The following is a 113491-nucleotide window of genomic DNA, read 5'->3' as shown; positions in this document are numbered from 1 at the left end:
CTCTCGCTCCAGGTTCTCGCGCACAACGAGTACTACATCGATTCGCTGTTCACGGCCCCAGCTCCCACGCTGACCGATGTCCGGGCACCGATTCCGTGGGAGCTGCGCAGCGAACGCCGGTCCTAGGCCAGCGTCGGAGTATCCAGCAGGTTGGTGACCAGCGCGGCGATCGCAGAGCGTTCGGATCGGGTCAGGGTCACATGCCCGAAGAGCGCGTGCCCCTTGAGCTGTTCCACGACCGCGGCGACGCCGTCATAGCGGCCCACATGCAGGTTGTCGCGCTGCGCCACGTCATGGGTGAGCACCACCTTGGAATTCTGCCCGATGCGCGAGAGCACCGTGAGCAGCACATTGCGTTCCAGGGACTGGGCTTCGTCGACGATGACGTAGGAATCATGCAGCGAACGCCCGCGGATGTGGGTCAGCGGCAGCACTTCCAGCATCCCGCGTTCCACCACTTCATCGATGGCGTTCTTCGACACGATCGACCCGAGGGTATCGAAGACCGCCTGGGCCCACGGTCCCATTTTCTCCCCTTCGGAACCGGGCAGGTAGCCCAATTCCTGGCCGCCGACAGCGTACAGGGGACGGAACACGGTGATCTTCCGGTGCTCCCTGCGTTCAAGCACCGCTTCCATGCCGGCGCACAGCGCCAACGCGGACTTGCCGGTGCCGGCGTTACCGCCCAGCGACACGATGCCCACGGAAGGGTCCATCAGCAGGTCCAGGGCGATGCGCTGCTCAGCGCTGCGGCCGTGCAGTCCGAAGGCCTGCTGGTCTCCGCGCACCAGCTTCACGGTATTCGCATCCACCTTGCGGCCCAGGGCGCTTCCGCGCGGTGAGGTGATCACGAAGCCGGTGTTGATCGGTTCATCGGCTGCCGCAGGGTGGTTCAGCACCTGTTCATGCTCGTAGAGCTTGGCCATGGTCTCTTCATCCAGGTCCAGCTGCTGGATGCCGGTCCACCCGGTCGAGGCGATCAGCTCATTGCGGTACACCTCGGCATGGATCCCCATGGCCGAGGCCTTGATGCGCATCGGCAAGTCCTTGGTCACCAGGGCAACGTCGAGGCCTTCATCAAGCAGGTGCTTGGCGACAGCCAGGATGCGTGAATCGTTATCGCCTGAGCGCATGCCTACCGGCAGGACCTCGGGGGCAATATTATTCAATTCGATGCGCAGCGTTCCACCGGTCTTGGACACTGGCACCGCCTGGGCCAGCCCGCCATGGCTGGCGATCAAGTCATCAAGCAGCCGCAAGGCCTGGCGTGCGAAGAAACCCAGATCCGGGTCCTTGCGCTTGTTTTCCAGCTCGGTGACTACGGTCAGCGGAATCACGACATGGTGCTCATCGAATTGGAACATGGCTTTCGGATCGGAAAGCAAGACCGACGTATCAATGACGTAGGTTCGTACACCCTGTTCGGCTGTTCGTGTCATGGCAGCGCACCCATTCTCGAATCCGGCGTGGGGACTCTCCCCACGCGTCAGTGGGGAATCCCGGCACCGGATGCCCAAGGCGATTCCGGAAAGCAATCCGGCTGGCGCTGCATTTGGTCATCTAGTGTGGAACCCTTCGCTCAGCTGGGACTTGATGCCCCGGCCTTATGATCACCTTAGACCCCGAAACGCCACCAAGAGACGACGCACACACTACGTTCAGGTAACGATTCGTTGAACAGCCGAGCCTGGCGCAACGCGCTCGGCTCAGGTTCCGAAGCGGCGCTGGCGGTCAGCGAAGTCGCGCAGGGCGCGCAGGAAGTCAACGCGGCGGAAATCCGGCCACAGCGCCTCGCAGAAGTAGAACTCCGAGTAGGCGCTTTGCCAGGTTAGGAAGCCGGACAGGCGCTGCTCGCCGCTGGTGCGGATCACCAGGTCCGGATCCGGCTGGCCCTTGGTGTAGAGGGCCGATTCGATGTCTTCGGTCGACAGGCCCTCGGCCAGCTCCTCGATCGTGCGCCCATCCTCGGCGGCCTTGCACAGCAGCGCCTTGAACGCATCGAGGATCTCGCGGCGCCCTCCGTAGCCGATGGCCACGTTCACATGGACGCCGGTGCGGTTGGCAGTCACGGTTTCCAGGGCGGCGAGCTTCTGCGCCAAGTCCTCGGGCAGCAGGTCCTTCGCTCCCACCTGCTGGACCTTGACCCGGTTGGTCTCGCCCAGCCGGTCCAGGGTCGAGCCGATGACCTCCAGCAGGTCGCGCAGCTCGCCGGCTTCCCGGTTGAGGTTGTCGGTGGAGAGCATGTACAAGGTGACCATCTTGATATCCAGGTCGTCGCACCAGTCGAGGAATTCCAGGATCTTGTCGGCACCGGCCTGGTGGCCCGCAACGGTCGGGGTGCCGGCCAGCTTGGCCCACCGGCGGTTGCCGTCGACCATCACGCCAATGTGGTGCGGAAGCTTGTCGGATGGAAGGGACTTCGCCAAGCGCCGTTCGTAGTAACGGTACGCAAGGTTCGGTAGCTGCACCTTGTCCCTTCCTTTCGGTAGATTCCAAAACTCTAGGTTCTAAATCTACCGCTAATTATCACCAAGCGCGGGCATCTGCCCGCCGCACCGCGTCCACGGCGGACGCTTCGCCCTGGGCTCAGGCGTCCTTTCCCGAAGCGAACAGCGAGAAGAATCCGTCCATCCCGGCCACTGGTATCTGGCACAATTCCTCGCGGCACGGCTGGATCTGCAGGCCGTTCTCCGCGCCGGGCAGCGACGGATCGTGACGCACAATCATCCCCAGGCTCAACGCCACGGAACGCACGCGCTTGGCTTCTGCCGAATCCCACTGCGACAGCGCAAGATACTGGACGGGGCTGGAAACGATGCATTGCACTTCCAAGGCGGTCGCCACCTGTGTCGGCGCATCGCTGGCCAACGCCAGCGCATGGGCCGAGAGCACGCGGGCGCTGTCCAAGGCCGCCGCATCAGCTTCGCTGTACTCCCCTGCAGCCATGGACTGCAGCGCATGCATTGCCAACGCCTTGGCGTAGAGCGCCCCCGAAGCCGGCAGCGCGTCATCAAGCACCGTGACCGCAGCGATGTTGCCGCGCTGGGCGGCGATCCGCGCATCGGCGCCCACCGCGTCGCGCGGCACCCCGGTTTCCGGATCCACGAAGTCCGCTGCACGTCCCAGCAACTGGCTGGCCCTCGCTGCCCACTGCTTCTGGCCGCTGGCCTGGCCCAACGCCAAGAAGCCCAGGGCCAAGGCGGCGTAGTCCTGCAAGGTGCCCTCGTTGCCGTGCTCGGCACGGTTGGAGAAGCTCACCCGAGCCAGCCGTCCGGCACGCTCATCCCACTGCATCTGCCACACAGAATTGGCCGCCTTCTCGGCGAGCTCCAGGGCCCTCGGCTGGTCCAGCAGCAGCGCGGCTTCAGCCAGGGCTTCGATGGCCAGGCCGTTCCAGCCGGCGATCACCTTTTCGTCGCGGACCGGCATGATCCGCGAGCGGCGCAGCGCCCGCATTGCCTCGCGCAGTTCCTGCAGGACGCCCAGTTCGCTCGGCTCGGGCACCCGCAGCAGCGAGAAGCAGAAGTTCTGCGGGTCCTCGGCCACCGGCGCGAAGCGCAGCAGCCCCTTGGGCAGGCGATGAATCAGCGGGTCGGAGACCAGCGCCATCTCCTCGCGGTTGAAGGTGTAGTACGCGCCTTCGATCTGCTTGCCATCACGGGATGAATCGGCATCCAGCGACGCGGCGAAGGCCGGAGCGGCGGACGACGCGGTGAGCAGTTCCTCGTTGAGGAAATCGATGATGCCTTCGGCGCTGCGCCGGGCCAGTCCGGCCAGCGTCTGCGCGCGCTGGGCCGCTTCCCCTTCGGAGGTGCGGGAGAATTCGGCGGCCAGCACGCTGGTGCGTGCCGCCAGCGACAGCAGCCCGGCATTGTCGTAGAGCATCTTCTCGAAATGCGGGACCGACCAGTTCTCGTCGACGCAGTAGCGGGCGAAACCGCCCTCAACGTGATCCTGCAAGCCGCCGAGGAACATCGCTTCGAGGTGGGTGGCCGCAGCGGTGAAGGCCTCTACGGCGCGATCCGGGGTGGTGATTACTGCACGCCACAGTGTTTTCAGGGCCCAGGTCGGAGGAAATTTGGGTGCAGGGGTGAAGCCGCCTTCCGCCTTGGTGCCGGCAATCCACCGGTCCAGCGCTGCCCCGAAGGCCTTGTCCGCTGGTTCCTGGGATTGCAGGGACAACAGCGAGCTTTGCCGGCTTCCGAGTTCGGCCAGATGCCCGGCGAGCATCTGGGCCTGCTCTTCCAGCGATTCGCGCTTGGTTTCCCAGGCTTCATGGACCGCATCGAGCACTTGGCGGAAGCTCGGGGTCTTGCCGCGGGGCTCTTTCGGATAGTACGTGCCGGCATGCACGGTTCTCCCGTCGGGCAGCGCGAAAATGGTCATCGGCCAGCCTCCGGCACCGGTGAGCGCCTGGGTGGCCAGCATGTAGGTGTCGTCGACGAGCGGATGCTCTTCGCGGTCGACCTTGATGGCGACGAAGTTCTCGTTCAGCAGGGCCGCGATCTGGGAGTCGTCGAAGGACTCGTGGCTCATCACGTGGCACCAGTGGCAGGCAGCGTAGCCGATGGAAAGCATCACCGGTACGTCGCGCAACCGGGCCTGTTCAAAGGCTTCGTCCCCATAGGGGAACCAGTCGACTAGTTGATGCGAATGCTGTCTGAGGTATTGGCTGGATGAGCCAGCGAGTCGTTGTGCCACGCAATCATGCTATCGCGCAGCTCACAAAGCTCCTACTGCTGCTCGTCGGTCTTCGGGTCGTGCGGCTCATCGGGTTCCTGGAGCTTGCGCTCTTCGCCCTTGGACACCATCTCCTGCTGCTTTGCTTCTGCTTCCGAGGTGTAGCGCACGCGGCGGACACGGCGGATCATGTCGCGGATCAGGAAGATCACGGCAACCACCAATGCTGCGGTGAAAATGAAACCGAGGAATCCTGGACCGTAATCGCTGGCAGTCTCCGTGCCGAAACGCGAGGTCGAGGAAGTCAGAGCCAAGGATTCAAAGATCGTATTCACGATGTAAAGACAACTCATTTCTAGTACTGGAAAAGCGCTTAGTACTATCTTAGTCCGGCGAACAGGTCGGTCTCGGGCAACTCGGTGGCTACCTTGGAGGAGATCAGCGTGTAGTCCTCCCACGGCCAATGCTCCGCGTAGACGTGTTCCGGCACGGCGAAGAAGAAACCTTCCGGATCAATCTGGGTTCTATGCGCCAGCAACGCCTGGTCGCGCTGCGAGAAGAAGTCCGCGCAGTGGATCTGGGTGGTCGTGGTGTGTGGGGAAACCCACTTGAACATCTGGTTGCCTTCGTCCGCTTCCCACTGCGCAACGCGCTCGGTGTACGGGGATTCGTACCCGGCTTCCAGCATCGCGTAGTGCAAGGTGCGGAAGCGATCCGAGGCGAAGGCACGGTCGTAGTACAGCTTGCTGACCGACCACGGGGCGCCCAGCTCCGGGTACATTTCAGGATTGGCCGCATGCTCGAAGGCAAAGGTGGAAACCTTGTGGCAGTGGATATGGTCCGGGTGGGGGTAGCCGCCATTTTCGTCATAGGTCGTGATGACATGTGGACGGAATTCCCGGATCAGCTTGATGATCCCGGCAGCGGCGATTTCAACTGGCTGCAAGGCGAAGGCACCAAAAGGCAGCTCGGGTAGCGGATCGCCTTCTGGCAGGCCGGAGTCGACGTAGCCCAGCCAGCGGTGCTTGACGCCCAAGACGGCAGCGGCCTCGGCCATTTCGGTGCGACGAACGCCCGCGAGGTCGCGGTGCGCATGGGCGAGCTCGCCAGCGGCGGCATTGAGGATATCTCCGCGCTCGCCGCCGGTGCAGGAAACGACCATGACCTCGGCGCCGGCATCGACATAGGCGGCCATCGTTGCGGCGCCCTTCGAAGATTCGTCATCCGGGTGCGCGTGAATAGCCATGAGCCGCAGCCCCTGCGAAGGAGCAATTTTCTTCACGTCGTGAATCTCCACTTATCTTCTTTCCTTATGCCACGTTTTTGGACAGCCCGAAGCCTCAAATCTGCCCGTCACCCATAACAACTCATAGCCGACCACCGGTTATTCCCCCATGCCGAAAGACGGTAAACTTGAGCAGGGAATCTCTATACGGCATTCCCTATTCAAATTCCGCCAGGCAAGAGAGTGGTGCAAGGCAAATAATGTCTGATCCAAGCTTAACGGCTCGCTACAACAACCCCAAGAAACGCAGTCTTCCTAAGAAAACGCGTAATTGGCTGATTGCTGCCGCGCTCTCCCTCGGCGTTGCCGGGGCCGCTTATTTCGGCTTCAGCAACTACACCACCATCAAGGCGCAGGACATCGAGTTCGAGGTCGTTTCCGCAACCCAGGCCAAGGCCATTGTCGCGGTTGAATACAACGCCAAGTACCGCGTGCAGTGCGACATTCGAGCGATGAATGAATCCAAGGCGATTGTCGGTTACGAAACCGTCTTGCTTGATCCAGGAGAAGCTACCGGGCACATCACCCAGCGCCTGGATGTCGACCTGCACACCGATAACCTTGCGACCACGGTAGGCGTGGAGTCCTGCTACGAGGTTCCGCAAGAATACAAGGGTTAACATTTCAGCTTGTTCATCCCCTAATAGCTGAATCTATTGGGCTTAAAGCGTTTTGGCGACTACTATCGTTGAAAAGATACGTTTCGCCCCGCATCGGCGCATGGTTCTAGCAAAGCAATAGGACATGAGCCTAGCGGGGTCTTTGCTTGCATCTCCAATAACGTGCGAGCCCGCAGATCCGTACCGAATCCGACTTCGTCGACGCCACCGTTCCGGTGGCGTTCGGCTTTAGGACCTGTTGCAGGTTCCCAAGGCAGAGCGAAGTCCCTACTGACCAAAGGAAGTACAACGTGAGCACCAACAGCAACGAACCTGTCGTTTGGCTGACTCAGGAAGCCTACGATCGGCTCCAGGACGAACTGACTTTCCTCTCAGGCCCGGGACGTGCCGAGATCGTTGCCCGTATCGAGCAGGCGCGTTCGGAAGGTGACCTGAAGGAGAACGGCGGTTACCACGCCGCTCGTGAAGAGCAGGGCAAGGCTGAAGCCCGCATCCTCTACCTGAAGGATCTGCTGCGCCGCGCCGACGTAGGCGAAGCTCCTGCCGATGACGGAATTGTCGAGCCAGGCATGCTGGTAGTCGCCAATATCGCAGGCGACGAAACCACCTTCCTGTTCGGCTCCCGCGAAGTTGCCGGTGACACCGACCTCGAGGTCTACTCCGAGCAGTCCCCTATCGGCGTTGCCGTGCACGGCGCCAAGGTGGGCGACAAGCTGTCGTATCTGGCTCCAAACGGCCGCGACATCAAGGTCGAGATCATCTCCGCCAAGCCTTACGGAGCAAAGTAAGCGCCTGAGCAAAAGAAATCCCCAGACCAGCTTCTCCAAGCTGTTCTGGGGATTTTCTGCGTTCAGGACGATTACCACCCGGTTCGCCGCGTTTACGAAATCACGTTCAGCCTTCTATCGCCGAACAGATCGAACCACCGAACCAAGAAGGCGGCTGTTTCAGCACGTGTCGCCTTGGCGAAAGGCTTGTACTCTACATACCATTCTTCGTATTCGCCGAAGTCGGTCAGCCAGCCCGTTGAGATTCCGGTAGCACGCATCCATTCGATTTCGCGATAGAACAAATTGGATTTAGCTACATCCCGAAAGCCGCTCTCCGCGAGGGGTGTAAATGAATAGACCGATTTTGGAGTCATCCGGTACAACATCGCCGCCATGGCATCGCGCAATATTGGAGCCAATGGCCGGAATGTGCCGTCTGGCCATCCATTCGCGATGCCTTGGGCATGTAGCCAGCAAATCTCCTTGTAGAAAATGTTGTCTCGCGCAACGTCCTTGAATGGAGAGGCATTAGGCGGAGTGTAAGCAGGCGACCCGTTGATGCGGTAGCAGAATGCGGCGAACGCATCACGCAGTACAGGTGCCTGCGGGCGGAAGGTTCCGTCGGGCCAGCCATTAGTAACTCCCAGCTTGGAGAGAATCTCCACGTACCGGTACAGGTCATGGCTTTCCGGCACATCTTTGAAAGTGTTCGTTTCCCATTCAGCTGATGGGTGGATCGTTTCCGATCCTATAAAATCTCCGCCCGACCAATAAGTTGTTACGCCGGTAAATTCCTGATAGTAGGAGCCGTTGCTTTGATAACTAATATCATCTGTGGGGAAACCGAATGATGGACGCCAAAGCTTAGCCATGGCGGCTTTCGATTTACGGGCCATCGTCAGTCCGCGTCTAGTGACAGCTATTCCGTTTTCATAGATTTTTGCGGAAAGTTCGCCGGTAAAGAATTGCCTTCTATCGACTTCAGGATTGATCTCCAATACCAAATCGCCGAACTCCGAGGTTTGGGCCAATGCGGATGGAGCGCTTGCTGTAGCGATTAGCGGAACAGCAATCGCCGCCGTTAGAAATGACCTGCGGGAAAGACAATCCATGAAATCTCCTCGATATGCGCGGTGGAACAAGGACCCTGGGCAGAGCCCCATTTTCAAATAAAAGTCTAATTGATTAATGGGAGTATAGACGAACAAATCCCCAGACCAGCTTCTCCAAGCTGTTCTGGGGATTTTCTGCATTCAGCGGCCTTTAGGCCACGGAGCCGCCGGCGTTGTTGGTGATCTGCGGGTCGAAGCCTTCGGCCCGCAGGTTGTTGAGCACCTGCTTGGAGTGCTCATGGCCCTTGGTTTCCAGATCGATGGTGATCGCCACGTCGCCCATGGACAGCGAACCGCCGATGCGGGTGTGGTCCAAGCGGGTCACGTTCGCATCCGATTCGGCAATGATGTTGGAGATCTGCGCGAGCGAGCCGGGGCGGTCTGGAAGCATCATGCGTATGGTCAAGAAGCGGCCGGCCGCTGACAGGCCACGCTGGATCACCTTGAGCATCAGCAGCGGGTCGATATTGCCTCCGGAAAGGATTACAGCGGTGGTTGCCGGGTTGATCCCGTGCGCCTCCAGCTTGTTCTCCAGCAGGGCCGCGACGCCCACCGCGCCAGCGGGTTCCACCACGAGCTTGTTGCGTTCCAGGAGCACCACTAAAGCACGCGCGAGCGTATCTTCCGATACCGTCACCACGTCGTCGACCAATTCCTTGATGATCGTGAACGGCAGCTGCCCCGGCTTGCCGACGGCGATGCCATCGGCAATGGTGTGCACGGTATCCAGCGGGACCAATGCGTCAGCGGCCAGTGATGGAGGGTAGGCCGCGGCGTTTTCCGCCTGGACGCCCACCACCTTGATCTCGCGACCCAGTTCGCGGGCCTTCTCCTTCAGCGCGATGGCAACGCCGGCCAGCAGCCCGCCGCCGCCCACGCCCATCAGCACGGTGTCGACCTCAGGCAGTTGCTCAAGCAGCTCCAGGCCGATGGTGCCCTGTCCAGCGATGATGTCCGGGTGGTCGAAGGGATGCACGAAGACTGCGCCGGATTCGTCGGCGAAACGCTGCGCCTCGGCCAGCGCCTCATCCACAGTGTTGCCGAACAGCACGACTTCCGCGCCGTGGTCACGCGTTGCGGTCAGCTTCGGCAGGGCTACGCCTAGAGGCATGTAGATCCGCGCCTTGATGCCGAGGTGGCTGGCGGCCTGGGCGACGCCCTGCGCGTGATTGCCTGCCGATGCTGCGACGACTCCGCGCGCCTTCTCCTCGTCGCTGAGCTTGGACATGCGCACATAGGCGCCGCGGACCTTGAAGGATCCGGCGCGCTGCATATTCTCGCATTTGAGGAAGACTTCGGCGCCAACGTGCTGGGAGAGCACGCGGGAGTGCTCCACCGGGGTGCGGGCAATGACCGGCTTGAGTACTTCGGCTGCGGCTTCGATCTCAGCCAGCGTTACCGGCAACGTAGTTTCAGTGCTCATGGTTTATTCCTCATCTGCTGTGGGCTCAGGGTGCCGGGGCTCCGGCGAAGCTTGTGGGGCGGGGGCGGCGCCTGCAGCCGTTGCGGCTGGGCTTGCCTTCCCCGGGTCGCTGGTTTTGGGACTGGCCGCCGCGATCTGGTTCCCGTAGAGCTCAATCACGAAGTCATCGGTTTCCCAGGCTCTGCCCGACAGGTATTTCACGACCGCGTTGATCACTGCCAGCAGCGGTACCGCGAAGAGAGCTCCGGGAATGCCTGCGAGCATCGTGCCGCCGGCGACGGCCAGGACGACTGCCAGCGGGTGCAGGCTGACTGCCTTGCCCATGATCAGCGGCTGCAGGATATTGGATTCGGCTTGCTGGACCAGCAGCACGACGGCCAGCATGATCAGCGCGTTGATCCAGCCATTGGCGACCAGGGCAAGCAAAACTGCCAGGGCGCCGGTAAACAGCGCACCGACGATCGGGATGAAGGAGCCGACGAAGACCAGCACGCCCAGCGGCATGGCCAGCGGCACGCCTAGGAAGAAGGCGCCGAACCCGATGCCGATGGCGTCGATCAGCGCCACCACCATCTGGACGCGCACGTAGCGGACCAGCGAGCCCCAGCCGCGGGTCAGGGCCCCGTCCATCGCCGGGCGGGCGCGGCGCGGCAAGAGGTTCACCAGGAACAAGCCGATCTTGCGTCCGTCGAGCAGCAGGAAAATCAGCGCGAAGACTGCCAGCAAAGTGCCGGTCAGTATCTGCCCGATCGCCGAAGTCCAGCTGATGGCCTCGCTCAGGATGTTGGTGGCATTGCCGCGAAGCTGGACCAGGGCGTCGTCCAGCACGTTTTGCAGGTCGTCATTGGTCAGCTTGAGCGGGCCGTTGAACAGCCAATCCTGGACCTGCTCGATGCCCGACAGGGCTTGGGTCCACAGGGCGGTGAATCCGGCTGAGAGCTTTTGCCCTGCAACCGAGAGTCCAGCTGTAACTAGCGCCAGGAAGCCGATGAGCGTAATGCCGACGGCCAACCCGCGGGGCACCGCCAGCTTGCGGTTCATCGTGTTCACGACCGGTGAGAGCAGCCCGGCCAGCAGCGCCGCGACGAGAACCGGGATGACAAGCAGGGAGACTTTTGACAGCGCCCACACCAGTACGCCCACGGCCGCGACGATGATCAAAAAACGCCAGGCCCACGCGGCTGCCATGCGCACTGCGTAGGGCATGTCCTCGGCGCTTTTGAAATCCGTCAGGTCTGGGCTCGGTGCGGCAGGGATTTCCGCCGGCTTGCTCGGAAGCGAGACACGAATACGGCGTAGACGTTCCAACCGGCTGCTTTTCATGGAACTACGCTATCGCGTTTGCCAGACAGCGTCTTGATCCATGTCTCAATTGTGACAAATTCCAAGGACCAGTGCCCGATATGGGCACTGGTCCTAGAAATCTAATTCAATATGTGTATTTCACTCCGCTGCAGGTAACCAGATTGCGCAGGCCGCCCAATCCTGGACATGGGGCGTGGAAGCCATGGTTCATCAGTCGTTTCGCGCACCCTTGCGCCGGCGGCGCATGACAGCTTCAAGGACCTTTTCCTCGGCGTCTTCGCCGGGCTTAATACCGGCTGGCACCTTGAAGAAGTAGATTGCGCCCAAGGCCCACCAGATGGCGAAGATGACCCATGGTTCCCAGCTCAGTGATGCAGGCATGCCCGGCATGTACAGGCTGAAGAGCGCAGCGGTAAGCAGGACCGAAATCCAGCCGATGACCGCTCCAGCATTTCCGCTGCCGCCGACGCGCAACGGCCGGTCCATCTTCGGTTCGCGCTTGCGCAACACCAGGAAGGTGACCGAGACCAGGAAATAGGCAACGATGATGCTTGGTGCTCCCGAATCAACGAGCCATCCCAGCATTTCGGCACCGAAAAATGGGGCCAGCATGGAGATTCCGCCGATGAAGACCAGTGCGTTGGCCGGGGTGCGGTACTTGGGATGCAGTTTGCCGAACCAGGATGGGAGCATGCCGCTGCGGGCCAGCGAGTAGACAAGCCTGGAGGCTCCGAGCAGCAGCGAGTTCCACGAGGTCAGGATGCCGGCAATGCCGCCAGCGATCAGCACCTTGGCCATCAGATCCGAACCGAACAAGGCTCCGAACGCATCCGCCGTTGCAATGTCGGCTCCGGCCAGTTGCGCTGCAGGCATCGCCGAGGACGTGGTCAGGACGACCATCACGTACCACACGGTGGCCAGGATGACGGAGAGGACCACGAGCTTGCCAATTTGCTTGGCCGGAATATTCACTTCCTCGGCAGACTGCGGAATCACGTCGAAGCCGATGAACAAGAAGGGCACGGCCACCAGTACGGCAAAGAACCCGCTGGTTCCCGGGGTGAAGAACGGTTCCATGTTCTTGGCTTCGCCGCCGGCAAAGGCGCCGACAATCATCAAGACGCCGATGGCTACGAGGAAGAGCACCACGAAAGTCTGCAGCACCCCGGCTTGCTTCACGCCGCGGATATTGATCCAGGTGATGACGATTGCCGACAGCACGCCGACCAATGCCCAAGTCAGGTTTACTTCAAAACCGGCAATGGTCCACAGGGGAATCTGGCTCATGCCGGGGAAGATGTATTCCACAGTCCGTGGCAAGGCGACTGCTTCGAAAGCCACGATGGTCACGTACCCGCCGGTGATCGCCCAGGAACCGATAAATGACGGCCGGGCTCCCAAAGCACGCAGGATGAAGTTGTGCTCGCCGCCGGCTTTCGGCATGGCCGCGGTCAGTTCGGCATAGGTCAAGCCGACGACAGCCATGATGCCACCGCCAACGACCATGGCCAGCACAGCGCCCATGGTGCCAGCGCTATCCAGCCATCCACCGGTGAGCACCACCCAGCCGAAGCCGATCATGGCTCCGAACCCCAGGGCCAGGGCATCCAGGTTGCCCAGGGACTTCACCAGACCCGGCGAATTTCCTTCTGCTTGCTCGATTGCCATTGCGCTCTCCCTGCCAAAATAACTGTGAGTTGGATAACTGAATAGCTACAGGGAAATCTAACCAAGGATTCGCGTAACTGCCCAATCAGCTGTCATTTCCCATCGCATTGGCGGTTTCGGCAGTTCATATTCGATTCATATTTGATCAGGAGATTAACTCAGAAGGACCAGCGCCCTGAATGGGCGCTGGTCCTTGCAAGCTGTGCTGCTGCGGCTAGTCGTCGCCGCGCAGGATCGCGAGGATGCGCAGGATCTCGGTGTACAGCCAGATCAGGGTCATGGTCAGGCCGAAGGCACCGCGCCAAGCCATGATGGCCGGAGCACCCTGGTTCGAGAGTTCCTCGATCATGGTGAAGTCGGCAACCAGTGCGTAGGTTGCCAGCAGTACGGCAACGACACCGATAACCAGGCCGAGCACGCCACCGCGCATGCCGAACATGCCGTCGATCACGCCGGTGAGCATCAGGACCATGTTGAGCAGCGAGAAGACGATCAGGCCGACCATGCCGATCATGAACATCTTGTTCAGCTTAGGAGTCATGCGGTACTTGCCCGAACGGTACAGCGCCAAAGTTACGCCGGCAACACACAGAGTCGCAAGCACAGCCTGGAGTGCTACTCCTGGGTACAGCCCGTCAAGGAAGCCGGACAGACCGCCGAGGAACAAGCCCTGGGCTGCAGAGTACAGGAGGATCAGCACTGGCGATGGGCGCTTCTTGAAAGCGTTAACCAGACCGAGGACGAAACCAACCAGGGCGCCTGGCAGCATGAGTGCCGGCATGACCCAGCCAATCGCGGCGCCAACGACAACCAAGGCCAGGCAGAACACGGTCTTGTTGATAGTGTCACCGATGGTCATGCGGCCGGTGTCGGCGCTGGTTGCGGCAGGCTGCTGGTACATCTGATTCAGCTGGTCTGCGCTCATGTTTTCGGTGTCGCGGAATCCAACAGGACTTCCAGGCTTGGTTCCCCAAGCATCGGAGCGGCTGCTAGAACCAAAAATTGGATTGCCCAATGTCATTCCCCTATAGATTGCGAATACGCCAGCCGCTTGGCTAGCTGAAGATCTTTTGCTTAATCCTATTGAGGATTGCTGTGAAATCACTCAGTCGGAAGGATGATATAGGGCAATTTCCCGAGGAAAAACTACTCTCTCAGCGATATTCTTGAAACTTCCAGCATCGTGGTTGCGTCAGACGAAAATATTGTCGAGGAACGATGCCGGAGGGTGGACGGCGAACTTGCGCTTGCTGGCGGCAAGAGAAAAGACCGATGCGGACCGGAAAATCCGGAACACGTCGGCCTTACTCTGTACCCCCAGTGGGACTCGAACCCACAAGCCTTTCGGCAGCTGATTTTAAGTCAGCCGTGTATGCCAATTCCACCATAGGGGCAGGACTCTCAAATTTTACGTGATCGGCAAAGCAAATAGAAAATTCAACTTTGCTGACGCATGCGAGGAGCCAATCGCTTGGCCCCTCGCATCATCGTCGATCATCTGCGTCCCAAGCCTACTTCTTTGGCTTGGCCGACTCCTCGAAAGCAGTGCGTGGCGCTTCGAGGTTGTTCAGCTGCAGCGCATCGCGCTTGAAGAACAGCGCAACCAGCCAGTCGCCGACAACGCGGAACTTGCGCTCGAAGGTTGGCATGGCCATGCCGTGGTAGCCACGGTGTGCCATCCATGCTGGCCAGCCCTTGAGCTTGATGCCGACAACCTTGGCAACGCCCTTGTTCTTGCCGAAGCCAGCCACTGCGCCGAGGTTCTTGTGCTTGTATTCCTTGATGGTGCCAACGCCGTAGCGGGCAGCATACAGGTTCTTAGCCAACAGCTTGGCCTGGCGCACAGCGTGCTGCGCGTTCGGAACGCAGGTGCCGTCTGGCAGGCCGCCGGTAACGTCCTTGACTGCCGAGATGTCGCCGGCTGCCCAGGCGCCTTCCAGCGGTTCGCCGTTGGCGTCCTTGATGCGCAGGTCGGTGCGGGTCTCGATGCGGCCGCGCTGCTCGATCGGGAAATCGGTGGAGCGAACCATCGGGTTGGCCATGACGCCAGCGGTCCAGATCAGGGTGTCTGCACCGAACTCGCCCGCTGGGGACTTGTCAGCCATGTTGATCAATTCCAGGTTGCCTTCTTCAGCGTTGTTCAGCGAAGTGTTCAGCAATACCTCGATGCCGCGGCTGCGCAGGTGCTCGACAACCCACTCGGCCTGCTCGGCGGTGACCTCTGGCATGATGCGGCCCATTGCCTCGACGAGAACGAAGCGTGCTTCCTTTTCGTCAATGCGGTCGTTGAGCTCGATCAGGTGACGAGCCATGTCTTCGAGCTCGGCGATGGTTTCGATGCCGGCAAAGCCGCCACCGACAACGACGAAGGTCAGTGCGCGCTTGCGGGCCACTGGATCAGTCATGTTCGAAGCGGACTCGATGCGCTCGGCAACCTTGTTGCGCAGGGCGACGGCCTCTTCGATGGTCTTCAGGCCGATGCCGGTTTCAGCCAGGCCGGAGATCGGGAAGGTACGGGTGACCGCGCCGGCGGACATCACGATGTCGGTGTATTCCAGCTCGAACTGCTCGCCGTTGACCGGAGCAATCACGGCCTTCTTGTTGGCGTGGTCGACGCTCAGCACGCGGCCGTTGACCAGCTCGGAGTGCTTCAAGTGCTGTCGGTGCGAGACCACAACGTGGCGTGGCTCGATTTGGCCACCGGCGACTTCTGGCAGGAATGGCTGGTAAGTCATGTATGGGTTCGGGTCGACAACGGTGACGATGCCGCCGTGTGCCTTGACCTTCTTCTGCAACTTCATCGCGACGTACAGGCCTACGTAGCCACCGCCGACGATCAGGATGCGCGGACGCTTCTGGGAGGTTTCGATGATCGACATACTGTTGATTCTACGCGGATTCTCTGAGTTAGTGAAAACATTCACTAACTAATTTCGTTCGGTGCGTCACGACTTCGCAAGGCTGCGGAGCTTCCTGCCGGCACAGCCTGCATCTAGCGGTCGAATTATCTGCCGGCAAGCGTGCAAAGGCGGGGTGGATCTTCAGGATCCACCCCGCCGAGAACGCTATTTACTTCTCTTCTTCGGGAATCTCGTCAAACAGGTCCCGTCCATCTGACTGGTCCGGGACTTGCAGCGAGCTCAACGACGCCGAACCGAGCTGCGCCGCGGCCTTTTCGCGTCGGCGGCGCACCAGGGTCTGGGTGGAGCCGGCAAGGAGCACCATCAGCAGGAGCACTCCCCCGCCCACGATGAGCACCGGCTGCAGCGCCGGTGCCGAGTCGTCAGGAAGGATCGGCTTGGGCGCCGCGACCTGCTTGAGGTCCGATTTCTCCATCGAAACACCCGGCGCCGGGGCATCGGTGGTCTTCTCGGTGTTGCGGCGATGCACTCGGATCCACTCGCTGATCGTGCCCAGCGGGTTTTCCGAAACTGCAGGGACGGACGCCGTCACCGCTGCCTGGGCATCGATGATTCCGTATCCGTAGAGGTTGTCCACGCCGGGTGCGCCGGTGTCCTTGGCGGTCTTCAGGATGCGGTTGATGACCTCGGGAGCCTTCATCTCCGGGTACTGCGAGCGGATCAGCGCTGCCACGCCGGCCACCAGCGGGGCCGCGCCGGAGGTGCCCGACCAGCGTGCGTAGTCGTCATCCGGCAAGCCGCCGACCAATTGCTCGGCAGGGGCCGCCACGCCGATGGAGATGCCTTCGGTCGAGGAATCCTGCGACGCCTTGCCGCTGGTATCGACGCCGGCCACGGTCAGCACCCCGGGAATGGTCGCCGGGGCGCCCACCTGGCTCATGCCGCCCGAACGGTTGCCCGCCGCTGCGACAATGACGACGTCATGGTCTTCTGCATACTTGAAGGCGTCATCCCAGCTTTCCGGCCACGCCGGGCTGGTGGAGCCCAGGGACATGTTTATGACCTTGGCTCCGGAATCCACGGCCCACTTCACCGCGCGGGGAATCTGGGTTTCCACTGGAATCTTCGACGGGTTGCCCTCGCCCATCCACAGCGACACTGAAAGCAGATCCGCTGCCGGGGCGACGCCGAGCACGCCGTCCTTGCCGCTCTTCAGCTTGGGAACCTTTTCGTATTCAGGCTCCTCGGGAATGTCCTCGTCTTCTTCCTCGGCGTGCTTCTTGGCCTTTTCCCACGCGGCCTTCAAGCGCTCGTTCTCGGATTTGATCCGCTTGATCTCGCCCTTGTTGTTCCCGCGTCCTGCGAGCAGGGTCGCCACCAGGGTGCCGTGCTCGCTCATTACGCCAATCGGCTTGTTGCCTTTCTCGCCGCCCGAGCCGGACATGTCCGCACCGCCGACCACAGCACCCTTCAGATCCGGATGAGTGGTATCGATGCCGGTGTCGATGACCGCGACTTTGACGCCTTCGCCCTTGGTAGTCTTGTGCGCTTCGGTCACGCCGAGGGATTCGAGCCAGTACTCGGACTCGCGCATGTTGTCGGCGCGGGCCGGTGCGCCCACGCCGAGCAGGGTAGCCGCCAGCAGTGCTGCGACGAGCAGAGAGCTGAGCTTGATCAAGCCCGTTCTATTCCTGGCGCTCAAAGCTGAGCTCAAGACAACTCCTTGGGTCGGTGACTGGATGACAGGTTCAGGCCACGGCAGCTGAAGCCGCGATTCCGTCGAGGATATCGTGTTCCGAGGCAATCAGAACCATTTCGCGGTTTCCGCTGGCCTTTTCGAGGTAATGAAGGATGCGTTGGACAATTGCGGCACCGGCCTGGATCACGTCGACACGGCCAGGATGCATGAAGCCCAGCGCGGCGCGCTCGTCCCTGGTGTAGGACAGCATGCTCGCGGTTGCCTGGCGCATCTGGGCGAAACTCAGTTGCGCCCCGTGGATCTTCTCGGACTCGTACTGCTTCAGGCCCAGGGCCTGGGCGGTGAGCGTGGTGAAGGTGCCGGCAACCATGATCACCGCGTCCACCTGCGTCACATCCACGGTTCCGGACAGGGTTTCCAAGGTGCTGTCCATGAATTCCAGCGCTTCATCCGAACGCAGTCCCGCCTGGTGGAAGCGCTCGGTGACGCGCACGCACCCCATGTCCAGGCTCTTGGCCGCGAGCGGGCCGGTGGCATCGCCGAGCACGAATTCAGTGGATCCGCCGCCGAGGTCGATCACCAGTGACTTGCCGCTTTGCCCCGCCCGGACCGATGCCGCTCCGGCAAAGGACAGGGAGGCTTCTTCCTCGCCGCTGATCACTTCAGGGGCCACGCCCAGGATCTTGGTGATCCGCTCGGAGAAGACCTCGCGGTTCGATGCATCGCGGGCTGCGGAGGTCGCGGCGAAGCGGATCGCTTCCACGTCGTGCTCATCGCACAGCTTCTTGTACTCGCGGGCGGCTTCGAAGGTGCGCTCCAAGGCTTCGGGGGCGAAGGCGCCGGTCGCGTCGACGCCCTGGCCCAGGCGCACGATGCGCATGGTGCGCAGCACGTCGACCAGCTGGCCATCGGCATCGACGTCGGCGATTAGCAGACGGATGGAGTTGGTTCCGCAGTCAATACCGGCAACGCGCATCAGGCATCCCCCTGCTCGGCGGACTCGGCCGTTTGGGCTGCCTCGCGCTCGGCACGCTTGCGGGCTCGCTCTGCGCGCTTGGCCTCCGGGTCCTGCTGTTCCTGGGTCTTCACGTGGCGCGAGCGGTCACGGCTCGGCGCCTCGGAGTCGGTGTCCCACGCGCCAACGCAGTAGCACTTGTCCTTGGTCCACCACTCGGCGATGGCGGCCAGCGCCTCGTCGCCCAGCGGGTTCACGCCCTGGCCGGCTGCCAGCGAGTGGCCTACCAGCACGTGCAGGCACTTGACGCGGGTCGGCATGCCGCCGGCGGAGACGCCGGCGATTTCCGGAACGGCGCCGGTGCCCGAGCGCTGGCCGATGGCATCGCGGTTGGCCAGGTACGACTCGTGGGCCGCGGCATAGGCCTGCGCCAACTGAGCGTCCTCGCCCAGGCGGTCATTCATCTCGTTCATCAGCCCGGCCGCCTCCAGGCGGGAAACAGCCGAAGTGATCACCGGGTGCGCAAGGTAGTAAGTGGTCGGGAACGGGATACCCGAGGACAGCCGCGGGGCGGTCGTTGCCACCAGCGGATTGCCGCACACGCAGCGCGCACCAATCTCCACCACATCGCGCACCGGGCGGTTCAGCTGGCGGGACAGGGTGTCCAGGTCGGCTTCGCTCGGTACTCGTCCGGCGGCGTCAAGGGCTTCGCGGATTGGCTGTTCAGTCACGGTTATAGGTCTCTTCGCGTTTAAAGTGGTTAGTCGGTGGCAGAACGTCGAACAGAGTCGAGCAGCGCATCAACCCATGGAAGTTCCTGGCGCACCTCGAAGGTGCTTCCATTGCCGTCGGCGGGCGTCTCTTCATCCTTGGGGCGTTCGCCCACCACCATGTAGAGCTTCTCGCCAGGCATGACCAAGTTTATCCGCTCGCGTGCCTGCTGCTTGATGTACAGCGGGTCATCCCAGCGCGCGATTTCCTCCTTAAGGTCATCGCGCTGCGCCTCCAGCGCTTCGATCGAGGCATGCAGCTCGTTCAGTTCCGCCATCTGCGTGCGGTAGAAATTCACCGTCGGCACCAGCATCACTGCGAAGAAGGCCAGGACCACGATCAGCGCGGCGATGCGGCCGGAAAAACGGTGCGCCGCAACGGGTTCGCCCTTGGGGACCTGGTTCTGGTCCACCGGCTTTTCTCCCGGCTTGCGGCGGACCGCGGCGGAGAACTTCAGCCGGTCATCGCGGCGGCGTTCGCTCTGCTTTTCCTTGGCGCGTTCACGCAGCGGCACCTTGGGCTTCTGCGCGTAGTTGCCGGCAAATTTTTTCGGCGCACGTGACGCATCTGACGCTGGGGAGGCACCCTGTTTCGGCTTGGCGGCAGCGCTCTTCGGCTTCGGCGCGGAGGAGGCATCCTTCACCCGGCGAGGTTTCGCGGGAGCCTGCTTGGCCGCCGGCTGCGGATCGACAATGCGCAAGGCGTCGGTTGGCGGTTCAACCTGGGAATCCGTGCCGGCGTGTTTTGTCTGGTCAACCGGGGTTGCTGCGGCGTCTTTGGCCGGATCCGGAGTATTACGGCGAGGCATTCGCGGTGGTCGCTGAGCCATACTCCCCCAATTCCCATGGTGCTTGTCGTGCGGTCTAGCCGTGGATTTGGCAAGATAATTCCATTAAATAACGAAAAGCCCGCCGGTATCCACTACCGACGAGCTTATTCGCTATTACTGAATATTAGCTGTTGAAACGCGGGAACGCGCTGCGGCCAGCGTAGACCGCCGAGGCGCCCAGGTCCTCTTCGATGCGCAGCAGCTGGTTGTACTTGGCTACGCGCTCGGAGCGGGCCGGCGCACCGGTCTTGATCTGCCCGGCGTTGGTTGCCACGCAGATGTCAGCGATGGTGACATCCTCGGTCTCGCCCGAACGGTGCGAGGTGATGGTGGTGTAGCCGGCACGCTGCGCCATGGTCACCGCATCGATGGTCTCGGTCAGGGTGCCGATCTGGTTGACCTTCACCAGCAGCGAGTTGGCGGTGCCCTTGGCAATGCCGTCGGCCAGGCGCTGCGGGTTGGTGACGAACAGGTCGTCGCCCACCAGCTGCACCTTGTCGCCGATGGCGTCGGTCAGGGTCTTCCAGCCATCCCAGTCGTCCTCGTCCAGCGGATCCTCGATTGACACCAGCGGGAAGTCGGCCACCAGGCCGGCGTAGTAGTCGCTCATGTCCTTGGCGGACAGCGCCTTGCCTTCGAACTGGTAGGCGCCGTTCTCGTAGAACTCGGAGGAGGCGACGTCCAGCGCCAGGGCGATATCCTGGCCCGGGGTGTAGCCGGCGCGCTTGATCGCTTCGGTGATCAGTTCCAGTGCCGCGCGGTTGCTTGGCAGGTTCGGGGCGAAGCCGCCCTCGTCGCCCAGGCCGGTGGACAGGTTCTTTTCCTTCAGCACGGACTTGAGGCTGTGGTAGACCTCGACGCCCCAGCGCAGGCCCTCGGAGAAGGTCGGTGCGCCGATCGGGACGATCATGAATTCCTGGATGTCCACGTCGGAGTCGGCGTGGGAGCCGCCGTTGAGGATGTTCATCAGCGGCACGGGGAGCACGTGCGCGTTGGGGCCGCCTAGGTACTTGAACAGCGGCAGGTTGGAGCTGGCTGCTGCGGCGTTGGCGACGGCCAAGGAGACGCCGAGGATGGCGTTGGCGCCGAGCTTGGACTTGTTCGCGGTGCCGTCCAGCTCGATCATGGCGGCGTCGATGGAGCGCTGGTCGGTGGCGTCCAGGCCCTCCAGCTCGTCGGCGATCTCGTTGATGACGGACTCTACAGCGCCCAGTACGCCCTTGCCGAGGTAGCGGTCCTTGTCGCCGTCGCGGCGCTCCGCCGCTTCGAAGGCGCCGGTGGATGCACCGGAAGGAACAGCGGCACGGCCGTGCGAGCCGTCGGAAAGCAGGACCTCGACCTCAACGGTCGGATTGCCGCGGGAATCGAGGATTTCGCGCGCGTGAATGGCGTCAATCAATGCCATGAGTATGGACTCCTTGTAGAAAGGGGTGGTCTTGGGGCGGGTCAACCAGCGGTCGCTGATTAGACCGTGGGCGCCATTGCCTGTCTCTAGCCTAGCGCTTCTATGGTGATTTACGCGATGTTATGTCATCCAGTTCCGCGCCGTACTGCTGGTTCAGGGCCGAGCGCAGCACCGACTCTGCGTCCAGGCCCAGCTCCTCGGCCCGCGCTGAGAGGGCCATTAGTTCATTGGCCAAGGACTGCTCATCGGTGATCCGCTGGCGAACCTGCTCGGTGTCAAGCCCGCCTGCAGGCTGCGCCGATCCGGCCCTGGCATGGCGGTCGAGCAATTTCTGCGCGAGCGCCAGGGCAGGCAGCCCGGCGGGCAGTCCCGCATTCTTCCTCTTCTTCGGCTGCCCGGCGCGCTCGGCCTGCTTCGCCGCATCCCAAACCCGGATGATTTCATCGATGTCAGTGATGATGTCTTCGCGGACCTGCCCCTGCTCGTCGAAGATATGCCGGTTGCGGCGCAGCAGCTTCGCGTTCAGCGTTTCGGCAACGTCCTCCAGGCCGAAGTGCCCGTGCTCCTCGGCGATCAGCGAGTGCAGCAGGATCTGGAAGTACAAGTCCCCCAGCTCTTCCTTGAGCAAGGCCGGGTTCTGCTCCGCGATGGCGTCGAGGACCTCATAGCTTTCCTCGATCAGGTAGGTGCGCAGCGACTCGTGGGTCAGCGCCTTGGTCCACGCGCATCTGCTGCGCAGGGTCCGGACGGTGGCGGCGAGCTGTTCGAGTTGCGTTCTGTTCTCCGGCATATTGCCATGCTATCGAAGCGGGTGTTCAGCTGGCGGCCGATTCGGTCCCATTCACTGCCTATTCGGGCTAGCATGGCCGTAGTTCATCCCGACGACGCGAAGGATTGCCAATGACCATCCAAGATACCGCCCGGCTCGAATTCCTGGAGCAGGTTCCAGCCAAGCTCTTCATCGGCGGCCGGTGGGTTGAAGGGCGCTCCGAAGACGTGTTGCGCACGGCCAACCCGTTCGATGACTCGCTGCTGGCCGAGATCCGCCAGGCCTCAACCGACGACGTCGACGCCGCCTACCAGGCCGCCGAGCAGGCCCAGGCCGGCTGGGCGGCGCTCTCCCCCGGCAAGCGTTCCAAGATCATGGGCCAGGCGGCAGACTACCTGCAAGCGAACTTCAAGGACATCCTGGCGCTGCTGATTGCCGAGTCCGGTTCCACCCATCTGAAGGCGAACATCGAATTAGGCGGCACCATCGCCGCCATCCGCGAAGCCGCCACCTTCCCCACCCGGGTGCACGGCAAGATCCTTCCCTCGAATGCCGAAGGCAAGGAGAACCGGGTCTACCGCGAACCGGTCGGCGTGGTGGGCATCATCAGCCCCTGGAACTTCCCGATGCTGCTCTCCGCCCGATCCGTGGCTCCCGCCCTGGCACTGGGCAACGCAGTAGTGCTCAAGCCTGCCTCGGACACCCCATTGGTTGGCGCCCTGGTCCTGGCCAAGGCGTTCTCCGCGGCTGGCCTGCCCGAGGGCGTCTTGAACGCGGTGGTCGGTTCCGGTTCGGAAATCGGCGACTACTTCGTGGCGCACAAGACCCCGTCGCTGGTGTCCTTCACCGGATCGACCCCGGTAGGCAAAAACGTCGGCAAGATCGCGGTCAGCGGCGAGCACATGAAGCGCGTGGCGCTGGAACTTGGCGGCAACGCGCCCTTCGTGGTGCTGGAAGATGCCGACCTCGATGAAGCGGCCAAGGCCGCGACCCTGGGCAAGTTCCTGCATCAGGGGCAGATCTGCATGGCAATCAACCGCATCATCGTCCAGGCCCCGGTCTACGAGGCGTTCATCGAGAAATTCATCGAGCAGGTCAACAAGCTCGGCTATGGCGATGCCGCGGATCCGGCCAACCTCGTGGGACCGATCATCAATGATGCGCAGCTTGAGTCGGTCAGCGGCAAGATCGCCACCGCCCGCGAGCAGGGTGCGCGCGAAGTCCTCGCCGGCTCGATTACTGGCCGGGTGGTCTCTCCCCACGTCTTCGCCGATGTCACCAGCGGCATGGAACTGTTCCGCGAGGAGATTTTCGGTCCGGTCGTGGGCATCGCCAAGGCCGACTCCGAAGAGCATGCGCTTCAACTGGCCAATGACACCGAATTCGGCTTGTCTTCGGCAGTGTTCACGCAGAACCTGGAGAAGGGCGTCGCCTTCGCCCGCGGGATCAAGGCCGGAATGACCCACGTCAATGACATCACGGTCAACGACGAACCGCATGTGATGTTCGGCGGCGAGAAGAACTCGGGGCTGGGCCGCTTCAACGGCGAATGGGCCATCGAGGAGTTCACCACCGACCACTGGGTCGGCGTGCAGTCCACCAAGAAGCAGTACCCGTTCTAGGCATCCTCCCGGATGCAGCGAAGCCGCCCGTGCAGTGCACGGGCGGCTTCGCTGTTTGGGAATTGAATCCCGGGAACTAGTCGGCGACGTTCTCGTATTCGTCTTCGTCGTAGTCTTCCTCGTCATCCAGCAGGTTGTCGTAGTAGTCGTTGATGTACTCGACCAGCAGCTCGCGCATTTCCAGCGGAACGAAGGCAGCCTCGGCTGCATTCAGCGTCAAATCCAGCAGGTCTTCCAGGTCGTAGTCGAAGGCTTCGACCAGCAACTCGAACTCGTCGGACAAGCTGGTGCCGGACATCAAGCGGTTATCCGGGGAGATGGTGACATTGAAACCGGTCTGGACCAGCAGGTCGATTGGGTGGTTCTCGATACCTTCGCCGAACTTGGCGGTGGCGCCGGTCTGCAGGTTCGAAGACGGGCAGACTTCCAGCGGGATGCCGCGTTCGCGAACCCAGTTCGCGACCGGGCCCAAGGAGACCAGGCCGGTATCGTCGCTGAGTTCTTCGCCGTTCTCGTCGATCGCGCCGAACTCGATCTCAATGTCCTCGGCAACGCGGACGCCGTGGCCCAGGCGCTGGGCGCGACCGACCAGGATGGCTTCCTTGATGGAGTCCAGCCCGGCTGCTTCGCCGGCGTGCACGGTGGTCGGGAAGAGGTTCTCGGCCAGCAGGTCGAAGGCTTCCTTCATTGCCGATGGCGGGAACCCGTCTTCGGCGCCGGCGATATCGAAACCGACCACGCCGCGGCCGCGGTGGCGCAGGGCCAGCTTGGCGATTTCCACGCCCTGGTCGCCATGGCGCATGGCGACCAGGATCTGGCCGATCTGCATTGGGTGGCCTTCAGCGTTGAGCTGCTCGCAGGCCTGGTCCAGGCCTTCCTGGATCGCGTCGACGACGTCGTCCAGGCTCAGGCCCTCGCGGCGGTGCTGTTCCGGGGCGTAGCGGACTTCGCCGTAGATGACGCCGTCCTCGGCGAGGTCCTCGACGAATTCGCGGGCCACGCGGATCAGCGCATCGCGGGTCTGCATGACCGCGACGGTGTGCTCGAAGGTTTCCAGGTAGCGTGGCAACGAGCCGGAATCGGCTGATTCACGGAACCATTCGCCCAAAGCTTCGGCTTCGGTCTCTGGCAGCTCGTGTCCAATCTCGGCGGCCAGCTCGATGATCGTCTGAGGGCGCAGGCCACCGTCGAGGTGGTCGTGGAGCGAAACTTTAGGCAGATCCCGGAAGTCGAACTCGGGATCGTAGTCAGTATGAATCATTTCTTCAGTCACACCACTGAGCCTAGTCGCATTTTCGCTGAACTGACAGCTCCTGCGGGCAAAGATCTGCAAGCCGCAATGTGACCCTGATCAATACTGCAGGTTAACCCTCGTCACCGGTTGGCGGCACGGTCTCGCGGACCCGTTCTTCCGCTTGTTCTTCTCGCTTCTCGGCACGGCGATGCAGACGCCCCAGCACCCAGCTGACGATCCGGTCGATGACGAAGCCGAGCACCACGGCAATGACAATCGAGACGATGATTCCCAGCAGCTTGTTGTCGTGCATCCAGTTGCCGGCCAGTGCGCCGATGCTGATGGAATAGGTGGCCCAGGTCAGCACGCCGATGGTGTCGAAGAGGGTGAAGCGCTTGTGGCTGAACCCGGTGGCGCCGGCGGTCAGGTTGACGGCCACACGGCCAATGGGGATGTACCGGGCGGTGAAAATCAGCAGTGCTCCGGAGGTTTCAAGTTTTTTCTCGGCATAGGCCAGCACCCGCTGCGCGCGTTGCCCGCGCATCCATTTGAAGCCCCGGGATCCGATTTTCCGCCCTATGGCGTAGGTGATCTGGTCGCCGATCAAGGCACCGCTGGCACCCAGCAGTCCGATCAGCACGAGGTTGGGAACGCCGGTGTGGACGCCGACCGCGGCCAATGAAACCAAAAATGATTCGCTCGGCACGATTGGGAAAATGGCATCGATCATGCAGAACAGAAACAATAACGGCAGGATCCACCATGCGCTGGCTGCCTGCGCAATTGCTTCATTGACTAATTCCATGCGTGCTTACATCTACTTTCCCAATGCGCTCAATGCGCTGAATTTCTATCCATTTTCGCTCGAGAACTCAACCGCCCGCATCCTGCTTAAGTGGCGTTGTGGACAATTCCCACCCGCTACCTAGGTAGGAGATAACTTGTCCAACGTTTGACTACTCCGTTTTGGTTCCCGGGAATTCTCTGGGAACTTCCATGGGGCATCTCCCGCTGCGCAAGCAACGAAAGAGCCGGGAAACACTGCACAGTGTTTCCCGGCTCCTTGCCATGGATTCTTGTCCGCCTACTTGGCCGCGATGCGATCCAGGATCAGACGAGTGTCCGGACGGTCATCGGCCGAACCGATCATGATGGCCCGCTGGACCAGCTCGATGGCACGCTCCATTTTTTCCGGGGTGTCGGTCAGCAAGGTGGCAATCGGCTCGCCGCGGCGGACCAGGGCACCCGGCTTCACGTGCATGCGCACGCCTGCGCCGGCCTGGACGCTGTCTTCCTTGCGGGCACGTCCCGCACCGAGGGTCCACGCGGCCAGGCCGATGTCCATCGCATCGAGCTTGAGCAGTACGCCCTCGGCCTCAGCCACCACGGTGTGCGACTCCTTGGCTACCGGCAGCTTGGCATCCGGGTCGCCTCCCTGAGCGGCGATCATCCTGCGCCACACATCCATGGCCTTGCCATTTTGCAGCGCGCCGGCGACATCCACGTCCTTGATGCCGGCACCGGCCAGCATCTCGGTGGCCAGGGCCACGGTCAGCTCCACGACATCGCTTGGTCCGCCGCCGGCCAGGACCTCGACGGATTCCTCCACCTCGATGGCGTTGCCTGCGGTCAGGCCCAGCGGGGTTTCCATGTTGGTCAGCAGGGCCACGGTGTTCACCGACGCATCCGTGCCAAGGTTCACCATGGTTTCTGCCAACTCACGGGCCATGGCCTCGTCCTTCATGAACGCGCCGGAACCGACCTTCACATCCAGCACCAGGGTGCCGGTGCCTTCGGCGATCTTCTTGCTCATGATCGAGGATGCGATCAGCGGGATGGCTTCCACGGTGGCGGTGACGTCGCGCAGGGCGTAGAGCTTCTTGTCCGCCGGAGCCAGCCCGGTGCCGGCGGCGCAGATGACCGCGCCGACGTTGGACAGCTGGGAGAACAGCTCTTCGTTGGACAGATCCGCCTTCCAGCCGGGGATGGCTTCGAGCTTGTCCAGCGTGCCGCCGGTGTGGCCCAGCCCGCGTCCGGAAAGCTGCGGGACGGCCACGCCGAAGCTGGCGACCAGCGGAGCCAGCGGCAGGGTGATCTTGTCCCCCACCCCGCCGGTGGAGTGCTTGTCGGTGGTGGCCAGCTTCTTGCCCGACGGGTCGGTGAGGGCGGAGAAGTCCATGCGTTCGCCGGAGTTGATCATCGCGGCGGTCCAGCGTGAGATCTCGTTGCGGTTCATGCCCTGGAAGTAGATGGCCATGTTCAGCGCGGACATCTGCTCTTCGGCGATGACCCCGCGGGTGTAGGCATCGATGGTCCAGTCGATCATCTCGTTGCTCAGTTCGCCGCCATCGCGCTTTGCGCGGATGACTTCGACGGCACTGAATTGCTCGGCAGCCATGTAAGGCACCTTCCGTTCTGCTGTTGGCCGGTGTGCTCCGGCGCTAGGCGTTGAGGTTGTTCGGCCCGAACGCGTCAGGCAAGAGGTCGTCGATACCGAGAATTCCGCGGGCGGTCTTGATCTTCATATCCGCCCCGCGGTGCTCGAAGAGCAGCTGGCGGCAGCGGCCGCACGGGGTGATCAGCTCCAGCTCGCCGTCGCGCAGCTGGCCGAAGCACAGGAAGTATTCAAGGGTGCCCCCGCCGGTGGCGAAGAGCTGGCCCACCATGGCGCATTCAGCGCATAGAGTGACCCCGTAGGCGGCGTTCTCGATGTTGCATCCGGAGACCAGGCGGCCGTCGCTGGCCAGGGCCGCGGCGCCCACCCGGAATTCCGAGTAGGGCGCGTAGGCCTGGGACAGCGCGGCCGCGGCCGCTGCTTCGAGCTGCGGCCACGGCGCGTTGTTGCTATCCATGGGTAATCGCTATTCCTTCACATACGGTTCGCCGGCGGCGGCAGGTCCGCGGGAGCGGCCCACCAGGCCGGCCACCGCGAAGATGGTCACCAGGTACGGCAGCATGGCCATGAACTGGCTCGGTACCGGGGTGCCGATGATGGTCAGGATGACCTGCAGGTTGTCGGCGAAGCCGAAGAGCAGGGCGGCCAGGAAGGCGCCGATCGGGTTCCACCGGCCGAAGATCACCGCGGCCAGGGCGATAAAGCCGCGTCCGCCGGAGATTTCCTTCGTGAAGGAGTCGATTGCCACCAGGGTGAAGAAGGAACCGCCGATGCCCGCCACGATGCCGCCGAGGGTGACATTCCAGAAGCGGATCGAGTTGACCTTGATGCCCAGGGTGTCGGCGGCCTTCGGGTGCTCGCCGACGGCGCGCACCCGAAGGCCCCACTTGGTCTTGAACAGTCCGAACCAGACCAGGAACACTGCCAGGTACATCAGGTAGCCGATGACCGACTGCTTGAACAGGATCGGTCCGATGACCGGGATGGCCGAAAGCAGCGGGATCTCGACCACCGGCAGGTGCACCGGCGAGTTGAACAGCTCCGGGTCTTCCTGCATCACGGTGGTGAACAGGAAGCCGGTGATGCCGGAGACCAGCACGTTGAGCACCACGCCGACGATGATCTGGTTGACCACGTACTTGATGGAGAACAGTGCCAGTACCAGGGACACCACGGCGCCGGCCAGGCCGGCGGCGATCAGGCCCGCGAAGGCGTTCTGCGTCACCGAGGCGACGATGGCCGCGGTGAATGCTCCGCCCAGCAGCTGGCCCTCGATGGCGATGTTGACCACGCCGGCGCGTTCGGAGAGCACGCCGGACAGGGAGCCGAAGACCAGCGGCACGGCCAGCACCACGCCGCCGGCCAGCAGGCTGGCCAGCGAGATGCTGTTGATGTTGGCGCCGGAGACCACCCACACCAGGAAGCCGAGCACGAAGAGGATGGCCGCGACGGCGATCATCCAGGTGGCCAGCGCCTTGCCCTGCTTGCGCTGCATCCACGAGTAGGCGGCGATGGCCAGCAGCAGCACGCCGAACACGATGTTGGTGATCCGGCCCGGGAAGATCAGTTCCGGCAGCTCGAAGGCGTCGCCGGCGCTGTTCAGCGTGAAGTGCGCTGCCTGGTCGTTGCCCAGCAGGCCGAAGCTGAAGAAGGTGATCACGGCGATCACCGTCAGGATGATCGGGGTCTTCTTGCTCGGCAAGACGTTGATTGCTGGTTGCAAGGTGGTTGCGGTCACTTGGCACCTGCCTTAGTAGGTTCGAGCTTGGAGCTGCGCTTCTTCTTGCGGTTCATGCCGAAGATGGCCTTCACCAGCGGAGGTGCGGCGATGAACAGCACGATCAGCGACTGCACCACCGACACGATGTCGATCGGGGTGCCGGTGGTGATCTGCATGTTCACCGCACCGGCCTGGAATGCGCCGAAGAGCAGGCCGGCGAAGAAGGTGCCCCATGGGGTGGAGCGGCCCAGCAGAGCCACGGTGATCGCGTCGAAGCCCAGCGAGCCGGCAATGCCGCCGGTGAGCACCTTTTCGGTGCCCGCCACCTGGGCCACGCCGGCGGCGCCGGCCAGGGCGCCGGCCAGCGCCATCGCGATGATGGTGGTGCGCGCGACGTTGATGCCGGCGGTCTGTGCGGCCTCGGGGTTATGCCCCACGGCACGGAATTCGAAGCCCACGGTGGAGCGCTTGAGCATCCAGGCCACTGCCAGCACCAGCAGCACCGCCATCACGAAGCCCAGGTGCAGGCGCGAGCCGGGGATCGCCGGGAAGATGGCCGAGCTGTCGAGGATCGGCGAGATCGGGTTGGTCTCGCCGGGGCGGCGGAAGGCCTGGGTGTTCATCAGGAAGTCGATCAGGTATACGGCCACGTAGTTGAACATGATCGTGAGGATCACTTCGTGGGCGCCGGTCTTGGCCTTGAGCAGGCCCACCAGTCCGCCCCAGATCGCGCCGCCGAGCAGGCCGAAGACGATGACCAGCAACAGGTGCAGGCCGATCGGCAGGTGCCAGGCGAAGCCGATGTAGGCGGCCAGCACCGAGCCGATGATGATCTGGCCCTGCGCGCCGATGTTGAACAGGCCGGCGCGGAAGGCCACCGCCACGCCCAAACCGGCGCAGATCAGCGGGGTGGAGACGGTCAGCGTCTCGAGGAACGGCTTGAAGCCCTGCGTGGAGTTGTAGATCGAGCCGTTGAACAGCGCCACATAGCTTTCGGTGGCGGCACGCCAGAATTCGCTGAAGAACGCCGAGGGCTTGGCCAGCAGGTAGCCGGCGGTTTCGCCAACCTTCTCGTCGGTGACCGCGATCAGCAGGCCGCCGATGACCAGCGCGACGATGACGCCGAGGACCGAGACCAGGCCGGGTCCCTGGGTGATCTGGCGCAGCAGGTCGTTGCCCGGCTTGCCGGAGTCGGGAACCACAGGTGCTTTCTCGCTCACTGCGCTTCTCCTTCCTGGTTGTCGTGCTCGCTGGCCGGCTGCGCTTCAACCGGCTCCTTGTCCGCCTTGGCGTATTCGGCCTGGGCGAAGGCCTCTTCCTGCGATACGCCGGCCATCATCAGGCCGAGCACCTCGCGGGAGGTGTCCCCCGGCACGATACCGTTGATCCTGCCCTTGTAGAGCACGGCGATGCGGTCGGCCAGTTCCATGACCTCGTCCAGCTCGGTGGACACGATCATCACCGGGGTGCCCTTATCGCGTTCGGCCACGATGCGCCGGTGCAGGAACTCGATGGATCCCACATCCACGCCGCGGGTCGGCTGCGAGGCGATGAACAGCTTCAGATCGCGGCTCAGCTCGCGGGCCATGACGACCTTCTGCTGGTTGCCGCCGGAGAGGCTGGAGGCCGGGTTCAGCGGGTTGTCGGTGCGCACGTCGAAACCCTCGATCTGCTCCTTGGCGTTCTTCTTGATCGCCTCGAGGTTCATCGAGATGCCCTTACCGAACGGCGGGCGGTCGTAGAGGTCCAGCACCAGGTTCTCCTCGATGGAGAACTGGGTGACCAGCCCGTGCACCGAACGGTCCTCGGGAACGAAGCCCAGGCCCGAACGCAGGATCGACTTCACCGACTTGCCCACCAGCTCTTCGCCGGCCAGCTTCACCGAGCCGCCGGTCACCGGCTGGGTGCCCAGGATCGCTTCGGTCAACTCGGTCTGGCCGTTGCCCTGCACGCCGGCCACTGCAAGGATTTCGCCCTCGTGGATGGTGAAGGACACCGAGTCCAAGGTGGTGGTGCCTGCCGGGTCGACGACGCTCAGGTCGCGCACTTCCAAGGCGGCGGCGCCAGGGGTGGCGGCCGCCTTGTTCAGGTTCAGCTCCACCGCGCGGCCCACCATCAGGTTGGCCAGCTCGGTGGTGGAGGATTCCGGGGAGACCGAATCGATGACCAGGCCGCGGCGGATCACGGTGATGACATCCGAGACCGCGCGCACTTCGCGCAGCTTGTGCGAGATGAAGACGATGGAGGTGCCGTTGGCCTTGAGCTGGCGCATGATGTCCAGCAGCTCGTCGGTTTCCTGCGGGGTCAGCACCGCCGTCGGCTCGTCGAGGATCAGGATGCGCGCATCGCGCACCAGCGCCTTGATGATTTCCACGCGCTGCTGCACGCCCACCGGCAAGTCTTCGACGATCGCATCGGGATCCACGTCGAAGCCGTAACGGTCCGAGATTTCGCGGATCTTCTTGCGGGTGACCTGAAGGTCCAGCATGCCGCCAGCCTTGGTGGTCTCGGCGCCCAGCGCGATGTTCTCGGCCACAGTGAAGACCGGGACCAGCATGAAGTGCTGGTGCACCATGCCGATGCCGGCGGCCATGGCATCGCCCGGTCCGGAGAACTCGACGGGCTTCCCGTCCAGCAAAATCTGGCCCTCGGTCGGCTGGTACAGGCCGTAGAGCACGTTCATAAGCGTGGACTTTCCAGCACCGTTTTCGCCAAGCAGACAGTGAATCTGGGCGTCGTCGACCGTCAGGTCGATATCTTTGTTGGCGTAGAAAGAACCGAAGGCTTTCGAGATTCCTCGTAGTTCGAGTTTCACGATTCCACCATCTTCATTGTTCGTTTGGCGAAGTTCTTGCTTGCAAGTTGTTTTGGCCCTTAGGCAGGCATAAAGCGCGTCACCTGCCCACCGCTGTGCTGCGGCGAGCGGTGACGCGCTCCATGGCTGATTAGCCTAGTCCTACTCCGGGCTGGAGGCCGATTCGATCTTCAGCTCACCGGAGATGATCTGCTGCTTCAGCGCCTCGATCTCCTTCTTGGTGTCCTCGCCGATCTCTTCGTCGAAGTTGTGGAACGGTGCCAGTGCAACGCCCCCGTTCTCCAGGGTGCCGACGTACGGGGTCGAATCGAAGTTGTCCTCGGCGTCGGTGCGGATGACATCCTCGACTGCGGCGTCCATGGTCTTGACCACCGAGGTCAGCATGACGTCCTTGTAGTCGGGAGCGGTCAGGAAGCCGTCGGAGTCGACCCAGACGAGCTTGGCGTCCTTGCCGCTGTTGTTGGCCTCGACCACGGCAGCGCCAGCGCCCTTGCCCACTGGGCCGGCAACAGGCATGACCACGTCAGCGCCGGAAGCGATGAAGTTCTTGGTGATCTGCTTGCCCTTGTCCTGCTTCTCGAAGTCGCCGGAGAAGGTGCCGTCCTGCTTGTCCTTGTTCCAGCCCAGCAGCTTGACGTCCTTGCCCTTGTCCTCGTTGTACTTGTCAACGCCGTCGGCGAAGCCGTCCATGAAGATGGTCACGGTAGGGATCTTGATGCCGCCGAAGGTGGCAACGGTGCCGGTCTTCGAGGCGGCAGCTGCGGCGTAGCCTGCAAGGTAGGCAGCCTGGGCCGTGTCGTAGATGATCGGCTTGACGTTCTCGATCGGCTTCTCGTACTGGAAGTCGACGATCGCGAAGTTCTTGTCCGGGTTGGCAGCGGCGGCCTCGGCGGTGGCATCGCCCAGCAGGAAGCCGATGGTGACGGTCAGGTCGCAGCCTGCGTTGACCATGCCGTTGAGGTTGGTCGCGAAGTCCGCGTTGGACTTGGATTCCGCGTCCTTGGTCTGGATACCCAGGTCCTTCTCGGCGTTCTTCAGGCCGCGGAAGGAAGATTCGTTGAAGGACTGGTCGTCGAATCCGCCGGAGTCGGACACAATGCAGCCGACGTAGTCCGGGTACTGGCCAGCCGAGCTGCTCTCTTCCGGTGCAGCGCCGCAGGCGCTCAAAGCTAATGCCGAGATGCCGAGCATGGCTGCCGCCACACCGGTCTTGCGCGATACGAAGCGCATCTGTTCCTCCAAAGAATCTTGCGAGATAATGCGGGAGGCAAGACACCTGACCCTCGTGCAAGGCTCCATTGCCTAGGCCTTACGCGAGCACACCAAAAGTCATAGCATTCCCATCGTTTCCATAGCCTATCGGAGATACGTCACAGGTAAAGACGAGAAAGATTACAAACAGATAACTTGCAGGCCGCAAAACGGCAAGCGCTTAACGTCAATTCCCAAGTCACTGACCGAATTGTTAAGGTGTCAAAGAATTGTTAAAAATTTTTGGGTTTACTGTGGCCAACGCCTTATTTGGCGTTCGCCTCATGCACGGCCTGCAGGGCGGCAGCCACCATGATGCGCACTCCGACGCCGATGCACGATTCGTCCGGGATGTAGTCCCCGCGGTGCAGGTCGTAGGTCTTGCCACCCGGGGTGCGGGTTCCCAGCCGCAGCATCGCGCCGGAAACCTTCTGCGTCATCCAGGCGAAGTCCTCCCCGCCCATGGATTGCGGGGTCAGCTCGATCGCGTCGGCGCCGTACTCGCGGCGCGCGGCATCCTCGATCAATGAGGTCTCTGCGGGGGCGTTGACCACCGGCGGCACCCCGCGGGTGTGCTGCAGCTTGATCTCCACGCCGTAGGGTGCGGCGATCTGGCGCACCGCCGCATCCAGCAGCTCGCCGGCCTCGTACCAGACATCCCCATCCAGGCAGCGCATGGTGCCGGCCAGGTAGCCGGTGGCGGGAATCGCGTTGGGCACGCTGCCTGCGTGGATCTGCCCCCAGACCACCGAAACCGCCGAGCGCACGTCGACCTTCCGGCCGAGCACGGCTGGCACCTGGGTGGCGATCTGGCTAATGGCGAAGACGATGTCCTCGGTCAGGTGCGGTCGCGAGGTGTGCCCGCCGCGGCCATTGACCTCGATGCGGATGGTGTCGCTGGCCGAGGTGATCGCGCCGATGCGGGTGCCGATATGCCCGGCGTCGATCCGCGGGTCGCAGTGCAGCGCGAGGATCCGCGGCACGCCATCGAGCAGGCCCTGCCCGATCACCGACAGCGCCCCGCCGGGAAGCTTCTCCTCGGCAGGCTGGAAGATCACCCGCACGCGTCCGTCGAGCTGGCCGGCGGCATGGACCCTACCCAGCGCCAGCGCCACGCCGAGCATCACGGTGGTGTGGATGTCGTGGCCGCAGGCGTGCGCCACGCCCTCGGTCATCGAGGCGTACTCCAGACCGGTTTCCTCCACCACTGGCAGCGCGTCGATATCAGCGCGGAGCGCAATGCGGATGGGGCCTTCGCCGATGTCCACGAAGGCGCCGGTGTCGGCCATCTTCTGCGGCGACAGGCCGGCGGCGCGCAATGCCTCGAGGATCCGCTCGGTAGTCTGGTGCTCCGCAAAAGAGAGCTCCGGGTTGCGATGCAGCTCGCGGCGGAAGCCGATCAGCTGGTCGGTGAGCGGCTCGGTGAAGCCGCTGACGGAAGCCAAATTGCCATTTTCATTCACGGTGGACACCTTTTGACGATACTCGGCACGGCGGCGGAAATGACAGTTTTGCGTAATGTTCACGCGCACCGCGCAACAGTCGCATGAAGCAGAACGGCGGCGGGCCCCGGTTCTCCGGTGCCCGCCGCCGCCCTGCGACAGGGCTCTAGTCCTGCTGGATCAGCTCGGCGCAACGCTCGCCGATCATCATCACCGTGATGTTCGGATTAACCGTCACCAGCTCCGGCATCACCGACGCATCAGCCACCCGCAGGCCGCTCACGCCCTTGACCCGCAGCTGCGGATCCAGCGGACTCATCGCATCATCTTCGGCGCCCATGCGAACCGAACCGGCTGGATGGTAGACGGTGTTGTGGGTGCGACGCAGGTAGTCGAAGATCTGGTCATCGGTTTGCACATCCTTGCCCGGGAACTGCTCCTCGCCGGCCCAATCAGCCATTGGGGACTGGGCGACGATCTCGCGTGCCTTGCGGATGCCGAAAGTCATCACCCTCGCGTCATGGCCTTCAGGGTCGGTGAAGTAGCGCGGATCGACCTTCGGCTTGTCCCGGAAGTCGCAGCTGCGCAAGCGCACGGTGCCGCGCGACTTCGCATGGGTGACATTCGGGGTCAGGCAGAAGGTATTCTCCCCGGTGGGGTAGCCCTGGCGCAGGGTGTGCATGTCGAAAGGCACCTGCCCGTAGTGCATCATCAGATCCGGGCGGTCCAGGCCTTCGCGGGTCGGGGTAAAGATGCCGATCTCCCACCACTGGGTGGAGGATTCGACCATGGGCTTCTTCGCTTCCCACTGGATCACGCCCTCCGGGTGGTCCTGCAGGTGCTCGCCCACGCCCGGGGAGTCGACCAGCACCTGAACGCCGACCTCCTCCAGGTGCTCGGCCGGGCCGATACCCGAAAGCATCAGCAGCTTGGGCGAATCGATGGCGCCGGCCGAGACCACGACCTCGCGGGCCGCGTTCAGGGTCGAGGTGCGCCCGAAGGCTCCGTCCACCACGTCGACGCCAGTGCAGCGCTTGGACGCGTCGAAATTCAGCTTGCGCGCCTGCAGCCCGGTGAGCAGGAAGAAGTTCTCCCGGCCGGTAATCGGGTGGATGTAAGACACCGAGGAGGAGGAGCGTGTGCCATCTGGCAGGCGGTTGATCTGGAAGAAGTTCGCACCGTTGACCACGGTCTGGTCATTGTTGAACTTCGCGCGCGGGATGCCAGCTTGTTCGGCGGCATCCAGGATCGCCACGCCGCAAGGGTCATTGGCCGGCACATTCATCAGCTTCACCGGACCCGAATCGCCATGGTGTGGCGCCTGCGGGCCGGCATCCTCATTGGTTTCCAGCTTCTTGTACAGGCGGTAAGCCATCTGCGAGTTCCAGCCGGTGGCACCGAACTTGGACTCCCATTCGTCGATGTCCTCGCGCGGCGCCCAGAAAGCGATGCAGGAGTTGTGGCTGGAGCACCCGCCCATCACCTTGGCCCGCGCATGGCGCATGAACGAGTTGCCATTCTCCTGCTCCTCGATCGGGTAGTCCCAGTCAAGGCCGGATTCGAGCAGTTCCATCCAGCGGTCAAGCTGCAGGACCTCATCATAGCCGCGGTCATCGGGACCGGCTTCCACCAGCGCCACCGTCACCGAGGGGTCTTCGCTCAGCCGGGAGGCTACCGCCGCGCCGGCGGAGCCGCCGCCGATAACGATGTAGTCGAAATCCTTCTTATGCATGCTCACGCTATGCCCTTTCTCGTTCAGCTTTGCTTCTGTGCGAACCAACCGGTAACCTGCGGGTTCAGATTCTGGTAGACGTGCTTGGCTTCCTGGTATTCGCCCAGGCCGGTCGGGCCCAGTTCGCGGCCCACCCCGGACTGGCCGAAGCCGCCCCATTCAGCCTGCGGCAGGTAGGGGTGGTAGTCGTTGATCCAGATGGTGCCGTGGCGCAGGCGCTTGGCCACGCGCGCGGCCTTTCCAGCATCCTGCGACCAGACAGCCCCAGCCAGGCCGTAGATGGTGTCATTGGCGATGGCCACCGCCTGATCCTCGGTTGAGAAGGTCTCCACGGTGATGGTCGGGCCAAAGGCCTCGTCCTGGGCCACCGACATCGAACCGGTGACCTGGTCGATGACCGTTGGCAGGTAGAAATGGCCGGAGCCCAGGCCGGCGCCGTCCTGTTCGGTGGCCCGGCGTCCGCCGCAGCGCACCCGCGCGCCCTCGGCGATGCCGGCCTGCACATAGGCGTCTACCTTTTCCAGATGGGCTGCCGAGATCAGCGCGCCGGTCTCCGCCTTCTGGTCGAAGGGCCCGCCCAGGGTAATCTGCTGCGCGCGGCGCACCAGCTCGTCGACGAACTTCTCGGCGATCGATTCGTGGATGACCAGGCGCGCGCCGGCGGAGCAGACCTGCCCGGAGTGCACGAACGCCCCATTGAGGGCATTATCCAGCGCAGCGTCGAAGTCCGCATCGGCGAAGACCACATTCGGGTTCTTGCCGCCCAGCTCCAAGGCCACCTTCTTCACCGTGCCAGCGGCAGCGGCGGCGACCTTGCGCCCGGTGACCAGGCCACCGGTAAAGGAGACTAGATCCACGTCCTTGTGCTCCGAGAGCACCGCGCCAGCCTGCGCGCCGGCGCCGGTGACCAGGTTGGCCACGCCAGCTGGCAGCCCAAGGTCCTTGAGGACCTCCATCATCAAGATCGCGGTGGACGGGGTCAATTCGGCCGGCTTGAGCACGAAGGAGCAGCCCGCGGCCAAAGCCGGAGCGATCTTCCATGCCGCCTGCAGCAATGGGTAGTTCCACGGGGTGATCATGGCGGCCACGCCCACCGGCTCGTAGTCGATCCGCGAGATGACATTCGGGTCGTTGGCATCGACTACGCGGCCGGCTTCCTGTCCAGCCAGCTTTCCGAAGTAGCGGAAGCAGGCGATGATGTCGTCCATGTCCAGCTCGGATTCGACCAGGCGTTTGCCGGTGTCCAGGGTTTCGGCCAGCGCGAATTCAGCCTTGCGCGCCACCAGCTGCTCGGCGGCTTTCAGCAGGAAGTCCCCTCGCTGCGCGGCCGGCACGCTGGACCAGATGCCCGAATCGAACGAGCGGCGGGCAGCTTCAATGGCCTTGATCGAATCGACTTCCCCTGCCTCGGAAACGGTGGCCACCGCTTCCCCATTGGCCGGGCAGTTGATGGTGCGGGTTTCGCCGCTGGCCGCGGGTGTGAAAGCGCCGTCGATGAACAGCGTCGCGCCATGGTGCAGGAGCGGATTCTGGTTGCTCGGAGAACTCATGCTTCCTCTTTCAGGGTTGTTTCGAAATCTGATTCCCAGTCGGTTTTGGACGCGCCGTCGGAATTAATCTGGCTGGGAGCCGCCGATTCGGTTTGCGCTTCCAGGAATTCAAGGTGGGCTTCATACTGGTCCAGCACATCGCAGATCAGCTGTTCCTTGGTGAGCCCCATCAGGTCGTAGCCGTGGCTGCCTTCCTGGGAGAAGACCTCCAGGCGGTAGTACACATCGGTGCCGGCCGAGACGCGGGCGTAGGTGGGCACCGGCAGCTGCACCGGATAGATCTGGTACTTGAAGGGCCGTTCGGCGCCGTTTTCCACCACCAGGTCCAACGAGTTCAGCTCTAGGTTGGCCACTTGCTCGATATCCAGCGCCACCGTGGCGCCGCGGGCGGTGAATTCCTCGCTGACTTCCTGCAGGGCCGGCAATGCGACCTGCCCCAGGTAGCGCTTGGCCGAGCGGTGCCCGGGATAGGACATGGCCCGGGACAGCCGCTGCTTCCAATTGCGCTTCTCGGCGCCCGATCCCATCCGGCTGGTGAGCACCTTGTGCATGTTGTTGCGGTAGCGATCGGCCAGCGCCGATTCCATGCGCAGGGATTTGAACAGCCCCAGCATGATCAGCAGCAGCACGAAGGAGAAGGGCAGGCCCATGATGACCGTGGCGCCCTGCAGGGTGGAGATCCCATCGACGAAGAGCATGCCCAAGGTCAGCAAGCCGGTGGCCAGCGACCAGAACAATCGCACCGGCTTGGAGCCGTCGGACTGCGGATCCTTCAGGTGCGAGGTGAAGTTGGCCATCACCAGGGCACCGGAGTCGGCGCTGGTCACGTAGAACAGCAATCCGGTGAAGGTGGCGATCGCCGCGGTGATCGGTGCGCCGGGCATCTGGTCCAGCAGCGAGTAGAAGGCCCGTTCCGGGGTGTTCATCGCGACCTCGCCAAAGGCTTGATTGCCCGAGCGGACGATCGCCAACGCGCTGTTGCCGAAGATCGAGATCCACAGCAGGATGAAAGCGAAAGGCACCACCAGCACGCCGGTGACAAACTGGCGGATGGTGCGTCCACGGGAAATGCGGGCCAGGAACAAGCCGACAAACGGCGCCCAGGCGATCCACCAGGCCCAGAAGAACAGTGTCCAGCCGTTGAGCCACTCATCGGGGCGGTCGTAGGCGAAGGTGTCCAGCGCCATCGAAGGGAACATCGACAGGCTGTCGCCGATGTTGTTCACGATGCCGTCGAACAGGTAGGCGGTGGAGCCGGCAATCAGCACGAAGAGCATCAGCGCAACGCACAGCAGCACGTTGATCTCGGAGAGCCGGCGGATGCCCTTTTCCACACCGGTGAGCACCGAGATGGTCGCCATCACCACGGCGGCGACGATCAGGATGATCTGCCAGGAGCGGTTTTCGGGAATGCCGAACATATAGTTCAGCCCGTAGTTCAGTTGCGCGACGCCGATGCCCAGCGAGGTGGCGATGCCGAAGATCGTGCCGAGCATCGCGGCGATGTCCACGCTGTGCCCCACCCAGCCTTCGGTGCGCTTGCCCAGGATCGGGTAGAGCGCCGAGCGGATGGACAGCGGCAGATTGTGGCGGTAGGCGAAGTAGCCCAGGGCCAGTCCCACCAGCGCATACAAGCCCCAGCCGAGCAGGCCGTAGTGGAACAGCGTCCACACCAGCGCCTGGCGAGCCGCCTCGACGGTGGATCCCTCCATGGCCGGCGGAGCCAGGTATTGGGTGACCGGCTCGGCCACCGAGAAGAACATCAGGTCAATGCCGATGCCGGCGGCGAAGAGCATTGCCGCCCAGGTGAAGATGTTGAAGGACGGGCGCGAATGATCCGGGCCCAGCCGGGTTTTGCCCACCTTCGAGATCGCGACGCCGATCACGAAGACGAGCACCGCGACGACCACCAGGGTGTAGTACCAGCCGAAGTTCCGGCCAATCCAGGTTACGGCGGCGCTGATGGCCAGGTTGGCGGAATCGCGGTCGATAATGGCCCACAGGGCGATGGCCAGCACCAGCAGCGCAGAGCCGTAGAAGACTGCCTTGTTGACCCGGGTCTTGCCCGGCTGCGGCAGCGAGCCCGGCGGCGCGGGCTTTGCGGATTCGGACGGTTCGGAACTGATCTTGGCCGTAGTCATGGCTACCAACCTATCAATGCCCGGCAAGGGCGCCAAAGCACCGCAGGACAAAACCCCACCTAGAATGCCATATCTGCGCAGGTCAAAGGAAGTCCCAGAAAATACCGGGCAGTAACATCCTGTGCTCCCCCAGCAGGGGCGAAGCTGCGCTAGATGTAGTTCCCCGGGACGTTGTGAACACTAGCGAATGAAGAAGACCTCCGGCAGGATGTGGGTTACCACACTCACCATCGTGCACGGAGGTCTTCATGTCCCACGCTAACGCACCACTGACGCCCGAAGGAAGACGACGCCTAGCGTCCTTGATCATCGATGAGCACTGGCCCATCCGCCGCGCCGCCGAACGATTCCAGGTCTCGCCCGCAACAGCCAAAAAAATGGGCAACGAGATACCATGCCAACGAATCCCTCGACGACCGCTCCTCACGCCCTAGTTGCTCTCCGACACGACTGTGCCGCAAGAACGAACGCCGCATCATCGCCCTACGCTTCAACCGGCAATGGGGACCACACCGGATCAGCTACCACCTCGGCATTCCCCGTAGCACCGTCGGACGCGTCCTGGACCGCTACCGGATGCCCAAACTGGCGCATCTGGACCAAACCACCGGGCTGCCGGTACGCAAGCCCCGCCCTGTGCGCTACGAGAAGCAGGCACCGGGCGAGCTGGTGCATGTGGACATCAAGAAACTGGGCCGCATCCCAAAGGGCGGAGGCTGGCGCGCGCATGGTCGCGGTTCAGCCCAAGACCGCCAGGCCGGTGCCGCGCGGGACCGTGCGGCACGCCAGGGCGCCAAGGGGTCACGGGGCTATCTTTTCCTGCATCACGCGGTCGACGACCATTCGCGGCTGGCCTATTCCGAAATCCTCAACGACGAGAAGAAGGAAACCGCAGCCGGGTTCTGGCAGCGAGCCCGTGGATTCTTCGCCGCGGCTGGCATTGTCGTCACCGCGGTGATGACCGATAACGGTTCCTGCTACCGTTCCAAGGTGTTCGCCCAGGCGTTGGGGCCGGGCGTGAAGCACCGGCGCACCCGACCGTATCGGCCTCAGACCAATGGGAAAGTCGAACGGTTCAACCGGACGTTGTCGCAGGAATGGGCGTACGTGAGGGCTTATGACAGCGAAGAAGCCAGGGCCGCAGCCTACGGCGCCTGGCTTCATCACTATAATTATCATCGACCCCATACCGGGATCGGTGGTCTTACTCCGTCAGATCGTGTTCACAACCTCACGGGGAACTACAGCTAGAGCACCTCGGTGGCGCCGTCGGCCTTGAGCTGCTCCACGGTCTGCTTGACCTTCTGCGCATGCTCCTTGGTGGTCACCAGCAACGCGTCGGCGGTATCCACCACGACCACGTCCTCGATGCCCACCAGCGCCACCACGCGCGGGCGGTCCGAATAGACGACGCCGGTCGCGCTGTCCGCGTACACGCGCACCTCGTCGCCGCCCAGGTTGATGATGCCCTGATCGGCACTGGCCTTGTTCAGCCGGCCGATCGCGGCGAAATCGCCCACGTCATCCCAGTTGAACACGCCAGGGATCACCGCGACGTCCCCGGCCGCGGCGGCCGGCTCGGCCACCGCATAGTCGATGGCGGTCTTGGGCAGATCGGCCCAGACCTCGCGCATCACTTCTTCGCGCTGCCCGGTCTCCCACGCATCGGCGATCTTCATCAGCCCGGCATGCAGAGCCGGCTCGTTGGCTTCCAGGTGCTCGAGCATCAGGCTCACCGGCGCGACGAACATCCCGGCATTCCACAGGAACCCGCCGGAGGCCAGGTACTTGCGGGCGGTGTCCTCATCGGGCTTCTCCACGAACTGCACCACCCCGCGCGCCGAGGGCGCATTGGGCACCTGCAGCGGCTCGCCGGTCTGGATGTAGCCGAAGCCGGTGGACGGGTGCGTCGGGTGGATGCCGATGGTCACGATCTTGCCGGTGGCGGCGGTGTGGATCGCTTCGCTCAGCGCTGCCTGGAACACCTCGACCGGCTCGATGACCTGGTCCGCGGCGAAGGAGCCCATGATGATGCTCGGGTCGCGGCGGTACAGGATGGCGGCGGCCAGGCCGATGGCGGCGGCCGAGTCGCGCGGCTCCGGCTCGAGGACCAGGTCCTCGTCGCAGAGCTCGGGCAGCTGGGAGACGACAGCTCCGCGGTGCGCACGCCCAGTGACCACCATGATGCGTTCGCCGGCCAGCGGGACCAGGCGGTCATAGGTGGCGCGGATCAGCGTGGAACCGGATCCGGTCAGATCGTGCAAAAACTTCGGAGCGGAGGCCCTTGACAGCGGCCACAATCGGGTGCCGACACCGCCGGCGGGGATCACGCCGTGGAATCGGGCTAATAGGTCTGCATTCACGCATTCCAGACTAATTCATTCGGTGGATAATCCCGTCCATTGAAACCTGTGCAAGAAATTAAATACGAAACCCTCCCATGAGGTATTACGGGCGGAATATCGGCCTTTTAGCGCATAATTACCCCTTTTCGGTGAACATGCTCACAGGAACAAGACACGAAATAGATCGGAGCTGGCTAAGTGGTTTAGACTCGCACAAGGAACGCTCGCACAAGTGCGTCAAATCTCATTGTGTGCAATATACACATGCGCCGTTGCGAGCCTTGGAGGTTTAGTTCAGTGTCGAAGACTTCGTCAGGCACCCTATACCGCGGCCATGAAGGCATGTGGTCCTGGGTGGGACACCGAGTCACCGGTGTCGTTATTTTTCTCTATCTGCTGGTGCACGTGCTCGATACGGCAATGGTCCGTGTCGATGCCGGCGCATACGACGCAATCATTAGCACCTACCAGACTCCGTGGATGGCACTTGGTGAAACCGGTCTGGTTGCAGCAATCCTCTTCCACGCATTCAACGGCCTGCGCTTGATCCTGGTCGACTTCTGGAAGCAGGGCACCAAGTACCAGCGCCAGATGCTCTGGGGCGTTCTGGTCCTCTGGGCCATCGTCTTCGCAGGCTTCGCTATCCGTCACCTGTCGATCGCATTTGGGAGCCACTAAGCCATGAGCGTTTCTATTCCTGCTCCGCGCAGCCAGCGCATTGATCCAAAGTACAAGCGCGGACCGAAGTCCCGCGGCAGCTTCGAGATGCTGGCATGGCTGTTCATGCGCCTGTCCGGCGTCGTGCTGATCATCCTGATCTTCGGCCACCTGTTCTCCAACCTGATGGTCGGCGAAGGCATCTCCGGCATCGGCTTCGGCTTCGTCGCCGGCAAGTGGGCCTCGCCGCTATGGCAGTTCTGGGACCTGGCCATGCTGTGGCTGGCCATGCTGCACGGCACCAACGGCGTGCGCACCATCATCAACGACTACGCAGAGAAGCACGCAACCCGTGCATGGCTCAAGGGAATCCTGTACGTCGCAACGATCTTCATCATCGTGCTTGGCTCCCTGGTGATCTTCACCTTCGATCCATGCGTCACCGGCAGCACGCTGCCGCAGTGCTAAGTGGAACTCCCCTAGTTCCAGCCAATAGCCACAAAGATTTTTAGAAAAGAGAGCATCAAGAATGCAGGTACATAAGTACGACGTAGTCATCGTCGGTGCCGGTGGTGCAGGCATGCGTGCAGCGATCGAATCCGGTCAGCGCGCACGCACCGCAGTGCTAACCAAGCTTTACCCAACCCGCTCGCACACCGGTGCGGCCCAGGGAGGCATGTGCGCAGCACTTGCCAACGTCGAGGAAGACAACTGGGAGTGGCACACCTTCGACACCATCAAGGGTGGCGACTACCTGGTTGACCAGGACGCAGCCGAGGTCATGGCCAAGGAAGCTATCGACGCCGTGCTGGACCTGGAGAAGATGGGCCTGCCATTCAACCGCACCCCAGAGGGCAAGATCGACCAGCGCCGCTTCGGCGGACACACCCGCGACCACGGCAAGGCCGCCGTGCGCCGCGCCTGCTACGCAGCTGACCGCACCGGCCACATGATCCTGCAGACCCTGTACCAAAACTGCGTCAAGCACAACGTCGAGTTCTACAACGAGTACTACGTGCTCGACCTGCTGCTGGTCGAGGAGGACGCCTACCGCGAGGACGGCACCGCCTACAAGCAGAAGCGCGTTGCCGGCGTCGTCTCCTACGACCTGGCTACCGGCGAACTGCACGTCTTCCAGGCCAAGTCGGTCATCTTCGCCTCGGGCGGCGCCGGCAAGGTCTTCAAGACCACCTCGAACGCGCACACCCTGACCGGTGACGGCATGGGCATCGCCTTCCGTGCGGGCCTGCCGCTGGAGGACATGGAGTTCTTCCAGTTCCACCCAACGGGCCTGGCGGGCCTGGGCATCCTGCTCACCGAGGGCGCCCGCGGCGAAGGCGCGATCCTGCGCAACTCGGATGGCGAACGCTTCATGGAGCGCTACGCACCGACCATCAAGGACCTGGCCCCACGCGACATCGTCGCCCGCGCCATGGCCAACGAAGTGCGCGAGGGCCGCGGCTGCGGTCCGAACAAGGACTACGTGCTGCTGGATTTGACCCACCTGGAACCAGAGCACATCGAATCCAAGCTGCCGGACATCACCGAATTCGCCCGCACCTACCTGGGCGTGGAGCCATTCACCGATCCGGTTCCGGTCTACCCGACCGCGCACTACGCCATGGGCGGCGTGCCGACCAACATCAACACCGAAGTGCTGCAGGACAATGACACCGTCATTCCTGGCCTGTTCGCCGCCGGCGAAGTCGCCTGCGTTTCGGTGCACGGTTCCAACCGTCTGGGCACCAACTCGCTGCTGGACATCAACGTGTTCGGCAAGCGCGCCGGCGTGGCAGCTGCCGAGTATTCCAAGACCGCCGACTTCGTCGAGCTGCCTCAGAACCCGGAAGCATTCGTCACCGCACAGCTCGAAGGCGTGCTGAACGGCACCGGCACCGAGCGTGTCGCCGAGCTGCGCTCGATCCTGCAGGAGACCATGGACGCCAACGTCCAGGTGTTCCGCGACGAGCGTTCGCTGAAGGAAGCGCGCGACGTGATCGAGGATCTGCGCCGCCGCTACAAGAACATCAGCATCCAGGACAAGGGCAAGCGCTTCAACCTGGATCTGCTCGAAGCCGTCGAGCTGGGCTTCCTGCTCGACTTGGCCGAGGTCATCACCGTTGCCGCATTGCACCGCAAGGAATCCCGCGGCGGCCACTACCGCGAGGACTACCCAGACCGCGACGATGAGAACTTCATGAAGCACTCGATGTCCTACCGCGACGCAGATGCCGTCACCGAGGACATCAAGGGCATCCGCATGGAGACCAAGCCAGTGGTCTTTACCCGTTACCAGCCAATGGAGCGTAAGTACTAATGAGCACCGAACTGCCAGAACCACCGTCAAAGATCGAGCTGAAGCCAGGCGTCGGCGGCGGCGGAGAAGTTCCAAGCTTCGACATCACCCTGCGCGTTCGCCGCTACCTGCCAGAGGCTACCGCGGACGCATACTGGGAAGATTTCAAGCTGACCATGTACGGCACCGACCGCGTGCTGGACGCCCTGCACAAGGTCAAGTGGGACCACGACGGCACCCTGTCCTTCCGCCGTTCCTGCGCCCACGGCGTGTGCGGTTCCGATGCCATGCGCATCAACGGCCGCAACCGCCTGGCCTGCAAGACCCTGCTCAAGGACCTGGACACCTCCAAGCCGATCACCGTTGAAGCCATCAAGGGCCTGCCTCTTGAAAAGGACCTCATCGTCGACATGGAACCGTTCTTCCAGTCCTACCGCGAGATCATGCCATTCCTGATCTCCAAGGGCCACGAGCCAACCAAGGAACGCTACCAGTCCGCCGAGGATCGCGAGATCTTCGACGACACCACCAAGTGCATCCTGTGCGCTGCGTGCACCAGCTCCTGCCCGGTGTTCTGGACCGATGGCCAGTACTTCGGCCCGGCCGCGATCGTCAACGCCCACCGCTTCATCTTCGACTCGCGCGATGATGCAGGCGACATGCGCTTGGAGATCCTGAACGACAAGGAAGGCGTGTGGCGCTGCCGCACCACCTTCAACTGCACCGAAGCATGCCCACGCGGCATCCAGGTGACCAAGGCTATCGCCGAGGTCAAGCAGGCAATTCTGGCGCGCACCGTCTAAGGACGCGCCAAGAGGCCCGAACCATTGATGGTTCGGGCCTTTTTGCATCTCTTCAACTCCTCCGCCTCGCGTGGCATGATGGGCAGTACTCGCCCTTTTCCCAATGCACCACAGAGCTGAGGAGCAAACATGGCCAGTGAACCAACATCGACAACCCAGGCAGGAATCCCGGCAGCCAGCGACCGCAACTCGCTGACCGTGGGCCCCAACGGCCCGATCGTGCTGCACGACCACCACCTGATCGAGACCCTGCAGCATTTCAACCGGATGAACGTGCCCGAACGCCGCCCGCACGCCAAGGGGGCCGGCGCTTTCGGCGAATTCGAAACCACCGAGGACGTCTCGGCATACACCAAGGCCGCCCTGTTCCAACCCGGGGTGAAAACCGAAACGCTGTTGCGCTTCTCCACCGTAGCCGGCGAGCTCGGCGCCCCCGACACCTGGCGCGATGTGCGCGGCTTCGCGCTGAAGTTCTACACCACCGAAGGCAATTTCGACCTGGTCGGCAACAACACCCCGGTGTTCTTCGTGCGCGACCCGATGAAGTTCCCGCACTTCATCCGCTCGCAGAAGCGGCTGCCCGATTCCGGGCTGCGCGACGGCACCATGCAGTGGGACTTCTGGACGCAGAACCCCGAATCCGCCCACCAGGTCACCTACATCATGGGCCAGCGCGGCCTGCCCAAGACCTGGCGCGAGATGAACGGCTACGGCTCGCACACCTACATGTGGGTCAACGCGGCCGGCGAGAAATTCTGGGTGAAGTACCACTTCTTGAACAAGCAGTCCGAGAAGTTCGAGACCATGCGCGGCGCGCAGGCCGAGGAGCTGGCCGGGGCCGACGCCGACTTCCACCGCCGCGATTTGTTCGAGGCGATCAAGGCCGGCAACTTCCCGCAGTGGGACCTGTACGTGCAGGTCATGCCCTACGAGGAGGCGAAGACCTACCGGTTCAATCCCTTCGATCTGACCAAGGTCTGGTCCAAGAAGGACTATCCGCGGATCAAGGTCGGCACCCTGACGCTGAATAGGAACCCGGAGAACTTCTTCGCGCAGATCGAGCAGGCGGCCTTCTCGCCGGGGAACATGGTTCCGGGCATGGGGATGAGCCCGGACAAGATGCTGCTGGGCCGCAATTTCGCCTATGCGGACGCCCAGCGCTACCGCATCGGCACCAACTTCCAGCAGCTGCCGGTGAACAAGCCCAAGTGCCCGGTGCACTCGTACAACTTCGAGGGCAACATGACCTACGAGCACACCGGCGATCGCAGCGTCTACGCGCCGAACTCCTTCGGGGACTCGTGGAGCGATGAAACCGGGCTGGCGGAGAATTCCTTCGAGTCCGACGGCGAGCTGGTCCGCGAGGCCTACACGCTGCGCAAGGACGACGGGGACTTCGTCCAGCCCGGCATCCTGGTCCGCGAGGTGATGGACGATGCCCAGCGCGCAGAGCTGGTCGAAACCGTCACCGGGGCGCTGGACGGGGTCATCGAACCAGTGCTGTCCAACGCGATCGAGTACTGGAAGAACATCGATGCGGACACCGGAGCGAAGATCGAAGCGAACGTGCGCGCCAAATAGCGCGCACGAAAAACGCCAGCCGCATGGCTGGCGTTTTTTCATGCTCGGGATCCGCTAGGAACCGAGTGCGATGTCCTCGCTGAAGTTCCACTCCCCGCCACGGGTATCGAACAGCTGGATGCGATCGGCGGTGAAGGACAGCCGCGTCCCGGCCAGCGCTGCCTGCGCGGCGTCCAATTGCTCCGCCGGCACGTTCTGCGCGATGGTCAGGTGCGGATGGTAGGCGAAGGCCGATTCGTGCCTCAGCGCGTCGCCCAGCAGCGCCCGGTGCAGCACCCAGCACTCGTCCGCGCCAGTATCCAGCGGCAGGAACACGACGTCGCTGGCCGGCCGGAAGGTCTGCGCCGCACCCAGCTCGATGCCGAAGGGCTTTACCGCGGCGGCCACCCGGCGCACCTGCGCGGCCGCCTTCTCCCAGGAATTCAGGTAGGACCCGGACACCAGGGTGATATGCGGGGCGATCGGCGCGGTGGCCTCTCCCCCGTATTCCTGGCGCCACGCGCGCAGCGTCTCCCGGTGCGGCTGCGGCACCGGGATCACTACGCCCAGGGTGTACTCGAAGACCATGGTTTCAGCTAGATTCCCAGCGGCGGCAGGAAGCCGACCTTCTGGTAGACATCGGAGACAGTCTTGGAAGCGACTTCGCGGGCCTTGGCGGCACCGGCCAGCAGCAACCGGTCCAGCTCCGCCGGGTCATCCAGCAGCTCCAGGGTGCGGGTGCGGATCGGGGCCAGGCGCTCCACGACGGCGTCGGCGACAGCCACCTTCAGGTGGCCGTACATCTTGCCCTCGAACTCTTCGACCAGCTGGGGCACATGCTTGCCGGTCACGGCGGCCAGGATGTCCAGCAGGTTGGAGACCCCTGGCTTCTCGGCCTTGTCGTAGGCCACCACGGAGCCGGCATCGGTCACCGCGGACTTGATGCGCTTGGCGATCAGCTTCGGCTCGTCGAGCACGTTGATCAGGCCGGCCGGCGACTCGGCGGATTTGGACATCTTCGAGGTCGGGTTCTGCAGGTCGTAGATGCGTGCGCCCTCCTTCGGGATGAACGCCTCGGGCACGGTGAAGGTCTGCCCGAAACGGTGGTTGAAGCGCTTGGCCAGATCGCGGGCCAGCTCCACATGCTGGCGCTGGTCATCGCCCACCGGCACGCCCTGCGGCTGGTAGAGCAGGATGTCCGCAGCCATCAGGATCGGGTAAGTGAACAGCCCGACGCTGGCGGCGTCCGCGCCGCCCTTGGAGGACTTGTCCTTGAACTGGGTCATGCGGCTAGCTTCGCCGAAGCCGGTGATGCAGTTCAGCACCCAAGCCAGCTGCGCGTGCTCGGGCACCTGGGACTGGACGAACAGTGTGGACTTGTCCAGGTCGATGCCCGCTGCCAGATACTGGGCGGCAGTCACGCGGGATCGCTTGGCTACCTCAGCCGGGTCCTGCGGCGTGGTAATCGCGTGCATGTCCGGGATGAAGAAGAATGCTTCGTACTCATCTTGGATCTTGACCCAATTGACCAGTGCGCCCAAGTAGTTGCCAAGGTGCAACGAATCAGCCGATGGCTGCATTCCTGAAAGTACGCGGGGACGGGTTGTTTCCATGGTTTTCCTTAGAACTGGTAGTCGACGACCAGCGGTGCATGGTCGGAGAAGCGCAAATCGTAGGCCGAGGCACGGTCCACATGTGACTTGATGGCCTTGGCGGCTAGCGCCGGAGTGGCCATGTGGTAGTCGATGCGCCAACCTGCGTCGTTGTCGAAGGCCTGTCCGCGGAAGGACCACCAGGTGTACGGTCCCTGCACGTCGCCGGCCAGTTCGCGTGCCACATCCTTGTAGCCGATTTCCGGGCCGAAGAAGCCATCGAAGTAGGCGATTTCCTCGTCCATCACGCCGGCGCGCTTATTGTGGTTCGGCTTCCAGTTCTTGATGTCCTTCTCGGTGTGCACGACGTTCAGATCGCCCACCACCAGGACGTGGTCCTTCTCGTTCTTCAGTTCGACCAGGCGCACGTTCATGCGCTGCAGGAAGCGGTACTTGTCCTCCTGCTTCTGCGTGCCCAGCTCGCCGGAGTGGACGTAGGCGGAGACCACGGTGAAGATCTCGCCGTTGACGTCGAAGTCGGCTTCGACCCAGCGGCCGGATTCGGCGAAGTAGTCCTCGCCGATGTGCTCGCGCACGGCGACCGGCTCGGTGCGCGAGAGCACTGCGACCCCGGCGCGGCCCTTGTCCTTGGCTTCGGCGTGCAGAATATGCCAACCCTCGCCGATCAGCTCGCGCAGGATCTTGTCCGGTGCGCGCACTTCCTGCAGGCACAGGATGTCCACGTCGCGGGCGGCAATCCAGTCGGCCATATTGCGCTTGTAGGCGGCGCGAATGCCGTTGACGTTGACCGACGCGACGCGCAGCGCGCCGGCGTCCTTGTTGAGAATTTCCACACTGGTAGGTATCACCATTCCACCTTACAAAACTATGTGCCCTATTACGCGCTGATCTGGCCTGCGCCGAAATACGCGCAACGAAAAAGGGCAACGCTTGCGCGTTGCCCGGATCGGTTAGTCGATGATTTCGCCGTCCATCGGCTTGGCCGGCTTGATCATGTCCCGCGCATTCGCCGCGGTCATCTGGATCGTCTCCAGCGCCCGGTCGATCATGCCCTCGTAGTCCTCGCCCTTCGCCTCGCGCTGCTCGGCGATCACCCGGGCTTGGACCTGGACGATCTTGAAGGAGTGGTCCAGCTTCATGTCGCGCTGGCTGGTGGATTCGTCGACGATCACCGAGCCGGACTGGGCGCGCGGGGTGGCCGCCGCGGTCGCTTCGCGCAGCGAGCTGTTGAGCTTGTCCGCGCCGCGCTTGAGGCCGAACATCATGAATGCGGCCAGCAGCAGCCAACCGGCGGAGATGACCACGACAAACCAGCCGACGATCTCATTGGAGTTGGCGGCGAAGACCACTGCCACCAGAAGGACGATGACCATGACGGCCATTGCCAGAGTTGATGCGTTGAGGGTAACTTTCTTGCCCTGCTTCGCGCTGCTGCCTAGAGGTTCCATGCCTCCAATTCTCGCACCATCACCCCGCTTCTAGCCAATTTCAACCCTGCCCTTTCGCCCACAGCGTGGCTAGCCGAACAGGCTCTGCAGGTCCTGCCCGGAAAGGCTCGCGCGAATCAGCAGGTAGCCGGCGATGCCCACCACCCAGCCGAGGGTTTCCTGGGCGTAGACCGCGGCCTTGGAGCCCAGCTTCTGCATCCAGGCTTCGATGCGCGGCCCGGCTAGCGCACGCGCGCCAACCAGCGCCAGGGCGGGCACGATCATCACCAGGCAGTAGCCGATGAGCGCGAGCAGCTGCACGCTGGTGCCCCAGCCGGCAGACTGCATCACCCCGACGGCCGCCAGGTAGGGAAGCATGGTGGGCAGTTCCAGCAGTCCGGCGACCAGCGCCAGCACCACCAGCCCGGTGCGGGTTTCCAGTGCGGTGCCCAGGCGTCCGCGCAGCCGCCGCGGCACCTGCTCGATAGCCTCCGTTGATTCTGGGGCGTGGGCTTGGTGCCCCGCGCCAACGCGCGCCGCGGCTTTCTTCCGCGCACTGGCCGCCTTCTGCGCGTCGGTGCGGTAGGACAGCGCCCAGATGATCATCAGCGCGCCAATCGCCATGCCCGCCAGCCGGAAGAAGCGGTGCTCGAAGATGCTGGGGTCGATGAGCAGCAGCCCGCTGCGCAGCAGTACCCCGATGACCCAGTAGAAGCCGGCGATGACCATGAGGTAGGCCAGCACCTTGGCGATGGCCTCGCGGCGCCCGCGCAGCAGCAGCCACAGCGGGATGACCAGGGTGCCGATGCTGGTCGAGTCGATCAGCGCCAGGATGACCAGGGAGAGTTCGGGATTGCTCGTGATGATGTCCATGCTTTCCACTCTTCCGTGCCTTGCCGCAATGCGGTATCGGCCAGTGGTCTGCGCTTTCTCCTCCTTAAGGGGGATACCCGGCGGGCAGGGCGTCGGGGATGCTGGAAGCATGAACTTCATTCGGCGGATGGGCAGCGGCGACAAGGAGCCCGAGGTCGTCGGCACCTATCTGGTGCTGACCGTGATCCTGCACCTGTCCGGGCTGACCAACCCGCCATGGGTCGCGATCGGCGGCTACGAGTGGATTGTGCTGCTGATGATCGGCCTGGCCGCCGTGCTGGTGCGCCGCCGGTTCCTGCTCGCCAGCACGCTGATCATGCTGCTGTGCGGTGCCGCCCTGCTGGCGGTGGGCAGCATCGGCGGGTATTTCCTGCTCTTCGAGTGCGTCTTCGGCCTGTTCCTGCTCGGCTCATCGAGGCTCCGGACGGCGGCCTTCGCACTGCTGTGCCTGGCCGCCATCGTGCTGGGCATCGCCGCCTGGCTGGGCAGCGGTGATCCGCAACAGGTGGTGCTGAGCCTGTTCATAGCCGGCTTCATCCTGTTCACCCCGATGCTCTGGGCGCAGAATGTACGCACCGCCAAGGACCTGGCCACCGCCGAGGCCCAGCGGGTCCAGGCGGTGCAGTCCGCGGCGGCGGCCCGCGAGGACCAGCTGGTCGCGGAACACGAGTTCTCGCGGGTCGAAGAGCGCACCGCCTTGGCGCGGGAAATGCATGACGTGCTGTCGGCGAGGTTTTCCTCGATCGCCCTGCTGTCCGGCGCGCTGCTGCCCTCGGCGCCGGAAACGGTGCGCGCCCCGCTGCAGAGCATCCGCGACGAATCGGTCTCCGGCCTGGAAGACATGGCCGACATGGTGCGGATGCTGCATTCCGGCGGGCCGGCGCTGCAGGCGCGGATCGAGGACCTGCCCGAGCTGGTGGCAAGGTTCGGCAGCCCGATGCGCTGGGAGTACCGGGTGGCGGATCCGCAGCGCTTCTCCCCCGCGGTGCACACCGCCGCGCACCGCACGGTCGCCGAGCTGCTGGTCAACCATGCCAAGCATGCCCCGGGCACCGATCTGAAGCTGAGCGTCATCCAAGATCGGAACCTGTCCATCACCGCGCGCAACCCGCTGGGGCAGGATGCCGGCTCGTCCCCGGGTGCCGGGACCGGGCTGGAAAACATCAAGACCCGCGTCGCCGCGCTGGGCGGGCACGTCGAGGTGCGCACCGACGCGGATTTCGCGGTGCACGTCGAATTCCCTGAAACAACGGAGGAAGAATGAAAGTGCTGATCGTCGACGACCATGCCACCGTCCGCATGGGCATCCGGCTGGTGCTGCAGGCGGCCGATGACCTGGAGGTCATCGGCGAGGCGGCGGACGGGCGCTCGGCCACTTCCATGGCCCGGGCCCTGTCCCCCGACGTGATCCTGATGGACCTGCGCATGCCGGTGCTCGATGGCATCGAGGCCACCAAGGCGCTGCATGAGAAGTACCGGGTCGTGGTGCTCACGACCTTCGACGACGACGAATACCTGTTCGGCGCGCTGCAGGCCGGCGCGCACGGGTTCTTGCTCAAGAGTGCCGAGCCACAGGCGATCATCCTGGGCGTGCGGGCCGCCGCGCGCGGCGAATCGGTGCTGGATCCGCAGGTGACCGACCGGATCCTGGCCCGGGCGCTGGCCGTTCCCGAGACCGCGGCGCTGCCGGAGCTGACCGGCCGGGAGCGCGAGGTGCTGCAAGGCATCGGCGAGGGGCTGAGCAACCCGCAGCTGGCGCAGCGCCTGGGCATCGGGCAGAGCACCGTGAAGACGCACGTCTCCCAGGTGCTGGCCAAGCTCGGGGTGTCAACCAGGCTGCAGGCGGCGAGGATCGCCTACGGGGCTACCAGCTCACCAGGCAGAACGGGTGGTCCTGCGGATCCAGGTACACCCTGAAGGTCTTGGTGCCTTCGCCGGTGGCCTTCGCGCCCAGGTGCAGCACCTGCTCTTCGGCCAGGTCCAGGTCGGCGACCTTCACGTCGATATGCGCCTGCTGCGGGTGCACATGCCCCGGCCATTGCGGCGCCACATAGGGGCTGACCGCCTGGAAGGCGAGCGCAGGATGATCCGGGGCATCGCCAATGGAGACCCAGTCGGGCTCGTTGTCGATGCGCACCATTCCGAGGAGCTGTTCATAGAATCCGGCCAGTGCATCGGGGTCCTCGCAGTCGATGACCATGGCCTGCCATGTGCCAATCATGTGGCCATTATCCGCGCAGCGCGGCGCCGCGTCTACCAGGATTCAGCCATTGCGCAGGTGCAGTGGTCGATCAGCGCCTGCACGCGGGCAGGGATCTGCACCCCCTTGGGCGTGATCGCCACGACCGCATTCGGGTAGTTGGGCGCCTTGAGCTCGCGGAAGGCCAGCGGCCGGCCCTCGATGGAAACCTCGGCGTTGTTCGGGCGGCGCATCAGCAGCCCGTAGCCCAGGCCGCGGCCCACCATCGCGGCAACCAAGATCATCTGCGGGACCGAGGCGGCGATCCTAGGCTGCAGGCCCTGGGAGGCGAAGAGCTGCATCTGGTGCTCGGTACTCGGGTCGGACTCGTACACGATCAGCGATTCGCCGACCAGGTCCGCCAGTTCCAGCGGACAGTCGAGCTTGGCCAGCCGGTGCTCGGGGTGCAGCACCACCTGCATCTCGGTCCGGTAGATCGGCACGGCCATCGGGCTTTTCCTGTTCGCGCCTGCTTCAGTTTGGTGCGCAGCACCGTTTCCGCTCCGGCGCTTGGCTGGAAGCGCCGGCTGCGGGCCTGCGGCATCGGCCGGCGGGAGTAGCCGTATGCTCCCCCGGGAGTATTCCAGCGATATCACCGAGTGCCGTTGCGCAAGATGCTGCAGGGATCAAAAAACCGGCAGCCCATCTGGGCTGCCGGTTTTTTCGCGTCTACTTCGCGGCGTTGCGCTCCGCGGCTTCGACCACATTGTTCAGCAGCATTGCGCGGGTCATCGGGCCCACGCCGCCCGGGTTCGGCGAAACCCAGCTGGCGGTCTCGTACAGCGCTGGATCGATATCGCCGGTGACCTTGCCGTCCACACGGGAGACGCCCACGTCCAGCAGGATCGCTCCGGGCTTGGCGGTCTTGATCATGTGGGCCGAACCGGCGGCGGCGATGACCACATCGGCCTGCGCCAGCAGCTCGTCCAGGTTGGTGGTGCCGGTGTGCGCCAGGGTCACGGTGGCGTTGATGCTGCGGCGGGTCAGCAGCAAGCCGACCGGGCGGCCAATGGTCACGCCGCGGCCGACCACCAGCACATGTTTGCCGTTCAGGTCGATGTCGTGGCGGGCCAGCAGGTCCACGCAGCCCAGCGGGGTGCACGGCAGCGGGGAGGTCATCGGGCGGTTGACGTTGGCAACCAGGCGGCCGAGGTTCATCGGGTGCAGGCCGTCGGCATCCTTGGCCGGATCCATGGCTTCCAGGATCACGTCCTGGTCGATGTGCTTGGGCAGCGGCAGCTGGACAATGTAGCCGGTGCAGTCAGGGTTCTCGTTCAGCTCCTTGACCTTGGCCAGCAGCTCGTCCTGGGTGGTTTCCTCGGGCAGGTCCACGCGGATGGATTCGATGCCCACCTCGGCGCAGTCCTTGTGCTTGCCGCCCACGTACCAGGCCGAGCCAGGGTCATTGCCGACCAGGATGGTGCCCAGTCCGGTGGTGTGCCCGGCAGCCTTGAGCGCGGCAACGCGTTCGGCCAGTTCCTGCTTGATAGCGGCCGCGGTGGCCTTGCCGTCGAGAATGCGTGCGCTCACGCGTATCCTTCCGTAGGTGCCCTGTTCAGGCGGATGGCATGCAAACCCAGGCGCGCGGCTCGCACGATTAGCTCCCTGGTGGTTACCCACCTAACGCCAGTCACGCCCTCCAGTGTAGCGAAAATGGCCTCGGGAATGACTTTGAAGTGTGCAGGGTTACCTTGATTGTGCACTCGACAATCGTGATCGGCGCAGGGCAAGCCGGGCTTGCCGCCGCCTACCATCTGGCCAAGCGCGGCATCGACTTCCTGGTGCTCGATGCGAACCCGGGACCCGGCGGGGCGTGGCAGCATCGCTGGGATGCCCTGACCCTGGGCACCGCGCACCATATCCACCCCTTGCCGGACTTCCCGCTTGAGGTGCAGGACTCCACGCGGCCGGCCTCCCAAGTGGTCTCCGAATACTATGCGGAATATGAGCGGCGCTTCGCGTTGCCGGTACGCCACGGCGCACCGGTGACCTCGGTGACGCGGGACGGCGAGAACTTCGTGGTGCACGCCGATGCAGAGTACCGAGCACGGACAATCATCAACGCCACCGGCACCTGGACCAACCCGTTCTGGCCGGTCTACCCCGGGCAGTTCGACGGCCCGCAGGTGCACACCAACGGTTTCCGTTCCCCGCAGCAGTTCGCCGGGCAGCGGGTGCTGGTGGTCGGGGCCGGAGCCAGCGCCACCCAGTTCATCGTGCAGCTTCGCGCGGCCGGGGTGGACACCCTGTGGTCCACGCGCAGCGCCCCGGACTGGCGCGAAGAACCCACCGGCGCGGAATGGGGACTGGAAGTGGAGCGCCAGGTCAACGAGCGCACCAGCGCCGGACTGCCGCCGAAGTCGGTGGTGGGCACCACCGGGCTGCTGCTCACCGAGACCATGCGCGCAGGGATCGCCTCCGGTGCACTGGTCTCGCGCGGGAAGATCGACCATCTGGAATCCGATGCGGTGGTCTTCACCGACGGGTCACGCGAGAAGATCGATGCGATCCTGTGGGCCACCGGTTTCCGCCATGCCCACCGGCATTTGCGCGACCTGAAGCTGCACACCGCGGCCGGCGGCATCCTGCTGGAGGACGGGGTCGCGGCGGTAGAGGTGCCGGGGTTGTTCTTCGTCGGCTATGGCGCATCGGCCTCGACGCTGGGCGCTACCCGCGCCGGGAGGAAGGCGGCGCTGGCTGCCACGCGCTATGTCCAGCGGATGCCGGTGAACGCAACGTAGCTGGCGGGATTGGCAGAACCTCGCTGGCGGGCGCTACCTTAGAATCCATGAACCAGTACATCGTCACCCTATCTTGCATCGACCGCCCTGGCATCGTCCACGCCATTTCCGGAGGTCTGCTGGGTGCCGGTTGCAATATCACCGAGTCCCAGCAGTTCCTCTCGCCGGAGACCGGCACCTTCTTCATGCGCATCGAGGTCGCCACCGAGCAGTCGCTGGCGCAGATCCGCGCGGGGCTCGCACCGATCCGCGACGACTTCCACATGACGCTGCGCGTGGATGACCGTGCCAAGCGCACCCGCACCATGCTCATGTGCTCCAAGGCCGGGCATGCGCTCAACGATCTGCTGTTCGCCCAGCGTGCCGGCACCTTGCCCATCGATGTGCCGGTGATTGTGTCCAACCACCTGGATCTGAAGCCGATGGCCGACTTCTACGGTGTGGAGTTCGTGCACCTGCCCGTGACCAAGGAGAACAAGTCGCAGGCCGAGGCCGAGCTGCTGTCCATCGCGGAGAAATACGACGTCGAATTGGTGGTGCTCGCCCGCTACATGCAGATCCTCTCGGATTCGCTGTGCGAGCGCATGGAAGGCCGGGTCATCAACATCCACCACTCCTTCCTGCCGTCCTTCAAGGGTGCCAAACCTTACCACCAGGCCTACGCCCGCGGCGTGAAGCTGATCGGCGCCACTGCGCACTACGTTACCGCTGACTTGGACGAGGGCCCGATCATTGATCAGGAAGTCACCCACGTCTCGCATACCCGCACCGCCGAGCAGCTTGTTGAGCTGGGGCGCAGCGTGGAAGGCCGGACGCTGACCCGCGCCGTGCAATGGCATGCCGAGCACCGGGTGATGCTCGACGGCCAGCGCACCATCGTCTTCTCGTAATCATGGAATATGCATCGCTGGCGGTTGTCGCCCTGCTGATTGCCGCCTCGGCGTGCTGGCCATTGCTCAAGGCATCTGGCAAGCGCCGCAAGGCGTTGAACGCCCAGGCTCTGCAGCTGCCAGAGCACCATCGGCCGCGCTATCGGCAGTCGCTGGCTGGAAATCCGCTGGCTTTTCCCCTGGCCATGAGCGGCGGCTATGCGCTGTGCCGAGAAGCGGACCTTGATGAGTTCCTCTTTCCTGATCCGGAAGAAGAACGGATTATCCTGGCCGAAGCGTGGGGAATCTTCGACACCGAGGATGCCGTGCAGGAGCTCTGGTCATTGCTGTCCCACGGGCATCGCTCTGACTGGCAGCGCTCCTGGGAGCTGGTCAATGCCGGTGGAGCTGCTCTGGCCCAGCAGCGCAAGATCCTTGGCAGCCGGGCGCGGACGTCTGCGGAGGCGCGCGAAGAATTGCTGTCGCTGCGCCGGTTGCAGCGCAACGAGCGCAGCGTGCAGGATCTTGATTTCCTGGCCTGGGATCTTTCACGCGCCGTCATGGTCGCCCGCTCCGCGGCCACCTGCGGCTTCTTGGATCAACGCGTAGCCCAGGACGTCGCCTTGCAGGCAGCGTCGTATGCCCAGCAAACTTATGGTTCGTGGGATGAATTCGCGAAGGCATTTGATACCGCACGCTGGTTCTGGCGCGCGCAGCAGGATAACGCGCTGGATGATGCTCACGACGTGCATCGGACGCAGGTTCTCACCAGCCCTGAGGGCCCTTTCGTACAAGTGGATTTCAACGCACGGGTACCGACCAGCCAGCTGCTGCTCCTCGATGCAGCGCAGGAACTGGGACTATCGTTGCGCGCGGGCGAGGAGGATCGGGACTGGCAGCGTGCACTGGTGGCCGCGGCCCGCTCGCGGACTTAAGATCTTCGGTAGTGAACTCGCTGTAGCAATGCTTGGCCATTACAGTAGGTGAAATGACGCACATCATTACCATTGACGGCGCGACCCCGAAAGTCGGCCAGGACGTTTTCGTAGCCCCTACCGCCACCTTGAGCGGCGATGTCGAGCTGGCTGACCGTGCCAGCGCTTTCTACGGTGTTTCCGTGCGCGGCGATTCGGCGCCGATTCGCGTTGGCGAAGGCACCAACTTGCAGGACAACGTCGTGCTGCACGCCGATGAAGGTTTTCCTTGCACCCTGGGCGCGGGCATCTCGGTGGGCCACTCGGCAGTGGTGCACGGCGCCAGCGTGGGCGATGGCTGCCTGATCGGCATGAGCGCCACCGTCATGAACGGTGCCGTAATCGGTGAGCAGTCGCTGGTTGCCGCCGGTGCGCTGGTGCTGGAAGGCACGCAGGTTCCACCGCGTTCATTGGTTGCCGGTGTCCCTGCCAAGGTCCGCCGCGAGCTGAGCGATGAGGAAGTCTCCGGCTTGAAGACCAATGCTGACCACTACCTCGTTCTGGCTGCCAAGCATCTGGAAGCCAACGCCTAGAGTTTTCAAGGTCCTGGAAGCGCACTGCTTCCAGGACCTTTTCGCTTTAAGCATTGTGCGCGCTGCTCAGGGCTCGGCGATTTCTACGTCCAGCAACCCCGCACGCCACCGCACAGTGGTCTCCTCCGCCAACGCCTCAGCCTCCAACGCTTCAGCCGGAGTCATGAAATACGTGTTGACCCGCAACTTCTGCTCCGGATCCAACTCCGGAGGCAACAGCACCATCGGCCGGCTGCCAGGGATCTTCACCGCATGGAACAGCCCGCAATGCCTGGCCGTATGGTGAATCAAGCAATTCAACACCGCAGACTTGATATCAGTCCGACCGCCCTTCTCCCACGGATCCAGATGATCCGCTTCGCATCGTTGTGCTGGCATGCTGCACCCAGGATACGAACACCCCCGATAAGCCGCCCGCAAGGCACGCACTTGCGCCTTGGAGAACAACCTCTGGGTCCGCCCCAAATCCAGTGGCAGGCTCCTGCCGTTGAGCACCACCGGGAGAATCCCGGCAGTGCACAATGCCGTCCTGGCCTCGCCCGGGGAGAGCAGGATCCCCGAAGACGTCACCGCGAAATCCTCCATTTTCCGTTGCAGCTTCTCCCAATCAAGGATGATGCTCACCTGCGAACTGGCAAACCCGGCCTGCTGTTCCGGCGGGCTAGCATTCGGTTTCCGATCTGTCATCAGCAAAGCCATGAAGCCAACGAGCCGCCGCCGCTCGGGTTTGAGATCTTCCCATTCACCGTTGGCCGGGTTCTCGTCAGCGGAAGTATCTTCTGGTTGGAGTTCCTCGTCGTCGGAATCGAGATCCTCGCTTTCCGGGTGGATGTCCTCTTTTTCGGAGTGGTGATCATCTTCATCCGGCGGGTCATCCTCGATGCCCTCGGACGTCTCGTCATCCGGTCTGTCTTTCGCCCAGTCGGGCTTGCTGTCCTCATCATCCCAGCCACTGGCCTCGGCACCAGCGAACTGGGCATCCACGTCCTTCAAGCCCTGCCGGTTGCCGGCAACCGTGGAAGGATTATCCAGATTCGCGAAATACGCCTCGATATAAGCAGACTGCGAGGGCAGAACACGGAAGAGGTATTCAACCAGCCCCTTGCGCATCCCGCGCTTGAAGATCCCGATCCCATCCAGCAAGGCCTTCAGCGGGCGCTTGCCGGCCTTGACCTGCGCGACCAGGTCGTTGATGTGCTTGCGCGCCGATTTCGGCTCCGACCGCAGGAACGCCGCGGACTCGGCCTGCAGCTGCTGCTTCTTCGCTTCGGCCGCTTTCCCTTCGCCCAGGTCCTTGCGCACCGAATGCAGCTTCATCGCCGCCGAGGCGACCAGCCGCGGATCGATGCCCGGGTCTTCGAACTGCACGGCGAGTTCGGGCAACCACGGGGCAGTTGGTTCTCCTGCTTCGTCTACGCCGCCGAGCAGGCAGTCGGCCTGCACCAGCCGGGCGGCCGCGGTGCTGCGCGGGATATCCAGCCATCCGGTCATCAACCCTTTGGCATCCTTGAAATGCGTGCGCCCCGTGGTGGTGCGCCCCTTCGCCGCGTCGATTTCCTCGATGGTGGGGTCGGGCCCGAGGTCCGTGATGGCCTGGAAGGATTCCTGGTCCAGCTTGTGCGCGCCGGTGCTCCGCAGGGCGGCGGCCGCGTGGACCTGCGTACGGGTGAGTTCTTGGGTCATGTCTTCGGTGAGCAGCGCGAAATAGGCGGCTTGGCCTGCGGTGAGTCCCGCGTGGGCCAGGCGCCGGGTCGCTGAAGCGGCCAGCGCTTTGGCGTTGGCCAGGTCCTTCAGTGCTTGCGCGATGTTTGTGCTCATGGGAACCAGCATGCGCCCGAAATGTCGTGCCGCGGGCATGCGCGTGCGGACTGCGGACAAGTCTATTTATCTGCTCCCACTGGCAACCACACCTCGCAGGTGGCGATGCTGAGGTTCTGGGCCCGATCGGGCACAGTGGCAGTGGATGCCACGAGTCAATGCAATGCCAACGGAGCCCGATGCTATGGCTCATTCCTCGACCCACACGGTCCGGAGCAGGCGTTAAATACGCTAGCCCGGCTCGTCACACCTCCGGAGGACTGCCGGGCCTACTTTCGAACGCTACTGCCTTCGACAATCTCATTATGGCAACTCGACCCGAGCAGAGTCCACACAGGGTACTTACCTCGTCACGACACCGGACTACCGCCGGATTCGGACACTCCTCGTTGGGCCCATCTTCCACGAGTAGTAGTCCCGCTGAACCTGCTCAGCCGCAGGGAAGCAACAACAGAGAATAACCCGTGTGATCGCACGGCGATACCATCTCGAAAACGGTCGTTCTCTTGCTCTCCCAGACATTTCCAGTGCGACCTAAGAGGCCAATAGCGGGGCGGTACGGTGACCCTCCTGCTGACAACCAAGCACGTGGCCGTCAGCTCTTGGAACACTTGATTTCTATTGGTAGCCAATCGTCCAGTATCGCGTCGCCAAGTGTAAGAATTCCAGATTCTGGAATAGCCCGATCAAATATTGGTGCGGGGTTCCGCCGCCTTTGGATTGCGGCGCCAACCCAATTGCTTTGCTAAACCAGACGGTCGCTTGCCGAATAGGCGTTCTGGTTCCTACTGGCGGCACGCTGCGGGGCACCTGCCATCTTGACCAGCCCTGCAACAATAAGCACGTCCAACGCCACTAGCATCAGCACGGAACCGTGCGCTGCCAACCACATCATTTCGGAATTCGGAAGCATCTGGCCCGGGTCCACACTGGATTCCGATTCCATGTGGCCGATTGCGGTGCTGTCGGCAATCTTCCACAGAACAAAGAAGGCCAGCACCGAGATGTTCAAACCAAGCATGGCCACTACGCCCACGATGCCGAATGCTTTCATTGGAATTTGCGACACGTTTGGCTCCCCGGGATGCAGTCTTCATTCTGGACCACCGATCACGGTGACCGGAGATCTTCACTTCCAGAACCCAGTATTCCCTGCCTGACGTACGCCGCAGGTGCGAATCGCTGAGTGACACCGACGTTAAACGCCCGCGCGGGCCTTCCTGTGTGGAAGGCCCGCGTGCTGCGACGGCAGGTCAGGCGGTAGCCAGGCTGCGGTGCTGGATGCTGTCGGCCTCGGAAGCCTTCGCGGCTGCGGCCAGCCCGCGTTCCAGATCGGCAATCAGGTCCTCGGGCTCCTCGATGCCTACCGAGAGGCGGACCAAGTTGGCCGGGATCTCCAGCGGGGTGCCGATCAGCGAAGCGTGGGTCATTTCGCGCGGATAGCAGACCAGGGATTCCACCCCGCCCAGGGACACCGAGAGCTGGAAGTATTCCATGGACTCGGCGAAGGCGCGGGCCGCGGCCTCGTCGGCCAGCTGCAGCGAGAGGATGCCGCCGAAACCGCGCTGCTGGCGGGCGGCCAGCTCGTGGCCCGGATGGCTTTCCAGCCCGGGATAGTAGACGCGGGCAACCTCGGTGCGGTCATCGAGCCAGCGGGCCAGGGTGGATGCGGTGGCGCAGTGGCGTTCCATGCGCAGGCCCAGGGTCTTCAGCCCGCGGGCGGCCAGGTAGGAGTCCTGCGGACCGGAGACCGCTCCCCCGGCGAACTGCTGGTAGCCGACGGCTTCGGCCAGCGCTTGGCCACGGTGCAGGTGGTCGGCCACGATGACCGCGCCGCCGAGAACGTCGGAGTGCCCCCCAATGTACTTGGTGGTCGAGTGCACCACCGCGTGCGCTCCGAAGTCCAGCGGCCGCTGCAGGTACGGGGTGGCGAAGGTGTTGTCCACCACCAGCAGGGCGCCGTGCTCGGCGGCGATGGCGGCCCAGCCGGCCAGGTCGGCGATGCCCAGCAGCGGGTTGGACGGGGTCTCCACCCAGAGCAGCGCGGTGTTCGGGCGCAGCGCGGCGCGCACCGCATCCAGGTTGGTGATGTCCACCGCCGAGGAGCTGATCCCCCATTTGCCGTGCAGCTTGGAGATCAGCCGGTTGGTGCCGCCGTAGCCGTCGGCACCGAGGATGATGTGGTCGCCGGGCTCAAGCACCGCGCGCAGCAACGCATCTTCGGCCGCGATGCCCGAGGCGAAGGCGAATCCAGCGGCGCCGCCTTCCAGCGCGGAGAGCTGGGATTCGAAGCCGTTGCGGGTCGGGTTGGAGCCGCGGGAGTATTCGTGCCCGGAACGCAGCACGTTAATACCGTCTTGGATGAAGGTGCTGGTCTGGTAGATCGGCGGGACGACCGCTCCGGTGTGCGGATCCTTGTGCTGGCCGGCGTGCACAGCGAGGGTGTTGAAGCCGCTCATGCGAAGCTCACTTCCTTGGTGTCGGCGGTGGTCGCGGCCAGCGCGAGATCCAGCGACTGGGTGATGTCTGCGAGCAGGTCGGCGGGGTCTTCCAGCCCGACCGACAGGCGCAGGGTGGAGGTGTTCAGGCCCGCGGCGGCCAGTTGCTGCTCCGAGAGCCGGCAGTGCGTCATGGTCGCCGGGTGGGAGACCATGGTGCGGGTGTCCCCCACATTCGCGGCCAGGGAAATCAGCTTGAGCCCGTCGATCACCGGGGAAACCAGGGATGGGTGGGCCAGCTCGATGGCCAGCACGCAGCCGGTGCCCTTCGGCGCCAGCGTCCGGGCCAGCTCGTGACTGGAGTGCTCGGGCAGCGCGGGGTGGTGGATGGCGGCAATGCCCGGATACTCGGCCAGCGCATCGATCAGCCTGGCGACGCTGCGCTGCACGTGGGCCGCGCGCACCGGCAGGGTCTCGATGCCTGCAAGGATGCCCTGGGCGCTGGCCGGTGCGAGGGTCGGGCCCAGATCGTGCAGGAACTTGGAACGAACCAGCATCGCATAGGCCGCCGGCCCGTGGCGTTCAAGCAGCGAAGTGCCATTCAGCCGCTCGCGCGGGGCGGCAATCTGCGGCCAGCGAGAGGAATCGGAGAAGTCGAAGGTTCCCGAATCCACCACTACCCCGCCAAGCACCGAGCCGTGCCCGGCCAGCCCCTTGGTGGCCGAGTGCACCACGATGTCCGCGCCGAGTTCCAGCGGGCGCACATTCAGCGGGGTGGCCAGGGTGTTGTCCACCACCACCGGGATGTTGCGCTCGTGCGCGATGGCCGCAATGGCCGGGATATCGGCCACGGTGCACAGCGGATTGGAAACGGATTCGAAGAAGAACGCCCGGGTGTCCGACTCGATGGCAGCTTCCCAGGCGGCAGGATCAGCCTGGTCGACAAAGCTGACGCGGATCCCGAAGTCGGCGAAGGTGTCGGTGAACAGGTCCACGGTGCCGCCGTAGAGCGAGGAGGAGGCCACGATGTGCTTGGGCCCCTGGGTCAGGGCCAGCAGGGACAGGGCGACGGCGGACTGGCCGGTGGCGGTGGCTACCGCCTGGGCCCCGCCTTCCAGTGCTGCCACACGCTGTTCAAGGATCGAGACGGTGGGATTGCCGGTGCGCGAGTAGGTGAAGCCGGCCTGGCGCAGCGCGAACTTCTCGATCGCTTCGGCATGCGACTGGAATTGGTAGGCTGCGGAATTGTGCAGTGGCGGCAGCATTGGGCGGAAGTCTCCGCTCGGGCGGTATCCTGCGTGGACCGCGTCGGTTCCTTGGCTCATAGCTCCTCCTCGATTCTCTGCGAGGGAGTGCACCGATTGGCATCGTGCGGCGGCACGAAGCACAGCGCGAAAACGCGTTCGGAACTGCTCCATCGTTCCTGGCATTAGCACCTTTCGGTTTCCCGATGGTTGCTGCGACGTCAACGAGCCAGATCTCTTAGTCGCTCTTGATGGTTTGTTGTTCTTCCATGGTTGGCCATGGGCTGCGAGGGGTGCAAGCGCTATCGGGCGGCCGGCTTCATACAAGGCCGCCAAGCTTCATATGTCGTGCACTTGTCATGATGACGCGGTGGCTGGCGCCACTTTATGACGCACCAAAATGAGAAAAACCCCGAGACTTTCAAGGTTTTTCTGGAAGTTTATGACGATGGAGCGGCACTCGATGACCGAGAGTTACGCTGTTGGCGGCTCAGCCGAGCACTTCCACCCCGAAGCTGGCCACCACTGCGCGGACTTCTTGCAGGTAGCGCTGAGCCTGGTCGGTGAGCGGGATCGCGGCATGATCGATCCAGCCGATCTCGATGCGCTCATCGATGTCCAGCGGGATGGCAACGATGGATGGATCCAGCTCGTCGCTGATGATGCCGGTGGAGATCGTGTACCCGCCCAGGCCGATCATCAGGTTGAAGATGGTCGCACGGTCCGAGACTTGGATTTCCCGCTGGCTGGAGCGTGTGGAGAGCACTTCCTCGGCGAAGTAGAACGAGTTGTTCGCGCCTTGATCGAAGGTCAGCCGAGGCAGGTTTTCGAGGTCTTCGAGGGTGACCTGGTCACGGGTGGCCAGCGGGTTGCTGCGCGATACGAAGATGTGCGGGTCGGCGAGGAACAGCGGGTGGAACACCAGGCGGGATTCGCGCAGCAGCTTGTCGATGACTTTCCGGTTGAAGTCGTTGCGGTAGAGGATCCCGATATCGCTGCGCAGGGTTCGCACGTCCTCGATAATTTCCTCGGTGCGCGTCTCGCGGAGCGAAAACTGGTACTCCTCGGCCCCGCTGGCCTGGACCATCCGGACAAAGGCATCCACCGCAAAGGAGTAGTGCTGGGTGGAGACGCCCAGCAGCCGCCGCGCGGCGGGGCGGCCGAGGTAGCGGTGCTCAAGAAGCTCCACCTGCTCGAGCACCTGCCGGGCGTAGCCGAGGAATTCTGCGCCTTCAGCAGTGAGCGTCACTCCCCTGGCCGAGCGCATCAGCAAGGTGCGTCCCACCCGGGATTCGAGTTCCTTCATCGCCGCCGACATGCTGGGCTGCGCGACGTAGATGAGGTCGGCGGCAGCCGAGATCGACCCCTCGGAGGCGACCGCCACAAAGTAGCGCAGCTGCTGGAGCGTCAATCCATTCGAAACCTGAACCATAGTTTGAGTCTATATGAATCCATAGTTATATCGAGTTACCTGATATCAAGAATCACCCTGCATGATTGACGCAACGACTTCCCCTCGGCCTGTCCAGGCCTCCCAAATACAGATTGGCCATCATGGCAGACGCATTAAATTTCAGCATTAGCACCACAAGATTCGACGAGAATTACTCCCCTTCTGCGAATTCTCGAACCACGACAAACTTCGCCAATTTGGCGCGCGGAGAGCGTCGCGAAGAGAACCTTCGCAATGCCCTGACGATGATCAACCGCCGTTTCAATTCCCTGGCTCACTGGGACAATCCCCAAGGTGACCGCTATACACTGGAATTGGAAATCATTTCCGCAAATGTACATTTTTCTGCCAATAATACCGATCAGGAATTTCCTCTTTTAGAAGTGCTTGAAACCACGATCGTGGATAAACTCACGGGTACCCGGTCCCAGGGCATGGTCGGCAATAATTTTTCTTCCTATGTCCGCGATTACGACTTCAGCGTGGTGCTCCCAGCATCGTGTAATGACAGCGGAGCCCCGGTGCTTCCGGAGGATTTTGGCGATCTCCATGGGCAGCTCTTCCAGCATTTCTTGAACTCACAGGCGTACCGTGAGCGTTTTGCCCAGCTGCCGGTGGTCTGCATCAGCGTCTCGACTTCCAAGACCTATTTCCGCACCGGCAACAGCCATCCAGTGCTTGGTTTGGAATACCAGCAGGATGAAAATTCCTTGACCGACGCGTACTTCGGAAAAATGGGTTTGAGCGTGCGCTACTTCATGCCACCAGGCGCTGTTGCCCCGCTGGCTTTCTACTTCCGCGGCGACCTGCTCAACGATTACACGAATCTGCAGTTGATCAGCCTGATCAGCACCATGGAGACGTTCCAGAAGATCTACCGCCCGGAGATCTACAACGCCAATTCGGCGGCACCGGCTGTGTACCACCCGAGCCTTGGCGCCGAAGATTTCTCCCCCACTCGCGTCTTTTATGACCGCGAAGAACGAACTCAGTTGGGCAAGATCCAAGGCAAGTTCACCGAAGAGCATTTCATCATCCCGAATCGCCAACTGCTCGATCAGTGGTCCGCTTCCTGCCCGGCACCCGTCGCCTAAGATTCCGAAAGATAACTCATGACTTCCCCGCTTATCCCCACGTCGATTGTCGGTAGCCTGCCCAAGCCTTCATGGCTTGCCGAACCTGAAAAGCTTTGGTCCCCTTGGAAGCTTGAAGGCGAGCAATTGCGCGAAGGCAAGCAAGACGCCATGCGCGCTGCGGTCCTCGAACAGGCCCAGCGCGGCATCGACATCATTGCCGATGGCGAGCAGTCGCGCCAGCATTTTGTCACCACGTTCATTGAGCACCTGAGCGGTGTTGATTTTGAAAAGCGTGAGACGGTGCGCATCCGCAACCGTTACGACGCGAGCGTGCCTACCGTCGTCGGTGCCGTTGAACGTGAAAAGCCGGTATTCGTTCAGGACGCAAAGTTCCTGCGTTCCTGCACCGACAAGCAGATCAAGTGGACGTTACCTGGCCCGATGACCATGGTGGACACCTTGTACGATGCTCACTACCGCAGCCGGGAAAAGCTGGCGTGGGAATTCGCGACCATCCTGAACCAGGAAGCCCGCGAGCTCGAGGCCGCCGGAGTGGATATCATCCAGTTCGACGAGCCTGCCTTCAACGTCTTTTTTGATGAGGTGGCCGACTGGGGCATCGCTTCCCTGGAGCGCGCCTGCGAGGGGCTCAAAGCCGAGACCGTGGTCCACATCTGCTTTGGCTACGGCATCAAGGCGAATAATGACTGGAAAGCGACTCTCGGTGCCCAGTGGCGCCACTACGAGAAGTCCTTCCCGCTGTTGCAGGCTTCCTCCATCGATACCGTTTCGCTGGAATCCCACCACTCGAATGTCCCGCTGGAGGTCGTCGAAATGGTGCGCGGCAAGCGAGTGATGCTTGGAGCCATCGACGTGGCCAATGACGCTGTGGAAACTCCCGAGGAAGTGGCGCAGACCCTGCGCAAAGCTCTCGAATATGTCGATGCGGACAAGCTGATTGCCAGCACCAACTGCGGCATGGCCCCGTTCCGCCGCGATGTGGCCTTGGCCAAGCTCAGTGCGCTCAGCGCAGGGGCTGGCATCCTGCGCGAGGAGCTTGTTGGTGCCCGCGTCTGAAGTGACAGAATCGGCGACACCATCGTTGCCCGCGGATGACTTCAAAGCGATCTTCCGCGGGCACCCCGGTGGCGTCAGCCTGATAACCGCCGATGCCGGCGACGGACCGGTTGCTCTCACGGCAACGTCCGTGGCCTCGATCAGCGTTGATCCGCCATTGCTCGTCTTCTCAATTTCTGCGCTGTCCTCGGCGACCAAAGTGCTGACCGGCGCAACATCTCTTATAGTTCACAGCTTGGATGCGCATTAGCCCGGTGGTTTCATGGCAGGCGCGTCATTAACAGTCATTAAAACGAAGAAGTGATCCGGACTTGGGATAATAGGAGTGTCGAGCTTCTATTCCACCGAAATCAAGGATGACCTTTTCAGGCTCTTCACAATTCAGAGTGTAAACCGGGCCTGAACCACCGGCCTCCAACATCGACCGTGTCAAGCCCCGGGTTTGGTAGAGGCTCCTTTTCTTGTTTTTCCTACGCGGCTTCCGCGAGCGTGCCAGGCCTTCCCATCCACTGTTGATGAACATCCGCCGGCGACCTGTACCCGAGTGCCGAATGCAGGCGCTGGGAGTTGTACCAGCCAACCTGGTTGGGTCCCCGAAAAGTAGTCCAGTGACTATGTGAGTACTCGTGTCCGACAATGGACACAGGAGGAATCACGGAAACAATGGCACGCAGACACACACCAGACCAGGTCATCGCTAAAGTGGCTCTTCGATTTTTAGCGTGGTGACCCCAAAATAAGTAAGGCTCGCAGTCCTCTGCGAAGATGGATGTCGACTAAAACAAATTCATCTGCAAGGAACTACGAGCCGTGTTCAAGGATACCGGTGGAATCGATGCTGCGTCGATTCTGTTGAACCTCACCGACTACCGCGTCATCGCCGCGACCCACGAATATTCCGGGCGACAAGTACTTGTCGAACCCATAGCGACCGAAGCTGCCTGCCCTTCCTGCGGGGTGCTGACCACCAGGATCCAGGCCAGGCCGGTACACCGGGTCAAAGACCTGCCAGCCGGCGGTCACGACCTGCAAGTCCTGGTCCGCAAGCGGCGCATGGCCTACCAAGAGCAGGCTTGCGAACGGCGGTCCTTCGTGGAAACCACCGAGCAGCTGCCGTTCCGGGCCAGGATCACCGCCAGGCTCTCCCAGCAACTGGTGGACGAGATGCGTTGCGAGCTGCGCGCGGTCTCCCGGGTCGCTGCCGCGCACTCCGTTTCATGGCCAACGGTCATGGCCCGGCTGAACATCGTCGGTGAGCTGGTTGGGAACGTGGATCGGATGTTCATCCGGCGCCTGGGCATCGACGAGCACCGTTTCCGCAAGGTCCGCTACGCGCGCGGCCGGACTGGGAAAGTGGTGCGGATCGAGCCGTGGTCCATCGTGTTCACCGACCTGGATACGGGGAAGATCCTGGATATCGTGGATGGCCGCCGCGGTGTGGCGGTGAAGAGATGGTTGAAGGCCCGGCCAAGGTATTGGCGTCAGCGGGTGCAGGTCGTGGCGATCGACATGTCTTCAGAGTTCCGCAAGGCGGTGCGGGACACCTTGCCCAAGGCGAAGATCAGCGTGGATCATTTCCATGTGATTGCCCGGGCGAACCTGATGATCACCCAAGTGCGCCGGCGCCGCTCGCACGAGGTGCACGAGCGTCGAGGCAGGAGCACAGAACCGGCTTACAAGTACCGCAAATTATTGACCTGCAATCTGGAGAACCTGTCGATCAAGCAAGTGGAACGCCTCAAATTGATCCTTGAAACGGATCCCGAACTTGGAGTGATCTATGGGATCAAGGAACACGTGAGGGACCTGCTGAAAGCCACGGATGTTCACGAGTTCCAGGCGAGGTGGGCGGTGCTGGAGAAGTCGGTAAAAGCAACGAAAATGGTGGAGGCGAAATCACTGTTCAGGACGTTGAGCGCGTGGCGCAGGGAGCTACTGATGTTCGTGCGCACCCGGCTGACGAACGCCCGGAGCGAGGCAGCGAATCTAACGGCGAAGAACCTGAAACGCATTGGCCGGGGTTATCGGAATCATAGTCATTACCGGGTTCGAATATTGTTGTATACGGCGGGGCTACGGCCCTGCTGAGCATCCTGCGCCACGCTTAACTTTTAAGAGCCGTCAAAGAGGCACCGAGAACTCCTGGAGTCTCCGGAGAAGAAAGAGTTCGAGCATGTCCCGAAAACGCTAGTTCGCTCTTTTGGTCCTCCACGGTATCGGCCCCTAGTTTCGGGAATCCGTTGGCAGCACCATCGCGCCATTCGATCACTCAGCTCGGTGTGACTGTTAGCTTGATTTGGCGGTTTTCGCGCAGATACTCATGGCGGTTCAACTGATTCCGATAACGAGCGTGGAACGCGCAGCTTCAACAACGTCATCGGTAATAGTGTCCAGCTCATTGATCTTCAGGACCCGCTGCATCTGTGTGAAGAGCCGATCAATCAGCCGGAAATTACCGCGCGTGATGCGCGCGATCGCCGCGACAGCTTGCGTATCGGTGAAGTCCTCCAAATCCATGGTTTTGCCGAGGGCACGCCACTTTCGTTGCAGGACGAAATGCAGTTCATCCTGCGCAAGCGGACGGTATTCGTGGGCGAAGCCGACACGGCTATAGAGCTGAGGATATCGGCTGAACTGCTTTTCTATGCCGGGCATCCCAATCAGCATCAGAGCGATATTGTTCCTGTCATACCTATCTCGCAGCACTTCCAAGGCAGTGGCGTTGAGTCGTTCCGACTCGTCGACGATGATCAGCTCCACATGCTTGTCTTGATTCATCGGACCGTTCGTGACGCCTAGGGTATCAAGATGTTGGTGAATGCAGATCGAGGTCCGATTAGTGATCAGTGAGAGCTCTTCTTTGATTTGCTTAGGAGTTGTCAGAACCCCTGGGGTGAAGAAGACGGTTCGCGTTTTGGCTAGATCCTTATAGATTTGGAGGTCGCTGTCCTCCCGGCGACCCCATTCCTCTACTAACGCCGCGGCTTTCGGGCTCCAGTTGGCATAGCGTTTAGCCGAGAGGGTTTTGCCGATTCCAGCTTGTCCGTAGCAGATCCCGATGGTCCGCTGCCTGCGCACCGCATTGGCGAACTCAGTGAAGCGGCGGTGCTCCTTTGTTGCGATAAATGTTGAGGGTGCCATTATTCGTCCTCTGCGTAGGTGCGCAACTTCGTTTTCTTAGTTGGGTGGGCCGCCGGATCAGGTTGGGTTGGCTCCGTTGGTGGTTGTCCGGCCGGTAGAAATTCTGCGACGGTGGCTATTCGTTCTTTGATTTGTCCGCGCAACTGACGCTTGCGTGCGGAGCGTGCCTTCTGGATGTCCTTGAACGTCACGGTGGCTCGTTCATGCGTGGGATCCACGGCTTTGCAGATGTGCTGGCCCCGGTGAAAGACCTGGATCTCGGCAACGTCCCGAGGGTCGTAGCGAAGAATGACGGATTCTCCGACGTAGGCGGCCAGCAACGGGGAAATGTAGCGTAGGCCTTGGAAGTGCACGCCATCGCGGTGGACGATTCTTGGTTTGGCGACCGTGAGCAGCAGCAGGTTCAGTTCATCGATGGTTTCAGGCAGACGCGGTAACCAGCCGTTGCCCTGCCACGCTTTTTGAGGCGTTTCCTTGATCTCTTGATGCTCACGCTGGTGATAGTTCTGCCCAATGAACTCTTCTAGCGCCGTGTCCAGTTCACCGATGGACAGCCCCGGCTTAGGATTGGGCACGCTGTGCAGGTAGCCAGGCAACCGGGCTAAGAGCTCGGTATTGAGGGTGCCGAAGAATCGCTCAATCTTTCCTCTGCCCTGCGGCCGGGCCACCGTGGAGAAAATGATTTCGAAGTGCAGGTCTCTGGCGGCCTGCGCTAAGTGGTGGCTCGTGAAATCGGTTCCGTGGTCTACATAGAGCACATCAGGGATTCCGCACATCGGCCAATAAGCTGTCTTTTTGGGCCAGATCGCCTCACGCAACGCCAATGCCGTATTCAAGGATGAGGGGGCGCCGGTGAAGATCATGTACCCGCAGAGGGCTCGCGAGTAATCATCCATGATCGTGGTGAGCCACGGGCGGACCGGCTGGTGGCTAGCGTCAAAAACCAGGATGTCGAGCTCGGTATGATCGGCCTGCCACACCGCGTTCGGGCGTTCGGCGCGGCGGCGCCAGACCAGTTCATATTTATCTCGGTACGCCGCCGTACCTTGCTGCGCCAGCGTCATCATCCCCGGATCTATCTCGCCGACAATCGAGCGGATGGTGGAGTAGGAAACCGGTGCCCACCCTTGGTGGAGCGCTACCTTGTTGACTTGTTCGTGGATGGCTGCCGTGGTCCTGGGCGGTTTAGCTAAGGCGAGGCCTTCGACCAGGTTCACGAATTCGCTGGGCATCCGGCGTCCACGTTTGCCAGGTGCCACCGGTTCCAGACCAGGCTTCCCGTGGAGCTTGAAGCTCTGGTGCCATCGTTGCAGTGTCCTCAGGCCGATATGGTGTTCCCCTGCCAGAACCGTCAGCGGCACTCCGTCTTCGACGTGTTGCCGCAGCATTTCCCAACGTGCTGTTGCCTTAGCCAGGTAGTCACGAGGAGTTCCTGCTTTCTCGGTACTGCTGTCATTCTGGTCTCGCCCCAGCGGTGCGTCCCTGCGCGTTTCGCTTCGCCGGGACATGGCCGATCACAAGCTCTTGGAAGAGGCGGGCTCTTGGCCCAAGTGGCGGTAGAACGTTGCGCGGCTCCAGCCAACCAGGCGTGCTGCGTCTTCGGCGGTGCGTCCCCTGGCGCGGGCATCTTTGGCGATCGCGAGCTTGTCGGCAATCACTGCCGGGTCAGAGGCCGGCCGGCCGAAACGGGTTCCGGATTGCCGGGCGGCGGCAATGCCGGCGTTGACTCGTTCCACGATCAATTCGCGCTCGTATTCGGCCAACGAGGCAAGCATGTTCAGCATCATCCGACCGGTCGAGGTGGCCGGGTCGATGCCATCGGAAATGGAGCGGACATTAATCCCGCGCTCCCGCAAAAGGTTCACGGTATTCAAGACATCGATCAGGGAGCGGCCCAGCCGGTCAACCCGCCACACCACGACGGTGTCGCCGGCTTCGGCATAGTCCAGCAGATTCTTCATTCCGGGCCGCTCGATCGCGCTGCGGCTGCCGGAAGTCACGTCGGCGAACACGTCGCGCTTCTGCACCCCTGAAGCAACCAGGGCATCGAGCTGCAAGGCCGCGTCTTGGCTCAAAGTGCTCACGCGCGTGTATCCCAAATGTCTCACCTGCCCAGTGTGGTTCAAAAACCCCTGCACGGCAAGCAGGTAAGACGTTTTACGTTGGGACGACTTTATAAGACGGTTGGACTCCTTGCCGTTCCGGAATATTGAGACGGCATGGCCGGGCTGAGGAGAGTGTCTCAATAATCTTTAGTTTGTTGAGACAACGCGGATAGGGTCAAGCAGGCATCTAAACCGATACCATCTCCTGCAACGTGGCAAGCAACATGAAGAGGGGCCGCACCTGGTAGGTGCGGCCCCGTCATGTCTGGCAACTTCAGGTATTGGCGTAGGGTGCTGGACACTTATTCCAAAAGCTCTCCGACGCCACGAAGGTTTATTTCACCGAGGGTAACGATGTGCAGGTATTGATCCGGTGCTTGCTGTTCAGCGGCGCCCCGACTGCAATATAGAGCCGTGGGCTGTGGATTCTCCATGATCCCGAAGATTGGATTCCCATCGGCGTCCTCATCGTACGATGACAAAGTAGTATGCGTCAGATACAAAACGCAGCCATCTACCAGGTCTATGCTTTCGGCACCCTGCACCTTACGAGCTTCCCAGCTGACTTTAGTGTCTAGATACTTTTCCTGAATCGCAAAGCATTCACGTTCACTGGCCACGATCGCAATTATTGGCTCTATGTATTCAAGATCTGGAAATGGGCTGGGTTGTTTCCCATAGACGACGTAGACCATCTGATCTTCTGAATATTTCGAGCCCAGGCGAATCTTGATTTTTGTCAGGATACTGCTTAGAGACGGCATGGAACCCCCTTCTGTACAGGAGCGTAGGCATCAGCATAGTAAGTCTTGCCTTTGTAGACAATAGATCCGAGAGTACGGCCTGACCATGTGGTTTTTTTCGCAGATTTGCATGACAGTGCGTGATTTGTCTGCGTGAAGACAACAGGATAGTAAGTGCCTTTATATTTATCGCCCTTTATCTTTTGGGCTGGCTGGCTAATATCGGGGCCACCCTTGATCCACCAGGCTAATCGTTTAAATCGCGCCTGTGAAGAATGCTTGATCGAAGTGACTTTCGTGGTGCAATAGGTTGTGGATTTGAAGCCACCCGTACTATAGTTCCCAGATTTTCTGGTGTGAAAACCTGCGGCAACGATCTTGCAAGGCCCATAATTCACTTTTGCCATGGCACCCACATTGAATCCAGCTTTGCGTAGTTCGTCCATCTTATCCATCTTGGCTACTGCATCGGCAGGCGATTCCGCTTCGATGTAGTTCGATTCCGTAGGGGTTTTCTCGGGGAAGAAATCTTTCGTTGAAAGGGCATATTCCGAAGACTGCTGCACCGTATGGGTGTCGCTAACAGGAATTTCAACAGCCTGCGCCATCCCCGGTAATACAGCTACCAAAGACAACGCAAGGGGTAATGTTACAAAAGTAAAATTCATCGTTATGCCTGACGCTTGTAGTTTAAACTTTTGGTTCTGGGCTCAATATTTTTATTATCTTCAATAGTGTAACTTCTTGCCTAGAATTTTACCACGATGCACCTTAACAGCAGGCTGAAAGTTCATAGTCTTCGGTAAGGGCTGATTCGAGGCATCGGTCAGGTGCGGCATTGCGACCTATCGAAGAAATTAGAACGGTGACAGGCGAGATCACTATTGGTCCAAGCCAGGTCATTGAATTTGAGCGCCAAGGCCGCGGGGTGTGTGGTCCTTAGGAACTTTGGACTTTCTGATGCCCTTGACGGCCCTGATGGCAGGCTTCCTGAGCTGACGTCACCTCGACGCGAATGCTCTCCACCTCACGGTCGATGCCTTTGGCTTCGAGATTTTGGACCGTGCCCTCGCGTTTCTCGGCGCTCACATATACAGTCCCGCTTATGGCCGGCTAAAACCGCCACTTGGAGCTGCGATTTAGCCGTCAAATAACGTCAACAGTCACAGCTCGGATGGCACGAGGGTTCATCCCGAAAACGACCGATTTTGGGCGGTGCCACTAGTACATCAAGTGCTGTATAGTACATCGTATGATGAACATTGAATCACGGATCGATGCGATGAACCGGCTTGGCCGCGCCATGGCCGACCCCACCCGGTCACGCATCCTCCTGTCCTTGCTGCACGAACCCGGATACCCAGCGGAACTTGCCCAGGCCCTAGGACTGAGCCGCGCCAACGTTTCCAACCATTTGACCTGCCTGCGCGGCTGCGGAATTGTCGTGGCGAAAATGGAAGGCCGCAAAACCCGGTACGAAATCACCGATCCTCACCTCACCACCGCCCTGAGCGCCCTGGTTGACGTGACGTTGGCCGTCGATGATCAAGTACCTTGCCTGGACTCTTCCTGCCCTGACTGCGCCACCAGCGCCGATCGAGAACACGAGGAGCAAGCATGAGTTCCGCCTGCGGTTGCGATTCACCGGAACCCACCGAAGAATTCGAAGAGGAACTGCCCTGGTGGCGGGATTGGCACGTGCTCGTCCCCATAGCCTCAGGCGTTTTCTTCCTCGCTGGGCTCGTCCTCGAATGGAGCACCCACGGCGAAAGCGCCGCCATCGTGGCCTTTGTGCTGTTTTGGATCGGCCTGCTGCTGGGCGCTTTTACCTTTGTGCCCGGCGCCCTGCGAAACCTGTTCACGAAACGGAAACTCGGCATTGGGCTGCTGATGACCATCAGCGCCACCGGTGCGGTCATCCTCGGATATATCGAAGAAGCCGCAGCCCTGGCATTCCTGTATTCCATTGCCGAAGCCCTGGAAGACAAAGCCATGGACAGGGCACGCTCGGGCCTGCGCTCTTTGTTGAAGCTCGTCCCGGAAACGGCCACCGTCATCCGTGACGACGCACCGGTCGTGGTCAGTGCAGCAGAGATCAAGATTGGCGATGCCCTGCGCGTGAAGCCTGGTGAACGCTTGGCAACCGATGGCGTGGTCAGCCAAGGATCAAGCAGCTTGGACACCTCCGCTATCACGGGGGAATCAATTCCCGTGGAAGTAACCGTAGGCGACCAGGTTGCTGCTGGTTCCATCAATTCATCCGGCGCGCTAGTAGTCACTGCAACGGCAAACGGCACGGACAACTCCCTGACCACGTTGGTGAGCCTGGTCGAGCAAGCCCAGTCGGAACGTGGCGAACGGGCACGGCTCGCTGACCGCATTGCCCGCCCGCTGGTTCCCGGTGTCATCGTCCTGGCCGTACTGGTTGCTGTGCTTGGAGCGATCTTCGGCGATCCCGAAACCTGGATCACCCGCGCACTGATCGTGCTGGTCGCAGCCTCGCCTTGCGCGATGGCCATCGCCGTTCCTGTCACCGTTGTTTCCGCCATCGGAGCTGCCAGCAAGTTCGGTGTCATCATCAAAAGCGGAGCAGCCTTCGAACGGCTTGGTTCCCTGCGCCGCATCGCGGTAGATAAAACTGGAACACTCACACGCAATCAGCCAGTGGTCACGCAAGTCGAGACCGTTGATGATGCGACTCGCGAAGAGGTGCTCGCCGTTGCTGCCGCCCTGGAACAGCACAGCACCCACCCTCTAGCTACGGCCATCACCGCAGCAGTACCCGCGATCCCGGAGGCAGCGGCGGTTAACGAAGAGCCAGGACACGGCATTACCGGCGTCCTGGATGGTGTTCAGGTCGGGGTCGGCAGTCCTCGATGGATTGCCCCAGGATCGCTTGCTTCCGCTGTTGAATCCATGGAGGCCTCCGGGCAAACCTGCGTCATGGCCACCCGTGCAGAGCAGGTCATTGGCGTGATCGGCGTGCGCGATGAACTACGCCCTGAAGCGGCCGAGGCAATTCGAGACCTGCATAACCAGGGAATCGACGTGGTGATGCTCACCGGCGATAACTCCCGTACTGCCCACGCGCTGGCTTCAATCGCCGGTATAGACACCGTTCATGCCGAACTGCGACCTGAAGACAAGGCCCGTGAAATCGCTTCGTCGGTGCAGCAGGTTCCTACAGGGATGATCGGTGACGGGATCAACGATGCCCCTGCCTTGGCTAGCGCTACCGTGGGGATTGCGATGGGCGCTACCGGTGCCGATGCCGCCATAGAATCAGCCGACGTAGCCTTCACCGGCCATGACTTGAGACTGATCCCGCAAGCCTTGTCCCATGCCCGACGGGGCCGAGCGATCATGAATCAGAACATCGTCCTGTCAATGGCGATCATCGTTGTCCTGCTGCCCTTGGCTATTACCGGAGTGCTTGGATTAGCCGCGGTAGTGCTGGTTCACGAGGTCGCAGAAGTCATCGTGATTGCCAACGGCCTTCGTGCTGCCCGTATCCACCGCAAGCAGCTCACCCAGCAGCCGGGCAACGTCCTGCATTAGCGCTGGTTTCGTTGCCGTTGAAGGCGGGGCACTATTTCCACCGGGAAATTAGCGCCCCGCCTTCAACCATCTAAAACCAAAGTGGGTGGTGCTGTGCGGTGCGCCATTTTTAACGGTGATAAACCGCCAATTGAAACTAACAGTCATACGCCGGGGATTCCTGGTTCTTGGTTGTCTGGTCAAAAACGACCGATTATGGGACGGTCAGTGCGCCACCGTCCGACCTCAGCCATCCCTATCTTTTCGAGACCAACCCAAAGAACCTCTCAAAGAACTCCCCAAGCTTCTGCACCACCCGCCGTTTCTTCTCCCCATGGTTCTTCTCCTTTGAAAAACGAGACACCGGAGGCAAGACCTTGGTGATCGCTGTTCCCGAGGCCCGAATGCTTCCCTCACGGAACGCAGCATCGATGAACTGGGCTGTTTCTTCCGGCTTCAAATTCTCCGCAGCGATGATCTCGCCCAGTTCCTTCTCCCGCTGGGCTTCCAAGTATGCAGTCACCGGACCCTAGACCTGAGAAGCTATATAGTTGCAAATTTCTTCTTCCTCGGCACCAAGATTTACGGTTCTTGGCGGTGCTTAAGCTGACCGGTGGTACTGCTCGTGGACTCGATCCATAACCTTTCCGATACCCCGGCAGCAGACATACTCACTCTTGGAAACGATGCTGCATTAACGGTAAGGAAACGGCTATGCGCCATCGCTGAAATTTGTGTATCCGACGCTCATGCGGGGTCGTGTTTGTTGCGCTACTGTACAAGTTGCTTAAAGGCTTCAGTTCACGATCTCAAAGTGGTAGCGTCCGCGGTATCCATCGAGACTAAGGAGCAAAATCAATGAGTCACATCATCTCCATGCTGAAAACCCACCCCAACAAACCCAATGACCCGGTCCTTCAGAAGCTTGAGGACTGTATCGCCGCCTGTTTCGAATGCGCCCAGAGCTGTACCGCGTGTGCCGACGCGTGCTTGGCCGAAGACATGGTCGCCGAGTTGCGTCTCTGCATCCGGACCAATCTCGACTGCGCCGATATCTGCAACGCCACCGTCAACGTGCTGACTCGCCAAACCGGCCAGAACCCATCGGCAGTCAAGGCAATGCTTGAAGCCTGCCGGACAGCCTGCCAGCAGTGTGCCACCGAATGCGAGAAGCATGCTGGCATGCACGAGCATTGCCAGGTCTGCGCTGAAGCTTGCCGCCGGTGCGAAAAAGCTTGTGCCCTGCTGTTGGCGGCCATCGGCTAAGCGTCTGTTGTTGGGCACGAGTGGACAGATGAGGCTTGCCAGAAAACTCGAGTTATACCCCCTTAGGGTATATTCTGAACCTACGCAGGACTTAACGGGCGGTTGCCCCCAGTGTTAGGGCCGGCGTATTCAGACGAGAATTCGAGGCCGCCCTCGGGGGTCCAGGAGGGAAGCCATCATGAACCACGCACCGGAGCACCGGGAACACGGCCACTCAGTCTCCCCTGGGCACGGGGGTCGCACTCTCGCATCCAAAGACAGTCACACGGGACACCCGATGTCTGAACAGCCGACTCATGGCCAGGCGATGCCGGCTGGCCATGCGCATTCGGCAGTTGACGATGAACACGCCGTCCACAGCCACGGCGAGCACGCAGGACACAGTACCGCGATGTTCAAGAATAAGTTCTGGCTGAGCCTGGCACTCTCAATCCCGGTGGTAATTTTCAGCCCGATGTTCGCCCACCTCTTCGGCTATCAGATCCCGGACTTCCCCGGCGCCGCCTGGATCGCTCCGGTGCTCGGATCGGTGATCTTCTTCTACGGAGGACTGCCCTTCCTGAAGGGCGGCTGGAAAGAACTGCGCAGCAAGCAGCCTGGAATGATGCTGCTGATCACGCTGGCAATCACTATCGCCTTTCTCTCCTCGTGGATCACCACGCTAGGCATCGGCAACTTCAACCTCGACTTCTGGTGGGAACTGGCCCTGCTGGTAGTGATCATGCTTCTGGGCCACTGGATCGAGATGCGCGCCCTAGGCTCGGCGCGCGGCGCACTAGATGCTCTGGCAGAACTGCTACCTGATGAAGCCGAACGCGTCACCGCAGAGGGCACGGACACAGTACGAATCAGCGATCTATCCGTCGGCGATATCGTACTGGTCCGCTCCGGTAGCCGGCTGCCTGCTGACGGGGAAATCACCGAAGGCCAAGCGGAACTGGACGAATCGATGATCACCGGCGAATCCAAGACCGTACCGCGAGGTCCCGGAGACAGCGTAGTGGCCGGCACTGTGGCCACGGACAGCTCCCTGCGCATCAAGGTGGCAGCCGTCGGGTCAGATACCGCTCTAGCCGGAATCCAGCGTCTGGTCTCTGAGGCCCAGGCCTCCTCCTCGAAAGCCCAAGCGCTAGCGGACCGTGCAGCGGCTTTTCTGTTCTACTTCGCTCTGGGCGCCGGCATCATCACCTTCCTCACCTGGGTGCTCCTGGGCAGTCCCAACGAGGCGGTGATCCGCACCGTCACCGTTCTGGTCATCGCCTGCCCGCACGCACTGGGCCTTGCCATTCCACTGGTCATCGCGATCTCCACCGAACGGGCGGCACGGGCTGGAGTGCTGATCAAGAACCGCATGGCCTTGGAACGGATGCGCACCATCGATGTGGTCCTCTTCGACAAAACCGGCACTCTAACTCTGGGCCAGCCTGGTCTGACCGGCATTGCCACAGCCCCTGGTCTCAGCGATAACGACTTGCTGGCACTGGCGGCCGCAGTTGAGGCGGACAGCGAACATCCCTCGGCCCGGGCTATCGTCGCAGCGGCCCGGGCCCGAGCCATCCGGATTCCGACTGCAACCGAATTTACCTCGCTGACCGGGCGTGGCGTGACCGCCAGCGTCGGTGGAGCCGACATCATGATCGGCGGACCGAACTTGCTTGACGCCCAAGCCCTGACGATCCCGCGAGAACTGCAGGAGCAGACTCAGCCTTGGGTCGAGCGAGGCGCCTCCGTACTCCACGTGGTTCGTGCTGGGCAAGTGATTGGTGCCCTGAGTTTGGAAGATGAGATCCGCGCCGATTCCCGCCAGGCCGTTGCCGCGTTGCAGTCCCGGGGCCTCAAAGTCGCGATGATCACCGGTGATGCGCAGCAGGTCGCCGAAGCAGTGGCTGGAAAGCTGGGCATCGACGAGGTCTTCGCCCAAGTTCTGCCCCAGGACAAGGATAAGAAGGTTGCCGAGCTGCAGGCCCGCGGCCTGAAAGTGGCCATGGTCGGGGACGGGGTCAACGACTCCCCAGCACTGGCTCGGGCCGAGGTTGGCATTGCCATCGGTGCCGGCACCGATGTGGCAATAGAATCGGCGGGGGTTGTCTTGGCCGGCAACGACCCGCGGGCGGTGATGTCTATGCTGGAACTATCCAGAGCCAGCTACCGCAAGATGATCCAGAACCTGGCGTGGGCCACCGGCTATAACGTGATTGCGGTCCCGCTGGCTGCCGGAGCACTGGCGTTTGCTGGGGTGTCGATCTCTCCGGCCATCGCAGCGATCCTGATGTCCCTGTCCACCATCGTGGTCGCGCTCAACGCCCAATTGCTGCGACGCATCAATCTCGATCCAGACACCATACATTAATCACACTAGACCAGTTTCAAGCGTTTTCTTTTGCCGGGCACAGGATGCGCCAGTACCCTTGAGATGAAAACCTTCACTCAGGTGGAAAGGCAGGATGCGATGAATCAGGTTATGACGCCTCGTCGTTTCCTGTCTCTGCTTGTCCCTGCGCCGGGCAATCCTGCTGGCCGCCGCCCGGTTATTCTTATGCTGGGTTTGGCCGGAATCATCCTCGGAATCTTGGGGATGCATGTCTTAGGAGCGTCCCCCCAAGCGCCAGATACTGCTGGTCTGAGCGCGACCTCTGCGCACCAAGCAGTCTCCCACGATCACGGTCCACCCGTAATGGCCACAGATGGGACGGTCGGTGGCGAGGCAGATAGTACCTGCTACGGGCCATGCAATGGCGAACATCATCTCATGGCTGCCATGTGCGTACTCATAGTCATTGTCCTGGCCGTCTTGTGGTTTCTTCCTAAGCGTTGGTTCATTATTCCTGGCAAGGGGCTGCGCGCCCCGCCAGTCATGCCTGCACCGGCAAACCGGTTGCCGTGGACTCCCTCACTCATCGAACTCTCTATCAGTCGCACATAAAAACGCCGGCAGCTTTCCCCATACCGGGGAGAGCTCCGGCTATTCGTGCGCACCCTTGTGTGCCGTCTTGGCCGGGTATTGATGGATACCCCGTTTGAGAACACTTTGAAGGAATACCCACATGAAACGCCTGACTTCCATTTCGGCAACCGCTCTTGCAGCAGCGCTCGTCCTGTCCGGATGCTCCACGGACGCTGGCACCACCGAACCTGAAAGCACTATGTCCGGCATGGATCATGGCAGCATGCCGCCGTCGGCCTCCGATGCTGCAGCCGACCACAATAGTGCCGATGCCATGTTCGCGCAGATGATGACGCCTCATCACGAACAGGCTGTCCAGATGAGCGACATCATGCTGGCCAAGAAAAACCTGGATCCCCGGGTTACCGAGCTTGCCCAGGACATCAAAGCCGCCCAGGGGCCGGAAATCAAGAAAATGAACGATTGGCTCCAGACCTGGGGCGAGCCTATGAAGATGTCCGGAAGCCATGAGATGGACGGGATGATGACCCCGGAGGACCTTTCCAACCTCGAAGCCGCCCAGGGCACCGAAGCCTCGCGCTTGTTCCTGACCCAAATGATCGCCCACCATGAGGGGGCCATCACTATGGCTGAGGACGAAGTCGCCAACGGATCGAATCCTGCAGCCGTCGAGCTGGCTAAGGATGTTGTCTCCAGCCAGGGAACCGAAATTCAGGCCATGAAGACCCTGCTAGCAGACCTCTAAAGACTCCACGTTGCCGCTGCTGCCTAGGGTGCCGACTCCCCTGACCCATCTGACCGGCACTTCTGATTGATTCAAGGAACCACCATGCTTACACAGAACTCACTTTTGCGCGCTCAAAAACGCGCAATCTTGTCCGTCGCCGCGCTCTCTATGGCCCTACTCACGGGCTGCACGCAGTCAATCAGCGAAGGACCCGCTGCGCAAGAAGCTGCCAGCGTCGCAGTCTTCAGCCACGTCCACGGCATGAGCGTTGACCCGGATTCCGGGCGCATCCTTTTGGCCACCCATGAGGGACTCTTCGATGCCACAGCTGACGAACCGCAGAAAATCGGGCCCACCATTGACCTGATGGGATTCGCCACCGCCGGAAAAGACGAGTATTACGCTTCCGGGCACCCGTCGACTGAGACCGGTCTGCCCGACCCGGCGGGTTTGATCCGATCAACTGATGGCGGGTCCACGTGGGAACCGCTCTCTCTTCAAGGCAAATCCGATTTCCACGCCTTGGCCGTCACCGGCGAGAGCGTCATCGGTTTTGACGGCACACTGCGGGTGACCGATGACACGGTCACATGGAACACCATAGATGCCGGCATCCAGCCCTATCATCTCGCCGGAAGCCCGCTGTCCCAAGTCGTGCTGGCCACCACCGAACAAGGAGTACACCGTTCTGAAGATGGCGGGAAAACCTGGACCTTACCCCAAGACGCTCCGGTCCTGCTGCTGACCGCTTTTGCCAGCAAATCGGTCGCCGTCGGAGTGGAACCGGATGGTGCGGTGCAGCTCAGCCGCGATGCCGGACGCACTTGGCAAAAGACCGGTGGAGTCGTCACCGGGCAACCGGCTGCCATTGCCGCCACCGGCGACGATGGCGGACAGGTGCGGATCTGGGTGGCCACCAGTACGGGTATCTCACACTCCACGGACGACGGAGCGACTTTCACCGAGAAAACCCCATGAGCCGAATAACCTCAAAGAATCCCGGCACCGGCTCACCTGTCGTCATCAGAGATGCCACAGAACAAGACCTGAGCAGGATGGCCTCGGACATGATCCGCTACCTTCCAGATGGATTATTCCCCCACTTAGGAAACCACTTCGTACGTCGTTGGATGAAAACGTTCCTCACCGAACGATTCGGGATTGCCCTTGTCGCCGTGAGTGACGATGAACAGCCAATAGGCTTCCTAATTGGCTCGACCAACCAAGTCCGCCACATCGCTGACGTACTAGCCAACCAGAAGTGGGGACTTCTCCTCTCGGGTCTCGCGGCGCTCTCCATCCGGCCACGTGTACTTCTTCATTTTCTGGGCACCCGCGCACGTCCCTATGCCCGTCGTCTGCTAGGACGCACCGCTAGCCCGGTATCCAGCGACAGAGTGATACCGTCGCCTGCTGTCATTACATCACTTGTGGTGTTGCCAGATCGGCGTGGTGAAGGAATAGGCGTTTTTCTGATGGACGCATTCCTTAAACGTGCAACAGCGGACCATGCCAGGTTGGCCGAGCTCGCCACCGCGGCCGGTGCCAACGGGGCAGGTAAATTCTATGAGAAGCACGGTTGGACATGCGTCGAGCAGCGATTCTCCAAGGATGGAATGGCAACCAGTATCTACCACCGCTATCTTCAGTAACCGGAAATGTAGGCTTCGGCCGGATCAACGACCCGCCGAACGTCGGTCACGATCTCTAATCACCGCAGGTTAGCTCTTAGGCACCGTGTTCCTCCAAGCTCAGAGAGCTAGGCGTCGAAATACCAGACGGCGGCCAGCGGCATTGCAGACACGGCGGACCGCCAAAGCGGCATGAGGCTGCGTAAAAACCGTAATCCGTTGGATCGACTGCGCGCCACGAGCTGGCCGCCATCCTCTATTTTCCTATGCTCCCCCAAGACTCACACTTCATAAAGGACTGCTTCATGACTTACCAATTCAACCGACGTTCCTTCCTTGGACTGTCCATTGCCACGACCGCAGCTGCTGCCCTAAGCGCCTGCGCACCCAAGGCCCAGAACTCCACCGGGGTGTCCCGAGTCCTGCCCACCGACCCGCTCATCGCAGAAGTCGAAAACTTGCGCCCCAGTACCGGAAAGACGGTCACGAAAACGCTGAAGGCAGAGTCGATAAGCACGGCAATGGCCGGAGAGAAGATCACTACATGGGGATACGACAAGAAGCTGGTCGCCCCCACACTACGTGGCATGGTCGGTGACCAGCTCAACCTGAACCTCACCAATGAGCTTCCTGAATCCACCAGCATCCACTGGCACGGTCTTGCCTTACGCAACAACGCCGACGGCGTGCCTGGACTCACACAGGAGGCAGTGGAGACTGGGACCAGTTATTCCTATAACTTCAAGCTGGCACATCCCGGCACGTATTGGTATCACTCCCACGTCGAGATGCAGCGCGAACGCGCCCTCTATGGCGCTCTGATCATTGATGATCCGCAAGAACCATTGCAGTACGACAAGGAGTGGGTGATCGTCTTGGATGACTGGCTTGATGGTGTCACCGGAACGCCTGATGAAGCGATGAAGGAGCTCGCTAAGGGGATGGCACCGATGAGTGGAATGAGCCACGGTAGCGAAGACGGCGGCATGGTGATGGGCCATATGCTCATGGGTGCAACCAGCGATTTTTTGGGCGGAGATGCCGGTGACGTGGCCTATCCGTTGCATTTGTTCAACGGCACCACCATCGAAAACCCCGAGGTTTTTATGGCACAACCCGGGGATCGAGTTCGATTGCGTATTGTCAACGCCGCGGGCGACACTGCCTACCGGGTCGGAGTTCCGAAACAGAAACTTATCGTGACCCATACCGATGGATTCCCGGTCGTTCACGCTGAGGTTGACGCCGTCGTCTTGGGCATGGGAGAGCGCATCGACGCGCTTTTGACGATCCAAGATGGTTTCACACCGTTGTTGGCCTTGGCCGAAGGGAAAGCCCAAATGGCCTACGGTCTCATTGCAACCGGGACAGGTACGGCCCCAAGAAAGGGTGATCTCCCGACGGCCTTGACCGGAGAGATCGTTGACGGTGGACAGCTCACCGCCGACCCTTCCGTGAATCTTGCGGTCAAGACGCCGGACCAAGTCCACGAGCTGCGGTTGACCGGCGGAATGGAGAACTACGACTGGGGCATCAACGGCCATCGTTTCGACATGGCCAAGCCATTTGAGCATACCTTTGATCTGAAAGAAGGACAGCGCGTGGAAGTGAAATTCATCAACGACACCGACATGTGGCACCCGATGCACATCCACGGCCATACCTTCCAAATCGGGCAGTCCGGGGCACGAAAGGACACCGTGATTGTCCGTCCACGGGAAACTGTCACCGTCCAATTTGATGCCGATAACCCGGGCCAATGGCTCACACATTGCCACAATGCTTATCATGCGGAACGCGGCATGATGGGAGTATTCTCCTACGTCAAGTAGCTCACGAAACCATGGGCATGTGCATAAATCCTCGTGCTGGCCTACATCGCCTTGAGCATGGGCATCTTCGCCGTCACCTTGCTGCTCTCGGGCAGCGGTGCGGGCATGGGGCTGGGTCTCGGCCTCTTCGGCATCCTCTCGATCATCCGCCTTCGGTCCGACACCTTGACCCAGGAAGAAGTGGCCTACTACTTCAGTTCTACAACCATGTATAAACCGGCGCCGATCTCACAAACCGTCTCTGCAAACCTCTCAGGAGTCTGACAACATGAAAACCCTCAGCGAGTCCCAAGCACAGCGCTTGGGACGGCGTACCTGCTTGCGCGCCGGCATGCTTGCTGCCTTAGTTAAAGTGAAGGCCGAATTTATCGGCATCAATATCCGTGACGAGAAAGAAGCCGCACAAGCCTTCGAGCGCATTTTCGGGATCTCATACCCATCGGTGCAAGACTCCCAAGGTGAAATCCGGCTGGCTATGACCCAATATGTCCCATTGCAGGCAGTGCCCACCACGCTGGTGCTCGACAAACAGGGACGGGTCGCGTCACGTGTCCTTGGAGCGGCCGAAAAGGCCACGCTTAAGGCCCTGATAGATACCTCCCTTCAGGAGTCGCTGTGATGAATTTGCCGCTCGCCACCACCTTGGCAATTTCGGTCCAGAGCAACCCTTTTGCTGAGGTTATCCAAGATGGATCCTTGCTGCTTGCGGTTCCCGTGGCGGTCCTTGCCGGCCTCGTCTCGTTTCTGTCGCCGTGCGTTCTTCCTTTGGTTCCGGGTTATCTTGGCTACGTGACTGGGCTATCTGGTGCTGATCTCGTCGAGCAGAAACGTGGCCGCATGGTCGCGGGTATTGCTCTGTTCATCCTCGGATTCACTGCCGTCTTCGTGCTCGCCGGAGTGGTCTTTTCTCAAATCGCCGCATGGATGCGGTTCGAAGGTGCCTGGGTCACTCAGCTTCTCGGTGTGCTGGTGATTTTCATGGGCATTGTGTTCATGGGTGGATTTTCTTTCATGCAACGCGACGTGAAGATGCACCGCAAACCACCGGCTGGCTTGTGGGGTGCCCCGGTATTGGGTGTGACCTTCGGGCTTGGTTGGGCACCTTGTATCGGACCCACACTTGCCGCAGTGTTGGCAATGAGTACCGGCCTTGACCCCAACCCTGCGAAGGGCGCCTTACTGACATTCTTCTATTGCATGGGGCTGGGGCTGCCATTCCTTTTCATCGCAGTGGGGTTGCGACGCGGAATCGGTGCCATGAAGTTCCTGCGTCGGCACCAGCTATCGATCATGCGCGCGGGCGGCGGCATCTTGATTCTTCTTGGAATTCTGATGGCCACCGGCCTGTGGGGCTCCTGGGTGACGCAATTGCAGGACTGGTTCGCCAATGAGATCAGGTTGCCCATCTAATGGCACAAAAGATGTAATGGCCACAGCTACTGCCTGGACAGGCATGTGGCACTCGCTCTGAACACAGCCCACCAGCGTGTATACCGACACTCTGCTGCTGAACCGTCGCTGTAGCTAGGCATAGTTCTTCTCCGGCACTTGGTAAACCCAGAATCGGCGACAAAGTATTGGTTACTAATCTTTTCCGATGAGGCCAGAGCCGTCCAGATATGGCCGAGTCGCTGTGATGGTTACCCGAAGATGCTGCGGTGAAGCACAGCCGGTCACCCTCGGATTCCTCCATGGATTCACCGAATCTCAAGCAAGAAATAACAACCACCTTATGGGTAGGCACCTCGCGAAGTGTTCGAGGTGGCTACCCATTTATTTATCCAAACTGTCAAACCTATGTTCTATATTTTAAGAAACCAATTCGCTTAGATAGATCATGGGTTCAATAAAGGTGTCATTGGGTCAACTCTTCTTAGCGAATATCAACGAAAGTGATACCGATGGTTACCAACATAGACTCCTCCGACCGTAAGCCGCGGCGCGAATACATCGCCCATGTGGATGTGAACAGCTTCTATGTCTCATGCGAACGGGTTTTTGACCCGAAGCTCGATGCCCGCCCGGTGATCGTGCTATCCAATAACGACGGCTGCGCGGTCGCACGTAGCAGCGAAGCCAAAGCCCTGGGCGTTGAGATGGGTGCGCCGTGGTTCAAGCTCGCGGCCGACGCCGGCCGCCGCGTACACAGTTCGTCCAGGAACTAATCGCGCAAGGCAGGATGCGCCCTCGTGGGCAAGCGGAAATCGATAAGGCCAAAGCCGATGGACGGTGGGACCGCGCCTACCAAGGGCAGGCCACAGCCCTAGTGCCCGAAGACCTACAGCGCGCTCTAAACGCGAACCCGACTGTCAATGCCGCTTTCTAATCGCTGAAGTCCCAGCCGCCCTATCACATTCTGCACCAGCTGATGATCGCCAAGACTGATAAGACCCTGTCGGCAAGACTGGAGAAATTCGTTCGGCAGCTGTCCGCAATATCAGGCTAAGGTGAACAAGCCAGATTCTCCCTAGATCTTTTCTGTAACCAAGGGCGCGAATGGCTATACACGACGAAAAAGACGTAAGAAACTCATCACAACCATTTCGCCTGCAAAGATCAAGATCCAGTTCACTGGGAAGCGACGAACGGTTGCCCTGGCCAGAGGGCTGCTGCCGATCCCGTGGGCCCCAACGTCGCAAGCCAGCAGCCTCTAATCAGAGATTCGCCAGCCTGCCACATACCCCTGAGGTGCTCTCGGAGACGGTAGAGCGCGGTGGGCTGTTGCAAATCGATTGCAGGCATTTCTTCTTCTCTGCTGTTTTGCAGTACTTCGAAAGCGTCCCACTTCCTGTTCAGCGCCTCGGTGATCATGCGACCGCTGACCAGTACCGCGCCGGAAATCGCCAATAGCGCGCCGACCAGCGGGCCGAAGAATAACGCGACGAGGCCAAAGACAAACACTGTCCAGCCAAGCCCCATCAGTATGGTTGTTCCAATGATCCCTTTGTGAATTATAGGTTAAGTCTATTAGTTATTTGATCTGCAATCTGGAATAACTGATGCTTAGTAACGAGTCAGTCACCAGATTCTCCATCCCTGTCAGCCAACGGTCACAATTGTCATAGAACCCGAAAGGACATTCTTCTCATGGCATTACGTGTATTGCTCCCCCTGGCAGGATCTCGTCGACCGGCTGCAGCTTCCGGGAATCGAACCGATCCTCTGGCACATCGATGATGACCCCAGTGACGCCCCGCCGGCCGACGTGCTAGTTACCGAACGTCCGAGCAATCCTGAGCTGCGTTCAAGGGTCTCCCGCATCAAGGGGACTGAAGCATGTCCATCTGCTCTCCATCGGATACGATTGGGTTCTGGAGCATCTTCCTGAACAAGTGTCATTGGCCAATTCCAAGGGCGCCGTGGAAGATGCCACCGCCGAACACTGCCTCGCCCTGGTCTTGGCATCCTTGCGCCAGCTACGCAAGTTGGCCAGCAGCAGCGCGAGCGGCAGTGGACCAGGACGTGGACTAGCCCGTTGCAGGGGTCCAAGGTAGTGCTTCTCGGGGCCGGTGGAGTCGGCAGCGAAATCCGCTCGCGGCTACTGCCCTTCAAGCCTGCCGAGCTAAATTCTTTTGCCCGTACAGAACGAGTCCATGAGCATGACTTCACCATTCATTCTCTCGATCGGCTCGGGGCTGTTCTTCCCACTGCCGATGTGGTGACTGTTGCCCTGCCGCATACCCGGGATACCGAGCAGCTCATCGACGCCGAATTCCTCTCGTCAATGAAGGACCGCTCGCTGCTGGTCAATGTGGGACGCGGGCCCATAGTCGACACCGAGGCCCTGCTACCGGAGCTGTAAGCCGGCAGACTGCATGCTGCCTTGGATGTCACCGATCCCGAGCCGTTGCCGGCAAACCATCCGCTGTGGAGCTCGCCGAATTGCATCATCACCCCGCACATGGCCGGAGACACTGGACAGTTCATCTCGCTGGTCTCCGAACTGGCAATAAACCAGGTCATCGCCTTTGCGCACGGTGAAGAACTTGCCAGCCAAGTCATGAATTGACATAGTGTCAAGTCCCGGGGTTAGCAGAGGCTCCTTAGCTTGTTTTCCTGCGCGGCTCCCACAACCGTGCCATTCTGTTCGTCCCACTGTTGATGGACCTCGGCCCAGCTTCCAATGTGGTGGACGTTTCAATGGGTTGTATGCGCAATGAGATCGGCGCCGAACGCATTAATTCCATCCGCGGGGCGGGATACAGATGGAAATGACCGAGGTCTACGACCGCACCAAACCGGCGAGCGCCCCGGCACCGCCGAAGCCGGGAAGGCAGTGCCAGCGGCGGATGGGCTGGATCATTCCAGCGGTTTCGGCCTTCACACCCGTCGTACCCGGAACCGCGGGAGCACTGACCGTTGGCATTTTCGCCATCGCGATCTGGGCGTGGACGTCCATGAAGCTTGCCGACACCTATGTGGCCCTGTGCGCCTGACTTGCCCTGGTGACTGTCGACGCTTTGGACACCTAGCAGCCGTGCCATGGTCGGCGCCAAAATCCGAAAACAAGTTTGGGTTGTCAATGGCCTACCGAGGGAGCGCTTTCTCTGCGTCAATCTGAGTCAGGTTTTTGAAACGTTCAATAATTTCTGAACATGATCCGGATATTCAATCCCACAAGTACTGAAGGAAACCGCGACTGGCCTCTGGGAACGAGCCCGCGGTTTCTTCGCTAGGGCGGACATTGCCATTACCGCAGTGTGCGCCCAGGTGCCGGGTTCAGACGCGAAGCAATGCCGCACCAAACCGTACCGGCCAAGGCCCCTGGGAAAGTCGAACAGTTCAGACGGACGCCGGCGCAAGTATAGGCCTATGCCACCCTCACGGCAGCAATGAAGCCAGGGCCGCAGCCTGCAGCGCCTGGCCTCACCACTATGAGCATCGTCGACCCCGCACTAGGATCAGTGCTCTTTCTCCGTCAGATCGGGATCACGCCCCCACGGGGAACCGCGTCTAGACCAGCGCGGTCTGCAGTTCCTTGGCTGCCTGTGCCGGGTCGGCTGCGGAGTAGATGGCACCGCCGGCCACGGCTACCTGCGCGCCGGACTTCTGGACGTTGGCGATCGTGCTGATGCTGACGCCGCCAGCCACCGAGAACGGCACCTGGGATGCCATGCCAGCGCTCAGCAGCACGTCCAGGTCGTAGCCCGGCTGCGCCTGCTCGTCCAGGCCAGCATGGAATTCGACAAACTGGACACCCAGCGCAGCAACTTCGCGGGCCCGGGCTGGCTTGTCAGCGATGCCGATCAGATCCACGACGATGCCCTTGCCGCGCTCGGTGGCGGCCTTGACTGCGCCGGCGATCGTGGAATTATCGGCGGCCCCGAGGATGGAGACCAGATCCGCGCCAGCGGCGAAAGCGATATCCGCTTCCAGTTCCCCGGCGTCCATGGTCTTCATATCCGCGAAGACGGTCTTGTCCGGGTGGGCCTGCTTGATGGCGGTGATCACCGACAGCCCTTCGGCCTTGATCAGCGGGGTGCCCAGCTCGATGATGTCCACATACGGGGCGACTTTTCCAGCCAGTTCAAGGGCTTCGGCAGTGCTGAGCAGATCGATGGCAACTTGGATTTTCATGATGTTCCCTTTCAGGGGTTATTGGTGGTGGGTTGGTATTGGCGCCAAAACGCCGGTCTACTCCAGGTTCGCGTGGCGCTGCCACAGCTGCTGGGCGGTGGCGTCATCCGCGCTCCAGAGCGTGTGGAACACGATTTCGGTGATCAGGAACAGCGCCTGCTCGAACAGGCTGCCGGAGTATTGGCGGGTAATGGACGATCCGTGGTCCGTTTTCCCGGCGGCCGGGACTTCTACGAGAATGTGGGCGGCCGTCCCGATGGGGCTGGATGGATCGGTGGTGATGGCCGCGATCCGGGCGCCGGCCTGCTGGGCGGTGCGGACGCTCTGGACCACGCCCGCGGTGGTTCCGGATCCGGAGGCCACGAGCAGCAGGTCCCCCTCGGCAATGGCCGGCGTGGTGGCATCCCCGGCGACGTGCACGGCCAGGCCCAGATGCATCAGGCGCATTGCGGCCATGCGCAAGGCCAGCCCGCTGCGCCCGGCGCCGGCGACGAACACCCTCGGTGCCGCGCGCAGCTGCGCTGCGAGCTCGATGACCTGCCGCGGCTTCACGCCCCGCACGGTTGCCTCGATCTCCGAGTGGACCAGGTTCATGGTGTCCAGCACGTCCTGCTGGGATATCGCTTCGGTGAGGGGTTCGGCCATGGTGTTCATGCCATTCCTTTCGACAGCGCCTCCCGGCGGACCGGATAGGCTTTGATGGGCATGGTTCAATTCTCCGGCCAGAAAGGGGTGGCCGCTACGCCATTTACAGGCAGTTGAACCTATCCTTTCGGATAGTGGCTGGTCCCCCGAGCTGCGATACACTGGCCTGCATGAGCATTCTGGACTCCTCTATCGTCCCTGGCCTGCAAGCTGCCGAACCGGCACCAGGGGTGCTCGAATCGATCGCGCTGCTGGCCACGGCTGCACTGCCGCAGATCGCCGTTCGCCTGCGTGATGCCCTGGCTCCGGAAATCCGTTGCGCGGCCCTGGCCATTTTCACCGAGGAGTGCACCGATAGGCCCAGGAAGCTTGCCGGCGACCAGCACATCACGGATCTGGTGGGCATTGCGGAACTGGATCGGATCCGCGGTTCCCATCCCGGTGAGAACCGCTGGAGCGAGCGTGCCGAGATCGGCGGTGCTCCGCGGGAGATCCTCGCCCTGCGCTACCCGCCCAGCAATGCGTTGCTGGTGCTCATCGAGCCCCGCCCCGCCGGTGGCCAGCCCGAGTTGATCGAATACCTGTGGAATCTGGCCGCCAACCGGATCCGCGAGAAGGTGGCCGATGCCCCTCCGTCCTACCTGCGCGAATCGCGCGCGGTATCGGCAGAGCGGGTCCGGGTTACCGGCGAGCTGGTGGAACAGTATGCGACGAGCCTCGATATTCTGCTGGCGACCTTGCGTTCGACGCAATTGGACGATGCGGCCGCGCGCGTTGCCGCCATCGACCTTGCGGCCAAGACCCTGGTTGGGCTCAAGACCGTGGATGACCGCACCAATAGCATCGTGGAGGAACCGGTTGCTTCGGCTTTCACCCGCTTGCGCGATGACCTGCGCCCGTTGACCACTTTGAGCGGTGTGGACCTGCAATTCGTCGAGCCGCCCAAGAATGGCAGGGCGCTGCCCGGCGAGGTGGCCCATGCCGCCCGGGCCATCGTGCGCGGCCTGGCCTTGGCGATGATGGAGCAGGAAGACATCCAGCGGATCCGGGTGCAGTGGGACTGCGACGGCGAGAATTTGCTGATCAATGTCCGTGACGATGCACGGGGCGGCATTGATCCCTCCGCGGCTGCCTTGGACCGCCTCGTGCGGCGCGTGGAGGCGTTGAACGGGCTGATCGAGATCGAGGTCATGGACGGATGGGGCACGGAAGTCTCGGTGAGGCTCCCGCTGGATGCCCCGCCGTCGGCCGTGGCGGAAATCGCCGAATGGAGCCTGGGTGGCCGGGAATTCGAGGTCCTGCAGCTCCTGGCAGCGGGGCAGCGCAACCGGACGATTTCGCAGGCGCTGGGGATCAGCGAGAACACGGTGAAATTCCACGTGCGCAATCTCTTCAAGAAGATGGGCGTCAGCTCCCGCGCCCAAGCTGTCGCGATGGCGCACAGCCATGGGGTGGCCAGCTCCACGTAGCCTGCCGGCATTGATGCTGGGCTTGGCGATGACCAGGCCTGCGGGGACAAACTGTTGAAGGAAAATGCAGCGGTCGAGCCCTCATCGCTTTGGCCCTCCGACGGCTGGCCGCGCTCTTCGCCACGATTCGTGACGGGTCATTTCATGATGTTCCGGAGCAGGAAATTGCTCCACGGTCTCCAGCCACGACCCGGCGTCCTTCGAGCAAGCAATGGCAGGCATCATCCCGACGGTGAATCCAAGCTCTAGCAACTATGGGCAACGAGGTGCAGGATAGATTCCATGGATCCACAAGATGCTTTGATTCTTCCTGATGTCACCGCTTGGCGCGCTTGGCTCGACGAACACGAAGAAACCAGCGATGGCCTTTGGCTGGTAGTGGCAAAGAAGGGAACGACTTCCCCCACCTCGCTCACTGTCGCACAAGCATTGCCCGAGGCGCTTTGCAGCGGATGGATCGATGCCATCCGCCGCAAGCGCGATGAGACGACCTTCCTCCAGCGCTACACTCCCCGCCGGAAGAATTCTGTCTGGTCCCAGAAGAACACTGAATTCGCCCAGGAATTGATTGATCAAGGACGCATGCGGCCACGGGGCTTCGCGGAAATCCAGAAGGCCAAGGAAGATGGACGGTGGGAGCGTGCCTACCAAGGCCAGGCCACCGCCCAGGTTCCTCCGGATTTGCAAGAAGCGCTGGATCGCTCGGCCGTGGCGGCCAAGAACTTTGCGGCCTTGAAATCCCAACCGCGCTATCACATCCTGCATCAGCTGATGATTGCCCGGACGGAGAAGACAAGAACTGCCCGCTTGGCGCGGTTCGTTGCAGAACTTGAGCAGGGTCCAGAAGGCTGATCCTCGGTCTGGTATAGCACTACACGGATGGTGCTGCTGAGCGTTAGCTTCTGGAGCGGTAAATCGCTTCGGCGATCATGGCGCCTGCTTGCAGAATCGCTGCCGCAAGAATGACTAGCGCGGCTGCAGTGGCCCCTCCTAGAATCAGCATGACTACTCCGACAAGGCCCAAGGTCCAGGCAATGAATATTTCTCCTGTAGTTATTCCCAGTCCGGCCTGAGAGCTTTTCTTCACTCTCTGAGTCATATTGCCAGTTTAGACGCAGGGCCAAGTTCTCAGGAAAATGATTCCGTGAACTGCTCCGCCATCTAAATCAGGTTGGACGCGGAACTGATCATTTCATTCAGCACCTTGGTACGGTGGAATTCAAAGCCCGGGCCACCCCGGCACTATCTCATCTCAAGATTGGATTCATGGTTTGCGTGTATTAGTTCCGTGGCAGAGCTTGGTCGACAGCATGCAGATTCCCGGGGTCGAACCCGTCTTGTGGAATATCAACGATGGCGAGCCGCCAGCAGCCGACGTGCTTGTTACCGAACGACCGGTGGATCCATCGCACCGAACGCGGGTGGGCAGAATTGCTGGATTGAAGCATGTCCATCTGCTATCCATCGGCTACGAATGGGTGCTGGATCATTTGTCCGAGGATGTCGCGCTTTCAAACTCCAAGGGCGCGGTTGAAGACGCAACTGCGGAGCATTGCCTGGCATTGATTCTTGCTTCACTGCGCGAACTTCCCAGGGCTTATCAGCTCCAGAAGGAAGAATCCTGGTCGCGGCTTTGGACCTCATCACTGCACGGATCGAATGTTGTAGTACTTGGCGTTGGAGGCGTGGGCACAGCCATTATCGAACGGCTCAAGCCATTCAAGCCTGCACAGATCACGGGAGTTGCCAGCACCTCGCGCACCATCAACGGCGGGATCGACGTTGTCTCCTTTGCAAACGTGCATCAGCTATTGCCCTCAGCGGATATAGTCATCTGCGCTTTGCCCCACACGCCCCAAACTGAAGGCCTGATTGGCACGGAGTTCATGGATCGGATGCACAACGGCGCCCTTTTGGTCAACGTTGGGCGAGGACCAATCGTTGCCACGGCAGCTCTGATTAAAGAGCTGGAGTCCGGGCGACTGCGTGCTGCATTGGACGTTACCGACCCAGAACCGCTGCCGGTTGGCCACGCGCTGTGGAACGCCCCGGGATGCATCATCACCCCGCATATGGCTGGTGATACAGGACAGTTCGTGGAATTGGTTTCAGAACTAGCAACTCGACAGGTTCAGTTGCTTTCTTCGGGTCAGACACCACTGAATCTCGTTCGCTGATCTTATTGCCCTCATTAGGCGCCTTATTTCAGTAGGAACCTGCCGATAGGATTGGTGGTAGAGGCAGTTCCGCTAAAGAACTCGCATGACAATCCCGTGGTATCTCGCGGCCTTTCGCCTAGGCTAGTTCATACGATGGAAACTAGAGCACAGACGCATCAAACCGGCGGCCGCGACCGCGCTATCGTCGAGCGGAATCGCACCGGTGAAGATGACTTCCGCATTGATATTGAGCGCATCCGCTTCTCCCCATATTTCTCCCGCTTGTCCTCGGTGACGCAGGTGATTCCACAGGCGGGTTCAGGGACCCTGGTCCACAACCGCCTGACCCATTCGCTCAAGGTTTCCGCTGTGGCGCGTTCCATCGCGATCAGTCTCAGAAGAAGTGACGAACCGACTAGGCGACTTATCTCCGATTTGGGAGGGTGCGACCCGGTAGTCGTCCAGGCGGCGGCAGCGGCCCACGATCTGGGCCACCCGCCCTTCGGCCATCTGGGAGAGCAGGAACTCGACCGGGTTGCCCGCGATACCTTGGGGCTTCCTGATGGATTCGAAGGCAATGCGCAGACCTTCCGGATCCTCACTGCCCTGGACAGCTGCGATGCCACACCGCGTGGCATGAACCTGACTCGCGCGGTTCGCGCGGCAGTGCTCAAATACCCCTGGACGCGCAATGAATGGCGCAGCCAAGGCCCGGTCGCTCCGGAGCTGCTCCCCCGCGGCGTCGGCGCGAATCCGGCTGCTGGCGCCATGAAGTATTCGGCCTACGATATCGAGGCTGAGGAAATGAACGATGTCCTTTCGGTCTTCCCGGGCATCGGAAAATACCAGCAGACACTGGAAAGCTCGGTTATGGATATCGCAGACGATATCGCCTACGCGGTTCATGACCTCGATGATTTCTATCGAGCCGGCATTCTGCAATACACCAGCGTCTCCGCTGAACTGCGAGCGTGGCTGGATCAGTCCGTCCGCTTCCAAGCCCTGAAGGCTCCAGAACTGGACCAACGGCAGCCGGGCCATGCGCTGGAAATCACCTGGCGCCATGTCCTTGCCAAGGATCCCTGGATTGCCAATCCTGAAGCATTCCGCGCCTCGGTGCAAAGGGTCGGCCATGACCTGGTCGATGGCTTGCTCGCGGTTCCCTACGACGGCGGCCTGCAGGCAGACCGCGCGGTTACCGCCTTCACGCGGCGATGGATTGACCGGTTGCAGGAATCCATCACCGTTGAACGCACGCCTAATGTGCGCAGCGGCCATATCCGCTTGAGCGATGAAGCGTGGCATGACGTCGTGGTTCTCAAGTTTGTCCATGCCCGCTTCGTCTTGGACCGTTCAGATCTGGCAGTCTACCAGCGCGGGCAAACGCGAATTATCCGTTCCCTGGCAGAAGGCTTCAACACCTGGCTCAACGACCCGGAGGATGCCGGTCGTGCACCGCGGCGGTTGCTGGACTCGGTGGAAGCTACCACCGAGGAATACCGCCAGCTGCGCGAGAGCACCCCAGAGCTGTTCTCGCAGTCCGGCCCGCATGAAATCCAACGGCTGGGCCAAGCCCGGGCCATCGTTGATTACATTGCTTCCTTCACCGATGCCCAAGCCGTCTCGCTGAATTCGCTGCTCACCGGCACCTCGGACAATCTCTGGGAGGCCGGCCGCGGGCTGTAGCGGCCGGGTGCGGCACCGAGCCGGCGGGATAGCCCGCCTGCTCGGTGCAGCACCCGGCCACAAATCGCGGCATGTTTCATGCCGCGAGAGCCTGCTGAGACAGCTCCTCGAGAACGATCTTTGTCATCATTGACTGTGTCAGGTGCGGATTGATCCGGGCGCTGAAATGCCGCGACATCAGCAATGCCATCCGGTTAGCTGCTTCGTTATGCCGATTTCCGTTGTGCCCGCGAACCCAGCAGGCACGGGTACGCCCGGTGCGCTGCTCAAGACCCTCATGCACCTCACGATGGACTTTCGCGGAACGCTGGCGTCCGTGCACGAGGTCGTTCACTACTTTCACCAGGGCACGGCTGTCACTGAAAATGGTCAGGTCCGCATCGAGCGGGGCGTGGGAAAGCGCCAGCAACGCTCCAGTGGATTCCGCCAGGAGAGTGTCACGGATGTAGTACTTCGGAGAAATTGCGCTGGCCCAATGGCCTTGAGATGTCACCATCGCTCCAGCACTGCGGAACTTCCTGTTCCGGGGCAACGAACCGTCGGTATAGGCAACTACTGGAAGATTCGTCTGGTATTCCTGCACCAGCGGGGCCAGCGCCTGGCTATTGGCCTGGTTGGCGATACCGAGATCGAGCCCGAATTGCCATGACGGATTGAGACAGAAAACGGGATTCATGGATAATTCCGCCGTTCCAAGATCGTCGTCCTCCTGGAACAATAGATCGATGGATGACGGCTGCGAGATCTTGCTGGTGCCGGAAAACTCCGCAATAGCCTGCAGGATGGCCTTGTCCAATTCCCCGTATGCGGCGGTACCCGTTAGCGTCAGCAACGGGCGCTTCACAAAATCGCACAACGTCAACGCAAAATCGAAGTGGAGACCGTGCGTGCTTCGCTGGGCCAGGTGCTTTCGTTCGATTATCTGTTCTGCGAATGGAACGTACTGCTGTTTCTTCCCTTTGGAATCGCGAATGAATGCCGAACGTCCGAGAACTGCGATCAGCCTTGAAGGCTGCGGCTGTCGTTGCACGCCGGCCAATCTCCGCACGCCATCCGGTTCAAGCGCAATCGGCATTTGCGGCCGTGGAACTGACACCAGCATCGAGATCCCTCCTGACTGTTTGTGGCGATGTGAGGCGATCCTATCGACTGGCTCCGACGAATTAGCCCGAGCCCGGACGGCGGTCGGTCGAGGACGCCAATCTTCAAAGAGTCGGGATTCCGGCGGCCCGCTCATCTTCGTACGGGCACCTTGGCGAGAGAGATCTCTCGCGCGCCGGCTACCCTGGTCGAAATGTCCGTGCGCCATGGCAAGATCGAGGTATCGACAACACCGCATTGCAAGGAGCACAGTGGACTCGCAACTTCCCCTCAGAATCCTCGAAGCGAGCGGCCTGCTGCACCGGCTGGGCTACCTCGGGCTACGGGTCCTGCCCGGCATCAACGCCTCCGGCACCGCATGGCGCATCATCATCTTCAACGTCATCGAATGGAACGCCGAGGACAAGTTCGGCGACCCGCACAATGCGTCGGAATCCTGCGTCTACACGACAGCCGGGGTCAATGTCTTCAACAACGACGTGCAGTTTCCCGAGGATGTCAGCCACGTCGGCGTCGCTGAAGCAATCCTCGAATCCATGCCTTCGCTGCAACGCAGCACCCCGGGCGAGACCGGAAACCTGGACTACGTGCGCTGGTACGCCCAGCTGCTCTCGCAGGTAACCCGTCTCGATGAGTTACCGGTGGCATATGCGGATTACTTCGATGATTCTGAGGGATGGGAACTGGGATGGGGCAGCGACCGCCGCTTCCCGGCACCGCCGCGCTATCTACCCGAACCGGATGCTCCCCTGGTGCCAGCCAAGGCAGGACATCGCGACGAGCACTACGTGCTGGATCTGTGCGCCGAGGTGCTGGGTATGTCCTGCGCCGGCCAACAGACCTTCGACTGGTTGCGCGGGGAACCGTCGCTGAAGAGCGGCAAGCGCAAGGCGTTGCCGGTCGACGGCTATTTCGAGGCGCTGGGTCTGGTGGTGGAGTACCACGAGCGGCAGCATTCTGAATCCGTCCCGTTCTTCGACAACAAGATGACCTCCACCGGAATGCTGCGCGGGGCGCAGCGCAAGCTCTACGATGCCCGCAAAGCGGCGCTGATTCCGCAGCACGGATTGACGTTGCTGGTCATCGACTACCGCGACTTCTGCCACAAGAAGGGCAAGATTGTGCGTGATCCAGCGCGGGATCGGGAGATCGTGGCGGCGCTGCTGGCCAGGGCCGCGGAATGCAGCGACCCCGGGGTCGTTACGAACTTCCCGGTGCCGCTGGCGGAAACACCCGCAGAACGTTAAAACAGGCAGGCGCCGTTCCCCGATAAGGGAACGGCGCCTGCCTGTTTAGCTCAAGAGACTACTTGGTCAGCAGTTCCAGCGCCTTGTTCAGCGTTGCGCTTGGGCGCATCACAGCGGAGGTCTTGGCCTCGTCCGGACGGTAGTAGCCGGCGATATCCACGGCCTGGCCCTGGACCTCGGCGAGCTCGGCCACGATGGCCTGCTCGTTCTCGTCCAGCACCTTGGCAACCTCGGCGAACGCGGAAGCCAGCTGCGCATCCTTGTCCTGCTTGGCCAGCTCTTCTGCCCAGAACTTGGCCAGGTAGAAGTGGCTGCCGCGGTTATCCAGCTCGCCCACCTTGCGCTTAGGCGACTTGTCTTCCAGCAGGAAGGTGCCGGTTGCGGCATCCAGGGTGTCTGCCAGGACCTGGGCACGGGCGTTGTCGTTGTTGACAGCCAGGTGCTCGAAGGAAGCTGCCAGAGCCAGGAATTCGCCCAGCGAATCCCAGCGCAGGTGGTTTTCGTTCACCAGCTGCTGCACGTGCTTCGGGGCGGAGCCGCCTGCACCGGTCTCGAACAAGCCGCCGCCAGCCAGCAGCGGAACGATGGACAGCATCTTGGCACTGGTGCCCAGTTCCAGGATCGGGAACAGGTCGGTCAAGTAGTCACGCAGCACGTTACCGGTCACCGAGATGGTGTCCTCGCCCTTGCGGATGCGCTCGATCGAGTACTTGGTGGCCTCGACCGGGGACAGGATTTCGATGGTCAGGCCATCGGTATCGTGTTCCTTCAGGTACTCGTTGACCTTGCTGATCAGCACTGCGTCGTGGGCGCGGTTCTCGTCCAGCCAGAACACTGCCGGGGTCTGCGAGGCGCGGGCGCGGTTCACTGCCAGCTTCACCCAGTCACGGATGGCAACGTCCTTGGTCTGGCAGGCGCGCCAGATGTCGCCGGCGAAGACCTGGTGTTCGATGAGCACGGTGTCGTTCTCGTCGACGATCTGCACGTGGCCATTGGCTGCCAGTTCGAAGGTCTTGTCGTGCGAGCCGTATTCCTCGGCCTTCTGCGCCATCAGGCCAACGTTTGGCACGGTGCCCATGGTGGTCGGATCGTAGGCGCCGTTGGCACGGCAGTCATCGATGACCACCTGGTAGATGCCTGCGTAGGAGGAGTCCGGCAGCACGGCCAGGGTGTCTGCGGTGTTGCCCTTGGCATCCCACATCTTGCCGCCCAGGCGGATCATGGCTGGCATGGAAGCGTCAACGATGACATCCGATGGGACGTGCAGGTTGGTGATGCCCTTGTCGGAATCGACCATGGCGACTGCCGGGCCTTCTTCCAGGCCCTTGGCGATCAGCTTCTCGACGCCGGCGCGGACCTCGTCGGACAGCTCGTCCAGGCCGTTCAGGATAGCTGCCAGGCCGTTGTTCGGGTTCAGGCCGGCTGCTGCCAGTTCCTTGCCGTAGGTCTCGAACAGCTCGGAGAAGTAGGCCTTGACCACGTGGCCGAAGATGATCGGGTCGGAGACCTTCATCATGGTGGCCTTCAGGTGCGCCGAGAAGAGGATGCCCTCTTCCTTGGCGCGGGCCACGGAGTTCTTCAGGAACTCGGACAGCGCTGCGGCGTGCATGACGGTGCCGTCGATGACTTCGTCCTTGAGCACGTTGAATGGCTTCTTCAGGACCTTGACTTCGCCGTCTTCGCCGACGAAGCGGATCGAGATCTTCTTGTCCGCGTCGATGACCACGGACTTCTCGTTGGAAGCGAAGTCGTCGGCACCCATGGTGGCCACGTTGGTCTTCGAGTCGGCTGCCCACTCGCCCATGGAGTGCGGGTACTTGCGGGCGTAGTTCTTCACGCTCAGCGGTGCGCGGCGGTCCGAGTTGCCTTCGCGCAGCACCGGGTTCACTGCAGAACCCTTGATCTTGTCGTAGCGTGCGCGGATGTCGGTTTCCTCATCAGAGGATGGGTTGTCCGGGTAGTCAGGCAGTGCGTAGCCGGCAGCCTGCAGCTCGGCGATGGCGGCCTTCAGCTGCGGGATCGAAGCCGAGATGTTCGGCAGCTTGATGATGTTCGCTTCCGGGGTCTTGGCCAGGTCGCCAAGTTCCGCCAGTGCGTCACCGATGCGCTGTTCCTCGGTGACATAGTCCGGGAAGGTAGCGATGATACGACCGGCCAGCGAGATGTCGCGGGTCTCAAGTTCCACCCCGGCGGTCGACGCGAAGGCCTCCACGATTGGCAGGAACGAGTGCGTCGCCAGCATTGGCGCTTCGTCGGTGTGAGTGTAAATAATCTTTGCCATAGGTGTGGCGTCTCCCTGAACGTCGTGCGGAAGCGGTGTTACCGCCCTGAACTCAACGTTCCAAATCTACCTGATTTTGCCCCGCACCACACTTTCCAGCCTGCAGAAATGCGCGCGACAATCCCCGATATTCGCCGAAATCCCGGGCTGGACTGCCCGCAAGCAGTTCGTCACATTTAAGTTAATCGGTGATAACTCAAGATTGGCCTTCGCTATTCGGACACGGCCCCGGCCAGGGCTGCCAGATTCGCCAGAGCCGCATCGAAGAGCTCAACCGGATCCGCAGACTCCCCGGCCCGCTCCGCCTGGCCGAAGCACTGCCAGGCCACCCGCCACAGGGCAGCCAGGGTTTCGCCGATGATCAAGGCGGGCATGGCAGGCAGCAGCCCTCGGCGCTGCAGCTCCTGCGCGGTGGCCGCCGAGAAGGCTTCCTCCTGCCGGGTAATGGCCAGCAGCAGCTTCTTCAGAGAATCCCGCTCTCCTCGCTGCTCTCACAACCGCAGTCGCTTTCCTGGTGCTCTGCGGAGGCGGCTTATTGCTTGATCAGCGACGCAAGAAGAAACATTCAATCTCTTGAAGGTCGCACCATGAATCGTTTAGCTAAAGCGGCTACTGCCTTACTTGTCACGACGGCCTTGGCGGCCAGCTCTGCAGCAACGGCTTTTGCCAACCCGACTGCACGCGAGACGTCAGATGAGTCCTCGTCCTTCGTTTCAGGGAAACGGAGCGAAGAAATTAAAGCAGGCTTGGACTATGTATTGCAGACGAAAAAACCTCCCGTGGTCAGCGAGACTTCGTCCACGATTGAGAAGGACTACGAGTTTTCGGAAGGGTCGACCCTAACCATCGTTCAAGATGCCAAGGCAGCTATTGACGTTGCCAACCCTGCCCTCAGTGCAGGGCAAGACTCGACTGGCTTCTACATTGAGATGTCGCCAGCAGATCAGCGATCTTTTATCAACGGGGCAGCGCTCTGATTCTGGCCTCGATACGGGCGCTGATGGGGCCGTTTGCGATTGCGGTTCTTCCAAATTTGGGCTCGTATATAACTCCACAGCTCGAAGGCCTTACTTGTGCTAATGAAAATAGGACAATGCGGTTCTATTACACTCTCGACGGCAACGCGGTGTCTTCCAGACGCATCTAAAGGCGAAAGGTTCGCACGCAGGTTCTTGAAACCGCGGGTCAGAAATAGGTGACTGCTCAGATGCTGACTTCAGGGGCGCACTGCTGATGCCCTTGCCGATTCCCGGAAAAGCTCCGTTCCATGTTCTGCCCAGCCATCCTTCTCCCCTCGCCTGCAAGGTGATAGCTTGAAGGCCAATCAGGGAATACCAATTGCCTTGGTCTTCCTCATCCCCGGATCACCGGGCCGCCAGATAGGGGACGCACCATGGCAGCAGTGCAGGACACCGACATGAGCGATCTCGCGATTGCCTCGCGGGCAGTGCTCGCACCGATGTCCCGGATCGCCGAGGCCGCCGGAATCCCGGACGCTGCGCTGGAGCCCTATGGCAAGTACAAAGCCAAGATCGATCCGGCGCTGTTGCCCACCGGTACCCGGCGCGGAAAAGTGGTCCTGGTCAGCGGCATGTCCCCGACCCCGGCAGGGGAAGGCAAGTCCACCATGGTGGTGGGCCTGGCCGATGCGCTTTCTGCCACCGGGACCAAGACCATGATCGCGCTGCGCGAGCCCTCGGTCGGCCCGAGCTTCGGCATGAAGGGCGGAGCCACCGGCGGCGGCCTATCTCAGGTGCTGCCCATGGACGAGATCAATCTGCATTTCACCGGGGATTTCCACGCCATCACCAGCGCAAACAACCTGCTCATGGCAATGCTCGACAACCACCTGCAGCAAGGCAACGCGCTGGGCATCGACCCGCGGTCCATCACCTTCAAACGGGTGCTGGACATGAACGACCGGGCACTGCGCCACGTGGTGATCGGCCTGGGCGGTACCGCCAACGGGGTTCCCCGTGAAACAGGCTTTGAAATCACCGCCGCTTCCGAAGTCATGGCAGTGTTCTGCCTGGCCACCGGGCTCGCGGACCTGCGCGCCCGGCTGGGCAGGATCACCGTCGGATACACCTACTCCAAGGCTCCGGTCACCGCCGATGACCTGGGCGCGGCAGGTGCCATGGCGCTGCTGCTCAAGGAAGCCATCAAGCCCAACCTCGTGCAGAGCATCGGCGGCACTCCTGCGCTGATCCACGGCGGGCCCTTTGCCAACATCGCCCACGGCTGCAACTCCGCCATCGCCACCAACACCGCCCGCGCACTGGCCGATGTAGTGGTGACCGAGGCCGGCTTCGGCACCGACCTGGGCGCCGAGAAATTCATGGACATCAAGGCCCGCTACGCCGGGTGCCCGCCGGACACGGTGGTCACTGTCGCCACCGTCCGCGCGTTGAAGATGCATGGTTCGGTACCCAAGGAAGAGCTGGGGACCGAAAACGTCGAGGCCGTGCGCGCCGGGCTGCCGAACCTTGAACGCCACGCGTCGATCATCGCCAAGTTCGGCATCAAGCCGGTCATCGGCATCAACCGCTTCACCACGGATACCGATGCCGAGCTGGAAGCGGTCACCAGCTGGGCAGCGCAGCAGGGCATCGCCTGCGCCATCGCCGATGTCTGGGGCCACGGCGGGGCCGGGGCCACCGAGCTGGCCGCCACGGTGCTGCGCGCCATCGAGGAACCGGGCAACTTCTCCCCGCTGTACGAGCTGGAGCAACCGGTCGAGGACAAGATCCTGGCCCTGGTGCGCGAAATCTACGGGGGCGAAGGCGTCGAGTACTCCCCCAAGGCCCGGCGGATGCTCCGGCAGATCAATGACAATGGGTGGTCCCACCTGCCGGTCTGCATCGCCAAGACGCAATATTCCTTCTCCGATGACCCGCAGCTGCTCGGCGCCGCCAGCGGCTTCACCGTGCAGGTCCGCGAGCTGGTTCCCAAGACCGGTGCCGGATTCATCGTGGCAATTACCGGGGCGCTGACCACGATGCCGGGCCTGCCGAAGGTTCCGGCTGCCGTGCACATGGATGTCGACGAGCAGGGCAACGCCATCGGATTGTCGTAGCTGGCCGACTCGCCGCGGATGCTGCCCGCGGGCACCGTTCCACTGCGGGCGAACATGATAGTTCGCTGAGCGCGCCAGACTCCACGCAGCTCCCCCGACTAGGCTGTGTGGAACCAGCACCCTCCAGCTGGCATCAAGACAAGGCACGGAAGAAGGGAAGCAACTATGGGAACCGCAAACCACGACGAAACCACAGGACCACGCGAGACCCCGGATCCAGAGGGCGAGAATACTGCTGTCCCTGATCCGGACGACGCACAGAGCGCGCCCATCCCATTCGGCCATGAAGGTGCCGACGGCGAAGAAGAGGACGAAAGCTAAGCGGAGCACAGTCCAGCACGAGACCGGCCCGGGGCCGGGGATTCCATAAGGAATCCCCGGCCCCGGGTTTTCTCATTCCTTGCGCAATTCTCCTGTTCAGCACGCAATTCGGGGCAGTTCCTCCGGTCCTTCGTAGAGCTGTCCTCCAAACTCGACGTCAAGATTGTTGAACAATTACGGAAATTGAGGCATTCTTTTACCAACAGGTTTTCACGAGACGGGGATCACAATGCCATACATAGACTTGAATTCGGACGTCGGAGAGTCCTTCGGCAACTGGAAGATGGGCGACGATGCCGCCATCTTCACCTCCGTTTCCTCCGCCAACGTCGCCTGCGGCTTCCACGCCGGAGATCCGAGCACCATCGCCCAGACCTGCCGCGATGCCGTGGCAGCCCAGGTCACCATCGGCGCCCACGTCGGCTACCGCGACCTGGCAGGCTTTGGCCGCCGCTTCCTGGATTGCTCCGCCACCGAACTGGCCGATGACGTGCTCTACCAGCTCGGCGCCCTGCAGGCACTGGCCCGCAGCGCCGGCAGCGAGATCAAGTACGTCAAGCCACACGGCGCCCTGTACAACACCATCGTGCACCACGAGGTGCACGCCCAGGCTGTCATCGATGCCATCAAGGCCTTCGGCACCGACCTGCCGGTGCTGCTGCTTCCCGGCTCCGTAGCCCTGCAGAAGGCCGAAGCCGCCGGCCTGCGCGGCGTCGCCGAAGCCTTCGCCGACCGCAACTACACCCCGGAAGGCACCCTGGTCTCCCGCCGCGAGACCAACGCCGTGCTCCACGACCCGGCTGTAGTCACCGAGAACATGGTCCGCCTGGCCACCGAAGGCACCATTGTTGCCGTGGACGGTAGCACCATCAAGATGCCTGCCGAAAGCATCTGCCTGCACGGCGACACCGCCGGCGCCGTGGCCATGGCCAGCGCCGTGCGCGCCGGCCTGGAACACGCCGGCGTGCAGATCCGGAGCTTCGCGTGAGCATCCGCGCCATCCACCGGGCAGGATCGCACGACCTGCTGGTCGACCTCGATTCGCTCGACTCGGTGCTGGCGCTCACTGCCGCGCTGGAAGCTGACCCGCTGCCCGGGCAGCGCGATCTGCTCTCCGCCGCGCAAACCCTGTTCTTGAAATTCGGGACCTCCGAAGAAGCCGCCCAGGCCAGCCAGCAGTTGCCCGGACTGGACATCGGCAGCGTTGCGCACGCAGCTGGCAAGATCGTCGAGGTTCCGGTGCACTATGACGGCGAGGATCTGGCCGCCGTGGCCGAACTGACCGGCCTGGACATCGACGGGGTCGTCAAGGCCCATTCCAGCCAGTCCTGGCGTGCGGTGTTCGGCGGCTTCGCCCCGGGCTTTGCCTACCTGCTGGGCGAAAACCAGCTGCTGAACGTCCCGCGCCGGGATACCCCGCGCACCAAGGTGCCTGCTGGCGCCGTCGCACTGGCTGGGGACTATTCGGCCGTCTACCCGCGCCAATCCCCCGGCGGATGGCAGCTGATCGGCCACACCGATCTGCAGCTGTGGGACCTGGACCGCGAGAATCCCGCGCTGATCCGCCCGCAGGACACGGTGAAGTTCGTCCCTGCCACCGAAAGGATTTCCGTCCAGGCACCTGCCGCCAAGCCCGCCACCATGCAGGATCCGGGCAACGGGGGCCTGCGGATCCTTGATCCCGGCCTGCAGTCGCTGCTGCAGGATGCCGGACGCATCGGCTACGGCAACCTGGGCGTCGGCGTCGCCGGCGCAGCCGACCCGGCAGCCTTCCGCCAAGCCAACCGCCTGGTGGGCAACCAGCCAGGCCAGGCAGTCATCGAGAACCTCGGCAGCCGTTTGAGCATCGAAGCCGATCAGGACCAGGTGCTGGCCCTGGCCGGAGCCGAAGCCGAAGTGTGGATCACCCCGGCCGAGGACGATGAGCTGCGTACGCCGCGCCAGGTGGCGGTCAACGCGCCGTTCGCGTTGCTGCACGGCGAGCGCCTGGACGTCGAGCCAGCTGGCCGCGGGCTGCGCAGCTATCTTGCGGTGCGCGGGCGCATCGAGCAGGAGCCGGTCCTCGGCTCGCTGTCCACCGATACCCTCTCCGGGGTGGGTCCCGAGCCGCTGAAGGCCGGAAGCATGCTTGAGGTGCAGCGCCCGCGCATTGGCCACATTGTCGGCAACAGCGAACCGGGCACCTTGCCGGTTCCGGACGAGAACGGCGTGTACACGCTGCGCGTCATGTCCGGTCCGCGGGCCGACTGGTTCGGCCCGGCAGGCCTTGAGCAGCTCACCGCGCAGGTCTGGGACGTCACCAGCGAATCCAACCGCGTGGGCGTGCGCCTGGCCACCGGGCAGCAGCCGCTGCAGCGCGTGCGCGAAGGCGAGCTGGCCAGCGAAGGCGTGGCCCGCGGATCCTTGCAGGTTCCGCCCTCCGGCCTGCCGGTGCTGTTCCTCGCAGACCACCCGGTGACCGGCGGCTATCCGGTGATCGCCACCGTGGTTGCCGAAGACCTGAGCGCAGCCGCGCAGCTTCCTCCCGGAAGCAAAATCCGATTCGTCCTCCAACCCGCTGCCGGACACGCGGCATCTGACGCCTAAGGAATTGCCATGAAGAAAATACTCATCGCCAACCGAGGCGAAATCGCTGTCCGCATTGCCCGGGCTGCCGCCGACGCGAATATTGCTTCGGTAGCCATCTACTCTGATCCAGATGCCGACGCGCTGCATGTGCGCCGCGCCGACGAGGCGTACCCGCTGCACGGCTCCACCGGGGCGGAGACCTACCTGGATATCGAGAAGATCATCGGCATCGCGAAGCGTTGTGGCGCCGACGCGGTGCACCCCGGCTACGGCTTCCTCTCGGAGAACGCGAACTTCGCCAAGGCAGTCATCGATGCCGGCATGAGCTGGATCGGCCCGTCGCCTGAAGCCATCGAGGCCCTGGGCAACAAGGTCACCGCCCGCCAGATCGCCGTCCGGGCCGGCGCACCGCTGGCCCCGGGCACCGACGGTCCGGTGGCCGATGCCAGCGAGGTGCGCGCCTTCGCCGAAGAGCACGGTGTTCCGGTGGCCATCAAGGCAGCTTTCGGCGGCGGCGGTCGCGGCATCAAGATTGTCCACGCCATGGAGGAGATCTCCGATGCCTTCGAATCCGCCACCCGCGAGGCCACCGTGGCCTTTGGCCGCGGCGAGTGCTTCGTGGAACGCTTCCTGTCCAAGCCGCGCCACGTCGAGGCGCAGGTGCTGGCCGATACCCACGGCAACGTCGTGGTGGTCGGCACGCGCGACTGCTCGCTGCAGCGCCGCCACCAGAAGCTGGTGGAAGAGGCTCCGGCACCGTTCTTGACCGATGAGCAGCGCGCCCGGATCCACGAATCCGCCAAGGCGATCTGCAAGGAAGCCGGGTATGTCGGGGCCGGCACCGTGGAATACCTGGTGGCCCAGGACGGGCTGATTTCCTTCCTGGAAGTCAACACCCGTTTGCAGGTGGAGCACCCGATCACCGAGGAGACGTCGGGCGTGGATCTGGTGGCCGAGCAGTTCCGCATCGCCGACGGCCTGCCGCTGTCCATCACCGAAGATCCGCAGCCAACCGGCCACGCCATCGAATTCCGCATCAACGCCGAGGACCCGGCCCGCGGCTTCCTGCCGGCGCCAGGCACCGTTGAACGCTTCGAAGCACCCACCGGGGCCGGCGTGCGCGTGGACTCGGGCGTGCGCAGCGGCTCGGTCATTCCCCCGTTCTATGATTCGATGATCGCGAAGCTGATCGTGCGCGGGGCGGACCGCGACCAGGCCATCCGCCGGGCCCGCCTGGCTCTGGAGGAAATCAGCATTGCCGGAGTCCCCACGGTCTTGCCTTTCCATCGTGCAGTGATCGAGCATGAGGCGTTCAACGGCGATTCGCTGGGTGTCTACACCACATGGATCGAGGACGAGTTCCTCAACGAAGTCGAAGCCAGCGACGAAATGGATCTGGACCAGCGCGATACCAGCCGCGAGACCATCACCATTGAGCTCGATGGCAAGGCAGTCCAGCTCGGTCTTCCGGCGGCATTGACCAATGCGCTGCGCAACACCTCGGGTGCCGGCACCGCCGAGCAGCAGGATGAGGATGGCGGAGCAGTGGATGCCGCCGCGGTGCGCAGCACCATGGATGGGAACCTGGTCCGCTTCGCCGTGGAAGATGGCAGCGAGGTCGCCGAAGGGCAGAGCGTAGCCATTGTCGAGGCGATGAAGATGGAATCCACCATCACCGCGCACCGCGGTGGCATCTTCCAGGCCGCGGATCTGGGCGCCGGGGCGGCCCTGCGCCGCGGCGACACCCTGGGCACCATCAGCTAGCGTCGTGGCCGCGCCGTCCAACGGCACAGGCCAGTTGGGATAAATTGGAAGCATGAACGCCACCAACAGCATCTCGCAGCAAGCCAAGGCTCCCCACGCGCACAGTGGACCCTGGGCGGCAAGCGTGTTGCGCCGCCGCATCGCCGAAGGAGAGCTGCTGCCAGGGGACAAGCTTTCCGAGCAGGCCTTGGCTGAATCGCTGGGGCTTTCGCGCAATACCTTGCGCGAAAGCTTCACCTTGCTCAATAGCGAGCTGATCATCACCCGCATCCCCAACCGTGGTGTTTTCGTGGCCTCGCCGGATGCTGATGACGTACGGGAAATCTATGCGGTGCGCCGCACCGTCGAGCCGGCTTGCCTGGCCTGGGGCGAGGGCCTGGACCTGGACCGGCTGGAAGAGATCATCGCCGAGGCGCAAACAGGACTGGCTGCTGGCGATGTGCCGCGGATGGCCAGCGCCAACCAGGCATTCCACGAACAGCTGGTGGCCTCCTCGGATAGCGATCTGCTCCAGGAGCTGATGGGCCGTGTGCTTGCCCGCATGCGCCTGGTCTTCCATGCCATGAGCGATGCCCCGGATTTCCATTCGCATTATGTAGAGCGCAATGCGCAGCTGCTGGAGTTGCTGCGCGCCGGAAAGCGCATGGAGGCTGCCGATAGCCTGCGCGAATACCTCGACGCCGCCGAGGCCGAACTGCTAAACCACATCGAGGAACGCTCCAACTAGCTTTCCAGCTGGTCATTGCCCTTTCGTGTGCGATTTCCCTCTCAGTCGCCTTTGGATTTTCCCACTGGCCTGCGGGTGGATCCGTGTTTCCAGAATTCAATCCGTCGACGCTGCAGCGCGCATCTTCCGCTGTGGCCCTAGACGCGAATTCCGGGATCTTCCCGGGTATTCTCCACTGCAGCCACCGTTCTATGCGGTTCCACGGTGTATTTTCGGTGTCCCTGCCTCCCTATGCGAGCAGCAGCTGGATGCCTTCCAGCTGCTGCCGCTGAGCCAACCACAACCCAAGCAAGCACATAGATAGCCGACGTATGGTTTAACGAAACCATTGCGTGCCGTCGCCGTTTCATTACGGCCTCGGAAGTTCTCCCCAGCTTGGAAGGTCGCTGAGTCCGTGAAATTGCCCGTAGCCGAATTGCATATCCATCTTGAAGGAACGCTGGAGCCAGAGATGATCATGGAGCTGGCGGCAAAGAACGGTGTCGAGTTGCCGTACGCCTCCGTTGACCAGCTGCGCGCAAAATACGAATTCAGCAATCTGCAGTCATTCCTCGACCTGTTCTACGAGAACATGGTGGTGCTGCGCACGGCTGAGGACTTCCGTGAAATTACCCTGGCCTACCTGCAGCGCGCCCATGACTCGGGCGTGCGCCATGTGGAACTGTTCTTCGACCCGCAGGCCCACATCCAGCGCGGCTTGGGCCTGGGCGATGTCATTGCCGGCATCCGTGCCGGCCTGAATGTGGGGCTGGAGCGCTGGGGAATCTCCCACAAGCTCATCGCCTGCTTCTGGCGCCATGCCCCGGCGGCCGAAGCAATGGAACTGATGAAGCTGATGGTCGCAGAGAAGCACGACATCGACGGCATCGGCCTGGATTCCTCGGAACTGGGATTCCCGCCCGAGCTGTTCCAGGAAGTCTTCGACTACGCCCGAGCCCACGGTCTGCACGTCGTTGCCCATGCGGGCGAGGAAGGACCGGCAGACTACATCTGGCAAGCGCTGGACCTGCTGAAGGTTGAGCGCGTGGACCACGGCATCCGCTGCCTTGATAACCCGGCGCTGGTCCAGCGCCTGGTCGAGGAGCAGATGCCGTTGACCGTCTGCCCGCTGTCCAACATCCGATTGCGGGCAGTGGACACTATGGCAGACCATCCGCTGCCGGAGATGCTCGAAAAAGGCATGAAGGTTTCGGTGCATTCCGATGATCCTGCCTATTTCGGCGGATACATGGATGCCAACTTCGCCTCGCTCATGGAAAGCTTCAATTTCAGCACCGAGCAGCTGGCCACGCTGGCGAGCAATTCCTTTGAATCCACCTTCCTGGATAAAGCATCCAAGCAGGAGCTGCTTGCCGAAGTCCAGACCTGGGTACAGCAGCAGAACAGTTAAAGAAGTGAACGCGGCAGCCTCTTGGGGGAAGGCCACCGCGTTCAGTCCATGGGGGCTAGGGAACCTGGTACTGGGAATCCCTGATATCGGTGATGAGCATGTGCCCTGGCGCATGGCCGATGGCCAACGCCGGGCGGGACTCCATCACTGCCGCCTGCGGCGTGACACCGCAGGCCCAGAACACCGGAATCGTCCCTTCCGGGATCTGCACTGCATCGCCGAAGTCCGGTGCGCCCAAATCCTTGATGCCCAGCTCTTCCGGGTTCCCGATATGCACCGGCGCCCCGTGAACGGCCGGATAGCGGGAGGTAATCCGCACCGCGTCGGCCACCTGCGAGGCAGGAATCGGGCGCATGGAGACCACCATCGGACCTGACATCGCGCCGGCCGACTGCGAGCGGATATTGGTCTTGTACATTGGCACGTTCACGCCCTGGTCGATATGCGCGATGGAAATGCCGCTTTCCATCAATGCACTCTCGAAGGTGAACGAGCAGCCGACAATGAAGGTCACCAGATCATCACGCCAGTACTCGGACAGGTCGGTGGGTTCAGCCACCTTGACCCCGTTTTCGTAAACCATGTACTTCGGCACGTCGGTGCGGATATCTCCGCCTTCCAGCAACTCGTTGCTGGTCTGCCCGGCTTCCAGGACACCGAGGATCGGGCAAGACTTGGGGTTGCGCTGGGCAAAGAGCAGCACATCGAAAGCCAGCTCCTGGGGAACGATGATCAGGTTTGCCTGCGCGTATCCGGCACTGATTCCCGCGGTCGGGAGCACCTGTCCGGCACGGAACAGCTCGCGGGCATCGCTCGGGGCCATGGCCGCACGTTCGGCTTTGCCGAGGCTTGATAGGTCCCTCATGATTGCCTTTCTCCTAGCTGTTCCAGAGTGCTGCCAGACCCGAAATCGAGTTCCAGCCGAGATAGACGCTGAGCAGCCAGGTCAAGGCGCCGATAACTAGCAGGACCTTGGGGTAGTTGTATCCGTGGAGCAGGTCGCGGCGGCGCCATGCCACCCAGAGCAGTACCGCGAAGCCCACGGGAAGGATCAGGCCGTTGAAGGCGCCGGCGAAGATCAGCAGGGTTGCTGGCGCCTGGCCCAGGAACATGTAGATGATGCCGCAGACCACGATGAAGGCCACGGTGATCAGGTTGCGGGTGCGCTCCGGGGTGGTGCGCTTGGTGATGAAGGAAACCGAGGTGTAGGCGGCACCGATCACGCTGGTCAATGCGACGCCACCGGCCACAACGCCCAAGATCGCGAGGAAGAGCAGCACGCGCATGACACCGGTGACGATAATCGCCAGGGTCGAGATGTTGGAAATCGATTTGACGTGCTCGACGCCGGAGGTGCCCGAATCGATCATGCGGTGGGCGCCGGCGTAGGTGATGTAGCCGCCGACGGTGCCGCCGATCAGGGTGGTGATGATCAGGAAGTCGATCTTCTCGGGAAGCACCACGTTGCGGATCGCGTCGCCCACCGGAGGGGCCGCCACGATT

Annotated in this window: 102 protein-coding genes, 1 tRNA gene, 4 pseudogenes and 1 riboswitch (2 of these 108 only partly in view); of the genes and pseudogenes, 48 read left to right on the top strand and 59 right to left on the bottom strand. The window is 62.0% G+C overall.

Annotated features, from left to right (window positions below):
* On the top strand, positions 1-126 hold the final stretch of the coding sequence (locus tag ACLQ8T_RS03560; protein ID WP_204720868.1) for a hypothetical protein. 693 nt of this gene lie to the left of the window's left edge; 126 of the gene's 819 nt are visible here — the last part of the coding sequence; its start codon lies off the left edge, out of view; it ends in the stop codon at positions 124-126.
* Here the strand turns inward: ACLQ8T_RS03560 and ACLQ8T_RS03555 are convergent.
* The 5 genes from ACLQ8T_RS03555 to mca all read right to left on the bottom strand — a co-directional run bounded on the left by ACLQ8T_RS03555 (position 123) and on the right by mca (position 5926).
* Positions 123-1439 (bottom strand): PhoH family protein, encoded by a 1317-nt coding sequence (locus ACLQ8T_RS03555; RefSeq protein WP_190264681.1) that lies wholly within the window; start codon positions 1437-1439, stop codon positions 123-125. The genes ACLQ8T_RS03560 and ACLQ8T_RS03555 overlap by 4 nt on opposite strands.
* A gap of 267 nt (positions 1440-1706) precedes the next feature.
* Positions 1707-2468 carry an isoprenyl transferase gene (locus ACLQ8T_RS03550; protein WP_204720866.1) on the bottom strand — a complete coding sequence of 254 codons (762 nt, stop codon included), beginning with the start codon at positions 2466-2468 and terminating at the stop codon, positions 1707-1709.
* A gap of 118 nt (positions 2469-2586) precedes the next feature.
* Entirely contained in the window at positions 2587-4701 is a 2115-nt protein-coding gene (locus tag ACLQ8T_RS03545; protein ID WP_413455706.1) for a thioredoxin domain-containing protein, read from the bottom strand.
* A 32-nt stretch (positions 4702-4733) separates the two neighbouring features.
* The gene (locus ACLQ8T_RS03540; RefSeq protein ID WP_413455705.1) at positions 4734-5015 is read right to left on the bottom strand and encodes a hypothetical protein; all 282 of its coding nucleotides are present in this window, start codon (positions 5013-5015) and stop codon (positions 4734-4736) included.
* Positions 5016-5059: 44 nt separating this feature from the next.
* Entirely contained in the window at positions 5060-5926 is an 867-nt protein-coding gene (mca, locus tag ACLQ8T_RS03535) for a mycothiol conjugate amidase Mca (protein ID WP_052253578.1), read from the bottom strand.
* Positions 5927-6165: 239 nt separating this feature from the next.
* On the opposite strand from mca, the gene ACLQ8T_RS03530 reads away from it, so the two are divergent.
* Positions 6166-6585, top strand: a complete 420-nt coding sequence (locus ACLQ8T_RS03530; protein WP_413455704.1) for a DUF4307 domain-containing protein — start codon at positions 6166-6168, stop codon at positions 6583-6585.
* Positions 6586-6875: 290 nt separating this feature from the next.
* Positions 6876-7373, top strand: coding sequence for a transcription elongation factor GreA (greA, locus tag ACLQ8T_RS03525; protein WP_413455703.1), 498 nt, complete (start codon positions 6876-6878; stop codon positions 7371-7373).
* A gap of 92 nt (positions 7374-7465) precedes the next feature.
* On the opposite strand, the gene ACLQ8T_RS03520 is transcribed toward greA, so the two are convergent.
* The 13 genes from ACLQ8T_RS03520 to ACLQ8T_RS03460 all read right to left on the bottom strand — a co-directional run bounded on the left by ACLQ8T_RS03520 (position 7466) and on the right by ACLQ8T_RS03460 (position 22173).
* The gene (locus tag ACLQ8T_RS03520; protein WP_170214632.1) at positions 7466-8467 is read right to left on the bottom strand and encodes an S-layer homology domain-containing protein; all 1002 of its coding nucleotides are present in this window, start codon (positions 8465-8467) and stop codon (positions 7466-7468) included.
* A 151-nt stretch (positions 8468-8618) separates the two neighbouring features.
* Complete coding sequence (gene ilvA, locus ACLQ8T_RS03515) at positions 8619-9890, bottom strand: threonine ammonia-lyase (RefSeq protein WP_204720856.1); 1272 nt, start codon at positions 9888-9890, stop codon at positions 8619-8621.
* 3 nt (positions 9891-9893) lie between these two features.
* Complete coding sequence (locus tag ACLQ8T_RS03510) at positions 9894-11213, bottom strand: AI-2E family transporter (RefSeq protein WP_204720854.1); 1320 nt, start codon at positions 11211-11213, stop codon at positions 9894-9896.
* 192 nt (positions 11214-11405) lie between these two features.
* Complete coding sequence (locus ACLQ8T_RS03505) at positions 11406-12863, bottom strand: APC family permease (RefSeq protein WP_413455702.1); 1458 nt, start codon at positions 12861-12863, stop codon at positions 11406-11408.
* Between the two features lie 214 nt (positions 12864-13077).
* Positions 13078-13878: a Bax inhibitor-1/YccA family membrane protein gene (locus ACLQ8T_RS03500; protein ID WP_128469659.1), complete on the bottom strand. Its 801-nt coding sequence runs from the start codon at positions 13876-13878 to the stop codon at positions 13078-13080.
* A 297-nt stretch (positions 13879-14175) separates the two neighbouring features.
* Positions 14176-14257, bottom strand: a tRNA-Leu gene (locus ACLQ8T_RS03495).
* Positions 14258-14374: 117 nt separating this feature from the next.
* Entirely contained in the window at positions 14375-15742 is a 1368-nt protein-coding gene (locus ACLQ8T_RS03490) for an NAD(P)/FAD-dependent oxidoreductase (protein WP_413455701.1), read from the bottom strand.
* A 190-nt stretch (positions 15743-15932) separates the two neighbouring features.
* Positions 15933-17318, bottom strand: a complete 1386-nt coding sequence (locus tag ACLQ8T_RS03485) for a S8 family serine peptidase (RefSeq protein WP_413456366.1) — start codon at positions 17316-17318, stop codon at positions 15933-15935.
* A 154-nt stretch (positions 17319-17472) separates the two neighbouring features.
* Positions 17473-18399 (bottom strand): exopolyphosphatase, encoded by a 927-nt coding sequence (locus ACLQ8T_RS03480; protein ID WP_413455700.1) that lies wholly within the window; start codon positions 18397-18399, stop codon positions 17473-17475.
* Positions 18399-19109, bottom strand: a complete 711-nt coding sequence (locus tag ACLQ8T_RS03475) for a DUF501 domain-containing protein (protein WP_204720841.1) — start codon at positions 19107-19109, stop codon at positions 18399-18401. The genes ACLQ8T_RS03480 and ACLQ8T_RS03475 overlap by 1 nt, the downstream gene beginning before the upstream one ends.
* Positions 19110-19138: 29 nt before the next feature.
* Positions 19139-19978, bottom strand: coding sequence for a septum formation initiator family protein (locus ACLQ8T_RS03470; RefSeq protein WP_413455699.1), 840 nt, complete (start codon positions 19976-19978; stop codon positions 19139-19141).
* Positions 19979-20102: 124 nt separating this feature from the next.
* Positions 20103-21383: a phosphopyruvate hydratase gene (gene eno, locus ACLQ8T_RS03465; protein WP_413455698.1), complete on the bottom strand. Its 1281-nt coding sequence runs from the start codon at positions 21381-21383 to the stop codon at positions 20103-20105.
* A 100-nt stretch (positions 21384-21483) separates the two neighbouring features.
* Positions 21484-22173, bottom strand: coding sequence for a MazG nucleotide pyrophosphohydrolase domain-containing protein (locus ACLQ8T_RS03460; protein ID WP_413455697.1), 690 nt, complete (start codon positions 22171-22173; stop codon positions 21484-21486).
* A gap of 110 nt (positions 22174-22283) precedes the next feature.
* On the opposite strand from ACLQ8T_RS03460, the gene ACLQ8T_RS03455 reads away from it, so the two are divergent.
* A complete protein-coding gene (locus ACLQ8T_RS03455) occupies positions 22284-23774 on the top strand; it encodes an aldehyde dehydrogenase family protein (protein WP_413455696.1) in 1491 nt (496 codons plus the stop codon).
* A 76-nt stretch (positions 23775-23850) separates the two neighbouring features.
* On the opposite strand, the gene ACLQ8T_RS03450 is transcribed toward ACLQ8T_RS03455, so the two are convergent.
* The 12 genes from ACLQ8T_RS03450 to betT all read right to left on the bottom strand — a co-directional run bounded on the left by ACLQ8T_RS03450 (position 23851) and on the right by betT (position 40054).
* Positions 23851-25035 carry an adenosine deaminase gene (locus ACLQ8T_RS03450; protein ID WP_121866309.1) on the bottom strand — a complete coding sequence of 395 codons (1185 nt, stop codon included), beginning with the start codon at positions 25033-25035 and terminating at the stop codon, positions 23851-23853.
* Positions 25036-25138: 103 nt separating this feature from the next.
* Entirely contained in the window at positions 25139-25813 is a 675-nt protein-coding gene (locus ACLQ8T_RS03445) for a DedA family protein (protein WP_204720832.1), read from the bottom strand.
* 279 nt (positions 25814-26092) lie between these two features.
* A complete protein-coding gene (locus tag ACLQ8T_RS03440; RefSeq protein ID WP_204720830.1) occupies positions 26093-27406 on the bottom strand; it encodes a thymidine phosphorylase in 1314 nt (437 codons plus the stop codon).
* Positions 27407-27449: 43 nt separating this feature from the next.
* Positions 27450-27860, bottom strand: a complete 411-nt coding sequence (locus tag ACLQ8T_RS03435) for a cytidine deaminase (protein WP_038989917.1) — start codon at positions 27858-27860, stop codon at positions 27450-27452.
* A 9-nt stretch (positions 27861-27869) separates the two neighbouring features.
* Positions 27870-29141, bottom strand: a complete 1272-nt coding sequence (locus ACLQ8T_RS03430; RefSeq protein WP_128469651.1) for an ABC transporter permease — start codon at positions 29139-29141, stop codon at positions 27870-27872.
* Positions 29138-30343 (bottom strand): ABC transporter permease, encoded by a 1206-nt coding sequence (locus tag ACLQ8T_RS03425; protein WP_413455695.1) that lies wholly within the window; start codon positions 30341-30343, stop codon positions 29138-29140. The genes ACLQ8T_RS03430 and ACLQ8T_RS03425 overlap by 4 nt, the downstream gene beginning before the upstream one ends.
* Positions 30340-31938 (bottom strand): ABC transporter ATP-binding protein, encoded by a 1599-nt coding sequence (locus ACLQ8T_RS03420; protein ID WP_413455694.1) that lies wholly within the window; start codon positions 31936-31938, stop codon positions 30340-30342. Before ACLQ8T_RS03420 ends, ACLQ8T_RS03425 begins: the two co-directional genes overlap by 4 nt.
* Positions 31939-32079: 141 nt before the next feature.
* Entirely contained in the window at positions 32080-33168 is a 1089-nt protein-coding gene (locus ACLQ8T_RS03415; RefSeq protein WP_413455693.1) for a BMP family lipoprotein, read from the bottom strand.
* A 287-nt stretch (positions 33169-33455) separates the two neighbouring features.
* The gene (locus ACLQ8T_RS03410) at positions 33456-34652 is read right to left on the bottom strand and encodes an amidohydrolase (protein WP_413455692.1); all 1197 of its coding nucleotides are present in this window, start codon (positions 34650-34652) and stop codon (positions 33456-33458) included.
* 145 nt (positions 34653-34797) lie between these two features.
* Positions 34798-36363, bottom strand: coding sequence for a GMC family oxidoreductase (locus ACLQ8T_RS03405; protein ID WP_073706596.1), 1566 nt, complete (start codon positions 36361-36363; stop codon positions 34798-34800).
* A gap of 23 nt (positions 36364-36386) precedes the next feature.
* Positions 36387-37913 carry an aldehyde dehydrogenase family protein gene (locus ACLQ8T_RS03400; RefSeq protein ID WP_413455691.1) on the bottom strand — a complete coding sequence of 509 codons (1527 nt, stop codon included), beginning with the start codon at positions 37911-37913 and terminating at the stop codon, positions 36387-36389.
* Positions 37910-40054 carry a choline BCCT transporter BetT gene (gene betT, locus ACLQ8T_RS03395; protein WP_413455690.1) on the bottom strand — a complete coding sequence of 715 codons (2145 nt, stop codon included), beginning with the start codon at positions 40052-40054 and terminating at the stop codon, positions 37910-37912. The genes ACLQ8T_RS03400 and betT overlap by 4 nt, the downstream gene beginning before the upstream one ends.
* 248 nt (positions 40055-40302) lie before the next feature.
* Here betT and ACLQ8T_RS03390 point away from each other — a divergent pair.
* Positions 40303-41305, top strand: a pseudogene (locus ACLQ8T_RS03390) (IS481 family transposase).
* Here the strand turns inward: ACLQ8T_RS03390 and ACLQ8T_RS03385 are convergent.
* The gene (locus ACLQ8T_RS03385; RefSeq protein ID WP_128469647.1) at positions 41302-42417 is read right to left on the bottom strand and encodes a mannose-1-phosphate guanylyltransferase; all 1116 of its coding nucleotides are present in this window, start codon (positions 42415-42417) and stop codon (positions 41302-41304) included. The pseudogene ACLQ8T_RS03390 and the gene ACLQ8T_RS03385 overlap by 4 nt on opposite strands.
* Positions 42418-42663: 246 nt before the next feature.
* On the opposite strand from ACLQ8T_RS03385, the gene sdhC reads away from it, so the two are divergent.
* The 5 genes from sdhC (at position 42664) to ACLQ8T_RS03360 (ending at position 47736) form a co-directional block, all read left to right on the top strand.
* Complete coding sequence (gene sdhC, locus ACLQ8T_RS03380; RefSeq protein WP_413455689.1) at positions 42664-43077, top strand: succinate dehydrogenase, cytochrome b556 subunit; 414 nt, start codon at positions 42664-42666, stop codon at positions 43075-43077.
* Positions 43078-43080: 3 nt separating this feature from the next.
* On the top strand, positions 43081-43524 hold the full coding sequence (locus tag ACLQ8T_RS03375) for a succinate dehydrogenase hydrophobic membrane anchor subunit (RefSeq protein WP_128469646.1): 444 nt from the start codon (positions 43081-43083) through the stop codon (positions 43522-43524).
* A 61-nt stretch (positions 43525-43585) separates the two neighbouring features.
* Positions 43586-45373 carry a succinate dehydrogenase flavoprotein subunit gene (gene sdhA / locus ACLQ8T_RS03370; protein WP_413455688.1) on the top strand — a complete coding sequence of 596 codons (1788 nt, stop codon included), beginning with the start codon at positions 43586-43588 and terminating at the stop codon, positions 45371-45373.
* A complete protein-coding gene (locus ACLQ8T_RS03365; protein WP_204720811.1) occupies positions 45373-46155 on the top strand; it encodes a succinate dehydrogenase iron-sulfur subunit in 783 nt (260 codons plus the stop codon). The genes sdhA and ACLQ8T_RS03365 overlap by 1 nt, the downstream gene beginning before the upstream one ends.
* Before the next feature lie 129 nt (positions 46156-46284).
* The gene (locus ACLQ8T_RS03360; RefSeq protein ID WP_413455687.1) at positions 46285-47736 is read left to right on the top strand and encodes a catalase; all 1452 of its coding nucleotides are present in this window, start codon (positions 46285-46287) and stop codon (positions 47734-47736) included.
* 54 nt (positions 47737-47790) lie between these two features.
* Here ACLQ8T_RS03360 and ACLQ8T_RS03355 read toward each other — a convergent pair whose 3' ends face one another.
* The 5 genes from ACLQ8T_RS03355 to ACLQ8T_RS03335 form a co-directional block, all read right to left on the bottom strand.
* Complete coding sequence (locus tag ACLQ8T_RS03355; protein ID WP_413455686.1) at positions 47791-48303, bottom strand: 2'-5' RNA ligase family protein; 513 nt, start codon at positions 48301-48303, stop codon at positions 47791-47793.
* Between the two features lie 8 nt (positions 48304-48311).
* A complete protein-coding gene (gene trpS, locus ACLQ8T_RS03350) occupies positions 48312-49328 on the bottom strand; it encodes a tryptophan--tRNA ligase (RefSeq protein ID WP_204720805.1) in 1017 nt (338 codons plus the stop codon).
* A gap of 8 nt (positions 49329-49336) precedes the next feature.
* On the bottom strand, positions 49337-50179 hold the full coding sequence (locus ACLQ8T_RS03345) for an exodeoxyribonuclease III (protein WP_413455685.1): 843 nt from the start codon (positions 50177-50179) through the stop codon (positions 49337-49339).
* A 99-nt stretch (positions 50180-50278) separates the two neighbouring features.
* Positions 50279-50776: a hypothetical protein gene (locus ACLQ8T_RS03340; protein ID WP_038989932.1), complete on the bottom strand. Its 498-nt coding sequence runs from the start codon at positions 50774-50776 to the stop codon at positions 50279-50281.
* Between the two features lie 69 nt (positions 50777-50845).
* Positions 50846-51628, bottom strand: coding sequence for a GAP family protein (locus ACLQ8T_RS03335; RefSeq protein ID WP_413456365.1), 783 nt, complete (start codon positions 51626-51628; stop codon positions 50846-50848).
* A 109-nt stretch (positions 51629-51737) separates the two neighbouring features.
* On the opposite strand from ACLQ8T_RS03335, the gene ACLQ8T_RS03330 reads away from it, so the two are divergent.
* Positions 51738-52892, top strand: coding sequence for a sensor histidine kinase (locus tag ACLQ8T_RS03330; RefSeq protein WP_413455684.1), 1155 nt, complete (start codon positions 51738-51740; stop codon positions 52890-52892).
* Positions 52889-53545, top strand: a complete 657-nt coding sequence (locus ACLQ8T_RS03325) for a response regulator (protein ID WP_413455683.1) — start codon at positions 52889-52891, stop codon at positions 53543-53545. Before ACLQ8T_RS03330 ends, ACLQ8T_RS03325 begins: the two co-directional genes overlap by 4 nt.
* Here ACLQ8T_RS03325 and ACLQ8T_RS03320 read toward each other — a convergent pair.
* From ACLQ8T_RS03320 to ACLQ8T_RS03310, 3 genes are all read right to left on the bottom strand, one after another.
* Entirely contained in the window at positions 53493-53849 is a 357-nt protein-coding gene (locus ACLQ8T_RS03320) for a VOC family protein (RefSeq protein ID WP_128469636.1), read from the bottom strand. The genes ACLQ8T_RS03325 and ACLQ8T_RS03320 overlap by 53 nt on opposite strands.
* A gap of 32 nt (positions 53850-53881) precedes the next feature.
* Positions 53882-54316, bottom strand: a complete 435-nt coding sequence (locus tag ACLQ8T_RS03315; protein ID WP_413455682.1) for a LysR substrate-binding domain-containing protein — start codon at positions 54314-54316, stop codon at positions 53882-53884.
* 220 nt (positions 54317-54536) lie between these two features.
* Positions 54537-55397, bottom strand: coding sequence for a bifunctional methylenetetrahydrofolate dehydrogenase/methenyltetrahydrofolate cyclohydrolase (locus tag ACLQ8T_RS03310; RefSeq protein ID WP_121866296.1), 861 nt, complete (start codon positions 55395-55397; stop codon positions 54537-54539).
* A 167-nt stretch (positions 55398-55564) separates the two neighbouring features.
* Here ACLQ8T_RS03310 and ACLQ8T_RS03305 point away from each other — a divergent pair, with 167 nt between their 5' ends.
* From ACLQ8T_RS03305 to ACLQ8T_RS03290, 4 genes are read left to right on the top strand one after another with little or no spacing between them, the layout of a single operon-like run.
* On the top strand, positions 55565-56608 hold the full coding sequence (locus ACLQ8T_RS03305) for a flavin-containing monooxygenase (protein WP_413455681.1): 1044 nt from the start codon (positions 55565-55567) through the stop codon (positions 56606-56608).
* A gap of 47 nt (positions 56609-56655) precedes the next feature.
* Entirely contained in the window at positions 56656-57498 is an 843-nt protein-coding gene (gene purU, locus ACLQ8T_RS03300) for a formyltetrahydrofolate deformylase (protein ID WP_413455680.1), read from the top strand.
* Positions 57499-57500: 2 nt separating this feature from the next.
* A complete protein-coding gene (locus tag ACLQ8T_RS03295) occupies positions 57501-58412 on the top strand; it encodes a DUF1266 domain-containing protein (protein WP_413455679.1) in 912 nt (303 codons plus the stop codon).
* Positions 58413-58465: 53 nt separating this feature from the next.
* Positions 58466-58984: a gamma carbonic anhydrase family protein gene (locus ACLQ8T_RS03290; protein WP_038989942.1), complete on the top strand. Its 519-nt coding sequence runs from the start codon at positions 58466-58468 to the stop codon at positions 58982-58984.
* 66 nt (positions 58985-59050) lie between these two features.
* Here ACLQ8T_RS03290 and ACLQ8T_RS03285 read toward each other — a convergent pair whose 3' ends face one another.
* The 5 genes from ACLQ8T_RS03285 to ACLQ8T_RS03265 form a co-directional block, all read right to left on the bottom strand.
* Positions 59051-60802, bottom strand: a complete 1752-nt coding sequence (locus ACLQ8T_RS03285) for an HNH endonuclease (RefSeq protein WP_413455678.1) — start codon at positions 60800-60802, stop codon at positions 59051-59053.
* Between the two features lie 745 nt (positions 60803-61547).
* A complete protein-coding gene (locus ACLQ8T_RS03280) occupies positions 61548-61871 on the bottom strand; it encodes a hypothetical protein (protein WP_413455677.1) in 324 nt (107 codons plus the stop codon).
* Positions 61872-62055: 184 nt separating this feature from the next.
* A complete protein-coding gene (locus ACLQ8T_RS03275; RefSeq protein WP_413455676.1) occupies positions 62056-63261 on the bottom strand; it encodes a cystathionine gamma-synthase in 1206 nt (401 codons plus the stop codon).
* Positions 63258-64565: an O-acetylhomoserine aminocarboxypropyltransferase/cysteine synthase family protein gene (locus tag ACLQ8T_RS03270; protein ID WP_413455675.1), complete on the bottom strand. Its 1308-nt coding sequence runs from the start codon at positions 64563-64565 to the stop codon at positions 63258-63260. Before ACLQ8T_RS03270 ends, ACLQ8T_RS03275 begins: the two co-directional genes overlap by 4 nt.
* A gap of 86 nt (positions 64566-64651) precedes the next feature.
* A riboswitch (SAM riboswitch) is annotated at positions 64652-64742 on the bottom strand.
* Positions 64743-64974: 232 nt separating this feature from the next.
* Positions 64975-65916, bottom strand: coding sequence for a LysR family transcriptional regulator (locus tag ACLQ8T_RS03265; protein WP_204720780.1), 942 nt, complete (start codon positions 65914-65916; stop codon positions 64975-64977).
* 122 nt (positions 65917-66038) lie between these two features.
* Between ACLQ8T_RS03265 and ACLQ8T_RS03260 the strand changes: the two genes are divergently transcribed.
* The 4 genes and pseudogenes from ACLQ8T_RS03260 (at position 66039) to ACLQ8T_RS03245 (ending at position 70178) form a co-directional block, all read left to right on the top strand.
* A complete protein-coding gene (locus tag ACLQ8T_RS03260; RefSeq protein WP_204720778.1) occupies positions 66039-67031 on the top strand; it encodes a DUF1852 domain-containing protein in 993 nt (330 codons plus the stop codon).
* 18 nt (positions 67032-67049) lie between these two features.
* Positions 67050-68090, top strand: coding sequence for a methionine synthase (locus ACLQ8T_RS03255; RefSeq protein ID WP_413455674.1), 1041 nt, complete (start codon positions 67050-67052; stop codon positions 68088-68090).
* Positions 68071-68337, top strand: a pseudogene (locus ACLQ8T_RS03250) (flavin reductase family protein); the annotation flags it as partial. The gene ACLQ8T_RS03255 and the pseudogene ACLQ8T_RS03250, both read left to right, overlap by 20 nt.
* A gap of 563 nt (positions 68338-68900) precedes the next feature.
* The gene (locus ACLQ8T_RS03245) at positions 68901-70178 is read left to right on the top strand and encodes an ISL3 family transposase (protein WP_413455673.1); all 1278 of its coding nucleotides are present in this window, start codon (positions 68901-68903) and stop codon (positions 70176-70178) included.
* A gap of 240 nt (positions 70179-70418) precedes the next feature.
* Here the strand turns inward: ACLQ8T_RS03245 and ACLQ8T_RS03240 are convergent, their stop codons facing one another.
* The 6 genes from ACLQ8T_RS03240 to ACLQ8T_RS03215 form a co-directional block, all read right to left on the bottom strand.
* Positions 70419-71231, bottom strand: a complete 813-nt coding sequence (locus ACLQ8T_RS03240; protein ID WP_096256526.1) for an AAA family ATPase — start codon at positions 71229-71231, stop codon at positions 70419-70421.
* Positions 71231-72739 carry a Mu transposase C-terminal domain-containing protein gene (locus ACLQ8T_RS03235; RefSeq protein ID WP_226910932.1) on the bottom strand — a complete coding sequence of 503 codons (1509 nt, stop codon included), beginning with the start codon at positions 72737-72739 and terminating at the stop codon, positions 71231-71233. The genes ACLQ8T_RS03240 and ACLQ8T_RS03235 overlap by 1 nt, the downstream gene beginning before the upstream one ends.
* A gap of 6 nt (positions 72740-72745) precedes the next feature.
* Complete coding sequence (locus ACLQ8T_RS03230; RefSeq protein WP_096256525.1) at positions 72746-73339, bottom strand: recombinase family protein; 594 nt, start codon at positions 73337-73339, stop codon at positions 72746-72748.
* A gap of 299 nt (positions 73340-73638) precedes the next feature.
* A complete protein-coding gene (locus tag ACLQ8T_RS03225) occupies positions 73639-74100 on the bottom strand; it encodes a hypothetical protein (protein WP_096256524.1) in 462 nt (153 codons plus the stop codon).
* Complete coding sequence (locus ACLQ8T_RS03220) at positions 74088-74747, bottom strand: hypothetical protein (protein ID WP_204719530.1); 660 nt, start codon at positions 74745-74747, stop codon at positions 74088-74090. Before ACLQ8T_RS03220 ends, ACLQ8T_RS03225 begins: the two co-directional genes overlap by 13 nt.
* A 271-nt stretch (positions 74748-75018) precedes the next feature.
* The gene (locus ACLQ8T_RS03215) at positions 75019-75168 is read right to left on the bottom strand and encodes a hypothetical protein (protein ID WP_413455672.1); all 150 of its coding nucleotides are present in this window, start codon (positions 75166-75168) and stop codon (positions 75019-75021) included.
* Positions 75169-75331: 163 nt separating this feature from the next.
* Between ACLQ8T_RS03215 and cmtR the strand changes: the two genes are divergently transcribed.
* The gene (cmtR, locus tag ACLQ8T_RS03210; protein ID WP_013350243.1) at positions 75332-75700 is read left to right on the top strand and encodes a Cd(II)/Pb(II)-sensing metalloregulatory transcriptional regulator CmtR; all 369 of its coding nucleotides are present in this window, start codon (positions 75332-75334) and stop codon (positions 75698-75700) included.
* Positions 75697-77637, top strand: coding sequence for a heavy metal translocating P-type ATPase (locus ACLQ8T_RS03205; RefSeq protein WP_413455671.1), 1941 nt, complete (start codon positions 75697-75699; stop codon positions 77635-77637). The genes cmtR and ACLQ8T_RS03205 overlap by 4 nt, the downstream gene beginning before the upstream one ends.
* Positions 77638-77872: 235 nt before the next feature.
* On the opposite strand, the gene ACLQ8T_RS03200 is transcribed toward ACLQ8T_RS03205, so the two are convergent.
* Entirely contained in the window at positions 77873-78139 is a 267-nt protein-coding gene (locus tag ACLQ8T_RS03200; RefSeq protein WP_047118367.1) for a type I restriction endonuclease subunit R, EcoR124 family, read from the bottom strand.
* 335 nt (positions 78140-78474) lie between these two features.
* On the opposite strand from ACLQ8T_RS03200, the gene ACLQ8T_RS03195 reads away from it, so the two are divergent.
* The 11 genes and pseudogenes from ACLQ8T_RS03195 to ACLQ8T_RS03145 form a co-directional block, all read left to right on the top strand.
* A complete protein-coding gene (locus ACLQ8T_RS03195) occupies positions 78475-78882 on the top strand; it encodes a four-helix bundle copper-binding protein (RefSeq protein WP_204720769.1) in 408 nt (135 codons plus the stop codon).
* Between the two features lie 178 nt (positions 78883-79060).
* Complete coding sequence (locus tag ACLQ8T_RS03190; protein ID WP_413455670.1) at positions 79061-81232, top strand: copper-translocating P-type ATPase; 2172 nt, start codon at positions 79061-79063, stop codon at positions 81230-81232.
* A 63-nt stretch (positions 81233-81295) separates the two neighbouring features.
* Positions 81296-81805, top strand: a complete 510-nt coding sequence (locus ACLQ8T_RS03185; RefSeq protein WP_413455669.1) for a DUF6153 family protein — start codon at positions 81296-81298, stop codon at positions 81803-81805.
* A 121-nt stretch (positions 81806-81926) separates the two neighbouring features.
* Positions 81927-82532, top strand: coding sequence for a DUF305 domain-containing protein (locus ACLQ8T_RS03180; RefSeq protein WP_413455668.1), 606 nt, complete (start codon positions 81927-81929; stop codon positions 82530-82532).
* Between the two features lie 84 nt (positions 82533-82616).
* Complete coding sequence (locus ACLQ8T_RS03175) at positions 82617-83492, top strand: F510_1955 family glycosylhydrolase (protein WP_413455667.1); 876 nt, start codon at positions 82617-82619, stop codon at positions 83490-83492.
* Positions 83489-84166 (top strand): GNAT family N-acetyltransferase, encoded by a 678-nt coding sequence (locus ACLQ8T_RS03170; RefSeq protein ID WP_047118363.1) that lies wholly within the window; start codon positions 83489-83491, stop codon positions 84164-84166. Before ACLQ8T_RS03175 ends, ACLQ8T_RS03170 begins: the two co-directional genes overlap by 4 nt.
* A 284-nt stretch (positions 84167-84450) precedes the next feature.
* Positions 84451-85977: a multicopper oxidase family protein gene (locus tag ACLQ8T_RS03165; protein ID WP_413455666.1), complete on the top strand. Its 1527-nt coding sequence runs from the start codon at positions 84451-84453 to the stop codon at positions 85975-85977.
* Between the two features lie 33 nt (positions 85978-86010).
* Complete coding sequence (locus ACLQ8T_RS03160; protein ID WP_338085745.1) at positions 86011-86241, top strand: DUF4956 domain-containing protein; 231 nt, start codon at positions 86011-86013, stop codon at positions 86239-86241.
* Between the two features lie 4 nt (positions 86242-86245).
* The gene (locus ACLQ8T_RS03155) at positions 86246-86596 is read left to right on the top strand and encodes a TlpA disulfide reductase family protein (protein ID WP_204720762.1); all 351 of its coding nucleotides are present in this window, start codon (positions 86246-86248) and stop codon (positions 86594-86596) included.
* Positions 86596-87387, top strand: coding sequence for a cytochrome c biogenesis CcdA family protein (locus ACLQ8T_RS03150; RefSeq protein ID WP_413455665.1), 792 nt, complete (start codon positions 86596-86598; stop codon positions 87385-87387). Before ACLQ8T_RS03155 ends, ACLQ8T_RS03150 begins: the two co-directional genes overlap by 1 nt.
* A 491-nt stretch (positions 87388-87878) precedes the next feature.
* A pseudogene (locus ACLQ8T_RS03145) lies at positions 87879-88109 on the top strand (DNA polymerase V subunit UmuC); the annotation flags it as partial.
* A 436-nt stretch (positions 88110-88545) separates the two neighbouring features.
* On the opposite strand, the gene ACLQ8T_RS03140 reads toward ACLQ8T_RS03145, so the two are convergent.
* Positions 88546-88896 (bottom strand): hypothetical protein, encoded by a 351-nt coding sequence (locus tag ACLQ8T_RS03140; protein ID WP_204720758.1) that lies wholly within the window; start codon positions 88894-88896, stop codon positions 88546-88548.
* A 556-nt stretch (positions 88897-89452) separates the two neighbouring features.
* Here ACLQ8T_RS03140 and ACLQ8T_RS03135 point away from each other — a divergent pair.
* Positions 89453-89986: pseudogene (locus ACLQ8T_RS03135) on the top strand (NAD(P)-dependent oxidoreductase).
* A gap of 196 nt (positions 89987-90182) precedes the next feature.
* Positions 90183-90413 carry a hypothetical protein gene (locus ACLQ8T_RS03130; RefSeq protein ID WP_204720754.1) on the top strand — a complete coding sequence of 77 codons (231 nt, stop codon included), beginning with the start codon at positions 90183-90185 and terminating at the stop codon, positions 90411-90413.
* 517 nt (positions 90414-90930) lie between these two features.
* On the opposite strand, the gene hxlA is transcribed toward ACLQ8T_RS03130, so the two are convergent.
* Complete coding sequence (gene hxlA / locus ACLQ8T_RS03125; RefSeq protein ID WP_413455664.1) at positions 90931-91554, bottom strand: 3-hexulose-6-phosphate synthase; 624 nt, start codon at positions 91552-91554, stop codon at positions 90931-90933.
* Positions 91555-91611: 57 nt separating this feature from the next.
* Positions 91612-92208 (bottom strand): 6-phospho-3-hexuloisomerase, encoded by a 597-nt coding sequence (gene hxlB / locus ACLQ8T_RS03120; protein ID WP_413455663.1) that lies wholly within the window; start codon positions 92206-92208, stop codon positions 91612-91614.
* A gap of 161 nt (positions 92209-92369) precedes the next feature.
* Here hxlB and ACLQ8T_RS03115 point away from each other — a divergent pair, with 161 nt between their 5' ends.
* From ACLQ8T_RS03115 to ACLQ8T_RS03100, 4 genes are all read left to right on the top strand, one after another.
* Complete coding sequence (locus tag ACLQ8T_RS03115; RefSeq protein WP_413455662.1) at positions 92370-93668, top strand: LuxR C-terminal-related transcriptional regulator; 1299 nt, start codon at positions 92370-92372, stop codon at positions 93666-93668.
* Between the two features lie 282 nt (positions 93669-93950).
* Complete coding sequence (locus tag ACLQ8T_RS03110) at positions 93951-94520, top strand: YdeI/OmpD-associated family protein (protein WP_022874851.1); 570 nt, start codon at positions 93951-93953, stop codon at positions 94518-94520.
* 458 nt (positions 94521-94978) lie between these two features.
* Entirely contained in the window at positions 94979-95845 is an 867-nt protein-coding gene (locus ACLQ8T_RS03105; protein WP_254590739.1) for a 2-hydroxyacid dehydrogenase, read from the top strand.
* Between the two features lie 135 nt (positions 95846-95980).
* The gene (locus ACLQ8T_RS03100; RefSeq protein WP_413455661.1) at positions 95981-97513 is read left to right on the top strand and encodes a deoxyguanosinetriphosphate triphosphohydrolase family protein; all 1533 of its coding nucleotides are present in this window, start codon (positions 95981-95983) and stop codon (positions 97511-97513) included.
* A gap of 76 nt (positions 97514-97589) precedes the next feature.
* Here the strand turns inward: ACLQ8T_RS03100 and ACLQ8T_RS03095 are convergent, their stop codons facing one another.
* A complete protein-coding gene (locus ACLQ8T_RS03095; protein WP_413455660.1) occupies positions 97590-98615 on the bottom strand; it encodes an RNase H family protein in 1026 nt (341 codons plus the stop codon).
* Between the two features lie 250 nt (positions 98616-98865).
* On the opposite strand from ACLQ8T_RS03095, the gene ACLQ8T_RS03090 reads away from it, so the two are divergent.
* The gene (locus ACLQ8T_RS03090; protein ID WP_413455659.1) at positions 98866-99861 is read left to right on the top strand and encodes a hypothetical protein; all 996 of its coding nucleotides are present in this window, start codon (positions 98866-98868) and stop codon (positions 99859-99861) included.
* Positions 99862-99919: 58 nt separating this feature from the next.
* On the opposite strand, the gene ACLQ8T_RS03085 is transcribed toward ACLQ8T_RS03090, so the two are convergent.
* Together ACLQ8T_RS03085 and ACLQ8T_RS03080 are read right to left on the bottom strand one after the other, a co-directional pair.
* On the bottom strand, positions 99920-102142 hold the full coding sequence (locus tag ACLQ8T_RS03085) for an NADP-dependent isocitrate dehydrogenase (RefSeq protein WP_413455658.1): 2223 nt from the start codon (positions 102140-102142) through the stop codon (positions 99920-99922).
* 212 nt (positions 102143-102354) lie between these two features.
* Complete coding sequence (locus ACLQ8T_RS03080) at positions 102355-102516, bottom strand: hypothetical protein (RefSeq protein ID WP_413455657.1); 162 nt, start codon at positions 102514-102516, stop codon at positions 102355-102357.
* A 165-nt stretch (positions 102517-102681) separates the two neighbouring features.
* Here ACLQ8T_RS03080 and ACLQ8T_RS03075 point away from each other — a divergent pair, with 165 nt between their 5' ends.
* From ACLQ8T_RS03075 to ACLQ8T_RS03040, 8 genes are all read left to right on the top strand, one after another.
* Positions 102682-103119 (top strand): hypothetical protein, encoded by a 438-nt coding sequence (locus tag ACLQ8T_RS03075; RefSeq protein ID WP_413455656.1) that lies wholly within the window; start codon positions 102682-102684, stop codon positions 103117-103119.
* 416 nt (positions 103120-103535) lie between these two features.
* Positions 103536-105218 (top strand): formate--tetrahydrofolate ligase, encoded by a 1683-nt coding sequence (locus ACLQ8T_RS03070; RefSeq protein ID WP_413455655.1) that lies wholly within the window; start codon positions 103536-103538, stop codon positions 105216-105218.
* A 165-nt stretch (positions 105219-105383) separates the two neighbouring features.
* The gene (locus ACLQ8T_RS03065; RefSeq protein WP_413455654.1) at positions 105384-105539 is read left to right on the top strand and encodes a hypothetical protein; all 156 of its coding nucleotides are present in this window, start codon (positions 105384-105386) and stop codon (positions 105537-105539) included.
* Between the two features lie 229 nt (positions 105540-105768).
* Positions 105769-106527 carry a LamB/YcsF family protein gene (locus tag ACLQ8T_RS03060; protein ID WP_413455653.1) on the top strand — a complete coding sequence of 253 codons (759 nt, stop codon included), beginning with the start codon at positions 105769-105771 and terminating at the stop codon, positions 106525-106527.
* Positions 106524-108125, top strand: coding sequence for a carboxyltransferase domain-containing protein (locus tag ACLQ8T_RS03055; RefSeq protein ID WP_413455652.1), 1602 nt, complete (start codon positions 106524-106526; stop codon positions 108123-108125). The genes ACLQ8T_RS03060 and ACLQ8T_RS03055 overlap by 4 nt, the downstream gene beginning before the upstream one ends.
* A 9-nt stretch (positions 108126-108134) precedes the next feature.
* The gene (locus ACLQ8T_RS03050; RefSeq protein ID WP_413455651.1) at positions 108135-109871 is read left to right on the top strand and encodes a biotin carboxylase N-terminal domain-containing protein; all 1737 of its coding nucleotides are present in this window, start codon (positions 108135-108137) and stop codon (positions 109869-109871) included.
* 52 nt (positions 109872-109923) lie between these two features.
* Positions 109924-110598: a GntR family transcriptional regulator gene (locus ACLQ8T_RS03045; RefSeq protein ID WP_413455650.1), complete on the top strand. Its 675-nt coding sequence runs from the start codon at positions 109924-109926 to the stop codon at positions 110596-110598.
* A gap of 394 nt (positions 110599-110992) precedes the next feature.
* Complete coding sequence (locus ACLQ8T_RS03040) at positions 110993-111988, top strand: adenosine deaminase (protein ID WP_413455649.1); 996 nt, start codon at positions 110993-110995, stop codon at positions 111986-111988.
* A gap of 55 nt (positions 111989-112043) precedes the next feature.
* Here the strand turns inward: ACLQ8T_RS03040 and ACLQ8T_RS03035 are convergent, their stop codons facing one another.
* Positions 112044-112853: a putative hydro-lyase gene (locus ACLQ8T_RS03035; RefSeq protein ID WP_413455648.1), complete on the bottom strand. Its 810-nt coding sequence runs from the start codon at positions 112851-112853 to the stop codon at positions 112044-112046.
* 13 nt (positions 112854-112866) lie between these two features.
* Positions 112867-113491, bottom strand: partial view of an NRAMP family divalent metal transporter gene (locus ACLQ8T_RS03030; protein WP_413455647.1) — the 3' portion only. The gene runs 500 nt beyond the window's last position; the window shows 625 of its 1125 coding nt (coding positions 501-1125); its start codon lies off the right edge, out of view; its stop codon occupies positions 112867-112869.

Origin of the sequence: Glutamicibacter sp. FR1 (assembly GCF_047300825.1) — a bacterium.
Classification (GTDB): Bacteria; Actinomycetota; Actinomycetes; order Actinomycetales; family Micrococcaceae; genus Glutamicibacter; species Glutamicibacter nicotianae.
This window is presented reverse-complemented; position numbering and strand designations above follow the sequence as displayed.

Excerpts from the sequence above, each read along its gene's own strand:
- ACLQ8T_RS03260 (WP_204720778.1), top strand. The coding sequence starts at position 66,039 with ATGGCAGACGCATTAAATTTCAGCATTAGCACCACAAGATTCGACGAG.
- ACLQ8T_RS03355 (WP_413455686.1), bottom strand. The coding sequence starts at position 48,303 with ATGGTCTTCGAGTACACCCTGGGCGTAGTGATCCCGGTGCCGCAGCCG.
- ACLQ8T_RS03205 (WP_413455671.1), top strand. The coding sequence starts at position 75,697 with ATGAGTTCCGCCTGCGGTTGCGATTCACCGGAACCCACCGAAGAATTC.
- ACLQ8T_RS03110 (WP_022874851.1), top strand. The coding sequence starts at position 93,951 with ATGGATCCACAAGATGCTTTGATTCTTCCTGATGTCACCGCTTGGCGC.
- ACLQ8T_RS03105 (WP_254590739.1), top strand. The coding sequence starts at position 94,979 with ATGCAGATTCCCGGGGTCGAACCCGTCTTGTGGAATATCAACGATGGC.
- ACLQ8T_RS03060 (WP_413455653.1), top strand. The coding sequence starts at position 105,769 with ATGCCATACATAGACTTGAATTCGGACGTCGGAGAGTCCTTCGGCAAC.
- ACLQ8T_RS03180 (WP_413455668.1), top strand. The coding sequence starts at position 81,927 with ATGAAACGCCTGACTTCCATTTCGGCAACCGCTCTTGCAGCAGCGCTC.
- ACLQ8T_RS03340 (WP_038989932.1), bottom strand. The coding sequence starts at position 50,776 with ATGGAACCTCTAGGCAGCAGCGCGAAGCAGGGCAAGAAAGTTACCCTC.
- ACLQ8T_RS03320 (WP_128469636.1), bottom strand. The coding sequence starts at position 53,849 with ATGATTGGCACATGGCAGGCCATGGTCATCGACTGCGAGGACCCCGAT.
- ACLQ8T_RS03190 (WP_413455670.1), top strand. The coding sequence starts at position 79,061 with ATGAACCACGCACCGGAGCACCGGGAACACGGCCACTCAGTCTCCCCT.
- ACLQ8T_RS03185 (WP_413455669.1), top strand. The coding sequence starts at position 81,296 with ATGAAAACCTTCACTCAGGTGGAAAGGCAGGATGCGATGAATCAGGTT.
- eno (WP_413455698.1), bottom strand. The coding sequence starts at position 21,383 with ATGGCATTGATTGACGCCATTCACGCGCGCGAAATCCTCGATTCCCGC.
- ACLQ8T_RS03175 (WP_413455667.1), top strand. The coding sequence starts at position 82,617 with ATGCTTACACAGAACTCACTTTTGCGCGCTCAAAAACGCGCAATCTTG.
- ACLQ8T_RS03080 (WP_413455657.1), bottom strand. The coding sequence starts at position 102,516 with ATGCCCGCCTTGATCATCGGCGAAACCCTGGCTGCCCTGTGGCGGGTG.
- hxlA (WP_413455664.1), bottom strand. The coding sequence starts at position 91,554 with ATGAAAATCCAAGTTGCCATCGATCTGCTCAGCACTGCCGAAGCCCTT.
- ACLQ8T_RS03130 (WP_204720754.1), top strand. The coding sequence starts at position 90,183 with ATGGAAATGACCGAGGTCTACGACCGCACCAAACCGGCGAGCGCCCCG.
- ACLQ8T_RS03235 (WP_226910932.1), bottom strand. The coding sequence starts at position 72,739 with ATGTCCCGGCGAAGCGAAACGCGCAGGGACGCACCGCTGGGGCGAGAC.
- ACLQ8T_RS03070 (WP_413455655.1), top strand. The coding sequence starts at position 103,536 with ATGGCAGCAGTGCAGGACACCGACATGAGCGATCTCGCGATTGCCTCG.
- ACLQ8T_RS03195 (WP_204720769.1), top strand. The coding sequence starts at position 78,475 with ATGAGTCACATCATCTCCATGCTGAAAACCCACCCCAACAAACCCAAT.
- ACLQ8T_RS03270 (WP_413455675.1), bottom strand. The coding sequence starts at position 64,565 with ATGAGCCAAGGAACCGACGCGGTCCACGCAGGATACCGCCCGAGCGGA.
- ACLQ8T_RS03555 (WP_190264681.1), bottom strand. The coding sequence starts at position 1,439 with ATGACACGAACAGCCGAACAGGGTGTACGAACCTACGTCATTGATACG.
- ACLQ8T_RS03035 (WP_413455648.1), bottom strand. The coding sequence starts at position 112,853 with ATGAGGGACCTATCAAGCCTCGGCAAAGCCGAACGTGCGGCCATGGCC.
- ACLQ8T_RS03095 (WP_413455660.1), bottom strand. The coding sequence starts at position 98,615 with ATGCTGGTGTCAGTTCCACGGCCGCAAATGCCGATTGCGCTTGAACCG.
- ACLQ8T_RS03045 (WP_413455650.1), top strand. The coding sequence starts at position 109,924 with ATGAACGCCACCAACAGCATCTCGCAGCAAGCCAAGGCTCCCCACGCG.
- mca (WP_052253578.1), bottom strand. The coding sequence starts at position 5,926 with ATGGCTATTCACGCGCACCCGGATGACGAATCTTCGAAGGGCGCCGCA.
- ACLQ8T_RS03520 (WP_170214632.1), bottom strand. The coding sequence starts at position 8,467 with ATGGATTGTCTTTCCCGCAGGTCATTTCTAACGGCGGCGATTGCTGTT.
- ACLQ8T_RS03510 (WP_204720854.1), bottom strand. The coding sequence starts at position 11,213 with ATGAAAAGCAGCCGGTTGGAACGTCTACGCCGTATTCGTGTCTCGCTT.
- ACLQ8T_RS03290 (WP_038989942.1), top strand. The coding sequence starts at position 58,466 with ATGACGCACATCATTACCATTGACGGCGCGACCCCGAAAGTCGGCCAG.
- ACLQ8T_RS03445 (WP_204720832.1), bottom strand. The coding sequence starts at position 25,813 with ATGGAATTAGTCAATGAAGCAATTGCGCAGGCAGCCAGCGCATGGTGG.
- betT (WP_413455690.1), bottom strand. The coding sequence starts at position 40,054 with ATGACTACGGCCAAGATCAGTTCCGAACCGTCCGAATCCGCAAAGCCC.
- ACLQ8T_RS03345 (WP_413455685.1), bottom strand. The coding sequence starts at position 50,179 with ATGGTGATACCTACCAGTGTGGAAATTCTCAACAAGGACGCCGGCGCG.
- ACLQ8T_RS03480 (WP_413455700.1), bottom strand. The coding sequence starts at position 18,399 with ATGCGCGTTGCCGGTATTGACTGCGGAACCAACTCCATCCGTCTGCTA.
- ACLQ8T_RS03440 (WP_204720830.1), bottom strand. The coding sequence starts at position 27,406 with ATGGCTGCCGAGCAATTCAGTGCCGTCGAAGTCATCCGCGCAAAGCGC.
- ACLQ8T_RS03150 (WP_413455665.1), top strand. The coding sequence starts at position 86,596 with ATGAATTTGCCGCTCGCCACCACCTTGGCAATTTCGGTCCAGAGCAAC.
- ACLQ8T_RS03325 (WP_413455683.1), top strand. The coding sequence starts at position 52,889 with ATGAAAGTGCTGATCGTCGACGACCATGCCACCGTCCGCATGGGCATC.
- ACLQ8T_RS03485 (WP_413456366.1), bottom strand. The coding sequence starts at position 17,318 with ATGCGCGAGTCCGAGTACTGGCTCGAATCCCTCGGCGTGACCGAAGCG.
- ACLQ8T_RS03330 (WP_413455684.1), top strand. The coding sequence starts at position 51,738 with ATGAACTTCATTCGGCGGATGGGCAGCGGCGACAAGGAGCCCGAGGTC.
- hxlB (WP_413455663.1), bottom strand. The coding sequence starts at position 92,208 with ATGAACACCATGGCCGAACCCCTCACCGAAGCGATATCCCAGCAGGAC.
- ACLQ8T_RS03225 (WP_096256524.1), bottom strand. The coding sequence starts at position 74,100 with ATGCCGTCTCTAAGCAGTATCCTGACAAAAATCAAGATTCGCCTGGGC.
- ACLQ8T_RS03365 (WP_204720811.1), top strand. The coding sequence starts at position 45,373 with ATGAGCACCGAACTGCCAGAACCACCGTCAAAGATCGAGCTGAAGCCA.
- ACLQ8T_RS03490 (WP_413455701.1), bottom strand. The coding sequence starts at position 15,742 with ATGTCGATCATCGAAACCTCCCAGAAGCGTCCGCGCATCCTGATCGTC.
- ACLQ8T_RS03435 (WP_038989917.1), bottom strand. The coding sequence starts at position 27,860 with ATGGATAGCAACAACGCGCCGTGGCCGCAGCTCGAAGCAGCGGCCGCG.
- trpS (WP_204720805.1), bottom strand. The coding sequence starts at position 49,328 with ATGGAAACAACCCGTCCCCGCGTACTTTCAGGAATGCAGCCATCGGCT.
- ACLQ8T_RS03170 (WP_047118363.1), top strand. The coding sequence starts at position 83,489 with ATGAGCCGAATAACCTCAAAGAATCCCGGCACCGGCTCACCTGTCGTC.
- ACLQ8T_RS03115 (WP_413455662.1), top strand. The coding sequence starts at position 92,370 with ATGAGCATTCTGGACTCCTCTATCGTCCCTGGCCTGCAAGCTGCCGAA.
- ACLQ8T_RS03220 (WP_204719530.1), bottom strand. The coding sequence starts at position 74,747 with ATGAATTTTACTTTTGTAACATTACCCCTTGCGTTGTCTTTGGTAGCT.
- ACLQ8T_RS03100 (WP_413455661.1), top strand. The coding sequence starts at position 95,981 with ATGGAAACTAGAGCACAGACGCATCAAACCGGCGGCCGCGACCGCGCT.
- ACLQ8T_RS03265 (WP_204720780.1), bottom strand. The coding sequence starts at position 65,916 with ATGGTTCAGGTTTCGAATGGATTGACGCTCCAGCAGCTGCGCTACTTT.
- ACLQ8T_RS03400 (WP_413455691.1), bottom strand. The coding sequence starts at position 37,913 with ATGAGTTCTCCGAGCAACCAGAATCCGCTCCTGCACCATGGCGCGACG.
- ACLQ8T_RS03375 (WP_128469646.1), top strand. The coding sequence starts at position 43,081 with ATGAGCGTTTCTATTCCTGCTCCGCGCAGCCAGCGCATTGATCCAAAG.
- sdhA (WP_413455688.1), top strand. The coding sequence starts at position 43,586 with ATGCAGGTACATAAGTACGACGTAGTCATCGTCGGTGCCGGTGGTGCA.
- ACLQ8T_RS03415 (WP_413455693.1), bottom strand. The coding sequence starts at position 33,168 with ATGCGCTTCGTATCGCGCAAGACCGGTGTGGCGGCAGCCATGCTCGGC.
- ACLQ8T_RS03065 (WP_413455654.1), top strand. The coding sequence starts at position 105,384 with ATGGGAACCGCAAACCACGACGAAACCACAGGACCACGCGAGACCCCG.
- ACLQ8T_RS03460 (WP_413455697.1), bottom strand. The coding sequence starts at position 22,173 with ATGCCGGAGAACAGAACGCAACTCGAACAGCTCGCCGCCACCGTCCGG.
- ACLQ8T_RS03315 (WP_413455682.1), bottom strand. The coding sequence starts at position 54,316 with ATGGCCGTGCCGATCTACCGGACCGAGATGCAGGTGGTGCTGCACCCC.
- cmtR (WP_013350243.1), top strand. The coding sequence starts at position 75,332 with ATGATGAACATTGAATCACGGATCGATGCGATGAACCGGCTTGGCCGC.
- ACLQ8T_RS03295 (WP_413455679.1), top strand. The coding sequence starts at position 57,501 with ATGGAATATGCATCGCTGGCGGTTGTCGCCCTGCTGATTGCCGCCTCG.
- ACLQ8T_RS03285 (WP_413455678.1), bottom strand. The coding sequence starts at position 60,802 with ATGAGCACAAACATCGCGCAAGCACTGAAGGACCTGGCCAACGCCAAA.
- ACLQ8T_RS03155 (WP_204720762.1), top strand. The coding sequence starts at position 86,246 with ATGAAAACCCTCAGCGAGTCCCAAGCACAGCGCTTGGGACGGCGTACC.
- ACLQ8T_RS03405 (WP_073706596.1), bottom strand. The coding sequence starts at position 36,363 with ATGCATAAGAAGGATTTCGACTACATCGTTATCGGCGGCGGCTCCGCC.
- sdhC (WP_413455689.1), top strand. The coding sequence starts at position 42,664 with ATGCGCCGTTGCGAGCCTTGGAGGTTTAGTTCAGTGTCGAAGACTTCG.
- ACLQ8T_RS03050 (WP_413455651.1), top strand. The coding sequence starts at position 108,135 with ATGAAGAAAATACTCATCGCCAACCGAGGCGAAATCGCTGTCCGCATT.
- ACLQ8T_RS03530 (WP_413455704.1), top strand. The coding sequence starts at position 6,166 with ATGTCTGATCCAAGCTTAACGGCTCGCTACAACAACCCCAAGAAACGC.
- ilvA (WP_204720856.1), bottom strand. The coding sequence starts at position 9,890 with ATGAGCACTGAAACTACGTTGCCGGTAACGCTGGCTGAGATCGAAGCC.
- ACLQ8T_RS03240 (WP_096256526.1), bottom strand. The coding sequence starts at position 71,231 with ATGGCACCCTCAACATTTATCGCAACAAAGGAGCACCGCCGCTTCACT.
- ACLQ8T_RS03360 (WP_413455687.1), top strand. The coding sequence starts at position 46,285 with ATGGCCAGTGAACCAACATCGACAACCCAGGCAGGAATCCCGGCAGCC.
- ACLQ8T_RS03455 (WP_413455696.1), top strand. The coding sequence starts at position 22,284 with ATGACCATCCAAGATACCGCCCGGCTCGAATTCCTGGAGCAGGTTCCA.
- ACLQ8T_RS03085 (WP_413455658.1), bottom strand. The coding sequence starts at position 102,142 with ATGGCAAAGATTATTTACACTCACACCGACGAAGCGCCAATGCTGGCG.
- ACLQ8T_RS03140 (WP_204720758.1), bottom strand. The coding sequence starts at position 88,896 with ATGGGGCTTGGCTGGACAGTGTTTGTCTTTGGCCTCGTCGCGTTATTC.
- purU (WP_413455680.1), top strand. The coding sequence starts at position 56,656 with ATGAACCAGTACATCGTCACCCTATCTTGCATCGACCGCCCTGGCATC.
- ACLQ8T_RS03255 (WP_413455674.1), top strand. The coding sequence starts at position 67,050 with ATGACTTCCCCGCTTATCCCCACGTCGATTGTCGGTAGCCTGCCCAAG.
- ACLQ8T_RS03505 (WP_413455702.1), bottom strand. The coding sequence starts at position 12,863 with ATGGCAATCGAGCAAGCAGAAGGAAATTCGCCGGGTCTGGTGAAGTCC.
- ACLQ8T_RS03165 (WP_413455666.1), top strand. The coding sequence starts at position 84,451 with ATGACTTACCAATTCAACCGACGTTCCTTCCTTGGACTGTCCATTGCC.
- ACLQ8T_RS03470 (WP_413455699.1), bottom strand. The coding sequence starts at position 19,978 with ATGGCTCAGCGACCACCGCGAATGCCTCGCCGTAATACTCCGGATCCG.
- ACLQ8T_RS03275 (WP_413455676.1), bottom strand. The coding sequence starts at position 63,261 with ATGAGCGGCTTCAACACCCTCGCTGTGCACGCCGGCCAGCACAAGGAT.
- ACLQ8T_RS03450 (WP_121866309.1), bottom strand. The coding sequence starts at position 25,035 with ATGATTCATACTGACTACGATCCCGAGTTCGACTTCCGGGATCTGCCT.
- ACLQ8T_RS03335 (WP_413456365.1), bottom strand. The coding sequence starts at position 51,628 with ATGGACATCATCACGAGCAATCCCGAACTCTCCCTGGTCATCCTGGCG.